This window comes from Pseudomonas sp. WS 5503 (assembly GCF_012985385.1).
Classification (GTDB): domain Bacteria; phylum Pseudomonadota; class Gammaproteobacteria; order Pseudomonadales; family Pseudomonadaceae; genus Aquipseudomonas; species Aquipseudomonas paracarnis.
The window spans coordinates 169,957-285,299 of sequence record NZ_JAAQWI010000005.1; the positions used below are offsets into that span (position 1 = coordinate 169,957).

The following is a 115,343-nucleotide window of genomic DNA, read 5'->3' on the forward strand; positions in this document are numbered from 1 at the left end:
TTAAACAGGGAGCGGCTTTTTTATTGCAGTTTTATTTCAACCAACAAAACAACTAGCAAGCTAAGTAACTAGTTTTTCAAAGCTGACCTTTCGGCCAACTTCGATAGCATCACGCCAAGTTACTTCGGCGCACTTTCCTGCATCACCCGAATAACCCGTTGCGGAAACGGAATATCAATCCCGGCCGCTTTCAAACGGTCACGCGCCAGTTCATTGAGCATAAACATCACGTCCCAATAATCCGGTGTGTTGGTCCAGCAACGCAGGGAGACGGTGATGGAACTGTCGCCCAAGGTCGACACCACCGCCACGGCGGCAGGGTCCTTCAGTACACGCGGGTCTTCAGCCAAAGCCAGCAGCACTTCACGGGCCTTCTGCAGGTCCGCCTCATAGTCCACACCCACGTCAAACACAACCTTGCGGGTCGGCTGGCGGTTGGTGTTGGTGATAAGGCCGTTGGACAGGCTGCCGTTGGGAATGATCACCGTCTTGTTGTCGCCGGTGCGCAGCACCGTGTGGAAGATCTGGATGCTGTCGACGGTACCCGAGGTACCCTGGGCTTCGATCCAGTCACCGATACGGAACGGGCGGAACAACAGAATCAACACGCCGCCGGCAAAGTTCGCCAGGCTGCCTTGCAAGGCCAGGCCGATTGCCAGGGTAGCGGCACCGATCGCCGCAACGAACGAGGTGGTGGCCACACCAATCATCGAGGCCACGTTGACCACCAGCATGACTTTGAGCGCGATGTTAGCAAGGCTGGTGATGAAGTGTTGCAGTGCCAAGTCAGCGTTACGCATGGCCAGCAGACGGCCCACGCGGTGAGTCAAGACGTTGATCAGCCACCAGCCGATGGCCAGGGTGACCAACGCCAGCAATACGCGGCTGCCGTATTCCATGATCATGGGGAGCCAAGACTGGGAGGTCTTGATCAGGTGATCCATTTCAGCGTTCAAATCCATCTACTTTCTCCTGTTGTGCGGCGATAAGGCTGTATTGACTGCCTGAAAACGCAATTGAGCCCCGAAGGGCTCAATTGTAGGCACTGATGCTGGGGCGTGGGACGCCAAAAGTGCCCACAGGTTCCCCAAAGTGCCATCAGTCGCGGAAGTTATTGAACTGCAGCGGCATGTCAAATGTCTTGGCGCGCAGGGCCGCAATGGCCTCTTGCAGGTCGTCACGCTTCTTGCCGGTGACACGAACCTGCTCGCCCTGGATGGCGGCCTGGACCTTGAGCTTGGCGTCCTTGATGTGCGCCACGATCTTCTTGGCCAGCTCTTTGTCGATGCCTTCCTTGAGCACGGCTTCCTGCTTCATCAGTTTGCCTGAGGCGTAGGCGTCCTTGACTTCCAGGCACTGCACGTCGATCTTGCGCTTGACCAGGGCCAGCTTGAGGATCTCGATCATCGCTTCCAGCTGGAAATCGGCTTCAGCGGTCAGGTTGACGGTCAGTTCCTTTTCCTTGAATTCGAAGCTGCCCTTGCCTTTCAAGTCATAGCGACGGTCCAGTTCCTTGACGGCGTTCTCGACGGCGTTGGTGACTTCGTGTTTGTCCAGTTCAGATACCACGTCGAACGAAGGCATGTGATTTCTCCAATATAAGGGGCGGGCTCAGTAGAGATGGAGCGCGCCCGAGCTAAAATGCCGGGGCATTATAGCGGTTCTTTCGCGCCGTTCACCGCTGGCGACCTTATGGAGTACACACTGATGTCGACCCCGTGGCATATTCTTGGCGCCGGCAGCCTGGGCACCCTCTGGGCCACGCGGCTGGCACGTGCGGGGGTGCCCGTCAGGCTGATCCTGCGCAATGAGGCGCGCCTGGCCGACTATCGAGCCGGCCAAGGGCTGACCCTGGTCGAGCAGGGTGTGGAACAGACTTACCCGGTAGTCGGTGAAACGCCTGGCAGCCCGGAGCCGATTCATCGCCTGCTGGTCGCGTGCAAAGCCTACGACGCTCAAAGCGCCATCGCACAGTTGCAGCATCGACTGGCGCCGGACGCCGAATTGATCCTGCTGCAAAACGGCCTCGGCAGCCAGGACGCCGTGGCTGCGCAATGGCCGTCGGCGCGCTGCATCTTTGCCTCCAGCACCGAGGGCGCATTTCGCGATGGCGATTGGCGGGTGGTATTTGCCGGCCATGGCTACACCTGGCTGGGGGACGCGAGCCATCCCACCCCGCCGCTGTGGCTGGATGATTTGCAAGCGGCAGGCATCCCCCATGAATGGGCCACCGATATCCTGACGCGCCTGTGGCGCAAGCTCGCGCTCAATTGCGCCATCAACCCACTGACCGTGTTGTACCACTGCCGCAACGGCGGTTTGAGCGCCCACCACTGCGAGGTCGCCACGCTCTGCGCCGAACTGGCCGAACTGCTGGAGCGCTGTGGCCAGCCTGCGGCTGCACAGGACTTGCACAGCGAAGTCGAGCGGGTGATCCAGGCCACCGCCGCCAACTATTCCTCCATGTACCAGGACGTCGCCAACGCCCGACGCACCGAGATCAGTTACCTGCTGGGCTACGCTTGCCAGGCCGCGGCCCGCCATCAGTTGGCAGCGCCGCACCTGCAACAGCTACACACGCGGTTGGTGGCGCATCTGCTTGCACGCGGATTGGCCAGCGACTGAGGCACGCGCTACCCTGCCTACCTGTCTATCACCTGGGAAACCCCTGATGCCATTGCGCCAGCGTCTTGAAAATCTACCGGTAGGGCAGAAACTGCTGGCGGCCCTGCTGGTGTTGTTGACCACCGTATTGCTGGTGGCCAACCTGACGTTTATCAGCGCCGCCTACTGGATCTCCCAGGAAAGCATGGCCCCCCAGGCCTTGCAGTCCATTGGTCGACTGGTGTCCAACCCCGCGCTTGCCGCCGAGGCTCTTGAGTCTCCGACCAAGGCCGAGGCGCTGCTCAATGAGCTGACCAGCTATTCACCGTTGCGCGCCGCCGCTTTGTACGATGGCGAAGGCAACCGCCTGGCGCAGATGCAGCACGGCGACCGCCTGCACCTGCCGGACGACTACCGGCATATCGAAGCGTGGCGCCTCACTGAATTTCGAAGTAACCAGGTCATCACCCTGCCCCGTGGTACTCAGCCTTCGGGGCATTTGTTGCTGGTGGCCAGCAGTGAGCTGCCGGTGGCGTTCTATACCGGCACGCTGACCGCCAGCCTGGGCATCCTGATTTTCAGTGTGTTGTTGTGGCTGGTCATCGCCCGGCAGATCAAACGCCTGATCACACGGCCAATTCATGAACTTGAAGAACTGTCCCGCCAGGTGACCCGCGAGGAGAACTACGCTTTACGCGCCGGGCGTGGCAACCGTGATGAAATCGGCAGCCTGGCCGAAGCGTTCAACACCATGTTGTCGCGCATCGAAGCCCGCGAGCAGCAACTCAAACGCGCGCGCGACGACTCCCAGGCCGCGTATGACCAGGCCCAGGGTTTGGCCGAAGAAACCCGGCATACCAACCGCAAGCTGGAACTGGAGGTCCAGGTACGCAGCAAGATCGAGAAAAAGCTCACGGGCTTCCAGAACTACCTGAACAGCATCATTGACTCGATGCCCTCGGCGCTGATCGCCCTGGACGAACAACTCTATGTCACCCAGTGGAACCAGGAAGCTACCGCCCTCTCCGGTACGCGTCTGGACGAAGCCCTGAACCAGCCGGTGTTCCTGGCCTTCCAGCCGCTCAAGCCGTACCTGCCACAGATCAAGGCCACCGTGGAGCAGCACACAGTGGAGCGGATAGAACGGGTCACCTGGATCAAGGACGACGAGCCCAAGCATTATGCGCTGACGTTCTACCCGTTGATGGGCGGCGCCGGGCGCGGTGTGGTGATCCGAATCGACGACATCACCCAGCGCCTGTCCCTGGAAGAAATGATGGTGCAATCGGAAAAAATGCTCTCCGTGGGCGGCCTGGCCGCAGGTATGGCCCATGAGATCAACAACCCGTTGGGCGCGATCCTGCATAACGTGCAGAACATTCGGCGGCGCCTGTCCCCCGAGCTGCCCAAGAACCTTGAACTTGCCGAACAGGTGGGCATCGAGCTGGAGACGGTCAACCGATACCTGCAAGGCCGCGAAGTCCCGCAACTGCTCGACGGCATTCAGCAGGCCGGGGCGCGTGCCGCGAAAATCGTTACCCACATGCTCAGCTTCAGCCGCCGCAGCAATCGCCAGATGGCGCCCTGTGATTTGCCAGCGCTGATCGACCAGGCCGTGGACATCGCCGGTAACGACTTTGACCTGACCATCGGTTTCGATTTCAAGGGCCAGGCGATCATCCGCCAGTTCGATCCGCAACTGGGCCCGGTGCCCGGCACCGCCAACGAGCTGGAGCAAGTGCTGCTCAACTTGCTGAAAAACGCTGCCCAGGCGATTCACCTGCGCGAGGACGACAGCGAGCCGGGGCGCATCATCCTGCGCACCCGCCTCAACCCGAAGTGGGCGGAAATCCAGGTGGAAGACAACGGCATCGGCATGAGCGAAAACGTGCGCAAACGCACGTTCGAACCGTTCTTTACCACCAAGGAAATCGGCCAAGGTACCGGGCTTGGGCTGTCAGTGTCGTATTTCATCATCACCAACAACCACAAGGGCCAGATGGAGGTGCATTCCACCCTGGGCCAGGGCACCTGCTTTACCTTGCGCCTGCCTTTGGCCGGCAGCCAATTGCCCCCCACTGAACTTACCCAACTGGAGCACTGACCATGGGCTTTCGCCTGTCGAAGATCTACACCCGTACCGGCGACAAAGGCGAAACCGGCCTCGGCGACGGCCGCCGCGTGCCCAAGGACCATCCACGCGTGGAAGCGATTGGCGAGGTGGATACCCTGAACAGCCAACTGGGCCTGCTGCTGGCCAACCTTGAAGAACAAAGCGGCAAGCACCCGGCGTTGAAGGACGTGATTGAAGTGCTCACGCCTTGCCAGCACCGTCTGTTTGACTTGGGCGGTGAACTGGCAATGCCGGTATACAAGGCGCTGAATGCGGCGGAAGTGGATCGGCTGGAAGCAGCGATTGATCGCTGGAACGAGGAAGTCGGGCCGCTTGAGAATTTCATCCTGCCCGGCGGCTCAGCCTTGATTGCCCAGGCCCATGTGTGCCGCAGCCTGGCGCGCAGCGCCGAGCGCCGCTGTCAGCACTTGAATGCGGTGGAGCCACTGGAGGGTGTGGGGTTGGCGTACATCAATCGGTTGTCGGATTTGCTGTTTGTGGCGGCCAGGGTGATTGCCAAGCGCCAAGGCGTTGCGGAAGTGTTGTGGCAGGCGGCAGCCAAGCCACACTGACCTGATCGTTCCCACGCTCTGCGTGGGAATGTATCAAGGGACGCTCCGCGTCCAAAACGTGACGCAGAGCGTCACAGGAGGCATTCCCACGCAGAGCGTGGGAATGATCATCACACCTGCGGCCAGAACGCTCGAATACCTGCCACACCTTGCGCACCAGCCTCCCAGGCCTGCTCCCGCTGCGCCGGCCCAACCCCGCCCAACAGAAACACCGGCTTGCTGAACCCGGCGATCAACTGCTGCGCCTGCTCCCACCCCAACGGCAGGGCATCCGGATGGGTCTGGGTCGGCTGGACGGGCGACAGGGTGACGAAATCCACGTCCATCATTTCTGCCAGTGCCAGCTCTTCCGCGTTGTGGCACGAAGCCGCCAGCCAACGGTCTTTGGGCAGTGGGCGGCCCTTACTGGCGTATTTGCGCAACTGCGCCGAGGTCATGTGCCAGCCGGCAGCTGGGAAATCCCCCAGCCACTCGAACGGCCCCTTGAGCATCAATTGCGCCTTGCCGGCACACAGGCCCACCGCATCTACCGCCAGGTCACGGTATTTGGGGTCATAGCCGTTGGGCGCACGCAGTTGAACCAGCTTGATGCCACCAGCAATAGCCTTTTGGATACCGCGCAACAGCGTCGGGGTCTCCAGCTCGCCAGGGGTGATCAGGTACTCGGCGGGCAAGCGTGCCGCGGCGACAATCGGCGCATTCGCCGCCGGGAATTCATAGTTGACCAGGTCCCGCGGTGCCACCCACGCCCACGGCTGCCCTTCAGCGCCATGGGGCTCGCCGGTAAAGGCCGAGACTTCCCAGACATCCAGCAATACCTGCTTGTCCGGATAGTCATGTTGCACCTTGATCAGCGGCCGCGCCGTGGTGACCTGGATGCCCAGCTCTTCCTGCAATTCACGGGACAAAGCCGTGGCAACCGACTCATCAGCCTCCACCTTGCCGCCGGGAAACTCCCAGAGCCCGCCTTGATGCTGAGTATCGGCACGGCGCGCCAGCAGGATCCTGCCATCGACACCGCGGATCACCGCTGCTGCTACATGCACTCGTTTCACGCCACTGCTTCCTCTCGTCCTAGCCCTTTGTAGGAGCGAGCTTGCTCGCGAAGAACGTCAACGATAACGCGTGCATCCAGGATAACCGCGATGGCATTGAGTTTTTCGCGAGCAAGCTCGCTCCTACAGGGGGAGGGTCATTTTCAGGTACGGTATTCCGCGTTGATCTTCACGTACTCGTGGGACAGGTCGGTGGTCCAGATGGTTTCGCTGCAGTCACCACGACCCAGTTCGATACGGATGGTGATTTCTTCCTGCTGCATCACCGCCGAGCCCTGGGCTTCGGTGTAGGTTTCGGCGCGGGCGCCACGGCTGGCGATGCACACGTCACCCAGGAACACGTCGATCTTGCTCACGTCCAGGTCCGGCACGCCAGCACGGCCGACAGCCGCGAGGATACGGCCCCAGTTCGGGTCCGAAGCAAACAGCGCGGTCTTGATCAGCGGCGAGTGCGCCACGGTGTAGCCCACATCCAGGCATTCCTGATGGTTGCCGCCACCGTTGACTTCAACAGTGACGAACTTGGTCGCGCCCTCGCCGTCACGCACGATGGCCTGGGCCACGTCCATGCACACTTCAAACACTGCCTGTTTCAACGCCGCGAACAATGGACCTTCGGTGGAAGTGATTTCCGGCAGGTTGGCCTGGCCGGTGGCGATCAGCATGCAGCAGTCGTTGGTGGAGGTATCACCGTCGATGGTGATGCGGTTGAACGACTTGTTGGCGCCGTCCAGCATCAGGCGTTGCAGCACATCACGGGAGACTTTGGCGTCGGTGGCGATATAACCGAGCATGGTGGCCATGTTCGGACGGATCATGCCTGCGCCCTTGCTGATACCGGTGACGGTGATAGTCACGCCCTCATGCACGAACTGACGGCTCGCTCCTTTTGGCAAGGTATCGGTGGTCATGATGCCGGTAGCGGCAGCCGCCCAGTTATCCGCAGACAGGTCATCGAGCGCGGCTTGCAGGGCACCTTCGATTTTTTCCACCGGCAGCGGCTCACCGATCACACCGGTGGAGTACGGCAGCACCTGGCTGGCATCGACGCCGGTCAACTGGGCCAGCTTGGCGCAGGTGCGCGCCGCCGCGACAAGGCCCGGCTCTCCGGTGCCGGCGTTGGCATTGCCGGTATTGGTCAGCAGGTAGCGAATCGACCCGGCCACTCGTTGCTTGGCCAGAATCACCGGCGCAGCGCAGAAGGCATTGAGGGTGAACACGCCCGCCACGGTCGAGCCTTCCGCACAACGCATCACCACCACATCCTTGCGCCCCGGGCGCTTGATGCCCGCCGAAGCGATACCGAGTTCAAAACCGGCAACCGGGTGCAACGTGGGCAAAGGACCAAGACCAACAGCCATGAATGCGCTCCTCAAAAATAGGTGATGTCTGTGCCGTCGCTATCGACGGTGGGAATTAATGGCAAAACGCCGCGACGGCAAAGGCCGGTCGCGGCGCGGGGTGTTGCAGCGTCAGGCGAAAATCTTATTCGATCTGGCCGTGGCAGTGTTTGAATTTCTTGCCCGAACCGCAGTAGCACAGCTCGTTGCGGCCCAGCTTCTGGTCATTGCGAACCGGGGTCTGGGCCAGGGCCACATCGACCTCTTCACCCAATGCTTCAGGCTCATCCAGGCCCGGCGCTTCGTCATGCTGGAACTGCATGCGCGCCGCCAGTGCTTCGGCTTCCTGACGCAGGCGTGCTTCTTCCTCGATCGGGTCTTCGCGACGCACCTGAACGTGGGACAGCACGCGGATCGAATCGCGCTTGATCGAATCCAGCAATTCGGAGAACAGCGTGAACGACTCGCGCTTGTACTCCTGCTTCGGGTTCTTCTGGGCGTAGCCACGCAGGTGGATACCGTGACGCAGGTGGTCCATGGTCGACAGGTGGTCTTTCCACAGGTCATCCAGCACGCGCAATACGATCTGTTTCTCGAAGGTGCGCAGAGCTTCGGCACTCGCCTGCTCTTCTTTCTCGTTGTACGCCGCCAGCAACTCGGCCATCAGTTTTTCGCGCAGGGTTTCTTCATACAGGTGGTCGTCTTCGTCCAGCCATTGCTGAACCGGCAAGTCCACACCGAAGTCGCTCTTCAATGCCGCTTCCAGGCCGGCAACATCCCACTGCTCAGGCAGCGACTGTGGCGGAATATGGGCGCTGACAGTGGCGTTGAGCACGTCCTGACGGAAATCAGCGATGGTCTCGCCAATGTTGTCGGCGGCCAGCAACGTGTTACGCATGTGATAGATCACTTTACGCTGTTCGTTGTTGACGTCGTCGAACTCGAGCAGTTGCTTGCGAATATCGAAGTTGCGGCCTTCTACTTTGCGCTGGGCCTTCTCGATGGCGTTGGTCACCATGCGGTGCTCGATCGCTTCACCGGACTGCATGCCCAGGGCTTTCATGAAGTTCTTCACCCGGTCCGATGCGAAGATACGCATCAGGCTGTCTTCCAACGACAGGTAGAAACGGCTGGAACCGGCATCACCCTGGCGGCCGGCACGGCCACGCAGCTGGTTGTCGATACGACGCGATTCGTGACGCTCGGACGCGATCACCTGCAAGCCACCGGATTCCAGCACAGCCTGGTGACGCTTCTGCCAGTCGGCCTTGATCTGGGCGATCTGCTCAGGCGTTGGGTTGTCGAGCGAGGCCACTTCCACTTCCCAGTTGCCGCCCAACAGGATGTCGGTACCACGACCGGCCATGTTGGTGGCGATGGTCAATGCGCCTGGGCGACCGGCCTGGGCAATGATCTCGGCTTCTTTTTCGTGGAACTTGGCGTTCAGTACCTTGTGCTCGATGCCTTCCTTGTTGAGCAGGTTGGACACGTGCTCGGAGGTCTCGATGGTGGCGGTACCCACCAGGATCGGACGGCCCTTGGCCATGCCGTCCTTGATGTCGTTGATGATCGCCGCGTATTTCTCTTCGGCGGTCAGGAACACCAGGTCGTTGTAGTCTTTACGCGCCAACGGTTTGTTCGGCGGAATGACCATCACGGCCAGGTTGTAGATCTGGTGGAATTCGAACGCTTCGGTGTCGGCCGTACCGGTCATGCCGGACAGCTTGTTGTACAGACGGAAGTAGTTCTGGAAGGTGGTGGACGCCAACGTCTGGCTTTCGGCCTGGATGTTGAGGTGTTCCTTGGCTTCGATGGCCTGGTGCAGGCCTTCGGACAGACGACGACCGGGCATGGTACGACCGGTGTGCTCGTCAACCAGTACCACCTGGCCGTCCTGCACGATGTATTCGACGTTGCGATGGAACAGCTTGTGGGCGCGCAGGCCAGCGTACACGTGGGTCAACAGGCCCAGGTTGTGCGCCGAGTACAGGCTTTCGCCTTCGGCCAGTTCGCCGATCTGGGTCAGCATTTCTTCGACAAACTGGTGACCGGCTTCGTTGAGTTCGACCTGGCGGGTCTTCTCGTCGATGGTGAAGTGACCTTCTTTGGTCACCACGCCTTCCACTTCCTCGATGTGCTGCTCAAGACGCGGGATCAACTTGTTGATCTCGGTGTACAGGCGCGAGCTGTCTTCGGCCTGGCCGGAGATGATCAGCGGGGTACGGGCTTCGTCGATGAGGATGGAGTCGACTTCGTCGATCACGGCAAAGTTGAGTTCACGCTGGAATTTTTCATCCATGCTGAACGCCATGTTGTCGCGCAGGTAATCGAAACCGAATTCGTTGTTGGTACCGTAGGTGATGTCGCAGGCGTACGCGGCGCGCTTCTCTTCCGGCGGCTGGAACGGCGTTACCACGCCGACGGTCAGGCCGAGGAATTCATACAACGGGCGCATCCAGTTGGCGTCCCGGCGAGCCAGGTAGTCGTTCACCGTCACAACGTGCACGCCCTTGCCGGACAGTGCGTTGAGGTAAACGCCCAGGGTTGCCACCAGGGTCTTGCCTTCACCGGTGCGCATTTCGGCAATCATGCCTTCATGCAAGGTCATGCCGCCGATCAACTGGACGTCGAAGTGGCGCATGCCCATGACGCGCTTACCGGCTTCACGGGCAACCGCGAAGGCTTCGGGCAGCAGCTTGTCGAGGGTTTCACCTTTGGCTATGCGGGCCTTGAACTCTTGGGTCTTGGCGCGCAATTGCTCGTCCGACAGAGCAACCATCTGCTCTTCGAAGGCATTGACCAGCTGCACCGTCTTGAGCATGCGTTTGACTTCGCGCTCATTCTTGCTTCCAAAAAGTTTCTTTAACAAAGGCGCAAACATATCGGCAGGTTCTTCCACACATAGGGATGGAGGGCGCACCGTGAGTGGCCCGAGCAGCCCTCACGGCCGCATTGCGAACGCGCATTCTACCCGGAATCGTGGGTGAGGAAAGTGGCGTTGTTCCCTGAGACAGGCACGGCATAGTGAGAGGGCATGTTTAAAATAAGGGCTTTTGCTGGAACTTCAACCCACTAGGCGCAGAAGTTACTTATTGATTTGACGGAGAAAGCCCTGCCGACGCAGAGCCTCGGGGCATACAGGCGCTTTCTGCTAAGATAGCCGCTCTGTTACCTAAGGTGTCTAGACATGGCATTTCGCCCTCTCACAGCCCGCGCCCCCGGCGCGTTGCTCCGCGAAGCCAAACCGCTGAAAGCTATCTTCGGCCAGGCGCAACGCTTGGGCCATCTGCAACGCCTGCTGGAAAGCCAACTGCAGCCGGCCGCCCGGGAACATTGTCACGTCGCCTCCTGGCGTGAAGGCAACCTGCTATTAATTGTCACCGATGGGCATTGGGCCACCCGCTTGCGCTACCAACAGAAGCGCTTGCAGCGCCAGTTGATGGCGTTCGACGAATTTGCCAATTTGACGCGCATTCAGTTCAAGGTACAGCCACCCACCGTGCCGCAAGGCGCAGTGGGGCATACCATGGACCTGTCGGAAACGGCCGCCGAAACCCTTCAGGCCACTGCTGAAGGGATCAACGACCCGGGCTTGCGCGCTGCCCTGGAACGGCTGGCCGCCCATGCCCGGCCCAAAGCCTGAAGCGCTATTTGCGTTTGCTGCCGCCCAGCAACGAACCCAGCAACCCCCGCACCAACTGGCGCCCCATCTGATTGGCGGCCTGCTGCATGGCTGATTTCAACGCCTTGCCCGCCGTGGTCCCCAGGAATGCACCCGCCTTGTCGGTGAAGCTCGGCTCTTCGGTGGCCGGCGCGGCCTCCTCGGCAGCTCCCAGTTCCTTGCGAGCCATCAGCACTTCATAGGCAGACTCACGATCTACCGGCTTGTCGTAGCGCCCCAAGAGTGGCGAACTGGCGACCAACGCCGCACGTTCTGCTTCGCTGAGCGGCCCGATCCGCGATTGCGGGGGAGCAACCAGTACGCGCTGGACGACTTCAGGTGTGCCCTTTTCCTGCAAGGTTCCCACCAATGCCTCACCGGTGCCCAATTCTGTAAGCACCGACAAAGTATCGAACGTCGGGTTGGGCCGAAAACCGTCCGCCACCGCTCGCAGGGATTTCTGCTCTTTGGCGGTGAATGCGCGCAAACCGTGCTGGATGCGCAGGCCCAGTTGCGCCAGCACCGTATCCGGCAGGTCGCTCGGCGACTGGGTGACGAAGTACACGCCAACCCCTTTGGAACGGATCAGGCGCACCACTTGCTCCAGACGCTCCTGCAAGGCTTTTGGCGTATCGGCGAACAACAAGTGCGCTTCATCGAAAAACAACGCCAGCAACGGTTTGTCGGCATCGCCGCGTTCCGGCAATTGTTCAAACAACTCTGCCAGCAGCCACAATAGGAAGGTCGCGTAGACCTTCGGCGCTTCATGCACCAAGCGGCTGGCGTCCAGCAGGTGGATGCGCCCACGCCCATCACTGGCGGGCTGCAAAATATCCTCCAGTTGCAGGGCCGGCTCGCCAAACAGGGCTTCGGCGCCCTGCTGCTCCAGCACTGCCAAACGCCGCAACAAGGCCTGGCTGGAACCGGTGGTCATCAAGGCGGCGTCTTCGCCCAGCAGTTCCGGGTGATAGCGCAGGTGATTGAGCAGTGCCTTGAGGTCCTTGAGGTCCAGCAGCAACAGGCCTTCGCGGTCGGCCACTTTGAACGCCGCATAGAGCGCCGACTGCTGGCTGTCGGTGAGTTCCAATAGGCTGCCGAGCAAGAGCGGGCCCATTTCACTGATGGTGGTGCGCAACGGATGACCGGATTGGCCGTGGATATCCCACAGGGTGACCGGGTACGCCTGGGCCGTGTAATCAAGGAAGGGCATACCGGCGATGCGCTCGGCCACTTTGCCCTGGGGGTTGGCGGCGGCGCCCAGGCCGCAGAGGTCGCCTTTGATGTCGGCGGCGAACACCGCCACGCCCGCATCACTGAAGGCTTCCGCCAGGCGCTGCAAGGTGACGGTCTTGCCGGTGCCGGTGGCGCCGGCGATCAACCCATGACGGTTGGCCAGGCGCATGGACTGGGCGATGGGCTGGCCGTCAAGGCCTGCACCGATAAGCAGTTGTGTGGAGTCAGGCATTTCGTCACCTATGGTTAATCTTTAGTGCCGCGAGGTCGATATAGACGGATGTAAGCCCGACAAAGACTAAAAAACGGTCAGATAATTCCGATACGGACCAACGGAGCTATCACCAGAAATACCACACCTTTTTTAACGCTGCCATTTCGCGCCTCCCGCATTGGATGCGCCTCGGATATTAAGACCTTAGCGGACCCTTCAAGCCATGAACAAAAATCTGCGCTTCAGCCACAAGATCCTGCTTGCAGCCTCCCTTATCGTCATCGCCGCCTTTGCGTTGTTTACCCTCTACAACGACTATCTGCAGCGCAACGCGATTCGCGACGACCTCAACAACTATCTGCACGAGATGGGCGACGTTACCGCCAGCAACATCCAGACCTGGCTCACCGGACGTATCGCCCTGGTGGAAAACGCCGCACAGAACATCGCCATCAACCCTGAAAAAGCCGTCGTCGCCAGCCTGCTGGAGCAGAAAGCGCTGACCTCGTCATTCATGGCGACCTACGTCGGTGACAGCCAGGGCACGTTCACCATCCGCCCTGACACCAAGATGCCCGACGGCTTCGACCCGCGTGTTCGCCCCTGGTACAAGGGCGCCCAGGCCAGTAACGGCTCGACCCTGACCGAACCCTATATCGACGCGGCGACCGGGCAACTGATCATCTCCGTTGCCACGCCAAGCGCCAAGGGCGGCCAGAGCATCGGCGTGGTCGGTGGCGACCTGAGCCTGCAGACCCTGGTGGATAACATCGGCGCGCTGGATTTTGGCGGCATGGGCTATGCGTTCCTGGTCAGCGCCGACGGCAAAGTGCTGGTGCACCCCGATAAAGCCCTGGTGATGAAGACCCTGTCGGACGTTTATCCAAAAGACACGCCGAAGATCAGCGGCGACTTCAGCGAAGTGCAAGCCAATGGCAAGACCAATATCGTGACGTTCACACCGATCAAGGGCCTGCCATCGGTGAACTGGTACCTGGGCGTTTCGGTGGACAAGGACAAGTCTTTCGCCATGCTCAGTGAGTTCCGCACCTCGGCGGTGATCGCCACGATCATCGCGGTGGTGATCATCATCGCCCTGCTCGGCATGCTGATCCGCGTCTTGCTGCAACCTTTGCACCTGATGACCCGCGCCATGCAAGACATTGCCGACGGTGAAGGCGACCTGACCCGCCGCCTGACCATCCAGAACAATGATGAATTCGGCACCTTGGGCAATGCTTTCAACCGCTTCGTCGAGCGCATTCATACCTCGATTCGCGAAGTGTCTTCAGCCACCGAGCACGTCAATGAAGTAGCCCTGCGGGTGGTCAGCGCCTCCAACTCGTCGATGGTCAACTCTGACGAACAGGCCAACCGCACCAACAGTGTCGCTGCCGCCATCAATCAACTGGGGGCCGCAGCCCAGGAGATCGCACGCAACGCCGCCCAAGCCTCCAGTCAGGCCAGCGATGCCAGGCACTTGGCCGAAGACGGCCAGCAGGTGGTTGAACGCAATATCAAGGCGATGACGCAGTTATCCAGCATGATCAGCACCTCAAGCACCAATATCGAAGCACTTAACAGCAAAACGGTGAATATCGGCCAGATTCTTGAGGTGATCACCAGCATTTCCCAGCAAACCAATCTGCTGGCGCTCAATGCGGCGATCGAAGCGGCGCGCGCGGGGGAAGCCGGGCGTGGCTTTGCGGTCGTGGCCGATGAAGTGCGCAACCTCGCTCATCGCACTCAGGAGTCGGCGCAACAGGTGCAGACGATGATCGAAGAGCTACAGGTGGGTGCCCGGGACTCGGTGACTACCATGAGCGAAAGCCAACGCCACAGCCTGGACAGCGTGGAAATCGCCAACCTGGCCGGCGAGCGCCTGAACAGCGTGACCCAGCGCATTGGCGAGATCGACGGCATGAACCAGTCGGTCGCCACCGCAACGGAAGAACAAACCTCGGTGGTGGAGTCGATCAATATGGACATCACCGAGATCAACACCCTCAACCAGGAAGGGGTGGAAAACCTGCAATCGACCCTGCGCGCCTGCTCGGACCTGGAACAACAGGCCTCGCGCTTGAAGCAATTGGTGGGCAGCTTCCGGATCTGAGGTGCCCCCCACCTTAATCCACCTGTAGGAGCGAGCTTGCTCGCGAAAAACGTCAACGATAACGCGGGCTGCCTGAAGAAACGCGGGGTCTGTGAGTTTTTCGCGAGCAAGCTCGCTCCTACAGCGTGCTGTTTGTCCGCTCCCGCCACCGTCATGCTGCGAATCTAAACCGAACATCTATCCTTACCTCAGGTCCATCTAGGGAGAGCAATGGATCGGAGGGATGTTCATCGTGCATATCGCTGACATAACCATGTTCTACGCCCCGGCCAGCGGTGGCGTACGCACTTACCTTGACGCCAAGCACCGGCGTCTGGCGCTCAAGCAGGGCATTCGCCACAGCCTGTTGATTCCTGGCGCACACTTGAGCGAGCAGGACGGCATCTTCAAAGTACCGGCGCCCGCCCTGCCCTTCGGCAAAGGCTATCGCTTCCCCCTTCGTTTGGCGCCTTGGCGAAATGTCCTGCACGATTTACAGCCCGACCTGATCGAAGTTGGCGACCCTTACCTGACCGCGTGGGCCGCGCTGGATGCCCGACGCCAATTGGATGTGCCGGTCATCGGCTTTTACCACTCCGACCTGCCACTGCTGGTGAGCAACCGCATGGGGCCTTGGTTTACCCCCAATGTTGAAGCCTATGTGCGCAAACTCTATGGGAATTTTGACCGAGTGCTCGCCCCCAGCCAGGTAATGGCCGACAAGCTCATCGGGCTTGGCGTCAGAAATGTCTTCGTTCAACCCCTGGGCGTAGACCTGCAAACCTTCACCCCTGAGGTACGTGACCCCGGCCTGCGCGCCGAACTGGGGATTGGCGAAGACACTCGGCTACTGATCTTCGCCGGGCGCGGCTCCAAGGAGAAAAACCTGCCGGTGCTGCTCAACTGCATGAAACGCCTGGGGGAAGGCTACCACTTGCTGCTGGTGGGCTCCGGCATGCCGGCCAGCGTGCCAGACAATGTCACCGTGATTGACGGATTCCGGCCCGCCCAACATGTCGCTCGGTTGATGGCCAGCGCCGACGCCTTACTGCATGGTGGCGACCAGGAGACCTTCGGCCTGGTGATCCTGGAAGCCATGGCCTGCGGTATTCCAGTGGTCGCCGTGGCGGCCGGGGCCTTTACCGAGATTGTCGACGAGCGTTGTGGCCTGCTGTGCGCGCCAAACAACCCCAAGGCCATGGCCGAGGCGGTGCGCGAGCTGTTCAGTACCGACAGCCGACGCCTGGGTGCTCAGGCTCGGCGCCATGTCGAGCAGCATTATGCGTGGGACACGGTAGTCGACAGCCTGCTGGGGCATTACTGCGCCGTGCTGGGCAGCCATGAACCGATGCTCGCCCATGGCTGAGCGCGCGCTGATGCTGGTACTGCACGACGTGGCTCCGCACACCTGGGCCGACTACCGGCCGTTCGTCGAGGCCGTCGATGCACTGGGCCACGTGCCCATCACTTGGCTGGTGGTGCCAGACTTCCATCACCATGACGACTTGGCCGCCCACCGCGATTTTCGGCGCCTGCTCGACAGCCGTGTCGCCAAGGGCGATGAGCTCACCTTGCACGGGTACTACCATTGCGACGACCAACCTCGGCCGCGTACGCCAAAAGAATGGTTTATGCGACGCATCTATACCCACGAAGGCGAGTTTTACCAGCTGTCCGAAGCCGAGGCGTTGCGGCGGTTGACCGCCGGCATTGAGGTATTTGAGCGCAATGGCTGGCCGCTGCATGGCTTTGTTGCGCCCGCCTGGTTGATGAGCGACGGCACCCGGCAGGCATTGCGCCAGTTGCCGCTGAGCTACACCAGCGACCCACAACATCTTTATCGCCTGCCGGACTTCACGCCTATCAACGCCCCCGGCCTGGTGTGGAGCGCCCGCAGCGGCTGGCGCCGGGGATTGTCCAAAATCCTCAGTGATCGCCGTGAACAGCGGTGGCAGGAGGCCCCGCTGATCCGACTGGGTTTGCACCCGGTGGACATGCGCCACAGGTTTTCCCGCGATTATTGGCTAGACACCCTGCAACGCCTGCTCAACGCGGGGCGCGTCCCCCAAACCAAGGCCGCCTGGCTGGCGACGCAGCCATGGGCCGACTGATCTGGTTAGTGTTGGCGCTCTTGGTGGCGCTGGTGATCCCATTGTGGCTGGGCGGCGGCGAAAGCATTGCGCGCCTGCGCCAGTTTCCCTTGCCCCAGTTACTGGGGATGTTCGCCATGATCATTGGCTGCTGGCTGATCAACAGTCTGCGTATCCGCCTGCTGCTTGGCGAGCATCGCGGCGAGTTAGGCCCGCTTAAAAGCCTTGGCGTGGTGATATCCACCGAGTTCGCCATGTGTGCAACACCCGGCGGCAGCGGCGGGCCGTTGACCCTGATGGCCCTGCTGGCACGCAATGGCATCCGCCCCGCCCAAGGCAGCGCGGTGTTTGCCATGGACCAGTTGAGCGACCTAGTGTTTTTTCTCTGCGCACTGGTGGGGATCTTGCTATATGCGCTATTCCATAGCCTCAGCCCGCGTCTGGAGTGGTTGCTGGGGCTCAGCGCCGTGTCGATGGTGGGTGGGGTAATCAGTGGCTGGGCCGTGGTGCATTTTCACCGACGGCTGATTCGCCTGGCGGGTTTGGCACTCAAGGCCATGAAGGTCAGTGCTACCACCCGCCGACGCTGGGCACGCCGGTTGCTGCGTTTTCTTGCGGCGTTCAGCGCCACCCTGAAACTACCCCGGAGCACCTTGCTTGGGGTCTTTGCGCTGACCAGCCTGCATTGGCTGCTGCGTTACAGCGTGCTGTACCTGGCGCTGCGCGGGTTGGGGGGCGAGGTGCAGTGGGCCTGGAGCTTTCTGATCCAGATGTTATCCCTGACTGCCGGGCAGTTCAGCCTGGCGCCAGGCGGGGCCGGCGCTGCGGAGTTGACGTCAGCGGCACTGCTGGCGCCCATGGTGGGCACATCCACAGCGGCTGCGGCGATTCTGATCTGGCGCGCGGTGACCTACTACTTCTATTTGCTGGCCGGTGCGCCAGTGTTTCTATTGATGGTCGGCAAACCGCTGCTCAAGCGTCTTTTTCAGGGGCGGCAGGCTGCTCATCCTGCGCCTGTGTCTGTTCCCATAAACGCGCCGCGCCTGGAAAATCAGTACCATCCTCGGCATCCAGCGCGTCCGGGTCGTAACAACTCAAACAGCCCTCGCCCAAGGTAGCAGGCGCCCGTGAGGTGGCTTTATCGAGCGGGTCGCTCATGGGAATCTCCTGAAACAGAAATAAAAAAGGGCCTGGAGAGTTTTACCTCCAGGCCCCCGTGTCTTTCAATCAAAACCGCTGGGTCAGAAGACCACGGTCTTGTTGCCGTGCACCAACACGCGATCTTCCAGGTGGTAGCGCAAGCCACGGGCCAACACCATCTTTTCGACATCACGGCCGAACCGCACCATGTCTTCAATACTGTCGCTGTGGCTGACGCGCACCACGTCCTGCTCGATGATCGGGCCGGCGTCCAGCTCTTCGGTCACGTAGTGGCAGGTTGCACCAATCAGCTTCACGCCACGCAAGGAAGCCTGGTGATAAGGCTTGGCACCAACAAAGGACGGCAAGAAGCTGTGGTGGATGTTGATCACCTTGCCAGCGTATTCGCGGCACAACTCCGGTGGCAGGATTTGCATGTAGCGCGCCAGCACCACTACATCCGCGTCATGCTGCTTGACCAAGCGCGACACTTCGGCGAATGCCGGCTCCTTGTCCTGTGGGTTGACCGGCACATGGTAATAAGGGATGCCATGCCATTCGACCATGCTGCGCAGGTCGTCATGGTTGGAGATCACGCAGGCAATCTCGCAATCGAGTTCGTCGCTGTGCCAGCGGTGCAGCAGGTCTGCCAGGCAGTGGGATTCGCGGCTGGCCATCAGCACCACGCGTTTCTTCTGCTCTGTATCGGTGATGTGCCAGGTCATTGAAAACTCTTCGGCAATCGGCGCAAACGCCTCGCGGAAGGCTTCCAGGCCAAAGGGCAACGTATCGGCACGGATTTCGTGACGCATGAAAAACCAACCACTGAGATCGTCCGAGTGATGGCTCGCCTCGGTGATCCAGCCATTATGGGAAGCCAGAAAGTTACTGACCTTGGCAACGATGCCAACCCGGTCCGGGCAAGCAATCACCAGCCGAAAAGTGCGCATTAGGGGGAAACTCCAGAACTTCACAAAGGCCGCTATTCTAGCGATTACGCAGAAAAACTGCAGTATTCCCTTGCACCTTATCTTGAGGCATGGCCGTGGTAACACCCCTTAATCGTGTAAGGTTTTACCAGCGCTATATGACGATACAACGGCATGCTCAGGCCGGTAGCAAAAAATTAAGGTGATTATCTTTTGCGCATAACGCTTACTAATTAACTCATCGGCCAGGTTTTCTCCCACACATTCAATGTCATTCGCCTAAATACCGTCTTAAATGTTTACTTGATGAAATTGCCTGACTATTATTAGGCCACTCACCCTGTCAATCAGCGTTCTACATAAGGTAGTCCACATGTCACTGATCAACGAATACCGCGCCACCGAAGAAGCTATCAAAGAGCTGCAAGCCCGTTTGAAGAACCTGTCCGAAGACGACAAGCTGAAAACCGAGCTGGAATTCGAAGGCAAATTGCGCACCCTGATGGGTGAATACTCCAAATCCCTGCGTGACATCATCGCGCTGCTGGATCCAGAGTCGAAAGTTAAAGCACCGCGTGGCGCTGTGAAAACTACCGGCACCAAGCGTGCTCGCAAGGTCAAGCAGTACAAAAACCCGCACAACGGCGAAGTAATTGAAACCAAAGGTGGCAACCACAAAACTCTGAAAGAGTGGAAAGCCAAGTGGGGCGGTGACGTAGTTGAAGGTTGGGCAACCCTGCTGGGCTAAGCCCGGTCGGACGTTCACCCGATACGTCACACATGAAAAACGCCAGCTTGCTGGCGTTTTTTATTGTCTGAATATTCTGTAGTTATGCGCCTACAGATTCAGGCGCGCCGCTAAGGAATCCACATAGTCCTGCCATTGCGCCAGTACCTGGCACTGAAACGATGTAGCACTAACCGCCAACTCCTCACGCGCCTGCTTAAATGCCAAGAGGGTATTCGGCGCCCCCCACTGTGCATCCGACAAACGTTGCTGACAGAAAAGTTTCCAGCGTTGTTGCTCCTCATTGTTCAAGGTTTCAGGAAAGTTACGCGCCCGGTAGCGAAATAATAATTCCGGCAAACGATGATCATCGAACGGCCACTGCTGACGGGCTAATTGCGCGGGCTCTGCCATGCGAACTTGCTCACATAAACGGCGGTCACGGTCACCCATAAAACCATCGTAGAGCTGCTGCTCCGGGTCCGAGTTTGACGCAAAGTCTTCCTCGGCATAAATGGCCGCTAACTTGTCCCGCCAAACTTCCTGTGCGTCAGTTAGCCGCAGCGCCCGCGCGAGGCAAGCTTCCTTATCCAATTGAAGGCGCTCGAGGTCTTGAGGGCGCAGCACCTTCAACGGCGCAACCACCGGGCAGCGGTTGATATGCAGCAACTTGAGCGGAACCGGCAGTTCACCTTCGGCTAGCTCATCGCGGCGCGTGTAAAGACGCTGACGCAGCGTCGTCGCATCCAGGTCCAACAGCCCTTGTGGATCGAGCCCCAGGTCACAGACGATCAAGGCATTGCGATTGCGCGGGTGCCAGGCCAGGGGCAAGACCACGCCCAGATAATGGCGCTCGGCGGAAAAACGCCCGGAGATATGCACCATCGGTTGCAGCAACCGCACCTGATCCATGACCCGTTGCTTGCTGCGCAGTTGAAACAACCATTCATACAACTTCGGTTGTTTCTCTCGGACCAACCGCGCCAGGGCGATGGTTGCACGCACATCCGACAACGCGTCATGGGCCTGGCCATGGTCGATGCCGTTGGCCTCGGTCAAGCGTTCGAGCTTGAGGGTCACACGCCCGTCCTGCTCGGGCCAGTTGATCCCCTCCGGCCGCAGGGCGTAGGCAGTGCGCATCACATCGATCAAGTCCCACCGGCTGTTGCCGCCCTGCCACTCGCGCGCATACGGGTCGAAAAAATTGCGGTACAGACTGTAGCGCGTCATTTCATCGTCGAATCGCAGGGTGTTGTAGCCGGCGCCGCAGGTACCTGGCGCGGCCAGTTCGGCGTGCACCCGAGTCATGAAATCGGCTTCGGCAAGGCCCTTCTCGGCGAGGACACCCGGCGTGATGCCCGTGATCGCGCACGCTGCCGGGTGAGGCAGGATATCGTCGCTGGGCTGGCAATAAAGATTGATCGGCGCACCGATCTCATTGAGCTCAAGGTCGGTGCGGATCCCGGCTACCTGGAGCGGGCGATCGTTGCGCGGGTTGATGCCAGTGGTTTCATAGTCGTACCAGAAAATCGAGGTCACGGGCTATTCCTGTGCTGAAGATCGACAAAGTCTAGGCGCTGCAAGGCGTTGGGAGCCAGCGATACCTGACTGTATAAATATCCAGAAAACCCTCGAATGGTTGCTTCCACCGTCGACACTGCTAGCATCCGTGTCTCTCAAGTCGCCTCGCACTGCCAAGGATCGCAATGCCATCAACGCCTTTGGATACCCACTATCAGATAGAAACGCCGGAGGGCATCGACCTGCCCCTGCGTCCTGCTGGCCTGCCCTCTCGGGCATTGGCCTTTGCATTCGACCTGGGCGCGCGAGGGATCATCATGGGGATCCTGCTAGTGCCGCTGGCGCTGCTCGGCAATGTGGGGATCGGGCTGGGTTCGCTGCTGCTGTTCGTGGTGAGCTGGTGGTACATGGTGTTGTTCGAAGTGCTCAACCACGGCTGCTCGCCGGGCAAGCAGGTCATGGGCCTGCGCGTGGTACAGGATGACGGCACGCCCATTGGCTGGTCGGCATCATTGATCCGCAACCTGCTGCGTTTTGTCGACATGCTGCCCTTCGGTTATTTCCTCGGCGCGATCAGTTGCCTGCAGCATCCGCACTTCAAGCGGCTCGGCGACCTGGCGGCAGGCACGCTGGTGGTCTACCGCGAGCTGCCGCTGGTACGCCCGAGCATCCCTCAAGCACCCGCCCTGCGCCTACCCTTCGCACTGGAGCTGAGCGAACAGCGGGCCATCCTCGGTTTCGCCGAACGCCAGGCGGAACTCTCGGCCGAACGGGTGCATGAACTGGCCACCATCCTCGCAGGGCCCCTGCAGGTGCCTGCACCGCGTGCCGTGGAGCAACTCAACGGTGTAGCCCGTGGCTTGTTGGGGCCGACATGAAGCAAAGCCTTTTTGAAAGCCGCCACCAGCATCAATGGCAAACCTTCGCCGAGCAGTTGAAGCAACTGGAGCAAGGTAAAGCCAAGGCCGCCGATGTCGCCGACTTCCCGCATCAATATCGACGCCTGTGCCAACATCTGGCCCTGGCTCAGCAGCGCGGCTACAGCAGTTACCTGGTCGATCCGTTGCAACAGCTGGCATTGCGCGGCCATCAACAACTGTATCGTCATCGCAGCCAACTGACGGCAAACATACTGGCGTTTCTTCTCGCCGACTTCCCACGCCTGGTACGCGAACAATGGCGCTTCGTGCTGATCGCCGGCCTGCTGTTCTTTGGCAGCCTGGTGGGGATCGCCCTGCTGGTGTACCTGTTCCCCGACCTGGTCTACAGCATCATCAGCCCCCAGCAGGTGGCCGAGATGCAGGGCATGTACAACCCCGATGCCAACCGCCTGGGCCGCGCTGCCGAGCGTGCCGCCAGCGAAGACTGGATGATGTTTGGCTATTACGTGATGCACAACATCGGCATCGCCTTCCAGACCTTTGCTGCCGGCCTGTTGTTTGGCCTGGGCAGTGTGTTCTTCCTGATTTTCAACGGTTTGGTCATAGGTGCGGTCTCCGGGCACCTTACCGACATTGGCTATGGCCAGACCTTCTGGTCGTTTGTCATTGGTCACGGCGCATTCGAGTTGAGCGCCATCACACTGGCCGGTGCCGCAGGCTTGCAACTGGGCTGGTCACTGGTCGCCCCCGGGCGCTTGGCGCGCAGCGAAGCCCTGCGCCTGGCCGCGCGCAAAAGCGTAAGGATGCTCTGTGGTGTCATGGTGTTCCTGTTGATCGCCGCCTTTATCGAAGCCTACTGGTCCTCAACCACTCGCATTGAGCCCTGGATCAAGTACGCGGTAGGCGCCGCCCTCTGGCTGCTGGTGGCCGCTTACCTGACCCTGGCCGGGCGGAGTCGCCATGCGCCTGACTGACGCCAGCGTAGTCATTCGCCCGCGCACTTCCTGGGAAGCCATGGACTTGGGTGTGCTGATGGCCCGGGAACACCGTTTCTTGCTGATGAGCAGTTGGGCGCTGGTGAGCCTTCCGATATTCAGCCTGTTGACGGTGCTGCTCTGGAGTTACCCGTCTCTGGTCATGTTCCTGTTCTGGTGGCTCAAGCCGGCCTTCGACCGCTTGCCGCTGTACATTCTTTCCCAGGCCCTGTTTGCTGAGCCCCCCAGCCTCAAACAGGCCGTTCGCCATTGGCCGCAGTTGCTCAAAGGGCAACTGTTCGCCAGCCTGACCTGGCGGCGGCTGAGCATGAGTCGCAGCTTCACCCTGCCCGTCAGCCAACTGGAAGGCCTGGACGGTGACGCACGTCAACGACGCCTTGGGGTGTTGCTGCAACGTAACGCTGGCGCCGCACGCTGGCTGACGACGATCGGCGTACACCTGGAAATCGGTCTGTGGTTTGGCGGCATGGCCCTGTTCTATCTCTTCATCCCGCAACAGGTTGAACTGGACTGGGACTGGCAACGACTGGTATTGGCATCAGGCTCGGACGTGCTTTGGCTTGAGCACCTGAGCAATGCTTTCTATGCCCTGGTCCTCGTGTTCTGGGAACCCATCTACGTCGCCTGTGGCTTCAGCCTGTACCTCAACCGCCGCACGGTGCTGGAGGCCTGGGACCTGGAACTGGTATTCCGTCGCCTGCGCCAGCGCCTGAACAACGTTGCACCGCTGTTGTTGCTGGTCGTTGGCCTGGCACTGCTACAAATCAGCCCACCGACCATGGCAGATGAAACCACAGCCCATAAGCCACTTAGTACCCAGGCCGCCAGCCAATCCATCCAGGCATTGCTGGAAAAGCCACCTTTCAAGAACCCGGAAACCGTCACACGCTATCGGTTTGGCGAAGAAAAAGCGCCGGTTGAAAACAAGGCCAAGGGCGACAGCAAATTACCCGGCTGGCTCCAGGCACTGCTCGACAACCTTAACAGCGACACCTTCAAATACGTCGCCAAAACCTTGGAAATACTGCTCTGGAGCCTTGTGATTGGCGGCCTGGCCCTGGTGTTCTGGCGTTACCGTGAATGGTTGCTCACGTTCGTCAGCCGCCTCGGACCCACTCGCACTACCGCCCCCTCGCCCGTTCCCGCTCAGTTGTTCGGCTTGGAGCTGGGCGCCGAGACATTGCCCGAAGACATCGCCAGTACCGCCGAACAGCTATGGCCTACTCAGCCACGGGAGGCCCTTGGCCTGCTGTATCGCGGGTTGCTCAGCCGGCTGCTGCATGAGTTCGACCTGCCACTGACAAGCGCCGATACCGAGGGGCAGGTGCTGGAGCGCGTTCATCGTTTGCAACAACCGCAATTACTGGCGTTCAGCGACGAACTGACGCGCCACTGGCAAAACCTGGCCTATGGTCACCGTCTGCCGCCCTCTTCAGCCCAACAAAAACTGTGCAGCGACTGGCGTGCTCTTTTCAGTGAAGGAGCGAGCCAATGAATCGCGCGCTATTGTGGACAGCGCTGTTGTTGGCGTGCCTGCTGGGTGCGGGCGGCTTATATGCCTGGCACAAAGCAATTCCCTACGACGAAGTGGTTGACCGCGGCCCGTCGCCAGAGGCACGCGCCAACCCTTACCTGGCCGCCGAGCACTTTCTACGCCAGCAAGGCGTGGTTGTGGCGCACGCCAATGGCCTTGAACGACTCGCCGACCTGCCTGCCAAAGGCCATAGCCTGTTGCTGCTGGGGGAGCGCAGCAACATGACCCCGCGCCAGGTCGAACAACTACTGGGCTGGGCAAAAGCCGGTGGCCACCTGCTACTGGTCGCCGAGGCATTATGGGATGAGGAATCCGGCACAAGCGGTGACCTGCTGCTTGATCGCCTCACAATCCGCCAAGCCCTGAGCGACACCTTCGACGAACCCGCGCCACCGCGTAAAAAAACCAAGCCGGACCTGACCAAGCTCTATGTCGACAACGAAACCGCCCCGGCGTACTTCAGTTTTGACACCGACTTCAACCTCACCGACCCCAAGCACCTGGCGCAGTTTTCCGCCAACAGCGCCAAGTCCAGCCACCTGATGCAACTTGACCTTGGGCAAGGCCACGTAACGGTGATCACCGACAGCGACCTGTGGAAAACCGCCAATATCGGCAAACATGATAACGCCTGGTTGCTGTGGTACCTGAACCAGGGCACTGACGTCACCCTGCTGTTCAACAGCGACACAGACGATCTGTTTACTCTATTGCTCCGTTATTTCCCCCAGGCCCTCGTCGCCCTGGTTGCGCTGCTTGCTCTGGGGCTGTGGCAGGCAGGCATGCGCCAAGGCCCGATCCAGGCACCGGATCCCAAGGCGCGTCGCCAGTTGCAGGAACACTTGAAGGCCAGCGCGGACTTCCTATTGCGCCGCAGCGGCCAGGGCACGTTGTTGCAAGCCTTGCGACACGACATTCTGCGCGCAGCCCGGCGACGTCATCCCGGGTTCGAACACCTCGATGCGCCAAGGCAACGGCAGGTGCTGGAACACCTTACGCGACAACCCCCTCACATCATCAGCCAGGCGCTTGAGCCCGTTGCGCTGAAGCGGCTCTCCAACGCCGACTTCAGCCGACAGGTGGCGCACCTGCAAACCCTCAGGAATGCCTTATGAGCGACTCTCCACTGGCCACCACCCTGACCGCCGAAAAGCTTCAGCACGCCAGCCAGCAGGCCCAGGCGCTGCGCGTGGAATTGCGCAAGGTCGTGATTGGCCAGGACCTTGTGATTGACGACGTGCTCACCGCCCTGATCGCAGGCGGCCACGTATTGCTGGAAGGCGTGCCTGGCCTGGGCAAGACCCTGCTGGTACGCGCCCTGGCCCGCTGTTTTGGCGGTGATTTCGCCCGTATCCAGTTCACCCCGGACCTGATGCCCAGCGATGTCACCGGCCACGCCGTGTATGACCTGCAGACCGAACAGTTCAAACTGCGCAAGGGGCCGATATTCACCCACCTGTTGCTGGCCGATGAGATCAACCGTGCCCCCGCCAAGACCCAGGCAGCGCTGCTGGAAGCCATGCAGGAACGTCAAGTGACCCTGGAGGGCGAGGCGTTGCCCATCGGCCAGCCCTTCATGGTGCTGGCGACCCAGAACCCCATCGAACAGGAAGGCACCTACCCACTGCCCGAGGCCGAGCTGGACCGGTTCATGCTCAAGGTGCGAATGGACTACCCAGATGCTCTACAAGAGCTGGATATGGTCCGCGAAGTGACGCGCTCGTCCAAGGCCGACATGCTGGAGGTACAGCCGTTGCGTACGGTGCTGCAAGCCGCGGACGTAGTAACGATGCAGCAAATTGCCAGTGACCTGCCACTGGATGAGCAGGTGCTCGACTACGCCGTGCGCCTGGCCCGTGCCACGCGCAGTTGGCCGGGGCTGGCCATCGGTGCCGGCCCCAGGGCCTCCATCGCCCTGGTACGCGGGGCACGCGCCCGTGCGCTGTTGCGCGGTGGCGAATTCGTCACCCCCGATGACATCAAGGGCTGCGCCCTGGCGGTACTGCGTCACCGGGTACGCATCGCACCAGAACTGGACATCGACGGCTTGGAAGTCGACCAGGTGCTCCAGCAGTTACTCGACCAGATTGCAGCACCAAGGCAATGACGCGGCCATGAAACCGACTCGTCTGCTGCTGACCTGGCTGGGCGTTCTGCTCGGTTTGAACATCTTGTTGGGCGCCTCGGCAGCGTTGCAGTTCAAAGTGCCCGCCACCTTTCATTCGGTAGCCTGGGGCCTGCTGCTGGCCCTGTTGCTGCTGGCGATGCTGGATGCTGCACGCTTGCGTCGCCGCCCTTCGGCCCGCGTGTACAGAACATTGCCTGGTAGCCTGGCGCTGGGGCGCTGGGAAGAAATACGCCTGTGCCTGGAGCACGACTACCCGCAACCTCTGACCGTGCAGGTGTTCGATCACGTGCCCGATGGCCTGGCTGTGGAGAACCTGCCTCAATCCATTCAACTACGCCCCGGTGAGCGTGCCGAGCTGGGCTATCGCGTGCGCCCCTTGCGGCGCGGGCACTTCCATTTCAGTCGCTGCGAACTGCTGCTGCCCAGCCCATTGGGGCTGTGGTCGGGACGACGCTGGGTCGAGACTCACGATGCCACTCGTGTTTACCCGGATTTCGCACGTTTATACGGTGCGCAGTTGCGGGGTGTGGATAACTGGCTCAGCCAACTGGGCGTGCGCCAACATCAGCGGCGAGGATTAGGCCTGGAGTTTCATCAACTGCGGGAGTTTCGTGAAGGTGACAGCCTGCGCCAGATCGACTGGAAAGCCACCGCCCGCCAACGAACGCCCATTGCCCGGGAATACCAGGACGAACGCGACCAGCAAATCGTGTTCATGCTCGATTGCGGCCAGCACATGCGCAGCCAGGATGATGAACTGTCCCATTTTGACCACGCGCTCAATGCCTGCCTGCTGCTGAGCTACGTTGCCTTGAGACAGGGCGATGCCGTAGGGCTGTGCACGTTTGCCAGCGACCAGCCGCGCTACCTGAAGCCGGTCAGGGGCAGTGGCCAATTGAACCTGTTGCTCAATGCGGTCTATGACCTGCAGACCACGCGAAAAACCGCCGACTACCAGGCGGCCGCCAGCCAGTTGTTGGCACGTCAAAAACGCCGGGCGCTGGTGATCATCGTCACCAACCTGCGGGATGAGGAGGATGAAGCGCTGATGGCTGCCGTCCAGCGTATCGGCAGGCATCACCGGGTACTGGTGGCCAGCCTGAGGGAAGAGGTCCTCGACCAACTACGCCAGGCGCCTGTGCAGACACTGCCCGAAGCGCTGGCTTACAGCGGCACGATCGATTACCTCAACACCCGCAACCAACGCCATGATCGCTTGAGTGCTCATGGCCTGTCGGTGCTGGATACCTTGCCATCGGCGCTGGGTGCCGGGCTGGTCACGCGCTATCTGGAGTGGAAAAAGGCCGGGGTATTTTGAGGATGACTGCGCAGGGGCATGGCCAGGAAACGGCCACGACCCCACGCATAATTCAGACAGAGGCCTGCAAAGGATAAAAGCTGAAGTACTGCAACAGCGCGTTGATCAGGTGCCGGTACTCTTCGGGCGCCTCAAGCACGCTGAACCCCGAGTCGTAATGCTGCGGGGTGACATCTTCATGGCTCCACAAGCAGGTTGTCGTGAGGTCAATTGCCTTGAACTCGCCCTGCGCCACCGGCACTTTCAAGCGCAGCTCGAAATCCACGTCGGTCATCATGGGTAACGAGCTGATCAGCATCAGACCGTTTTCAGACACATTTCCAAGATAGCCGATTGGCTTGTCAGTAATACGATTGAACACCTGCAGAAAATACGGCAGTTGATGCCGCTCGATCCGTCGTTCGGTAAACATGGTGAAGTCGCCATTCAATAGCCAAAAATCTGGCCGTGCCAGTGATTCGGAACAAGCAATCGCTCGCTCTCCCTGGATCTCGGTGTGACAACAGCTACCGCTTGTCACCAAACAGCTGCCGAATCCGGGCATTGCATCCGTTCGAATGGGTACTGCACAAACAGACATTCAAAGAATAGCGCAAGACTGGCGACAGGCCAGCCATGAAGCGACAAATACCCTTACAACGACGCAGGCCTTGGTTTTGCCAGGCCTGCAGCCGGCAGATGCCCCAGTTGCTGCAAGGTATCGAGCCGCGCACGGGCTCGATAGGCGTACTCGCTCGACGGGTAGTGGCCGATGATGAACTGATAGGTCTGTGCGGCATCGACAAAGAGTTTCTGGCGTTCCAGGCACTGCCCACGCAACATCGAAACCTCCGGTTGCACGTAGCGGCGAGTTCGGCTCTCGCGATCGACCTGGGACAACTCCAGGGTGACACGCTGGCAATCACCGACCCCATAGGCACGGTAAGCGTTGTTCAAATGGTGGTCCATCGACCAGCGGGTACAGCCGACAACACTGACGGCCAGGGCAGCAACGAGCAAAATTCGCATGGGGTTCTCCTGTCTTGTGCAATGTATCGACCCCTGGTCGAAAATCTTCAAGGCGTTTGCCCATTCAACCGCCGCCAAAACAAGCCAATCGTCGATAAGTAGTGCAAACGAACAATGACTACAACGAAAGAGCATAGTAGCCTTCCCCAGCGCTTGAACTCAGGAGTCCGTGCATGTCCGTCCGTCGTACCAAAATCGTCGCCACCCTTGGCCCGGCCAGTAACTCGCCGGAAGTCCTCGAACAGCTGATTCTGGCTGGTTTGGACGTCGCCCGTCTGAACTTCTCCCACGGCACCCCGGACGAGCACAAGGCTCGCGCCAAGCTGGTGCGTGACCTCGCCGCCAAGCATGGCCGCTTCGTTGCACTCTTGGGCGACCTGCAAGGCCCGAAAATCCGTATCGCCAAATTCACCAACAAGCGGATCGAGCTGAAGATCGGTGACAAGTTCACCTTCTCCACCAGCCACCCGCTGACCGAAGGCACCCAGGACGTGGTGGGCATCGACTACCCGGACCTGGTCAAGGACTGCGGCGTCGGTGACGAACTGCTGCTGGACGACGGCCGTGTGGTGATGCGCGTTGACACTGCCACGCCGACCGAACTGAACTGCACCGTGATCATCGGCGGCCCGCTGTCCGACCACAAAGGCATCAACCGTCGCGGTGGTGGCCTGACGGCGCCGGCCCTGACTGAAAAAGACAAGGCCGACATCAAGCTCGCCGCCGAAATGGAAGTGGACTACCTCGCCGTGTCCTTCCCGCGCGACGCCGCCGACATGGAATACGCCCGTAAGCTGCGCGACGAAGCCGGCGGTACCGCCTGGCTGGTAGCGAAGATCGAACGTGCTGAAGCCGTGGCCGATGATGAAACCCTCGACGGCCTGATCAAGGCCTCCGATGCAGTGATGGTTGCCCGTGGCGACCTGGGCGTTGAAATCGGTGACGCCGAGCTGATCGGTATCCAGAAGAAGATCATCCTGCACGCACGCCGTCACAACAAAGCGGTGATCGTTGCGACCCAGATGATGGAGTCGATGATCCAGAACCCGATGCCGACCCGTGCCGAAGTGTCCGACGTGGCCAACGCCGTACTCGACTACACCGACGCCGTGATGCTCTCGGCTGAAAGTGCCGCCGGCCCTTACCCGCTGGAGGCCGTACAGGCCATGGCGCGTATCTGCGTCGGTGCCGAAAAGCACCCGACCAGCAAGACCTCCAGCCATCGCATCGGCAAAGTCTTCGAAAGCTGCGACCAGAGCATCGCCCTGGCTGCCATGTACACCGCCAACCACTTCCCGGGTGTCAAGGCCATCATCGCCTTGACCGAAAGTGGCTACACGCCGTTGATCATGTCGCGCATCCGCTCCTCGGTGCCTATCTACGCGTTCACCCCACACCGCGAAGCCCAGGCCCGCGCGGCCATGTTCCGTGGCGTGTACACCATCCCGTTCGACCCGGCGTCGCTGGCACCGAACGAAGTCAGCCAGAAGGCGATCGACGAGCTGGTTAAACGCGGCGTCGTGGAGAAAGGCGACTGGGTCATCCTGACCAAGGGCGACAGCTACCACACCACCGGTGGCACCAATGGCATGAAGATCCTGCATGTGGGCGACCCGCAGGTCTGAGTGACAGGCTGAAAAACAAAAGCCCCGCCCTGTGAATGGCGGGGCTTTTTGCATTTCAGTGCAGGCCACTGTGTTGAGTTTCAGCGCCTCATCGCAGGCAAGCCAGCTCCCACAATAGTCAGACAACTCGGTCTACTGTGGGAGCTGGCTTGCCTCGATGGCGTCATCAGCACCCGGCGATAAACTCCGATACCGACTTGAGCAGGCTTTTCATAAAGTGAAAGGGCGGGATAGAAACACATCCGCTAGCAATTGATTACGCGGCAGTCCCGTCAGGAACAAGCGCTTGGAAAAGGCCTCGACGCTGGCAGGGTGCCCGCAAAGCAAGGCCAGGGTATGCCGGGAAACCAGCCGCAGTTGCGCCAATGCCGGCTGCAACTGCGCCGCGGTCCATAGCTCCACGGTCAGGTTCCCATGCCGGGCGGCAAGGGCTGCCAGGGGTTCAGCCAGATAATGACCTTCGGCCTCATGGGCCAGGTGAATCACGCGAATGTCGCCCTGGTGATCCTGGCGCAGCGCCTCGCGCAACACCCCCCACAAGGGCCCCAGGCCAGTACCGGAAGCCAGCAGCCACAACGGCCGCGATTGCCAGTCAGGGTCATAGTGCAGTGCTCCACCCCGCAGTTCACCCAGGCGCAAAGGATCACCGACCTTCAACTGTCGCGCCGCATCGCTGAATGCACCGGGTTGACGGCAGTCGATATGAAACTCCAGGTACGGCTCTTCCTGGGGCAAGCCCGCCAGAGAATAGGGGCGCGCCACCTGCCCCGCCCACAGCACCAGATGCTGCCCGGCGTTGTACCGCAGGGCACGTTCCGGTTGCAGGCGCAGGCGCAGTACCGTCGAACTCAGCCAATCGGCGCCCACCACCTGGGCGGGCAGGCCATCGCGCTGAGGGTCAAACGCTTCGACCTTCAGGTCCGCACTGACCCGGCACTGGCACGCCAGGCGCCAACCTTGCTGGCGCTGCGTCGGGCTCAAGGCTTCGGGCTGCTGGTCGTCAACCTCACCCTCGCAACGCACCAGGCACGCATGGCAACTGCCGGCCCTGCAACTGAAGGGCACGGCCACGCCGGCCTGATTCAAGGCATCCAGCAGGTTGCTGCCGAGGGATACAGACCAGTGGCGTTCGCCGACGTACAGTTCAGGCATATAAAGACTCAATCATAAGGAGCGCGCACAGGGAATCATGCCTGCGACAGTTTGACCATAGTCGGGTGTATCGGCCACCGTGCCGGGTTATACTGCCGCGCCTTTTTAGCGTCGCGCCTGCACCATTCTGGCGTGCCTTGGAAAGATGGCTTCAGCCGACCGATGCAACACTGGCGCCATCTTTATTGAATGTTCCCTTATAGAGGAGCGCGACTCATGACCGTGATCAAGCAAGACGACCTGATTCAGAGCGTTGCCGACGCCCTGCAATTCATTTCCTACTACCACCCCGTTGATTTCATCCAGGCCATGCACGAAGCCTACCTGCGCGAAGAATCGCCGGCGGCCCGTGACTCCATCGCCCAGATCCTGATCAACTCGCGCATGTGCGCCACCGGCCATCGCCCAATCTGCCAGGACACCGGTATCGTCACCGTGTTCGTGCGCGTGGGTATGGACGTGCGTTGGGACGGCGCCACCATGGGCCTGGACGACATGATCAACGAAGGCGTGCGTCGCGCCTACAACCTGCCAGAAAACGTCCTGCGCGCCTCGATCCTCGCCGACCCGGCAGGCGCCCGCAAGAACACCAAGGACAACACCCCCGCGGTCATCCACTACTCCATCGTCCCGGGCAACACCGTGGAAGTGGACGTGGCGGCCAAGGGTGGCGGCTCCGAGAACAAGTCGAAAATGGCCATGCTCAACCCGTCCGACTCGATCGTCGACTGGGTGCTCAAGACTGTTCCGACCATGGGCGCCGGCTGGTGCCCACCGGGCATGCTCGGCATCGGCATCGGCGGTACCGCCGAGAAAGCCGCGGTAATGGCCAAGGAAGTGTTGATGGAGTCCATCGACATCCACGAGCTGAAAAAGCGCGGCCCGCAGAACCGTATCGAAGAAATGCGCCTGGAGTTGTTCGAGAAGGTCAACCAACTGGGCATCGGCGCCCAGGGCCTGGGTGGCCTGACCACCGTGCTCGACGTGAAGATCATGGACTACCCGACCCACGCCGCGTCCCTGCCGGTGTGCATGATCCCCAACTGCGCCGCCACCCGTCACGCGCACTTCGTGCTCGACGGCTCGGGCCCGGCGTCGCTGGAAGCGCCATCGTTGGACGCCTACCCGGAAATCGTCTGGGAAGCCGGCCCATCGGCCCGTCGCGTCAACCTCGACACCCTGACTCCGGAAGAAGTGCAGAGCTGGAAGCCGGGCGAAACCGTACTGCTCAACGGCAAGATGCTTACCGGTCGCGACGCGGCGCACAAGCGCATGGTCGAGATGCTGAACAAGGGCGAAACCTTGCCGGTGGACCTCAAGGGCCGCTTTATCTACTACGTCGGCCCGGTTGATCCGGTGCGCGAAGAAGTGGTTGGCCCGGCGGGCCCGACCACCGCGACGCGGATGGACAAGTTCACCCGTCAGATCCTCGAGCAAACCGGCCTGTTGGGCATGATCGGCAAGTCCGAGCGCGGCCCGACCGCCATCGAAGCGATCAAGGACCACAAGGCCGTGTACCTGATGGCCGTGGGCGGCGCCGCTTACCTGGTGGCCCAGGCCATCAAGAAGTCGCGCGTGGTTGCCTTCGCCGAACTGGGTATGGAAGCCATCTACGAGTTCGACGTGAAAGACATGCCGGTCACCGTTGCAGTGGACAGCAAAGGTGAATCCGTCCACATCACCGGTCCTGCCATCTGGCAGAAAAAGATCAGTGACAGCCTGGCGGTAGAAGTGCAGTAAGCGCCTTCTCCACAAGCATAAAGGCGACTGCGGCCCCATGGCCCAGTCGCCTTTTTTTCTGCCGGGAGCAAGGGGGCTAGCTCCCACACAAACTCCTTGGTCACAAGATATGAGCTGCCCATGCTATGGTGCTCGCCCCTTACCGTGCCTGTTCATCATCGTATGATCGTGATCCCTCGCCCCCTGCGCCTGACCTTCTATTCTCTGTTGATCATCGCCGGTGCGGTGCTGGCTGCCGCCTTGGCCACGCGCCATGCCGAACGCCAGGCCCTGGTGGACGACGCCGCCCGTGCCAATCAGCAGCTGGCGCTGTACGCCAACTCGCTGCACACCCTGATCGAACGCTACCGTGCCCTGCCCGCCGTACTGGCGCTGGATTCGGAGATGATCAGCGCCTTGAAGGGCCCGCTGGACGCCGCCACGCAAGACCGGCTCAACCGCAAGCTGGAGCGCATCAACGGCGCTGCGCAGTCTTCGACCCTGGAACTGATGGACCGCACCGGCCTGGCCGTGGCCGCCAGCAACTGGAACCTGCCCAGCAGTTATGTCGGCCACAATTACGCGTTCAGGCCGTATTTCAGCCAGACCTTGAGCCAGGGCACCGGGCGCTTTTATGCAGTGGGCGTGACCACGGGTATTCCGGGTTATTTTCTTTCCAGCGCGGTCGTGGATGAGCACGAGCAGTTCCTTGGGGCCATGGTGGTCAAGCTGGAGTTCCCCGAGCTGGAGCGCGAATGGGCCCAGGGCAATGACCTGCTGTTGGTCAGCGATGCGCGGGGCATCGTGTTTATCGCCAACCAGCCGGGCTGGCGTTATCGCAACCTGCGGCCGTTGTCCGAAAATGACCTGGCTGAACTCAAGGCCACCCGCCAATACGACAAGAAGCAACTGCAGCCGCTGGACACCCAGCCCCTGCAACGCTTTGACGAAAACAGCCACTTGATCCGCGTCAACGGCCCCGACGGCAACGCCAATTACATCTGGGAGTCGCTGCCGCTCAAGCGCGAAGGCTGGACCCTGCACCTGTTGCGCAAACCCCAGTTTGCCTTTGAAGACCAACGTAACGCGGGCCTTGCCGCTGCGGGTTCGTGGCTGGCATTGGTGTTCCTGGGGCTGTTCCTCAGCCAGCGCTGGCGCCTGGCCCGCTTGCGCCAGCGCAGCCGTGAAGAACTGGAGCAATTGGTCGAAGAACGCACCCAGGCGCTGCGCACCGCCCAGGATGGCCTGGTGCAGTCGGCCAAGCTGGCGGCATTGGGACAGATGTCGGCCGCCCTCGCCCATGAAATCAACCAGCCGCTGACCGCCCAGCGCATGCAACTGGCGACGCTGCGGCTGTTGCTCGACCATGGTCGAGTGGACGATGCCTACAAGGCTCTCACGCCATTGGATGACATGCTCACGCGTATGGCTGCGCTCACCGGCCACCTCAAGACGTTCGCGCGCAAGAGCCCCAGCGGCCTGCGCGAAAAGCTGGACCTGGCGACGGTGGTCGACCAATCCTTGCACCTGCTCGACGCGCGCCTGCGTGACGAAGCCATCGGCGTGGTGCTGGACCTCACTCGCCCGGCCTGGGTACGTGGCGACGCGATCCGCCTGGAACAGGTGCTGATCAACCTGCTGCGCAACGCCCTCGACGCCATGGCCGATAAACCGCGCAAGCGCCTGGAAATCCGCCTGCACGCCGATCAGCAACTATGGCAGTTGAGCGTCTGCGACAGTGGCGGCGGGATTGCCGAGGAACATTTGAGCAGCGTATTCGACCCGTTTTTCACCACTAAACCGGTGGGCGACGGGCTCGGCTTGGGGCTCGCGGTGTCCTACGCTATCGTGCATGAACTGGGCGGACGCCTGAGTGCCGCCAACCGTGGCGATGGCGCGATTTTCACCTTGACCCTGCCTATCGCCCTGGAGACACCAGACCTATGTTGAACGCGGTGATTGTGGTCGATGACGAAGCCAGTATTCGCACGGCCGTCGAGCAATGGCTGAGCCTGTCGGGGTTTGACGTGCAGTTGTTCAGCCGCGCCGAAGAGTGCCTGGCGCAACTGCCCAAGGACTTTGCCGGGGTGATTCTGAGCGACGTGCGCATGCCGGGGCTCAGCGGCCTTGAACTGTTGGCCGAGGTGCAGCGCCGCGATGCCGATTTGCCGGTGATTTTGCTCACCGGCCATGGTGACGTGCCAATGGCCGTCGAAGCCATGCGCGACGGCGCCTACGACTTCCTGGAAAAACCCTTCAGCCCCGATGCGCTGCTCAACAGCCTGCGCCGGGCGCTGGACAAGCGCGGCCTGATCCTGGAAAACCGCCGCCTGCATCAACAGGCCGATCATCGCGTGCAGTTGGAGTCCAGCCTGCTGGGTGTGTCCAAGGGCCTTCAAAGCTTGCGCCGCCAAGTGCTGGACCTGGCGAGTTTGCCGGTCAATGTGCTGATCCGGGGTGAGACCGGCAGCGGAAAGGAGTTGGTCGCCCGCTGCCTGCACGACTTCGGCCCACGCGCCAAGAAGCCGTTCGTGGCCCTCAATTGCGCGGCAATCCCCGAGCAGTTGTTCGAAGCCGAACTGTTCGGACATGAAAGCGGCGCCTTTACCGGCGCCCAGGGCAAACGTATCGGCAAACTGGAATATGCCCACGGCGGCACCTTGTTCCTGGATGAAATCGAAAGCATGCCCCTGGCCCAACAGGTGAAATTGCTGCGCGTGTTGCAAGAGCAGAAGCTGGAGCGGCTGGGCTCCAACCAGAGTATCCAAGTGGACCTGCGCATCATCGCTGCCACCAAGCCCGACCTACTGGAAGAAGCCCGTGCCGGGCGCTTTCGCGAAGACCTGGCCTATCGGCTCAACGTCGCGCAACTGCGCCTGGCGCCATTGCGTGAACGTCGCGAAGATATTCCGCTGTTGTACGAGCATTTTGCGCAAAGCGCCGCCGAGCGTCTGGGCCGCCAGGTCGAGCCTTTGAGTGGGCCACAGTTGGGGCGCCTGCTCAGCCATGACTGGCCGGGCAATGTGCGCGAACTGGCCAACGTCGCCGAGCGCCAGGTGTTGGGGCTGGACGAGCCGGAACCGCAAGGGATCGAAGCCGGGCAGTCGTTGGCGGCGCAGCAGGAGGCGTTCGAGGCACACTGCCTGAAGGCCGCGTTGACGCGTCACAAGGGCGATATCAAGGCGGTGCTGGCCGAGTTGCAACTGCCGCGTCGCACCTTCAATGAGAAGATGCAGCGGCATAGGTTGGTAAGGGAGATGTTTGTGTAGCGATCTTTGGATCGCCATCGCGGGCAAGCCCGCTCCCACACTGATCGTTCCCACGCTCCGCGTGGGAACGCAGCCTAGGCCGCTCTGCGTCGCTTTTTAAAGGCGCGACGCGGAGCGTCACAACAGGCGTTACCACGCAGAGCGCGGGAACGATTACTGCAGCCATAAGCGGATTTCCGCTCACCACCCCAAAACCATCAGCGAATTTCCGCTCAATAAAATCCCGCAACCCTTCTATTCCGGGCCTTCCTCTACCTGGCACAGCTCCTGCTATAGCCCCAACAGGCTGCGCACGCGCCGCTCCATAAAAACAACTAGATGAAGGATCCTTCAATGGATAACTCCAACACCGTGCCTCTGGGATCGACGGCCGTCAAAGCGCAGGAGCGCACCACCTCCAGCCGCATCAAGTCGATCTTCAGCGGATCGGTCGGCAACATGGTCGAATGGTACGACTGGTACGTCTACGCCGCCTTCTCGCTGTACTTCGCCAAAGCCTTCTTCCCCAAAGGCGACACCACTGCCCAACTGCTCAACACCGCCGCGATCTTCGCCGTGGGCTTCCTGATGCGCCCGATTGGTGGCTGGCTGATGGGCCTGTACGCCGACAAAGTGGGGCGTAAAAAAGCCTTGATGGCCTCGGTGTACCTGATGTGCTTCGGCTCGCTGCTGATTGCCCTGAGCCCCGGCTATGAAATCATTGGTATCGGTGCGCCGATCCTGCTGGTGTTTGCCCGCCTGCTGCAGGGCCTGTCGGTCGGCGGCGAATACGGTACCTCTGCCACTTACCTGAGTGAGATGGCCACCAAGGAACGCCGCGGTTTCTACTCCAGCTTCCAATACGTGACCCTGATCTCCGGCCAGCTCATCGCGCTGGCGGTGCTGATCGTTCTGCAACAGGTGCTCACCACCGAGCAGTTGTATGCCTGGGGCTGGCGTATCCCGTTCGCCATCGGTGCATTGTGTGCAGTGGTCGCGCTGTACCTGCGTCGCGGTATGGAAGAAACCGAGTCGTTCACCAAGAAAGAAAAAGCCAAGGAAAGCGCAATGCGCACCTTGATGCGCCATCCCAAGGAGCTGATGACCGTGGTCGGCCTGACCATGGGCGGCACCCTGGCGTTCTACACCTACACCACCTACATGCAGAAATACCTGGTGAACACGGTCGGCATGAGCATCTCCGACTCTACCACCATCTCGGCGGCGACGCTGTTCCTGTTCATGTGCCTGCAACCGATCATCGGCGGGCTGTCGGATAAAATCGGCCGCCGCCCGATCCTGATCGCCTTCGGCGTGCTTGGCACCCTGTTCACCGTGCCGATCCTCACTACCCTGCACACCATCCAGAGCTGGTGGGGCGCGTTCTTCCTGATCATGGCGGCGCTGATCATCGTCAGCGGCTACACCTCTATCAACGCCGTGGTGAAGGCCGAGCTGTTCCCGACCGAAATCCGCGCACTGGGCGTGGGCCTGCCGTATGCCCTGACCGTGTCGATCTTCGGCGGTACCGCTGAATACATCGCGCTGTGGTTCAAGAGCATCGGTATGGAAACTGGCTACTACTGGTACGTGACCGCGTGTATCGCCGTGTCGTTGATGGTGTACGTGACCATGAAAGACACGCGTAAACACTCACGCATCACCACCGACTAAAAAATGTGGGAGCGGGCTTGCTGTGGCGAGCAAGCTTGCTTGCGCTGGGGTGCGAAGCGCCCCCAAAAAGCTGGCTCCAGCTACGCTGTCGAACGGGAGCAAGCTACCTCGCCACAGCAAGCCCGCTCCCTCATTTATTTAGCCTTAGGACAACTCTGCGGCCTCATTGCGCCCATAGCGCCGCTGCGCATACGACGCGCCAGCAATCATCACCACCAGCACCGCAGCCAATACCGCGGATGAACCGATGGTGCCGAAATCCAAGCCGCCTTTTTCATGGGGTTTGGTCAGGAAATCCCCCAAGGTCGCGCCAAACGGCCGTGTCAGTACAAACGCCACCCAGAACAACAATACCGACGAGATGCGGGTGAAGTACTTGAGTACCACCACCGCGGCGATGGTTGAGCCGATCAACAATGCGCCACCGGCGAAGCCCAGCCCCGAATCGTCCGCGAGGAAATCGCCCAATGCGGTGCCCAAGGTGTTGGAGAACAGGATCGCCATCCAGTAAAACAACTCCCCTCGGAAGGTCTGCACCTTGTTCACATTCAGCGAGTCACCACTGAGGTGCCACAATGCAAAGATGATCATCAGGATCACGATCAGGATCATCGACCCGGTGGCGTAGCCCAGCCCCAGCGTGCGGTCCATGAAGTCGGACATCGTGGTACCCGCCGTGCTGGTAGACAAAATCACGATCCAGTACAGCACCGGGTTGTAGGTTTTCGACCAGAGTTGCGTCACCAGGGTCACCAGGAACACGCTGATGAGGATCATGGAGCTGATGGCGTAGCCAACGTTCAAGGTCATCGACAGCAAGTCCCCGGCAGTTTCGCCCAAGGTAGTTGCGCAGATTTTCATGACCCAGAACGCCAGGGTGATCTGAGGAAGTTTGTTCATGCAGTGGATAGCTCCAAGGCTCAGTCTTATAGGGGTATTGACCTTGGGCGCAGACTGAAGGGGAAACTGTGAAAAATAGGTGGCAGATGTATGAAAAATCCATGGGCACGATGGAAATTCACCGCCATGAATTGCACTATGACCGCCTCCCAAACCGCGTAGCAGGAACCCCGGCCATGCCTGACGACATCCACTTTTACGAACCCGCCAACGGCCACGGCCTGCCCCATGACCCGTTCAATGCGATCGTCGGCCCACGCCCGATTGGCTGGATCTCCTCGCACGATCGCGAAGGCCGCCTGAACCTGGCGCCCTACAGCTTCTTCAATGCGTTCAACTACATTCCGCCGATCATTGGGTTTTCCAGTGTCGGGCGTAAAGACAGCCTGAACAATATCGAACAGACTGGAGAATTCGTCTGGAACCTGGCCACCCGCCCGCTGGCCGAGCAGATGAACCAAAGCTGCGCGGCCGTATCGCCCGAGGTAAATGAATTCGAACTCTCCGGGCTGACGCCGGTGGCTTCGAAAATCGTTGGCGTACCACGGGTGGGCGAGAGCCCAGTGTCGTTCGAGTGCAAGGTGACGCAGATCATCCAACTGCAACGTGCCGACCAGCAGTTGGTGCCGAGCTGGCTGGTGCTGGGCGAGGTGGTGGCGGTGCACATCGCCAAATGGTTGCTCAAGGATGGGATCTACGACACCGCTGCCGCCGAGCCGATTTTGCGCGGGGGTGGCCCGGCGGATTATTTCCAGCTGGGGCCTGAGGCCCTGTTCAAAATGCACAGACCAGGCGCCACCAAACCCTGACTAAAATGCAATCAAAACTGTGGGAGCTGGCTTGCCTGCGATGACGGTGGGTCAGTTAACTCAGGAGTGACTGATACACCGCTATCGCAGGCAAGCCAGCTACCACATTGGTTAGGTGTGCTGCCTCAGCGTTCAGCAGTCGCCCAGGTCAGTTGGCCTTCTGCATCCACATCGACCAGATGCTCGAGTTGCAACGTCGCCGCATCATCGGCATCGGACGCAGTCTTGAACGTCTGCCCGTCAAGGATCTTGTGAAACCTGGGTGCGCCCATGCCATCCAGTGCCTTGACGGCGACGGCGGCGCTGTAGCCACCTTCGCCCGGTACTACGGCGGAAACGGCTTCGTGGTGGGCAAATTGTTTACGTGCCATGTTGCAGGTCCTGGCCAATGGAAAGTCGGCCATTCTAACCGTTAACCGGCCAGTTGCAGGTACTCGCCGTAGGCCTGTGCCGCCGATGCGTCGGTGAAGGTCTGGAAGTCCATGCTGCGCACGACCATGTCGTTCAGAAGCTCGGTGAAGATCATCAGGGCCGGAGAGTTGAAGTAGGCGCTCATGGCCTGCTCGCTGCTCCAGAACCCGGACACCAGCCAGACATCGGGATCGACCTGGGAGTGCTGCAACGAGAATTGCAGGCAACCCTGGGCCTGGCGACCTGGTTCGATCAAACTGCTCAAGCGTGCACCGAGTTCGGTGCTGCACCCGCTACGGGCGCGGATAAAGGCCATATGGCTCGCGGGAATGGGGGTGGACATGTTCGACTCTCCCGTTGAGAAGTGATGCTCGGCAAGCACAATGAGGGCGTGTTGCCACAGGATCAAAGATAACGGCGCGGGGGTGGGCGCGGTTAGTCAATTCCTGCAGGCTTATTGCACAATCCTGCGAGAAGCGTAGGGAGGACGTTCGGCCCCAGGATTTATTCCAGGCCCAGGCCTCATGTTTCAGGGTGATGACAGGCTGCGCACTTGCCTGATTCACGCTATCTCGCAGGATCAGGCAAGGATGCTGCAGAATCGACGTAACACTTTTTGAAAAGCCGCCGCTAAGCTGAGCCCATCAAAGCAGCGTGTAGAGGACGCCCCATGCCGTCGCCCGAATCCAAGTCCATTCCCCTCGATGCCGAGATGGAGAAACAACGCGCCGAGCTGGCCAGTATCGTGCACCGCCACACCTGGGAAGACGGCTCCTACGGCACGGCGATCACCTCGCTGTACCTGAACCGCCACAACGCGCCGCGGGATTTCATGCCGGTGCTGGTGGAACCCGCGCTGTGCATCCTCGCCAGTGGCAGTAAGGAAGTGCGCCTGGCCGACGAGATCTTTGCCTACGACCCGCTCAACTACTTGGTGTTCTCGGTGGCGATGCCGGTAGCCGGCCGCATTATCGACGCCACCGCCGAGGACCCGAACCTCTCGGTGCGTATCAATATCGACCCGGCGCAGCTCACAGCGCTGATCGCAGAGGCCGGGCCGATGGGCGTGCCCTCGCGCCCGACCTCGCGAGGCATGTACGTCGACCGCATCGATCACGCACTGCTCGACGCGGTGCTGCGCCTGACCCGCTTGCTGGACACGCCTAAAGACATCGCGATGCTCGCGCCCTTGATCAACCGTGAAATTCTCTACCGCTTGCTGCGTGGCCCGCAGGGTTATCGCCTGTATGAAATCGCTGTGGCTAACAGCCAGAGCCATCGGGTGAGCCAGGCGATCACCTGGTTAAACGGTAACTACGAACAGCCGCTGCGTATTGACGACCTGGCCAAAGAAGTGAACCTGAGCGTCTCGACCCTGCACCATCGCTTCAAAGCGATCACGGCCATGAGCCCGCTGCAATACCAGAAGCAACTGCGCTTGCAGGAAGCCCGGCGGCTGATGATTGCCGAAGGGCTGGAGGCCTCGGCGGCGGGCTATCGGGTGGGGTATGAAAGCCCGTCCCAGTTCAGCCGGGAGTACAGCCGGTTGTTTGGTGCGCCGCCGCTGCGCGACCTGGCCCGGTTGCGCCAGAGCATCTGATGTACGCAGAGCAACATGTGGGAGCTGGCTTGCCTGCGATGGCGGTGTGTCAGTCACTAATGAGTCCACTGAACCACCGCTATCGCAGGCAAGCCAGCTCCCACATTTGATCTCAGGTGTTTGTTAGTCCAAGGTTCTTGGTAGTTGCAGGGTAACGCGCAGGCCGCCTTCACGCAGGTTCTGCAAACTCACTTCGCCCCCATGGCTGTGGGCAATATTGCGCGCAATCCCCAATCCCAATCCGTAACCCTGCTGCTGGCCGGCCAGGCGGAAGTGCGGTTCAAACACCTGCTCCAGTCGCTGCTGCGGCACGCCGGGCCCCTCGTCATCCACATGCAGGATGAACTGCACGCCATCGTCCTCGATATGCAAATGCGCGTTCTGCCCGTACTTGAGCGCGTTGTCGATCAGGTTGCCGATGCAACGCTTGAGCGCCAGCGGCTTGCCTGGGTAGGCTGACAGGGCCGCGCCATCAAGGGTCACTCGGCCATTGCCATGGGGTGCCAGGTACGGCTCCACCAGGCATTCGAGGACGTGGTTGAGATCCACCGGCTGGATGTTTTCGTGGATGTCGGTGTCTTTCACGCATTGCAGCGCGCCCTTGACCAGCAATTCCAGCTCATCCAGGTCACGGCCGAATTTGTTTTGCAGGTTCTCGTCTTCCAGCAATTCCACACGCAGGCGCAGGCGGGTGATGGGCGTGCGCAGGTCATGGGAAATCGCGCTGAACAACTGGCTACGCTCGGTCAGGTAACGGCTGATGCGTTCACGCATGGCATTGAATGCACGGCCCACTTCCACCACTTCACTGCCGCCGCCTTCAGCCACCGGTTCCACATCGGCGCCCAGAGACATGTCCCGCGCCGCTCGCGCCAGGCGCTTGAGCGGTCGGCTTTGCCAGTGCACCAGCAGGCCGATGAACAGCAGCAGAAAACCGCTGGTGAGCACGATGAACCACACCTGCTGGGACGGCAGGCCTTGCTCTTCCAGGCTGGTGTAGGGCTCGGGCAATAGCGAGGCGATGTACAGCCATTCACCGGGTGCCAGTTGGATCTGGGTGACCAGCACCGGCGGGTTCACCGGTTCCAGGGTCAGCGCGTAATGGGCCCAGGAGCGCGGCAGTTCGTCGAGCTTCAGGCCGGCATTGAAGATGCGCAGGTCTTCGGCGCTGACGAACTCTACCGAGATATGCACGTCGGCACCCAGGGTCTGGCGCAGCACTTCGTCCACCGCCACCAGCACCGCTTGCTTGCGCGGGGTTTCGGGCAGTATTTGCATGTCCAGCGGGCGATCATTGAGGGTCACCACAAAACGCGTGCCGCCCATGCTGCGCAATTGGTCCAGCACTAACGGGCGATAGGCCACCGGCAGCGACCGGAAGTAACTCACGCTGGCGGTCATTGAATGCGCCAGGCTACGGGCGCTGGTCACCAAGCCCTCAAGCTGGGTGGCGCGCAGTTGCGACACCCAGATCACGCTGGACAGCGCTTGGGCAAACAGCACCGCCAGCAAGGTCAGCAGTAACATGCGCCCCAGCAGCGAGCGGGGTACCGGGAAGCGGCGGCGACGTTCGTTCAGCGGTTCAGTGGGCATTGCCGGCAACCACGCTGGCTGCCAGTTGATAGCCGCTGCCACGCACGGTGCGGATCAGCCGCGGAGGTTTCTCGGTGTCGCGCAGGCGCTGGCGCAAGCGGCTGACGGCCATGTCGACGATACGGTCCAGGGGCATCAGGTCGCGGCCACGGGTGGCGTTGCCGATGGTGTCGCGGTCGAGGATCTGTTGCGGGTGGTCGAGAAACAACTTGAGCAAGGCGAAGTCGGCACCGGAGAGGATCACCTCTTCACCATCCACATGAAACAAGCGGTGGCTGATCATATCCAGGCGCCATTCATCGAACACCCACACATCACCGCCGCTGCTGCGCTCCTGGCCGAATTGGCAGCGGCGCAGCAGTGCCTTGATGCGCGCCTGCAACTCGCGGGGGCTGAATGGCTTGCCGATATAGTCATCGGCGCCCAGCTCCAGGCCGATCACGCGGTCGGCTTCGTCGGAACTGGCGGTGAGCATGATGATCGGCACCTGCGCCTGGCGCGGGTGCTGGCGGATCCAGCGGCACAGGCTGAAGCCGTCTTCGTCTGGCAACATGACATCGAGGATGACCAGGTCGCACGGCGCCTCGTTCATTGCCTGGCGGAACCCCGCACCGTCGGACACGCCACGGACCTGGAAGCCGGCGCGACTGAGGTAGGTTTGCAGCAATTCGCGGATTTCCTGGTCGTCGTCGACGAGGAGAATGGATTTACTGATTACGCTCACGGGGCCTCCTTGTTGTTATGGCCTGGCTCAAATCATCGGGTGCCCTTTAGGCCGTCATCGCAGGCAAGCCAGCTCCCACACTTGGAATGCATTCCAGACTGTGGGAGCTGGCTTGCCTGCGATGGCGCCATTATGACCTATGCAAAAGCTTGCTCAAGCGCCACACCAGCCCCAGTCAACCCGGAATACGGCGCTGTCACCAGCCACACCGGAATACCTTTGAAGTAGTCGCTCATGCAGCCTTTGTCGCGAAAACTCTGGGCAAAGCCACTGTTGATAAAGAAGTCGGCAAACCTCGGTATCACCCCACCCACGATGTACACGCCACCGCGTCCACCGGTGGTCAAGACGTTATTGCCCGCCACTCGGCCCAGCCAGATGCTGAACTGGTCCAATACTTCCATGGCCACCGGATCGCCGGCCAGGCCCGCCGCCGTGATGGCTTCGGGGGTGTCGAGCACCGGCTCGTGCCCATCCACCGCACAAATCGCCCGGTACAGCCGTGGCAGGCCGCCACCGCTCAACGCGGTTTCGGCGCTGACATGCCCGATCTCGCTGTAGATGTGTTGCCACAGCTGGGTTTCCCGTGGGCTGCTCAGGGGCAGGTCGACATGCCCACCCTCCCCCGGCAATGCTGCCCAACGGCCTGCGCCGAGGTCCAGCAAGGTGCCGACGCCGAGACCCGTACCCGGGCCGATCACCACGGCCGGGCGCAAGGGCTCCGGCGTGCCTTCGCAGACCACGCGGAATTCGTCGGGCTTGAGTCGGGTCATGCCCAGGGCCATGGCCGAGAAGTCGTTGACCAGCAACAGTTCATCCACCTGCAGGGCCTGGCAAAACGCGGTTTTGCTCAGGCGCCAGTGGTTGTTGGTGAACTTGAATTCATCGCCGCTCACCGGCCCGGCCACCGACAGGCACACCGCACCGATGTCCCCGATTTGCAGGCCTTCTTCTTTGAGATAGACCTTGATCGCCTCTTCAGGGCTGCCGTGATCCGCCGTGGCATGCACGCGGATCGAATGCAGTTCCTGATCCCGCCATAACGCAAAACGGGCGTTAGTCCCCCCGATGTCACCGACCAGCGCAAGCTTCACTTAAGCGTCTCCAAGGCAGAGGTAAAGGCGCTGGCGCCCTGCTCTGCGGAGCTTGCGGCCAAGCGCATGAATGCAAACAACTCGCGACCGGCCCCCACGTTATTGCCCAACAGGCCGGTGGCAGGCGTGCGCGCTGCAAATACTTCGGCGTCCACCTTAAGCTCCAGGGTGCCGGTAACGCCATCCACACGGATGATATCGCCATCCTGGACCCGCGCCAGCGGCCCGCCGCTCTGGGCTTCGGGGTTGACGTGGATCGCGGCAGGGATCTTACCCGACGCGCCGGACATTCGCCCATCTGTCACCAGCGCCACTTTGAAACCACGGTCCTGCAACACGCCCAGGAACGGGGTCATCTTGTGCAGTTCCGGCATGCCGTTGGAGCGCGGCCCCTGGAAGCGCATCACCGCGACAAAGTCTTTTTCCAACAGGCCGGCCTTGAAGGCATCGGCCAGGTCCTGCTGGTCCTGGAACACCACCGCGGGCGCTTCGACAACCTGATGCTCCGGCGCTACCGCCGAAACCTTCATCACGCCACGGCCAAGGTTGCCTTCCATCACGCGCAAGCCGCCTTCCGGCGAGAACGCACGGGCCACCGGGCGCAGGATGGTTTCGTCGAGGCTTTCGATCGGGCCGTCGCGCCAGACCAGTTCGCCATCCACCAGGAAAGGTTCCTGGATATAGCGGCTCAGGCCCTTGCCGGCCACGGTGTTGACGTCTTCGTGGAGCAGGCCGGCTTCCAGCAGTTCGCGGATCAGGAACGACATACCGCCCGCCGCCTGGAAGTGGTTGATGTCAGCCTTGCCATTTGGATACACGTGGGACAGGGTCGGCACCACCTCGGAGAGGTCGGCCATGTCCTGCCAGGTCAGGATGATGCCTGCCGACATGGCAATGGCCGGCATGTGCAGGGTGTGGTTGGTGGAGCCGCCAGTGGCGTTGAGCGCAACGATGGAGTTGACGATGGACTTCTCGTCGACAATCTCGCCAATCGGCGTGAAGTTGCCATTGGCCTTGGTCAAACGCGTGACCTGGTGCGCAGCTTCGCGGGTCAACGCATCACGCAGCGGCGTGTACGGGTTGACGAACGAAGCGCCGGGCAAGTGCAGGCCCATGACTTCCATCAGCAACTGGTTGGTGTTGGCGGTGCCGTAGAAGGTGCAGGTACCAGGGCTGTGGTAGGACTTCATCTCCGATTCCAGCAGTTCTTCGCGGCTGGCCTTGCCTTCGGCATAGCGCTGGCGCACATCGGCCTTCTGCTTGTTGGAGATACCCGACGGCATCGGCCCGCCCGGCACGAAGATCATCGGCAGGTGGCCGTAGCGCAGTGCGCCCATCATCAGGCCAGGGACGATCTTGTCGCAGATGCCCAGCATCAGCGCGGCGTCGAACATGTTGTGGGACAGCGCTACCGCCGTGGACATGGCAATGACTTCACGGCTGAGCAGGCTCAGCTCCATGCCTGGTTCGCCCTGGGTCACGCCGTCGCACATGGCGGGGGTACCGCCGGCGAACTGGCCGACCGAGCCGACTTCGCGCAGCGCCTTTTTGATTTGTTCGGGGAAATGCTCGTAGGGCTGATGCGCCGAGAGCATGTCGTTATAAGAAGAAACAATTGCCACGTTGGCGGCATTCATCATGCGCAGGCTGTTTTTGTCTTCGGTGCCGCAACCGGCCACGCCGTGGGCGAAGTTGGCGCATTGCAGCTTGCCGCGCATCGGACCGTCGCTGGCTGCGCCGCGAATGAGCGCAAGGTAAGCCTCGCGGGTGGCGCGGCTGCGGGCGATAAGCCGTTCGGTGACCTCAAGAACGCGGGGATGCATGTATAGAACTCCAGGCTAACGGATGTGGCGACCTGAGTGTCTATGCTGATCAAACGCCCACGGCTCATGGGATGGCAGGGGGTCGTTTGGATCATCGGACCAGTTGATTCAGGTCACTCGTTGTAGATTGAACAAAATATTGCCACTAAAAAGGCTTGTTTTCTATTTTTATGCGAATAATCTTGTAATTCTTACAACAAATCGACGACAGGCACCTTCCAATGACTCTTCGTATCGCAATCAATGGTTTTGGCCGTATCGGCCGTAATGTCCTGCGCGCACTGTATACCCAAGGCTATCGCCAGGATCTGCAGATCGTCGCCATCAACGATTTGGGCGACAGCTCGATCAATGCCCACCTGCTCAAGTACGACACCGTACACGGCACTTTCGACGCAGAGGTTGCCCACGATCAGGAAAGCCTGACCGTCAATGGTGACCGGATTGCCGTGAGTGCCATTCGCAACCCCGCCGACCTGCCGTGGGCTGCGCACAAGATTGACGTGGTGTTCGAATGCACCGGTCTGTTCACCGACCGTGACAAGGCTGCCGCCCATATTAGCGCCGGCGCGCGCAAGGTGATCATTTCGGCCCCGGCCAAAGGCGCGGATGCCACTGTGGTTTATGGCGTAAACCATGACATCTTGCGTCAATCCCACCAGATCATTTCCAACGCATCGTGCACCACCAACTGCCTGGCGCCGGTGGCCCAGGTGCTGCACCGCGAGCTGGGTATCGAAAGCGGCCTGATGACCACCATTCACGCCTACACCAACGACCAGAACCTTACCGACGTGTACCACACCGACCCGTACCGCGCGCGTTCGGCCACCCAGAACATGATCCCGAGCAAGACCGGCGCCGCTGAAGCGGTGGGCCTGGTGCTGCCGGAACTGGCAGGCAAGCTGACTGGCATGGCGGTGCGTGTGCCGGTGATCAACGTGTCGCTGGTAGACCTCACCGTGCAGTTGAAGAAAGAAGCCACGGCCGATGAAGTCAACGCCCTGCTCAAACACGCCAGCCAGCATTCGAAGATCCTCGGCTACAACACCCTGCCGCTGGTTTCCAGCGACTTCAACCATAACCCGCTGTCGTCGATCTTCGATGCCAATCACACCAAGGTCAGTGGCAAATTGCTCAAAGTATTGGCGTGGTATGACAACGAGTGGGGCTTCTCCAACCGTATGCTGGATAACTGCCTGGCGTTGTGCAACGCCGAATAAGCCCTAGGCTGGATTGCGTGCACTGACTCAGATCGTTCCCACGCTCTGCGTGGGAATGCCACCCTGGACGCTCCGCGTCCTGCTCTTAAAGTTGTGACGCGGAGCGTCACAGGATGTGTTCCCACGCAGAGCATGGGAACGAGCGGCACAATCTCCAAGGCATCTCAAAGTGCCACTTGCCATTTCAGTTGATGATAAGCATTATCATTAACTGCAAATCGGTCTGGTATCACTGTGAGCCAATCTCGCTTCAACCACGTCTTCCTCACCCAACGGGTGATCCTGCTACGAACTCTGCAACGCATGGTGCATAACCACAGCACCGCCGAGGACCTGTTGCAGGAAACCTACCTGCGCGTGACTCGGGCCCTCAGCGAGCGGCCAATCGACCACCTTGAACCCTTTGTCTACCAGACAGCCCGCAACCTGGCGCTGGATCACTTGCGTTCGCGCAGGATTCAGGCGCGTACCCTGCAGGAGGATGTCCCGCTGGATGTCCTGCAAAGCGTCGCCGCGCCGGCCAGCACGCCGGAGGAAGCTACCCAGGCCGAGCAGCTACTGGAGCACCTGAGTGTCAGCCTCGGCCAGTTGAGCGCCCGCCAGCAGCGGATTTTCATCCTCAGCCGTCTGCACGGTTGCAGCTATCAGGAAATTGCCGATCAGTTGGGTGTGTCCTTGAGCACGGTGCAAAAGGAACTCAAATTGATCATGGCTATCTGTGTGGGTGTGGCCGAACGGCTGGATCAGCCTTAAGCTTCACCCGACAGAGGTGTCGATCCAAGCTGTAGGAAAAATGAATAGAACGTGGCGAAGACCCGAGGAACACCGTGACGGACCCGAATAAACTGCGCCCCCATGCGTTGGCTCATGAGGTGTTGCAAGACGCGGCCATGGACCAAGCCCTCGATTGGCTGATCGCCTTGCAGTGCCCGCAACCTGGGCAGCAGGCCGCGTTCGACGCTTGGCTGGCCCAGGACCCGGCGCATGTCCATGCCTTCAGCAAGGCCCAGGCCGCCTGGGGTGACGCGCCGGTACACAGCGCCGCCGTGGCCCTCGCCGCACCGCGCAAGCCCAGCGGCTGGCGCCGGATCAGACCGCACTGGAAACCCCTGGCCACCGCCGCCGTGTTACTGCTCGGCCTGTTCAGTTTCAGTAACCTGCCGGTGCGTTTGCAGGCCGACCATCTGACGGTGGTCGGCGAGCGCCAGCGCCTGCAACTGGACGATGGCTCCAAGGTACTGTTGAACACCAACTCGGCATTTTCCAGCACCATCAACCACCACCAGCGCATTGCCCGCCTGTACCAGGGCGAAGCGTTCTTTGAAATAGCGCCCACCCGTGGCCTGCCCCTGGAAATAGACGCCGGCCCGGTGCGCGCCAGCGTGCGTGACACCGCCTTTGCCGTGCGCTACCTCAATGGCGAAGCCCAGGTTCAAGTGCAGCGCGGCGATGTCGACCTGAGCAACACTTTCGACGATGCCCGCGTGCGCCTGAGCGCCGGTGAAAGCATCCGCATCGGCCCCAAGGGTTTCGGCCAACCGGCCAAGCTCGATCCCAGCAAGGACCTGGCCTGGGTGCAGGGCCGGCTAGTGTTCGAAAACTGCCCGATGAGCGAAGTGCTGGCTGAGCTGCGCCGCTATTACCCAGGCTGGATCGTCAACAACAACGAGCAGTTGGCCAGCGTCGCCGTCACCGGCAACTACCGCCTCGACCAGCCCCTGGACGTGGTGCGCTCCTTGGCCCACATCACCTCGGCCAAGCTGTCGGAGTACCCGGCGCTGGTGATCCTGAACTAAATGAGAATTATTTTTACTCGATGTTAACCGGCAATACGTCTCGTTATAGCCAATGCAACTGATTCCTATTTGTTTCGGTTCGCAACTATAAGATTCGTATCCCGGAGCGCTCTCGATGTCCTCTCGTTTCAACCGCCGGTCTGCTTCGCCCGTTTTGTCCTTGCTGACCGCCGCGATCCTGCTGGCTGGTGCGCCCGTCATGAGCGCCACCGCCGCGGAACCTGCCGCTCGCAGCCACGCCAATTACACGTTCAGCATCGAACAGCAGCCATTGGTGTCGGCACTCAACGCTTTCACCGCAGTGACCGGCTGGCAAGTGGGCCTGCCGGCCGAACTGGGCCAGGGCGTATCGTCCCCTGGCGTGCGCGGCCCGCTGCCAGCGGAAAAAGCCCTGGACCGGCTGTTGGTGGGGACCAACCTGAGCTATCGCAAACTGGGCACCAACAACATCGTGCTGGAAAAACGTAGCGCCGGCAGCGCCCTCGCCCTGCAACAGGTGACCATCAGCGCCACTCGCAATGAACAGGATGTGAACAGCGTACCGAGCACCGTCAGCGTGCACGACCGCGCAGAACTGGACCGCCAGAACGTCAACAACATCCGTGAACTGGTGCGCTACGAACCCGGCGTCTCCGTCGGCGGCGCCGGTACGCGCTCGGGTAACGCGGGCTACAACATTCGTGGCATCGACGGCGACCGCGTCCTCACCCAGGTGGATGGCGTCGAAGTGCCGGACAATTTCTTCAACGGCCCTTACGCCAAGACCCGCCGCAATTACGTCGACCCGGAAATCGTCAAGCGCGTGGAGATCTTGCGCGGCCCGGCCTCGGCCCTGTACGGCAGCAGCGCCATCGGCGGCGCGGTGAGTTATTTCACCCTCGACCCGGATGACATCATCAAGCCAGGCCAGGACGTCGGTGCCCGCCTGAAGACCGGCTACAGCTCCGCCGACGAGAGCTGGCTGACCTCCGGCACCTTCGCCGGGCGTGTGCAGGACTTCGACGGTTTGCTGCACCTGAGCCAGCGCAATGGCCACGAAACCGAATCCTACGATGGCAACAACGCCACTGGCCTGGCCCGTACCGGCGCCAACCCGGAAGATGCGCGCACCACCAACGTGCTGGCCAAGCTGGGCTGGAACTATGGCGATGACAACCGCCTGGGCCTGACCTACGAGAAGTTCAAGGATGACCGCGACGTCAATCTGAAAAACGCAGTGGGCGGTCCGTTCATCGGTGGCCGGGGCATGAACCTGTACCGCGACCGTCGCGGTAACGACACCATTACCCGCGAGCGCTTCGGCCTGGAAAACACCTTCGCCCTGGAGTCGCCGATTGCCGACCGCATCAAGACCAGCCTCAACTACCAGATCGCCAAGACCGACCAGACCACCGCCGAAATCTACCAGGCCGGCCGTCGCGTCCTGCGTACCCGCGACACCCTTTACGAAGAGAAGCAGTGGGTCTTCGACGCGCAACTGGACAAGGCCTTCAGCCTCGGCGAAACCGACCACCAAGTGACCTACGGCACCACCCTCAAGCAGCAGAAAGTCACCGGTTCACGCGAAGGCTCAGCCTCGTGCCTGGCCATTGGTGCCGGCTGCACCGCCATCGGCGCGCCGAGCCCGCAAGCGAGCGACAGCGTGAAGAAGGCCAGCGACTTCCCCGACCCAACCATCAACACCTACTCGCTGTTCGCCCAAGACCAGATCACCTGGGACAAATGGACTTTCCTGCCTGCCGTGCGTTATGACTACACCCGGCTCAAGCCCAAGCTGACCCAGGAATTCCTCAACACCGTCAACCCGACCGGCGCCTATACCGTCGATGGCAAAGACAAGACCTGGAACCGCGTAACACCCAAGTTCGGCCTCACCTATGCCCTGACCGACAACTACACCTGGTTCGGTCAATACGCCGAGGGCTTCCGTACGCCGTCTGCCAAAGCGCTGTACGGTCGCTTCGAAAACCTCAACCTGGGCTACACCGTCGAACCCAACCCCGACCTCAAGCCAGAAACCAGCAAAGGCATCGAAACCGGGATTCGCGGCAAATTCGACGAAGGCTCCTTCGATATTGCGGTGTACTACAACAAGTACCGTGACTTTATCGACGAAGACAACGCCGTGGTCGGCGGCACCGTGGAGCAATTCAAGGCGGTCAACATCAAGCGCGCCACCGTCAAGGGCGTGGAAGCCAAGGGCCGCCTGAACCTGGATACCTTCGGCGCGCCGAAGGGCCTGTATACCCAAGGCTCGGTTGCCTACACCTACGGTCGCAACGACGACAATGGCGAGCCGTTGAACAGCGTCAACCCGCTCAAGGGCGTGTTTGGCCTGGGCTACGACCAGGACAACTACGGTGGCCTGGTGAGCTGGACCTTGGTGAAAAAACAGGACCGCGTCGACAGCACGACCTTCCACGCGCCCGACGGCGGCACCGACGGCCCGTTCAAGACCCCGGGCTTCGGCATCCTCGACCTGACCGCTTATTACAAGGTGAGCAAAGACGTGACCGTCAACGGTGGCCTCTACAACCTCACCGACAAGAAGTACTGGAACTGGGATGACGTGCGCAGCTACGACAGCGTCGGCGAAGCCGGTGTGACCGGCCCGGCCAACCTCGACCGCCTGACCCAGCCCGGTCGCAACTTTGCGATCAACGTGATCTGGGACATCTGACCCTTCCGCCTCACCTCGCCGCCATTGCATCCGCGGCGAGGTGAGGATTTTTTACTGTGCCGCGTCTTCTTGTTCGTCTAGTTGATAACAGCTCTCTTCAGGGCGCCCAGGCGCTTCTCTTCTCAAGGATTTTTTTCATGACCACTTCTTCCACAGCAGAACGTCCAAGCCTGCGCTCCCAACGCCTGAACCAGATCACCAACGAGCCGCACACCAAGCTCGACGCATTGGTGAAGGCTCACGCGCCGTTCGAAACCCAAGCCAACTTCGCCCGCTTCGTAGTGGCCCAGTACCTGTTCCAATCGGAACTGGTGGCCTTGTACAACGATGCCGAACTGAACCAGATCATCCCTGACCTGGCCGCCCGCTGCCGCGCCGAAGCCGCCAAGCTCGACCTGGCAGACCTGGACACCGAAACCCCGGCCCCGGTTGCCGGCGCGGTGAACAACCCCAGCAAAGCCGAAGCTTTGGGCTGGCTGTTCGTCTCCGAAGGCTCCAAGCTGGGCGCTGCGTTCCTGATCAAGCGCGCCGTGGGCCTGGGCCTGAGCGAAACCTTCGGTGCCCGCCACCTGGGCGAGCCGGCCGGTGGTCGCGCCGAGGGCTGGAAAAGCTTCACCCGCACCCTCGACGGCCTGGCATTCAGTGCCGAAGAAGAAGCTGCCGTGGAAAAAGGCGCGATTGATGCGTTTGTGCGCTTCACCGTGTTGCTGGAACAGGCGTACGCTAGCGCCCCAGAACTGGCGTAAGTGTTCTGGTAGACAGCGGTTCAATGTGGGAGCTGGCTTGCCTGCGATGGCGGTGGGTCAGCGCCAGATGTTTAACCTGATACACCGCAATCACAGGCAAGCCAGCTCCCACACTTGGGTGCATTTCATGGCTGATAATGTGTAAACCTTCCCACCAGAAAACTGCAGCATGACCGGCAAACCCCAATCCTCCTCCAAAATCGCCCAAGTCCTCTTTGGCCTGCTGGCCTACGTCAGCCTGGGGATCGGCTTGGTGGCGATTGTGATACCGGGGTTGCCCACCACCGAATTCATCTTGCTCGCCGCCTGGGCCGCCACCAAAAGCTCGCCGCGCCTCAGCGCCTGGCTGGAAAACCACCGCCTGTTCGGGCCGATCCTGTCCAACTGGCGCAATGGCAAGATCATCGCCCGCCGCGCCAAGGTCAGCGCCACCGTGAGCATGTTGCTGTGCGCCGTGCTGATGCTGGTGATGCTCGATCACGGCTGGCCGGTGTACCTGGCAATTGCCGGAATGAGCCTGGGCAACCTGTGGATCTGGTCCCGCCCCGAGCAGCTCGCACGCCCCGTATAACGGCCGGTGTAGGCATTTTCCTACCGCTCATCGCCTATTGCTCATGAATTGATTTGTGACGCCGATGTTTCAGGTACGGCGCCGAATGGACTTGGCTCTTCTGCGTGCATTCCAACAAGTCCATTCGTGAGTGAACCTATGTTCGACACCCTCTCCATCCGCTTGAAAATCGTGTTGCTGTCCGGCCTGTGTCTGCTGGGTGTGATTGCACTGGTGGTCGGCATCAATATCTACAACACCAACCAGAACGATCGGCTGGTCAGTGATTCAAGCTCACGAATGCTCACCGCCAGCGTGGAGCAGTTGCTGCAATCCAAAGCGGCCGAACAGGCCGGCCACTTGCAGCAGACCTTCGGCGAAAACCTGCTGGTGGTCACAGCCCTGGCCGACCAGATCAAAGACCTGCGTCAGTTGGGTATCCAGCGTTCCCTTGAAGCCGGGGCCCTGCGTGAAGAGCTCAACCGCAGCGTCAAAACCGCGTTCGAGCGCAACACCAAAGTGCTGGGCATCTGGTTGTCGTTCGAACCCAACGGGCTGGATGGCAAGGACAGCGAATTCATCGACGACAAGGCACGCGTCTCCAATGAAAAAGGCCGGTTTTCCAGCTACTGGAGTCGTGCTGGCGGCGAAGGCCAGAACACCATCATGGTCGAAGATGACCTGACCAAGACCACCCTCAACCTCAGCGGCACGCCCTACAACATCTGGTACACCTGCCCACGAGACACGCGCAGTACGTGCCTGCTGGACCCGTACGAAGACACGGTGGCCGGCAAACCGGTACTGATGACCACCATTTCCCTGCCGCTGATCGTCGACGGCAAAGTCATCGGTGTGGTCGGCGTGGACATCGCCCTCACCGCCCTGCAAGCGACCACCGATGCTGCGCAGAAAGACCTGTTCAACGGTGCCGCCCACCTGGAGATTCTGTCCAGCACCGGCCTGATCGCCGCCTACAGCGGTGAACCAGCCAAAGTCGGCAAGAACCTGATCGACAGCATCGGCGCCGAAGGCAAAGAGATCGTGCAACTACTGGCCAATGACCGGCCTGTTATCCGTGAACAGGACGACACCATTCGTGCCGTGTACCCGCTCAAGCCGATTGCCGGTGCCAAATCCTGGGGCGTGGTGATCAAGCTGCCCAAAGCGGTGATGCTGGCCGACAACGAAAAACTGCAAGCCGTACTCGACGAGGCCCAGGCAACGGGCACGCTCAAAGCCCTGCTGGTGGCCGCCGCCGCTGGCCTGCTGGGCTTGCTGTTGATCTGGCTGACCGCTACTGGCGTGACCCGCCCTATCAATAGCGTGGCCGCCATGCTCAAGGACATCGCCAGCGGTGACGGCGACCTCACCCAACGCCTGGCCTATGCCAAGAAAGACGAACTGGGCGAGCTGGTGAACTGGTTCAACCGCTTCCTCGACAAACTGCAGCCGACCATTGCGCAGATCAAGCAAAGCATCACCGAAGCTCGTGGGACGGCCGATCAGTCGTCCGCCATTGCGCGCCAGACCAGCGAAGGCATGCAGGTGCAGTTCCGTGAAATCGACCAGGTCGCCACCGCGTCGAACGAAATGAGCGCCACCGCCCACGACGTGGCCAACAGCGCCTCCAATGCCGCCAGCGCGGCACGCGGTGCCGACCAGTCGGCCCGCGAAGGCATGTCGATCATCGAGCAGAGCACCCGCGATATCACCACCCTGGCCGACGAAGTCAGCAAAGCCGTGGGCGAAGTCGAAGCCCTGGCGGTCAACAGCGAGCAAATCGGTTCAGTGCTGGAGGTGATCCGCAGCATTGCCGAACAGACCAACCTGCTGGCGTTGAATGCGGCGATTGAAGCGGCACGCGCCGGGGAAAGCGGACGTGGTTTTGCGGTGGTGGCCGACGAGGTGCGCAACCTGGCCAAACGCACCCAGGACTCGGTGGAAGAAATCCGCCTGGTGATCGAGCGTATCCAGAGCGGCACCCGTGGCGTAGTGGCGACCATGCACTCCAGCCAGCACCAGGCGCAGAGCAATGCCGGGCAGATCCATCAAGCCGTGCAAGCCCTGGGCAAGATCAGCGACGCGGTCACCGTGATCAGCGACATGAACCTGCAAATCGCCAGCGCGGCCGAACAGCAGAGCGCGGTGGCCGAAGAGGTCAACCGCAACGTCTCGGCGATTCGCACCGTGACTGAAACCCTGACCGGCCAGGCTACCGAGTCGGCGGCGATCAGTAGCCAGCTCAATGCGCTGGCCAGCCAGCAGATGAAGTTGATGGATCAGTTCAGGGTCTGACTCGGTTCTGAAACATTGCCCCCTGTAGGAGCGAGCTTGCTCGCGAAAAACGTCAACGATAACGCGTGCTTCCTGAATAAACGCGGCGCCTTTGAGTTCTTCGCGAGCAAGCTCGCTCCTACATATAGAGCAGGACGGTGGTGAATTACCGGCCGGGCCAGGCCTGGACGAACGGCGTCAGGTCTTCCTTCGGCGCCGTACGCGGTGGGTTCTGCGGCGTGCCTAGGTAGAGAAAGCCAATCACTTCTTCATTCGCCGCCAACCCCAGGCCTTTAGCTACATGGGCTGAGTAGGACAATTCGCCGGTACGCCACACCGCACCAATACCCTGGGCGTACGCCGCCAGCAGAATGCCGTGGGCCGCACAGGCGGCGGCCAGCAATTGCTCGGACTTGGGCACTTTGAAATGCTCTTGCACACGTGCAATCACCACCACCACCAGCGGCGCACGCAGCGGGCCGTTCTGGGCCTTGTCGATGGCGGCTTGCGGTGCGTCGGCGTCTTGCAGACGAGCGGCTTCGGCCAACAGCGTGCCCATCTGTTCACGGGCGCAGCCTTCGACGGTGAGGAAACGCCACGGGCGCAGTTGACCGTGATCGGGCGCGCGCATGGCGGCGGCGAACAGCAGGTCGCGCTGCTCCTGGGTCGGTGCCGGGTCGAGCAAACGGGGCACGGAAACACGGTTGAGCAAAGCGTCGAGAGCCTGCATTGGCCACCTCCATAAAAAAATGTGCAGCCATTCTAGCGGGAAAGAATCGGGATGCCACCAAACGATAATTGCTCTTATTCAATCTGCCCTGCCCTGTTAGACTTTGCGCCTTAATTTTCTGCCCTCGTCCAGGAATCTCGATGTTCCGTGCGCTTTTGTACCTGCCTGCAGCGTTGATGGCTTTAAGCCTGACTGCTTGCGATGACGCCCCTCGCTTCACGAAAGCAGAGCCGGGTGAATCGCGGGCCGGTGGCGCGGCGACGGTAAACAAGCGCGACCAGAACGCCTTTTCCTTGCCCTCGGCCAACCTGGCGCCGACGCGGCGCCTGGACTTCAGCGTCGGCAACAGTTTCTTTCGCAACCCGTGGGTGATTGCGCCGTCCACCACCACGGCGCGCGATGGCCTGGGCCCGCTGTTCAATACCAACGCCTGCCAGAACTGCCATATCAAGGATGGCCGTGGCCACCCGCCGCTGCCCGACGCGCCCAATGCCGTATCGATGCTGGTGCGCCTGTCCATCCATCCCTCTATTACAGAGCAGCCAGCCTACGCCAAGCTCATCGAACAGATCGGCGTGGTACCCGAGCCGGTCTACGGCGGGCAACTCCAGGACATGGCGGTGCCTGGCGTTGCGCCGGAAGGCAAGGTGCGGGTCGACTACACACCGGTCAACGTCAGGTTCAAGGACGGCACGCTCGTTGAATTACGCAAGCCCGACCTGCAGATCACCCAACTCGGCTACGGCCCGATGCACCCCGACACACGCTTCTCGGCGCGTATCGCCCCGCCGATGATCGGCCTGGGCCTGCTCGAAGCGATCAGCGATGCCGATATCCTGCGCAACACCGACCCCAAGACCGCCGACAAAGAGGCCATCCTGGGCCGCGCCAATTGGGTCTGGGATGACGCTCAGGCCAAAACTGTCCTCGGGCGTTTTGGCTGGAAAGCCGGGCAGCCCAACCTCAATCAACAAAACGTTCACGCGTTTTCTGGTGATATGGGCCTCACCACGTCCCTGAGACCCTTCGATGACTGCACCGACGCCCAAGTGGCCTGCAAACAGGCGCCCAACGGCAATGGCCCGCAGGGTGAACCGGAAGTCAGCGATAACATCCTGCGCCTGGTGCTGTTCTACACCCGCAACCTCGCGGTGCCCGCACGTCGGGACGTTGATACGCCGCAAGTGCTGGCCGGCAAGAACCTGTTCTACCAGGCCGGTTGCCAGGGCTGTCACAAGCCCAGCTTCACCACCGCCGCCAATGCCGCCGAACCAGAACTGGCCAACCAGGTGATTCGCCCCTACAGCGACCTGCTGTTGCACGATATGGGCGAAGGCCTGGCCGACAACCGTAGCGAATTCAAAGCCACCGGCCGCGACTGGCGCACCCCGCCGCTGTGGGGTATCGGCCTGACGCAAACCGTGAGTGGTCACACCCAGTTCCTGCATGACGGCCGCGCCCGCAACCTGCTTGAAGCCGTGCTGTGGCATGGCGGTGAAGCTCAAGCGGCGCAGCAACATGTGTTGTCGTTCAATGCCGAGCAGCGTGCCGCGTTGCTGGCGTTCCTGAATTCTTTATAAGCTTTGCCCCACTTACAGAAGGGAGCTCGACATGTTTCGTCCCAAGTTGTTGTTCACCAGCCTCGCCGCCCTGGCCTTGGGCGCTTGCTCGCCCCAAGACCCGCAAGCAGTGACCTCGGCAGCCATCGCCAAACAAGTCATCCTGCCAACCTATAGCCGCTGGGTTGAGGCCGACCGTCAACTGGCCGTCAGCGCCCTGGCCTACTGCCAAGGCAAGGAAAGCCTGGACACCGCCCGCGCCGACTTCCTACACGCGCAAAAAGCCTGGGCCGAGTTGCAACCGCTGCTGATCGGCCCGCTGGCCGAAGGCAACCGGGCGTGGCAGGTGCAGTTCTGGCCAGACAAGAAGAACCTGGTCGGCCGCCAGGTCGAGCAACTGGTCAGTGCACAGCCGCAGATCGACGCCGCGGCCCTGGCGAAATCCAGCGTGGTGGTGCAGGGCCTGTCGGCCTACGAATACATCCTCTACGACGCCAAGCCCGACGTCGCCGACGAAGCCCAGAAAGCCCGCTATTGCCCGTTGCTGATGGCTATCGGCGAGCGCCAGAAAGTCCTGGCCGAAGAGATCCTGGCCAGTTGGAACAGCACCGACGGTATGCTCGCGCAAATGACCAAGTTTCCGAACCAGCGCTACGCTGATTCCCACGAAGCCATCGCCGATCTGCTGCGCGTGCAAGTGACCGCCCTGGACACCCTGAAGAAAAAACTCGGCACCCCAATGGGCCGCCAGACCAAGGGCATCCCGCAACCGTTCCAGGCCGATGCCTGGCGCAGCCAGTCGTCCCTGCAGAGCCTGGAAGCCAGCCTCGCCGCGGCTCAGACCGTGTGGGTAGGCGTCGATAACAAAGGCCTGCGTGGCCTGCTGCCGGCGGACCAGAAGCCACTGGCCGAGAAAATCGACGCCGCCTACGCAGCGTCGCTGAAACTGTTCGCCAGCAACCAGCGCACCCTCAACGAGCTGTTGAACGACGACGCCGGGCGCCAGCAACTCAACGACATCTACGACAGCCTCAACGTAGTCCACCGCCTGCATGAAGGTGAACTGGCCAAGGCGCTGGGCGTCCAACTAGGCTTTAACGCCAACGACGGTGACTGATGATGCTCAGGCGACAGGCTTTGGCGGTGGGCAGCGTGCTGCTCAGCGCTATCACCTTGGGTGGCTGGACGCTGTTCAAGCACAAAGACAAAGGCCCGCTGCTGCTGTCGGCCCGCGATGATGCCGACGGCAAGCACTACGCTGTCGGCTATCGCCTGGACGGCAAGCCGGTATTTGCCACTCAGGTCAGCCAGCGCTGCCATGACATCATCAACCACCCGACGTTGCCGATTGCGTTGTTCGTCGCCCGTCGCCCAGGCACCGAGAGCTACCTGATCGACCTGCGCGATGGCAGGCTGCTGCAAACCATCACCTCGAACGCCAACCGCCATTTCTATGGCCATGCGGTGATCCACAAGAGCGGTGACTGGCTGTACGCCACCGAGAACGACACCTCCGACCCTGGCCGCGGCCTGTTGGGTGTGTATAAGTTCGAAGGTGAGCGGCTGGTGCACAGCGGCGAGATATCCACTCACGGCATCGGCCCGCATCAAGTCTCGTGGATGCCCGACGGCGAGACGCTGATCGTGGCCAACGGTGGCATTCGCACCGAAGCCGAAAGCCGGGTAGAAATGAACCTCAACGCCATGGAGCCGAGCCTGGTGCTGATGCGCCGTGACGGCAGCCTGATCAGCAAGGAAACCCTGGCCCAGCAGATGAACAGCGTGCGGCACATGGGCATCGCCAGCGATGGCACCATCCTCACCGGGCAACAGTTCATGGGCCCGTCCCAGGAGCGTTCCGAGTTGCTGGCGATCAAGCGACCGGGGCAGCCGTTCGTGGCGTTCCCGGTGGCTGACGAACAGTTGCAGGCGATGGGGCATTACACCGCCAGCGTGGCGGTGCACAGCGAACTGCGCCTGGTGGCGTTGACGGCACCTCGTGGCAATCGCTTTTTTATCTGGGACATGGACACCGCCGAACTGCGCCTGGATGGGCCCTTGCCTGACTGTGCGGGGGTGGGTGCGGTGGCGGATGGATTTGTGGTGACATCCGGTCAGGGCCGTTGCCGCTTCTATGATTGCCGCCAGGAAAAGTTACTGGCAACACCACTGGAGTTACCGGCGGGGTTCTGGGATAACCACCTGCACCTGGTCTAAAGACCGACGACATCAAAATGGCTGATCGTTCCCACGCTCTGCGTGGGAATGCAACCCGTGACGCTCTGCGTCACTGGCGCTAACGGACGAGACGCAGAGCGTCTCAAGAGGCATTCCCACGCAGAGCGTGGGAACGATCATGAACGCGCCCATCCTGGATGAACGTGTCGTCTGCGGTTTTTTCGCGAGCAAGCTCGCTCCTACAGTTAAAGCATCAGGCGTAAAAAAAGGGCCTCGCATCGCAAGGCCCTTCTCGGGGGTTTGAATCGTTTCAACTTTGCGGCCTCATCGCTTGAGACATGCCGAACATGAATAACAACAGTTCATGGTCGGGCTTGGCCGCCACACTCGTCTTGGCAATGCGTGGCAGCAGGCATTGCCCGCCACCGTCTACCGCACTCAACACTTGTGTACGAGGTTGTTCCCATACCGCCAGGGCCAGGGCTGCAACACCCAATGCCCCGACCAGAAACAAACCTCGTGCTATTTCTAGCTTCATCTGGTTAAACCCTTGATAGCGCTGCCAAACGCCGTCTCGTAAAAGTAGCTGAGTTTTTTCCAGTCGGTATCATTCCACGACGAATGGCGACGCAATTGCAGCATGTCGTGGGACGCGGCCCGATAAGCGGTCAGGCGCTGGCGGCATTTCTCAAAGTCCAGCAAGGCCACTTCCACCGTTGCCGCGTCAGGCTCACCGGTAACCCGCACGAAAATGTGCTTGATATACAGGCAACCGTGTTGCCAGCGGCCTTTGTGCATACGGGCCAAGGTGCCGGCCAACTCTTGCAGCAGGCGCTCGTGGACCGCCTCGCCATACTGTTCGCGGCCACCGGCGGCGTACCAGTTTTCAATCTCGTCGAAACCGTCCAGGGACGCGGTGACCAACAGGGCTTTCCATTGGTGCTCCGGGTCGCGACGTGCTTCGCAAAACACCAGTTCCGGCACACGCACATCCAGCAAACGCAGGCCTTTGAGGGCATCGCGTTCACGCAGCACGGTCGGACGCCCAAAGGGGTGCAGCCAGCTACGGTAAATGTGGCCGGTCTGGCGCTTGCAATAGAGCAAACGGCCATTAGGGCTTATGACCCGTTGCACGCCACTTTCACCACCACGTCGGCGGTTGGGTTCTTCAACCCACTCACCCTGTTGACGCCAGAAAAAATCAAATCGTTCTTCGGGAGCTACATGACTGCCTACTACGCACTCAACTGCCATCCTGTTACCTCTTGCGCAATACATACACTCGCCACATGGCGTAGAGCGGTATGAAGTCCAGGGATTCCTGAACACGGAAACCGGCCTGCTCGAATTCTGCCTCGACAGTAGCAGCCGGTAACACAAACCGGTTTTGGTAACCTTCTTGCTCACCTTTTCTGCGACGACGCACTTCGCTGCGCTTGCGCTTCCAGGCCTTGAAATTGCCGTCTACCCACAGCGAAATAATCACGCTGTCGCGGGTAACACGTTGAAACTCGCGCAGTATTGTCAGCCTGTGCTCTGGCTCACCGATGTGGTGCATCAAGCGCATGCAAAAAATACTGTCGACGGAGTTATCTGGCAAATCGATATCAAAGGCAGAGGTCTGCAAAGGGCGTACCCGTTTCACCACCTCTGCCGGTTGGGCTGCGGTGGCGATCTTCAACATCGACGCCGAATTGTCAGCTCCGATAATCACACGGTTGGGTTTTTCGGCCAGTAACGGCCAGAAACGTCCAGCACCACACGGCAGGTCCAACACCAGCCCCGGCTCGCCGGCCATGGCCAGCGCACCGCGCGCCAACTGCTCGTCGCGCTTGTGGGACAACCGGCGCGCCAGATTGTCCTGATGCTTGAGCAAATATTTCTGGGCGTGTTGATCGTCGTACTTGTCAGAAAATTCCAGCTTGATCGGGGAAGGCATCTTACGTCTCCAGTAACTGATGCCTACGACCTTAAGCAGCGAACTGTGATCAACAGGTCAACTCGTTGTGAAAATCTTGTCCTGTCCAATTGCATACATTTCAAGACTTTACAGAAACATTCAGTAGCACCGGGCCATCTTCGCCGAAAAGCACGCAGTCTGCATCAGCAAAACGACAGACTGAAGGGTCAGGTTTTGACTGGGTTGAGTTCCACATGAAAACGGCAGCCATTAGGCTCCATGGTGCTCAGGCTCACGCTCCAACCCTGGCTTTCGCAGATCCGCTGCACCAGTGACAGGCCGAGGCCAAGGCCCTCGCCACGCTTCTCGCTACCGCGCACGAACGGCTCGAACATCGCTTCGCGCTTCTCTTCGGGGATGCCGACACCGGAGTCCTCCACCGTGAAACCACTGGGCTCCAGGGTCAGGCGGATAAACCCTTGCTCGGTGTAATGCAGTGCGTTGCGCAGCAGGTTGCCCATCACCGCATGCAAGAAGGTGGTGTTGTAGCAGGTGTCCAGGGGGTTGCCTGGCAGGTAGATCAACGTCAGGCCTTTTTTCTCGATGGGCTCGCGCCAGATACCGAGCAGGTCTTCGGCCACCTGGGTGAGGTTGCCTTGGGGCGAACTGGCAGCGTCGTCGTGTTTGGCGCGGGCCAGCATCAGGAAGGTTTGCACCAGCTCGCGCATTTCTTCACAGGCACGGGCAATTCGTTCTACCTGATTGCGACCGCGCTGATCGATGGCCGGGTTTTCGCGCAACAGTTCGCAGGAGCTGGCCAGGACCATCAAGGGCGTGCGCAACTCATGGCTCACATCGCTGGTAAACAATTGCTCACGTGACAGCGCCTGGCGTAAACGCCCCAGGGTGGCGTCGAACGCTACCGCCAGTTCGCCCACTTCATCGGCGGCGTAATCCGGCGCCAGGGGCGGTGCCAGGCCCAACAGTTGGTCACGATGACGGACCTGGCGGGCCAGGCGCACCACCGGCGCCATCACCTTGCGGGCCAGCACCCAGCCGAGGAACGCCGCCAGCGCCAAGCTGAGTACGAACCCCACCAGCACCACCGCAAACAGCACGCGCTCACGCTCTTCGAAATCGCTCTGGTCTTGCAGCAATACATAACGCCGGCCGTCGACCACTTCGACCATGGCGTGGTACGACAGCGCCTCGCGAAACACCTCATGGAACCCCGGGTCCAGATGGCGCAGATCCTTGGGCAGTTCAAAATCGCCACGCCCGCCGCTGAAATAGAACAGCTGGTCCGGCTCTGGCCGGTGGCTCCAGTCTTCAACGCTGTCCATCAGCAACAGGCGCTGCAGGTCACCGCCCAGGCCAGCCGAGATCAACTTCTCCTCCACCAGGTGCACCGTCGCGATGATGCCGATGGCGAAGGCCCCCGCCACCAACGCACTCATCAAGGCGAAGGCGATGATGATGCGTTGGGCAAGGCTTTGCTTAAACTCCATCACGACCCTCGGCCAGGCGATAACCCACACCGTGCACCGTTTGCAGTAGCGGTTTGGCGAAGGGCTTGTCGATCACTTGGCGCAATTGATGAACGTGGCTGCGCAGGCTGTCGCTGTCCGGGCAGTCGTCGCCCCACAGGGCTTCTTCGAGAATTTCCCGGCGCAGAACGTGCGGGCTTTTTTGCATCAGCACGGCGAGCAGTTTCAGGCCCACGGGGTTGAGCTTGAGCAAGCGCCCTTCGCGGGTGACTTCCAGCGTATCGAGGTCGTAGTTCAGGTCACCCACTTGCAGGGCACGACGCCCGCCACCCTGGGCACGGCGCAACACCGCTTCGATACGCGCAGCCAGTTCCGACAAGGCGAAGGGTTTGAGCAGGTAGTCATCGGCGCCGGACTTGAAGCCCTGCAGCCGGTCGTCCAGTTGGTCGCGAGCGGTAAGCATGATCACCGGCGTGTCGCGGCGCGCGTCTTCGCGCAGGCGTTTGCACAGGGTGTAGCCATCGATGCCGGGCAACATGATGTCGAGCACGATCAGGTCGTAATGCTCGGTGGCTGCCAGGTGCAGGCCCGACAAACCGTCCTGCGCACAGTCCACTGTGTAGCCTTTGAGCCCCAGGTAATCGGCCAGGTTGGCGAGGATATCGCGGTTGTCTTCAACCAATAGAATTCGCATGGGCAGTGTCTCCGTACGCGGTAACGGCCGTGTTGGCTCGCGCAGCTTAAGGCCAAGCGGGGCTCAGGGATAGAGCGCAGAGCCCCGCCGATAAAGCTTTTCAACTGTTTTTAGAGCCAAACAAGTTTTTCACTATAGCTTCACAAACTGACTACAGCCTCAGGAAGAAGATCGCCCCCCATTGATCTAAGGAACATAGACATGGGTTTTTTCAAAACCGCGCCAATGCGTTATTTGCTGTTGATCACCGGGGCTTGGTTAGTGGTTTTCCTGCTCACCCGCAGTGTGCTGCTCATCACTCACCTGGATGAAGTCGGCGGCAACCTGCTGCCGGTGTTTGGCGTAGGTGTGCTCTACGACCTGGCCTTCCTCGCCTATGCAGCCTTGCCGCTTGGCCTGTATTTGCTGCTCTGCCCACCCGCCCTATGGCGCCGCCGTGGCCATCGCTGGTTCCTGCAAGCGGTGCTGACCGTCAGCCTGTTCGCCATGCTGTTCACCTCTGTAGCCGAATGGTTGTTCTGGGATGAGTTTGGCGTGCGCTTCAACTTTATCGCTGTCGATTACCTGGTGTACTCCGATGAGGTACTGAACAACCTGCTGGAGTCTTATCCGATCGGCAAGCTGCTGAGCCTGCTGGCAATGCTGGCGTTGATTCTGAGCGTGGCTCTGCGCAAACCCTTCAATGCCGCGATGGCAGCGCCATTGCCTCCATTGCGTGGCCGTGTGATCAACGCCCTGGGCCTGCTGGTGCTCGCCGGCCTCAGCCTGCAACTGGTCAGCCAGGACAGCCCGCGCACCCAAGGCGGCAACGCGTACAACAACGAATTGGCCAGCAATGGCCCCTATCAGTTCTTTGCCGCGTTCCGTAACAACGAACTGGACTACACCCAGTTTTACAAAAGCCTGCCGACCGACGTCGTCGCCAAGCAGTTGCGCGCCGAACTGAGTGAACCCAACGCCCGCTTTCTCGACCAGGACCCGCTGGACATTCGCCGTGCCATCACCAACCCCGGCACACTGCGCAAGCCCAACATCGTACTGGTGACCATCGAGAGCTTCAGCGCCAAGTACATGGGCAGTAATGGCGATGCGCGCAACCTCACGCCCAATCTGGATGCGTTGCGCCAACAGAGCCTGTACTTCAATAACTTCTACGCCACCGGTACGCGCACCGACCGCGGCCTGGAAGCCATTACCCTGGCAGTCCCGCCGACGCCGGGGCGTTCGATCGTCAAGCGCATCGGCCGCGAAAGCGGGTTCGCCAGCCTGGGGCAACAGCTCTCGGCCATCGGTTATGACAGCGTGTTTGTCTATGGCGGGCGCGGTTACTTCGACAATATGAACGCGTTCTTCAGCGGCAACGGCTATCGGGTGGTGGACCAGAGCAGCGTGCCAGAGTCGGAAATCTCGTTCAAAAACGCCTGGGGCATGGCCGACGAAGACCTGTTCAAACAGACCTTGAAACTGGCCGACGCCGACTACGCCAAGCAACAGCCGTTCCTGCTGCAACTGATGACCACCTCCAACCACCGTCCTTATACCTACCCGGACGGGCGCATCGACATCAAATCCGGCAAGGGTCGCGACGGCGCGGTGAAATACACCGACTACGCCATCGGCCAGTTCCTTGAGGCAGCGCGCCAGAAGCCGTGGTTCGATAACACGATCTTCGTGTTCGTTGCCGACCACACCGCCGGCAGCGCGGGCAAGGAAGACTTGCCTATCACCAACTACCAGATCCCGCTGTTTATCTACGCGCCCAAGCTGATCGACGCACGGGAATCCGCCCAACTGTCCAGCCAGATCGACCTGGCGCCAACCTTGTTGGGCCTGCTCAACCTGAGCTACGAATCGACATTCTTTGGCCGCAACCTGCTGCAAGACAACCCATTACCTCCACGGGTGGTGGTGGGCAATTACCAGCACCTGGGTCTGTTTGATGGCAAGGACCTGGCAATCCTCAGCCCGCGCCAAGGCTTGCGTCGCCACGACCAGGCCCTGGGCGAGAGCCAGGAGCTGCGCGTTGGTAGCGATGACCCCTTGATTCAACGGGCGATCACCTACTACCAGGCCGCCAGTTATGACTACAAACAGCAACTGCTGAGCTGGAAAGCGCCCAAGGAAGAGGCACCAGTCTTAAGCAAACGCTAATCAAAAAGCCCCGCGCAGGTGAGCGCGGGCTTTTTTACCAAGGTTCAAGATGAAATCCCCCTCCTCTTTACCGGTTTCCAAACCGCTTGATTTTTGGCTGTGCCTGGGCCTGCCTGCCAGCGCTGCAGTGGCCTTGCTGTTGCTGGAGCTGACGTCACTGGACATGGACCTGGCCAGGCTTTTCTACAGTGCAGAGGCTGGCGGCTTCATTGGCCGCTATAGCTTCTTCCTTGAAGACATCCTGCATGACCGTGCCAAGCAACTGGTGATCCTGTTTTCGGTGCTGGCGATTCTGGGCCTGGTCGGCAGCTTCATCCTGCAGCGACTCAAACCGTACCGCCGTGAACTGGTGTGCCTGGTGCTGTCGCTGGGAATGGCGACGGCGTTCGTGTCGCCATTGAAAACCATCACCGCCGTGCAATGCCCCTGGAGCCTCAAGGAGTTCGGCGGCCAGGAAACCTACAGTGAACTGCTCAGCCCGCGCCCACCTACCGATAAACCCGGCCGTTGCTGGCCCGGCGGACATGCCGCCACCGGGTTCGCCTTGTTCGCCTGGTTCTTTGCCTTGCGGGATCGACGGCCGCGGCTGGCCCGATATGCGTTCATCTTTGCCGTCAGCCTGGGCAGCGTGTTTTCAGTCAGCCGTATGCTGCAAGGGGCGCATTTCTTTTCCCACAATGTGTGGACAGCGATCTTTTGCTGGCTGATCTGCCTCGGGCTGTATTGCTTGTTGCTGTACCGGCCTAATCGCATTCTCCTGTAGGAGCGAGCTTGCTCGCGAAAAACGCACAGGCGCCGCGTTTACTCAGCAAGCACGCTTTACCGTTGACGTTTTTCGCGAGCAAGCTCGCTCCTACAGAGGAAGGCAAGCCGTGCATAAAAAAGCCCCGCCTGCATCACTGCAGGCGGGGCTTTTTATTGTGCAGGGTAAGGCTGGCTTACATCATGCCGCCCATGCCACCCATGCCGCCCATGTCTGGCATACCGCCGCCAGCCGAGCCTTCTTTCTTCGGTGCTTCAGCGATCGCAGCTTCGGTGGTCAGGATCAGACCGCCGATGGAGGATGCTGCTTGCAGCGCGGAACGAGTCACCTTGGTTGGATCCAGGATGCCCATTTCGATCATGTCGCCGTACACGCCAGTCGCAGCGTTGTAACCGTAGTTACCTTTGCCGTTCTTGACTTCGTTGACCACAACGCTTGGCTCGTCGCCGGAGTTGGCAGCGATCTGGCGCAGCGGTGCTTCAACGGCACGGCGCAGTACAGCGATACCAACGTTCTGGTCAGCGTTGTCGCCGGTCAGGTCAGTCAGGGCTTCCAGAGCACGGATCAGCGCAACGCCACCGCCAGGTACCACGCCTTCTTCAACGGCTGCACGGGTTGCGTGCAGGGCGTCTTCAACGCGGGCCTTCTTCTCTTTCATTTCAACTTCGGAGCCAGCGCCAACCTTGATCACTGCTACACCGCCAGACAGCTTGGCCAGGCGCTCTTGCAGTTTTTCACGGTCGTAGTCCGAGGAAGTCTCGGCAACCTGGGCACGGATCTGAGCGATACGGGACTCGATGTCGCCTTCAACGCCAGCACCGTCAACGATGATGGTGTTTTCCTTGGACAGGGTCACGCGCTTGGCACTACCCAGGTTTTCCAGGGTGGCGCTTTCCAGGCTCAGGCCGATCTCTTCGGAGATAACGGTACCGCCGGTCAGAACGGCGATGTCCTGCAGCATGGCCTTGCGACGGTCGCCGAAGCCTGGAGCCTTGACGGCTGCAACCTTGACGATGCCACGCATGTTGTTCACAACCAGAGTCGCCAGGGCTTCGCCTTCAACGTCTTCAGCCACGATCAGCAGTGGGCGGCCGGCTTTGGCAACGGCTTCCAGCACTGGCAGCATTTCGCGGATGTTGGAGATCTTTTTGTCGACCAGCAGGATCAGCGGGCTGTCCAGCTCGGCAACCATGGTGTCCGGCTTGTTGACGAAGTACGGGGACAGGTAGCCACGGTCGAACTGCATGCCTTCTACAACCGACAGTTCGTTTTCCAGGCCCGAGCCTTCTTCAACGGTGATCACGCCTTCTTTACCGACTTTTTCCATGGCTTCGGCAATGATGTCGCCGATGGAGCTGTCGGAGTTGGCAGAGATGGTGCCTACCTGAGCGATGGCCTTGGTGTCGGCGCATGGCTTGGACAGGTTCTTCAGCTCTTTGACGATGGCGATGGTCGCCTTGTCGATGCCGCGCTTGAGGTCCATCGGGTTCATGCCGGCAGCAACGGCCTTCAGGCCTTCGTTGACGATCGACTGAGCCAGTACGGTTGCGGTGGTAGTACCGTCACCTGCGTCATCGTTGGCACGGGAGGCAACGTCTTTGACCAGCTGCGCGCCCATGTTTTCGAAACGGTCTTCCAGTTCGATCTCTTTGGCTACGGAAACGCCGTCCTTGGTGATGGTCGGAGCGCCGAAGCTCTTCTCGATGATCACGTTACGGCCTTTCGGGCCCAGGGTCGCTTTTACTGCGTCAGCCAGTACGTTGACGCCAGTGAGCATTTTCTTGCGGGCGGAGTCGCCGAATTTAACTTCTTTAGCAGCCATGATCGATATTCCTTAAATACTTTGTAGTAACGGGAAAATGAGCGGGGAAATCAGCCTTCCAGTACAGCGAGAATTTCGTTCTCAGCCATTACCAGCAGGTCTTCGCCGTCGACTTTCACAGTGTTGCTGCCGGAGTAAGGGCCGAAAACAACCTTGTCACCCACTTTCACGGCCAGCGCACGTACTTCACCGTTTTCCAGGGTCTTGCCTGGGCCAGCAGCGACGATCACACCGTGGTTGGCTTTTTCAGCAGCCGAACCTGGCAGAACGATCCCGCCAGCGGTTTTCTTTTCTTCTTCGCTGCGACGGATGACGACGCGGTCGTGCAGAGGACGAAGCTTGCTCATTGTCGATCTCTCCTAATTGTGTTTTTCATCGGCCGGTTCAATCCGGCGGGTTAAATTCCGGCGGTGCCGGTCGCGGCTCGCTGGGCGAGACGCGGAAGTCTGTCTAGTGTCACCACCAGAAACCTTGCGGTGACCGTTACATAAGGGCGCCTAGGCTTATTACAAGGGGCCGGGGATGAAATTTTTTGTGTCGGCTCAAGGGTAAATGCAACACGGCACCCGAAGGTGCCGTGCCGGTGAAGCGGTTATTTGTTGTCGCGGTGTTCGAATTCGCCTTCGATCACATCACCTTCACGCCCCAGGGGTTGGCGCGGAGCCGGGCCACCACGGGGTTGCAGGTCGTCGGCGAACGCACGCTGGCGCATCGCCGCCTCTTCAGCACGCTGGCGCATTTTGCCGGCCAGCAGCTTGCGGGTGAACGGCAGCAACAGCACCAGGCCGAGCACGTCGCTGATAAAACCCGGCAGGATCAGCAGGCCACCGGCCAGGGCCATCATCAGGCCCTCAAGCATGGTCTGGGCCGGCAGTTCGCCGCGGTTCAGGCTTTCACGGGCACGCAGCGCGGTCGCCAGGCCGGCGACACGCAGCACCAGGACGCCGAGCATGGAGCCTACGATGATCAGCAACAGCGCCGGGAAAAACCCGATCGCACCGCTGACTTTAACGAATACGAACAGCTCCAGCACCGGGAACAGCAGAAAGAGCAATAAAAAAGGGCGCATCAAATGGTTCCTCAACGCAAGAATGCCTTGCCAGTCCACCTTAGATGACGTCGCCGTTGTGTAAATTCAAGCGTCAACCGTGGTTTTTTTCGGCCACACCTCGGCGTGAGCCAATGAAACCAGGGCTTCGCGTACTTGTGTCGGTGTGTTGCAAGGCGTCTCGAAAGGCAACCAGTGCAGGGATTGGCCGATACGCAAGTGCATGCCTTCGCTGTCGATGCCGGCCAGCTGTGCTGGCTCGCTGGTCGGCAAACCGCCGAGGTCGACGTAATGGGCGATGGCCTTGGTGTGATCACTGTTCATGTGCTCGATCATGCTGCGCTCGGCCTTGCCCGCAAACGGGTTGGTCAAGGTCAACTGGTCGACCCAATGGATCGCGCCAAACCCACCGATATAACGGTGGCGCACCGGCTTGAGCACCCAGAAATCGAAATCGTGGGCCTTGTGGTAGTTGGCCGAATCAGGGAAGTAGCGGTAGTAGCGCTCGGCCGCAGCTTCGATGGCGGCGGGGTCTTCCAGCTTCTCGGCTTCGGCCAGGTAGGTCAGGCGCCCCACGGCTTGCACATCATCGGCCTCACGCTCACCCACCAACAGCGAACACTTGGGATCTTTTTGCAGGTTATGGGTGTGCTGGGCAATGCGGCTGATCAGGATCAGCGGGCGGCCCTGCTCGTCCAGGCAGTAGGGCACCACCGAGCCAAAGGGAAAGCCGGGCATGGCTTTGGACTGTGTGGCGAGCGCCCCACGGTATTCCTTGAGCAACAGCTCTCGGGCGTTCTTGGCAACCTGCGTGCTCAATAGATGACTCCTCGGGTGTTCCGCGGCCCATGGCATATGGGAATGGATCTCAACACAAGGTAATCAATATCTGCGCAGGTTGCCAGAGTGGCCGACGCCGGTTTACCAGGCCACGCCGAAGCCTGCGGTGTAGCGGGTCTTGCTCAAGCTGCTGTCGGAGTCGCCGCTGATGACGTCACGCTCGGCCTTGAGGTTGAGGGACGCCCATTCGGTGACTTTGTAGCGCAGGCCCATCTCGGCATCCAGGGAGTAATCGGCCGGACCGTCCAGAGGCTTGCCCAATTCGCCGTTGGTGAAGAACTCCACGGTCTTGCCCACCAGGTAGCGGTTGTAGTTCCACTTCATGGCCAGAGAGTAAAAGTTGTCCTTGCCGCCGTCGGCATATTCGTAATCGGTGCGGTTGACCAGCGAACCGAGGGAGAACGCGCCCAACTCATCATCCCAGAACTGGTAGCCCGGGCCGGTACCCACGGTGCGCTGGCGCGCCAGGTCCTCGACCTTGTCGCGCTTGTAGGTCAGGCGCCCCTGCCAGAACCAGTGCTCGGTGATAAAGCGGTCCAGGTCGTATTCCAGGGCCCAGTTGTCGGTGGTGGTGACGTCGTCCTGGAACTCGCGGTTGTATTCGCCCTTGCCCGTATGACGCCACTGGCCGTGACGGGCCGAGGTCTTGAAGTCGATGTCGTAGTCGTTGGTGTCTTTGTCCGCGCGCTTGTAGTCCAGCGCCAGGTCGACGTTACCCTTCCACACCAGGTCTTCGATCACGGGCTTGGGCTTCATGATCTGTTGGATACTGGCCAGTTCCACCGTCTTGGGCGCCTCGCCATTGGCCAGCACCACCTTGCCATCATCCGATGCCTGCAAGGATTTGGCCTTTTCACCGCTGTAGGCGTCCTGCTTGACCAGCAGCTCCTGGTCACTTTCCAGGGTTTTGACCTGTTTCCAGTCCACCGGAATGGAGCCTGCGTAGTCGGTTTGGATCAGCAACTTGCCACCGTCGAAGACTTTGATCTTGCCGGTGAGCCGGTCACCGTTTTTCAACCAGACGGTATCGGCGAGCAAGGGCGTGGAAGCACTGAAAACAGCAAGGCACAACAGGGTTCTGGACAACATAAGCAAGTACGGGACTCGGGGTTGGCGAAAATAAGGGGCGTTATAGTGTTACATGGCTAGAACTGACTCAAGGATTTATATTGAGTTCAATACTCATCGTCATGTTTACAGACGTTTCTGACAAAACAACGACGATCTCAACGGATATACCCACAGTGATCCTACCCGCCGATACGCCACAAAGCCCCGCCGAGATGCGCCGCACCGCACTCTACCTGACGTTGTCGCAGGTGCCCGAAGGCTGCGTGGTGAGTTACGGCGAGCTGGCCCACCTGGCCGGTTTGGGGCGGGCTGCCCGCTGGGTCGGGCGCACCCTGAGCCAGTTGCCGAAAGACACGCGGTTGCCCTGGCATCGGGTGCTGGCTGCCGGTGGTCGGATAAGTTTGCCGGTGGGCAGCGCCTCGGGTGACGAACAACGTGCGCGTTTACGTAGCGAAGGCGTCACCATCCTGAACAATCGTGTTGATATTCAGCGTCATGGCTGGCGCCCGGTAGAGCACAGCGGTTAGAGTGCGCGCTTTGTTTCCGCAAATCTGAGGCAGACTCCAGCCCATGCCCCGTAAAACCTGGCGCGCCGCGCTCGCCGCCTATGCCAGCCCTTCGACGTTAGTGCTGTTGTTGCTCGGTTTCGCCGCCGGCATGCCTTACATGTTGGTGTTCTCGACGCTTTCAGTGTGGCTGCGTGAAGCCGGTGTGGCTCGCGAGACCATTGGCTATGCGAGCCTGATCGGCCTGGCCTACGCCTTCAAATGGGTCTGGTCGCCGCTGCTCGACCAATGGCGCCTGCCGTTGCTTGGCAAACTGGGGCGTCGTCGCTCCTGGCTGGTGCTGGCCCAATCGCTGGTGATCCTCGGATTGATCGGCATGGGCTTTTGTGACCCGCAAAAACACCTGTCCTGGTTGATCGCCATTGCGGTGGTCGTCGCCTTCGCGTCGGCCACGCAAGACATCGCCGTGGATGCCTACCGCCTGGAAATCGCCGACGACAGCCGTCAGGCCGCCCTGGCTGCAAGCTACATGTCCGGTTATCGCATCGCCGCCCTGCTGGCCACGGCCGGTGCGCTGTTCTTTGCCGAAGGCTTTGGCTCCACTGGCTTCAACTATAAACACTCGGCCTGGACCGGCACCTATGTGTTGTTCGGGGTGTTGATGGTGCCGGCGCTGCTCACCACCTTCCTCATGCGTGAACCTGATGTGCCACTGCGCACCCAGTTGCAGGCCGGACGCTACAGTTTCATGCACCAGTTGGTGTCGGTGTTTGTACTGATCGTGCTGTTGGTCTCGGTGCCGGCGATGTTCACCCAGTTGTACAACACCGACTTCGCCAGCGTGCTGTTCCAGGGCGTGAGCTTGTGGGAACTGCTGATGGAAGACCGCGCGTTCCTGCGCGCCATCCTCTATATCATCCTCACTACCCTGTGCCTTTCAGCCATGGGCCGCCGGGGCCTGGCGCCCGTGCTCACGCCGGTCAACGACTTTATCCTGCGCTACCGTTGGCAGGCGCTGCTGCTGCTCGGGCTGATTGCCACCTATCGCATGTCCGACACGGTGATGGGCGTCATGGCCAACGTGTTCTATATCGACCAGGGTTTCACCAAGGACCAGATCGCCGGGGTGAGCAAGATCTTCGGCCTGATCATGACCCTGCTCGGCGCCGGCATGGGCGGCCTGTTGATCGTGCGGTTCGGGATACTGCCGATCCTGTTCATCGGCGGCGTGGCCTCGGCCGGTACCAACCTGCTGTTCGTGATGCTCGCCGACATGGGCCCCGACCTGCAGATGTTGATCGTCACCATCTCCCTGGACAACTTCAGTTCGGGCATGGCCACTTCGGCGTTCGTGGCGTACCTGTCGAGCCTCACCAACCTCAAGTTCTCCGCCACCCAATATGCGCTGCTCAGTTCGATCATGCTGTTGCTGCCGCGTTTGATCGGCGGCTATTCAGGGGTGATGGTGGAGAAGTTCGGTTATCACAACTTCTTTATGATCACCTGCCTGCTGGGTGTGCCGACGCTGCTCCTGATTGCGCTGCACTGGTTCCAGGAGAACCGCCGCGCCCGACTGAATCCCCCGCCGGAAGACTGATACGACTCGGTCAATGTGGGAGCTGGCTTGCCTGCGATAGCGGCGTTGGGTTCACCATCGCTATCGCAGGCAAGCCAGCTCACACACAAGCGACGGTTACGACAGATACACCCAGCTACCTCACGCCTGTACTCCGGCGACAAGCGCCCGTACAATCCCAAGTCATTTCAAGTCCAAGCAACCGACAACGGCCTACCATGCGTACCAGTCAATATTTGCTCGCCACACAGAAAGAAACGCCTTCCGACGCGGTTGTGATCAGCCATCAGCTGATGCTGCGCGCCGGTATGATCCGCAAACTGGCCTCGGGCCTGTACACCTGGTTGCCCATGGGCTTGAAGGTGATGCGCAAGGTCGAAGCCATCGTTCGTGAAGAAATGAACGCGGCCGGCTCTCTGGAAGTGTTGATGCCGAGCACCCAACCGGCTGAGTTGTGGCAGGAATCCGGGCGCTGGGAAGAGTACGGCCCTGAGTTGCTGCGCTTTAAAGACCGTCATGGCCGCGATTTCTGCGCCGGCCCGACCCACGAAGAAGTCATCACCGACCTGATGCGCAACGAGCTGAGCAGCTATAAGCAGTTGCCGCTCAACCTGTATCAGATCCAGACCAAGTTTCGTGACGAGATCCGCCCACGCTTCGGCCTGATGCGTGGCCGCGAGTTCATCATGAAGGACGCCTATTCGTTCCACGCCGACCAGGCTTCCCTGCAAGCGACCTACGACCGCATGCACCAGGCCTACTGCAACGTGTTCACGCGCCTGGGCCTGAAGTTCCGCCCGGTTGAAGCGGACAACGGCTCCATCGGCGGTGCCGGCTCCCACGAATTCCACGTGCTGGCCGAGTCCGGCGAAGACGATATCGTGTTCAGCAACGGTTCCGACTACGCGGCGAACATCGAGAAGGCCGAAGCCATACCACGTGAAACCTCGCGCCCTGCTCCCACCGAGGAGCTGCGCCTGGTCGACACGCCAGACACCAAGACCATCGCGGCCCTGGTGGAGAAATTCAATCTGCCGATTGAAAAGACCATCAAGACCCTGATCGTGCGCGCCGAAGAAGAAGGCAAGCTGATCGCCCTGGTGATCCGTGGCGACCACGAGCTCAACGAAATCAAGGCCGCCCAGCAACCTGGCGTGGCAAGCCCGCTGGTCATGGCCACCGATGCCGAACTGCGCGACGCCATTGGCGCCGGTGCCGGCTCCCTGGGCCCGCTGAACCTGCCGCTGCCGATCATCATCGACCGTTCGGTCGAGCTGATGAGCGACTTCGGTATCGGCGCGAACATCGACGACAAGCACTACTTCGGCGTGAACTGGGAGCGTGACCTGCCGGTTCCGACCGTGGCCGACCTGCGCAACGTCGTGGCCGGCGACCCGAGCCCGGATGGCAAGGGCACCCTGGAGATCAAGCGCGGCATCGAAGTCGGGCACATCTTCCAGCTGGGCAACAAGTACAGCAAGGCGATGAAGTGCGAAGTACTGGGTGAGAACGGCAAGCCGATCACCCTGGACATGGGCTGCTACGGCATTGGCGTATCCCGCGTGGTTGCCGCTGCCATTGAGCAGAACAACGACGAGAAAGGCATCATCTGGAGTGACGCGCTGGCGCCGTTCCAGGTAGCCCTGGTGCCATTGCGCTATGAAACCGAGCAAGTACGCGAAGCCACCGACAAACTGTACGCGGAACTCACCGCTGCCGGTTTCGAAGTGCTGCTCGATGATCGGGACAAGAAAACCAGCCCGGGCATCAAGTTCGCCGACATGGAACTGATTGGCATCCCGCACCGGATCGTGGTCAGTGACCGCGGCCTGGCGGATGGCAATCTGGAATACAAGAGCCGGACCGAAGCCGAAGCCCAACCGTTGCCGGTGGCTGACGTGCTGTCTTTCCTCCAGGCGCGTATTCGTCGCTGAAAACCAGATCAAGAGAAGTCATGTTCAAGCGAAACACCAGAGCCCTGGGGGGCGCCGCCTTGTGCGGCGCCCTGCTGGTCAGCGGCTGCGCCAATCAGATGTCGCAACGCAGTGAGCACGAGGAGCGGGTCGAGCGTAAGTTGCTCGACCACAGCCTGCAGATCGATGTAGGCGAACCCACAGTGCTGGAGCTGCCGCAACGCCGGGTTCGCATTCATGAGCAGAAGACCTTCGAGGTCACCGAATTCGAAGTCACCCGTCGTTATGACCGATACACGCCCTACCAGCCCTGGCGCAAACTCTATGAGATGCCCTTGGGTGCCGTGGCGCTGGTGGCGGGCGTGGGTGCCAACGTGGCGAATATCTTCGCCCTCGGCAACCTGCCCACGAGTGTGACCCATGACTGGTTGAGCTACGGCGTGGACGGCATCAACCCGTTCATGAACGTGCAATCCCACGGCCGTGCGCAACAGAACCTGGCGGCTATCGATGAAGTCCAGCGTGACAAGCGCCTGGAGTATTCGAGCCTGCCCTGGAGCGAGCGCCCGGTGCAAGTCACTGCCGGCAAGCAGACCCATGAGCTGACCACCGACCGTAACGGCATCCTGCGCCTTAACCTGTTGGACAGCCCCTTTGCCGAGCAGGACCTGAACCGCGTCACCACGCTGAAAATCACTGTGGCGGATGGCCAGGACGACGTGCATACCGACTCGACCCTGGCGGTCAGCAACACGCTGCGCAGCAAGCTGCTCAAAGCCCATGCCCTGATCTATGACGACCTGGAAGATGACGAAGTGAACCAGTGGGTACACCGGGTCAAACGCCTGTCGGAGCTGGGCCTGGAAGAAGAAGCCAGCGAGCTGGAACAAAGCCTGATCGAACTGACGCGCAATGATCCGGAGTTGCAGCAGGAGTTTGTGCAGGCGTTGACCAAGGATGGGGGGCGTTTGGTGGCGGATCCCGGCGCACGCTGATCGCTCAATACCTGTGAAGATCAAACTGTGGGAGCTGGCTTGCCTGCGATAGCGGTGTATCAGTTAAAGCATTCGTGACTGACACACTGCTATCGCAGGCAAGCCAGCTCCCACATTTATTTCGGGTTTTTACCAGGAAAACTCGAGCTGTTCGTTGCCGCCGCTCAGGTCCAGCAACCGTACGCCTATCCCCAACAACCGCACCGGCTTGCCCCCGCGATTGAACGCCTGGGTCATCAACTGTTCATAACTCTCCAGATCCCGCCCTGCCCCCGCCTGCTCCAGCGTCGTCTGGGTAAAGTCATGAAACTTCACTTTCACGAACGGCTTGCCCGCCCGGTAGCTACTGTCGATACGCGCCATGCGCCCGGCCAGGGTCTCCATCAACTCCGGCAGTTTCGCCAGGCAACTTGAAAGATCGGGCAAGTCCACGTCGAAGGTATTTTCTACACTGATGGATTGCCGCCGGCTGTCGTTTTGCACTACACGATCATCAATCCCACGGGCCAGGCTCCAGAGGCGCTCGCCAAAACTGCCGAATTCGCGCACCAGCGCCAGTTTGTTCCAGTCGCGCAATTGCAGGCAGTCTTCGATGCCCAGGCGCGCCAGCTTGTCAGCGGTGACCTTGCCCACGCCATGCAGCTTGCTGACACGCAACTGCGAGACAAAGTCTTCAACCTGATCCGGCGTGATCACAAACAGGCCGTTGGGCTTTTTCCAGTCGCTGGCGATCTTGGCCAAAAACTTGTTGGGCGCCACGCCGGCAGACACAGTGATATGCAGCTGGTTGGAGACCCGGCGCCGAATGTCCTGAGCAATACGCGTGGCGCTGCCGCCAAAATGCGGGCTGTCAGACACGTCGAGGTAAGCCTCATCCAGCGACAACGGCTCGATCAAGTCGGTGTAGTCGCGGAAAATCAGCTGGATTTCTTTCGACGCTTCTTTATAGGCATCCATGCGCGGCTTGACGATGGTCAAGTCCGGGCACAGCTTCAGGGCGTGACGTGACGACATCGCCGAACGCACCCCATACGCCCGCGCCTCATAATTGCAGGTGGCGATCACGCCGCGCCGATCTGCCGAGCCACCGACAGCCAAGGGCTTTTGCGCCAGGCTCGGGTCGTCGCGCATCTCGATGGCGGCGTAGAAGCAATCACAGTCGACGTGGATGATTTTGCGCTGCGTCATATAAACGGGGTGTTAACCAACGGGTGGCCAGTATCGCACTCACCCCTGTATATAGCACCAGTAGTTTGAATCTTCTGTCTGAGCGGTAGGAAATTTCGTAGATGAATATATTTTCTCAATCGAATCCAGCATCCCAATAGAGCTGAAAGCCTTGCCCTGCCTAGCTTCAAGCCCTCAAGAAGCCCCTCATCAAGCGCTAACCAATTGAAGCAAAAGCGCTTTTCTTCGATTCACAGGTTGACACACTCGCGTTCCTCTGTAGAATGCCGACACACAGACGCGGGATGGAGCAGTCTGGTAGCTCGTCGGGCTCATAACCCGAAGGTCGTCGGTTCAAATCCGGCTCCCGCAACCAAACATCAAAAAAGGCTACTCGAAAGAGTGGCCTTTTTTGTGCGCGCTTGTTTTCCCTTGCAGAATGCGCCCAACACCTTGATTTCAGAATAATTAGCGCTTATTTCAGTGATCGGCTCATTAACGGTTGACACCCCGCCATTGGGCTGTAGAATGCCGCCCACAGACGCGGGATGGAGCAGTCTGGTAGCTCGTCGGGCTCATAACCCGAAGGTCGTCGGTTCAAATCCGGCTCCCGCAACCAAACATCAAAAAAGGCTACTCGAAAGAGTGGCCTTTTTTGTATCTGGCGAAAAAGTTCTTCTGAAACAATGGCATGGCATCTTTCATGAAACCGTAGACGGTTTGCAGAGTCCATCTCATTGCACGCTATGCTCAATGCTCAAGCGCTACCCCTCTACGACCAATGGCCGCAGTCGCCGCGCCCGGTGATCCGCGTTAATATTTGTAATTATTTTGTCCATAGGGATTGGTAACTTGGCTGGATACCTCCATCCTGTCGCGCACAATCCACGAGGTGATTGATGCGCGCCAACTCGTCTGAACCACAAGACACCGTCACAGCAGAACAACCGATCACTCCCACCCGTTTGCGGTGGCTGGACCTGTTGAGCAAGTATCGCCAGCCCATCGGCCTGGCCGTGACGCTCCTGCTGTTTGCAATCGCCCTGATCGCCTGCCGGCACCTGCTGCTGGAGCTGGACCTCTACGCCCTGCACGATTCGATCCTGGAAGTGCCCAAGCCTGCGCTACTGGGGGCCTTTGCGGCGGCAGTCGCCGGTTTTGTGATCCTGCTCGGCTATGAATTCTCCGGCGCGCGTTATGCCGGCGTGCAATTGCCCGCCAAGACCCTGGCCCTGGGTGGTTTCACCGCCTTTGCTATCGGCAACGCCATTGGTTTGTCGATGCTCTCGGGCGGTTCGGTGCGTTACCGTTTATATGCACGCCATGGCATCGGCGCCTCGGAAGTGGCGCACATGACCGTGTTCGCCAGCCTGGCCCTGGGCTGTGCGCTGCCGCCGCTGGCCGCGCTGGCCACGTTGAGCAACTTGCCAGCCGCCTCCACTTACCTGCATTTATCGCAAAGCCTGCTCGGCGGCATTGCCGGCGCCGTGCTGCTGTTGTCGGCCCTGCTGTGCATCGGCATCTATCGCCGCCGCCTGCCGGAACAGCCCTACCCCGACAACCTGCTGGTCAAGGCCGGGCGCCGCACCCTGCGCCTGCCTGGCCGACGCCTGACTTTCCTGCAACTGATCATCACCGCACTGGACGTCGCCGCAGCCGCTACCGTGCTGTATCTGCTGTTGCCCGAAGCGCCGCCCTTCGGCCCGTTCCTGTTGGTGTACCTGCTGGCCCTGGCCGCCGGTGTGCTCAGCCATGTGCCGGGCGGCGTGGGCGTATTCGAAGCGATCCTGCTGGCGGCCTTTGCCGACAAACTCGGTGCCGCGCCCCTGGCTGCTGCCTTGCTGCTGTACCGCATGATCTACGTGGTGCTGCCACTGTTGATCGCTTGTGTATTCCTGCTGGTCAACGAGGCCCAGCGCCTGTTCCAGACCCAGCAAAGCCTGCGGGTAGCGTCGGGGCTGGCAGCGCCAGTATTGGCCGTCCTGGTTTTTTTGTCCGGCGTGGTCCTGCTGTTTTCCGGCGCCACGCCAGAGATCGACTCACGCCTGGAAAACATCGGCTTCCTGATTCCCCATCGTCTGATTGACGCGTCGCACTTCGGTGCCAGCCTGATCGGTGTGTTGTGCCTGTTGCTCGCCCAGGGCCTGCGCCGGCGGTTGTCGGCCGCCTGGATGCTGACTATGGTGTTGCTGCTGGTTGGCGCCCTGCTCTCGCTGCTTAAAGGCTTCGACTGGGAAGAAGCCAGCCTGATGACCATGACCGCAGTGCTGCTGGCCATCTTCCGCCGCTCGTTCTACCGCGCCAGTCGCCTGACCGAGTTGCCGTTTTCGCCGCTGTACCTGGTGGCCAGTGTCTGTGTGCTCGGCGCCTCGATCTGGCTGCTGCTGTTTGCCTATCAGGACGTGCCCTACAGTCACCAACTCTGGTGGCAGTTCACCCTCGACGCCAACGCCCCGCGTGGTTTGCGTTCGCTGCTCGGCGCCGCCGTGTTGCTGGTGATCGTGTCGCTGACCTGGCTGCTGCGCACGGCACGCCCGGTCATCCACCTGCCGACCCCGGAAGAACTGGAGCGCGCCAGCAAGATCCTGATGGCCTCGTCCCAACCTGACGGCGGCCTGGCGCTCACCGGCGACAAGGCGCTGCTGTTTCACCCCAACGATGAAGCCTTCCTGATGTATGCCCGTCGCGGGCGTAGCCTGGTGGCTTTGTACGACCCGATCGGCCCGACCCAACCCCGCGCCGAGATGATCTGGCAGTTCCGCGACCTGTGCGACATCCACCACGCCCGTCCGGTGTTTTACCAGGTACGCGCCGAGAACCTGCCGTATTACATGGACATCGGCCTCACCGCGATCAAACTGGGTGAAGAAGCCCGCGTCGACCTGAAACGCTTTGACCTGGAAGCCAAGGGCAAAGAAATGAAGGATTTGCGCTACACCTGGAACCGTGGCACCCGGGACGGCCTGTCCCTGGAAATCTGCGAACCGGGCAAGGCGCCGATGGATGAATTAAAAGTCATCTCCGATGCCTGGCTTACAGGTAAGAATGTGCGGGAAAAGGGCTTCTCCCTGGGCCGTTTCAGCGATGACTACCTCAAGCACTTTCGTATCGCGATCATTCGCTTCGAAGGGCGCCCGGTGGCCTTCGCCAATTTGCTCGAAACCTACAATCATGATCTGGCCAGCCTCGACCTGATGCGTGCCCACCCGGACGCGCCCAAGTTGACCATGGAGTTCATGATGGTGGGCCTGATTCAACATTATAAGAGCCACGACTACGCGCGCTTCAGCCTCGGCATGGTGCCGTTGTCGGGCTTGCAACCGCGCCGTGGCGCACCGCTGACCCAGCGCCTGGGCTCGATGGTGTTCCGCCGTGGCGAGCAACTGTATAACTTCCAAGGTTTGCGCCGCTTCAAAGACAAGTTCCAGCCCGACTGGGAACCCCGTTACATGGCCGTGCCCGCAGGACTGGATCCGCTGGTGGCATTGGCCGATACCGCCGCCCTGATCGCGGGCGGCTTGACTGGATTGGTGAAACGCTGATGATTCGACGCTCCTGGCGGTATGTATTGGCTTTAGTGGTGCTGCTTGCGCTGATCGCGGCGGGTGGCTTCTGGTACTGGAACCGCCCTGCTCCGCAACCGACCCTGGAGCACTTGCCCCAGGCCGACGGTTCGGTAATGACCCGCGTAACCCCGGCCAGCAACGCAAAAGCCCGCGTGGCCGTGGCGGTGATGGCCGACGAAACCCTGACCGACAGCCAACTGATTGCCCTGAGCCAGGGCGGTTCAGCGCAACTGGTTCAGGTGGTGCTGCCAAAAGATGACTGCGCACTGCAGGAAAAAGCCCTGCAAGGCGCCCTGGCCCAGTTGAAAGGCCCGGCAACCCTGGTCAGCGGCATCGGCCCTGGCGCCGCACTCGCCTGGCGCTGGCTGGCCACCCAGAACGACGACAAGGCCAACGCCATCTCCGTGGGCTTCGCCCTGAAACAGGAAGGCTGCAACGACCCGCTGCCGAAAACCGCCGCCCATGGCAGCTGGCTGGTGGCGTGGAACGATAACCCCGACGATGAAAGCGCCAGTTTCGTACGCGACACACCGCGCGCCACCACCAGCATCAGCGACTACGACATTCATTACCCACAGGTGCTGAATAACGAACTGCGCAAGCAACTGGTCGGTTCGGACAACGGCGGCCTGGCGATTCCGGTAGTGGAAGTACCCGCCGGCCAAGCCAAGGACACCGTGACCCTGTTCCTCTCCGGTGACGGCGGCTGGCGCGACCTGGACCGCGACGTGGCGGGCGAGATGGCCAAGATCGGCTACCCGGTGGTGGGCATCGACACCCTGCGCTACTACTGGCAGCACAAGACGCCGGAGCAAAGCGCCAAGGACCTCACCGAGCTGATGCAACACTACCGGCAAAAGTGGGGCACCAAGCGCTTCGTGCTGACCGGTTACTCGTTCGGCGCCGACGTATTGCCGGCGATCTACAACCGTATGCCAGAGAACGAACAGCAACGGGTGGACGCGATCATCCTGCTGGCCTTCGCCCGCACCGGCAGCTTTGAAATCGAAGTGGAAGGCTGGCTGGGCAACGCCGGCAAAGAAGCCGCCACCGGCCCGGAAATGGCCAAGCTGCCGCCTGAGAAAGTCGTGTGCATCTACGGCGCCGAAGAAGTCGACGAGAGTGGCTGCACCGACAAGACCGCCGTGGGCGAAGCCATGAAGCTGCCGGGCGGGCATCACTTCGATGAGAACTACCCGGCGCTGGCCAAGCGGTTGGTGGATATTATCGTCAAGCATCAGGCCAAAGCCGAATAATTCCAGCTTAATCCAAGACCCAATGTGGGAGCGGGCTTGCCCGCGATAGCGGTGGCTCAGTCACAGTAGCGTTGACTGACACTCCGTCATCGCGGGCAAGCCCGCTCCCACAGTGGTACGTGGTGTTGATGAAAACTAGCGCGGTTCGATGTGCGCAATCATCAGTTGCACCGTCTCATTGCCACGAAATTCATTCACATCCAGCTTGTAGGCCAATTCCACCCAACGCACCGTCGGGTTTGGCCACACTTCGCGGTCCACACCAAAGGCGATGCCATCGAGCTTCACCGACCCGCATTCGCTCTTGAGCACCACTTTCAAATGCCGCTCACCCACCACCCGCTGCTCCACCAACTGGAATACCCCGTGAAACAACGGCTCGGGAAAGTGCTGCCCCCACGGGCCGGCATGGCGCAGGGCGCGGGCCAGTTCCAGGTGAAACTCTTCCACCGCCAGGGTGCCGTCTGAAAGCAGGCGACCGGTGAGGTCTTCTTCGCGCAGTTGCCGGCGCACTTCGGCATCGAAGGCTTGCGCAAACAACGGGAAGTTGGCCTCGGGCAAGGTCAGCCCCGCCGCCATGGCGTGGCCGCCGTACTTGGTGATCAGGTTGGGGTGCTGGCTGGCGACGACCGCCAGCGCATCGCGGATATGAAAGCCTTGCACCGAGCGTCCAGAGCCCTTGAGCAGGCCATCACCGGCATCGGCGAAGGCGATGGTCGGGCGGAAATAACGCTCCTTCATACGTGACGCGAGGATCCCGATCACCCCTTGGTGCCACTCCGAATCAAACAGGCACAAGCCGTACGGCATCGACTCCACCGGCAGGTCCTTGAGCTGGGCCAGGGCCTCGCGCTGCATGCCTTGCTCGATGGACTTACGGTCCTGGTTCATGCCGTCCAGTTGCGCGGCCATTTCTCGTGCGGCGGCGAAGTCCGTGGTAAGCAGGCATTCAATGCCCAGGCTCATATCATCCAGGCGTCCGGCGGCATTCAGGCGCGGGCCGAGGATAAAACCCAGGTCGGTGGAGGTGATACGCGCATGATCACGCTTGGCCACTTCCAGGATCGCCTTGATCCCCGGCCGCGCCCGACCGGCCCGAATACGCTCCAGCCCCTGATGCACGAGGATGCGGTTGTTGGGGTCCAGCGGCACCACGTCAGCGACGCTGCCCAGAGCCACGAGGTCGAGCAGTTCACCGATGTTCGGCTGGGGCTTGCTGTCATACCAACCCAGGCTGCGCAAGCGCGCGCGCAGGGCCATCAGCACGTAAAAGATCACGCCGACCCCGGCCAGGGCCTTGCTGGGAAACCCGCAGCCCGGCTGGTTCGGATTGACGATGGCGTCGGCGGCCGGCAGTTCATCGCCGGGCAAGTGATGGTCGGTGACCAGCACTTGCAACCCTGCCGCTTTCGCCGCCGCCACGCCTTCGACGCTGGAGATACCGTTGTCCACGGTGATCAGCAACTGCGGCTCTCGCTGCAGCGCCACCGCGACGATTTCCGGGGTCAGGCCGTAGCCGTATTCGAAGCGGTTGGGCACCAGGTAGTCGACATGGGCCGCCCCGAGCAAACGCAGGCCCAGGGTGCCTACGGTGCTCGCTGTGGCGCCATCTGCGTCGAAGTCACCGACGATCAGGATGCGCTGACGCTGCTCCAAGGCCGTCACCAGCAAGTCCACCGCGGCGTCGATGCCCTTGAGCTGCTGATAGGGAATCAACCGCGCCAGGCTCTTGTCCAGCTCGGCCTCCGACTGCACCCCGCGTGCGGCGTAAAGGCGGGTCAACAGCGGCGGCAGTTCACCGAGAAAAGGCAGGACGGCGGGCAATGGGCGGGGATCGATACGCATGGGAGGCTGGGAGATTCTCTATAGAAAGTGTTGTATGCGACAAGCTATAAGCTTCAAGCCGCAAGTTTAAGCTGCGCGATGACTTGAAGCTTACAGCTTGCAGCTTATCGCTCTCCAACGAGCCATTGCAGTTGCACTTCATGCTGGCCCCGGTCATCGGTCACAAAGATCGTGCCTTCGCTGATCATCACGTCCCACTTGATCACCCGCGGCATGTCCTTGGCCAGGGTCTCCAACACTTCCTGGGGCACGGCAGCGATATGCACGTTTTTCAGGTTGTTGGCCACCGGCACCACCTTGCCTTCCCACACGCGCAGGCTGCCATAGGCCAGCAGGCTGGTGCGCTCGGTGCGGCGCGAGCACCAGGTGAGGCGGTCGGCATCCGGCTGGCCGACTTCGATCCAGTGCAAAACACGATCATCCAGGCTTTTTTCCCACAGGGCCGGTTCGTCTACATCCGACAGGCCACGCCCGAACGCCAATTGCTCGTTGTACCAAAGGGCGTAGGCCAGCAGGCGCACGGTCATGCGCTCTTCGGTTTCCGAAGGGTGGCGGGCGATGGTCTGTTTGACGCTCTCGTACACCGAGCGGTCGAGGTCGGTGAGGTTGAGTTCGAATTTGTAGGTCGTGGACGGCTGGGCCATGAACGGGCTTCTAAAGACAAGGAAAGGCGGCCAGTCTAACCGATGGCGAGGGCATTGAACGAATACTGCGCTGCATCCGCGCGGCTCGCCTATGTTAAAAAGCAGTACATCATCGTCCCGCGTTTGTAAGGATCCCCATGTCGCTCACTGCCAAACCACTTGCCGGCCTGAAAGTCATCGAACTGGGCACCTTGATCGCCGGCCCGTTTGCCTCGCGCATCTGCGCCGAATTCGGCGCCGAGGTGATCAAGGTCGAATCCCCGGACGGCGGCGACCCGCTGCGCAAATGGCGCAAGCTGTATGAAGGCACTTCGCTGTGGTGGTTCGTGCAGGCGCGCAACAAGCAGTCGCTGACCCTCAACCTCAAGCACCCTGAGGGGCTGGCGATCCTCAAGCAACTGTTGGCCGACGCCGACATCCTGATCGAAAACTTCCGCCCAGGCGTGCTGGAGAAACTCGGCCTGAGCTGGGAAACCCTGCACGCCCTCAACCCCAAGTTGGTGATGGTGCGCCTCTCGGGCTTCGGCCAGACGGGCCCGATGAAGGACCAGCCGGGGTTTGGCGCGGTGGGCGAGTCCATGGGCGGCTTGCGCTATATCACCGGCTTCGAGGACCGCCCGCCCGTGCGCACCGGTATCTCCATCGGCGACTCGATTGCCGCGTTGTGGGCAGTGATCGGCGCGCTGATGGCGCTGCGTCACCGCGAAGTCAACGGCGGCCTGGGCCAAGTGGTGGATGTGGCGCTGTATGAAGCCATCTTCGCCATGATGGAAAGCATGATCCCCGAGTTCGATGTGTTCGGGTTTATCCGTGAGCGCACCGGCAACATCATGCCTGGCATCACCCCGTCCTCGATCCACACCACCGCAGACGGCAAGCATGTGCAGATCGGCGCCAATGGCGATGCGATCTTCAAGCGCTTCATGCGGGTGATCGGCCGTGACGACCTGGCGAACGACCCTGCACTGGCGAGCAATGACGGGCGTGACGCTCGCCGCGACGAGCTGTACGGCGTGATTGATCGCTGGGTCAATTCGCTGTCGCTCGACCTGGTGATTGAACATCTGAATAAAGCCGAGGTACCCGCCAGTCGCATCTACAGCGCCGAAGACATGCTGGGCGACCCGCAATTCCTGGCCCGGGAAATGTTCCTCAAGGCGCAGTTGCCGGGCGGCAAGGATTTCAAGATGCCCGGCATCGTGCCCAAGCTCTCGGACACACCGGGCAGTTGCGAATGGGTCGGCCCGCAACTGGGTGAACACAACAGCCAGGTGCTCAATGCCCTGGGCTACGACGCGGCGGCTATCACTCGCCTGCGCGAGGATGGCGCGATCTGACAAATCCCAGGCAAAAAGAAACCCCGAGCAGTGGGGAGACAACTCGGGGTTAAACGTGGTCTACAAAAAGACCCGCACAGCAAGCGACAAACACCGGAGCACAATGCCTGCTCTTGCTGTTACAAACTCTGACTGACCACCTTGTAGGAAGGTTCCGAAGAAAAATAATGTTTCATGCCAGTGCGCCGCCACGGGTTTGGGAGGCGTTGCGCAAGGCAGCGATGACTGAAGGTTCCAGGCGCCCTTCGGCGATTTTCAGGTCGCGGAGCAGGCAATCCACCACATCCACCAGCGCGCGCTTGTCGCTCAATTGCGCACGATCGACTTCACGTTCAACCACGATGGCGCCACCGGGGTTCTTCACGGTTACCAGGCAGTCGTCGCGCATACCGGCAGAGGTCAGCGTAACCTGATAAGGGCTCAGTGCTTGGCTGAGCAATAGGTTGATACTTTCCATCTCGATCACCACTCAATCATTCGAAAAAGGTTCGAAAAACAAAAATGTCACGAAGAGGCTGACATTCAAGTGACCCGTGCTCAAAGCAGAAAGTTCTACCTTTTGTGTAATCCACTGCTTGAGGAAAACGAGCATGCACGGAAAAGATGACAGAGAAAAAACAACGGCGCACAGGCTAGAATCCCTGGATTGTCCCGGGAGCCTGCCTTGAGAGCTGCGTCTGAACCGCCCTTGCGTATCGTGATTGCCGACGATCACCCGATTTTCCTGATTGGCCTGCGCGCCGTGCTCGAACGTGACCCGCACATCAGCATCGTCGGCGAGGCCAATTCCCCCCAGGCCCTCAGTGCGTTGTTGCAACACTGTGCCTGCGATGTGGTGGTGACCGACTTCATGATGCCCGTCGAGCCCCAGGCCGACGGGCTGCGCTTGATCGAGCAACTGCGCCGGCACTATCCGCACCTGCCCATTGTGGTGGTGACCATGCTCAACAATGCCGGGTTGTTTCATTCCATCCTGGCATTGGGTGTGATGGGCCTGCTGAGCAAGGCCAGCCTGGCCGATGAGCTGCCCCAGGCGATCCGCCAGGTGCGCCAACAACGCACCTATGTGGCCCAGACCATCCGCCAGGCGCTGAGCCTGGCCGGGGAAGTCGGCGCTGATCGCCTGCACTCCCAGGAGCACCTGTCACCCCGGGAACTGGAGGTGATTCGCCTGTTGGCCAGTGGCATGACGGTGGGCGAGATCGCCGCGCACCTGCATCGCAGCAAGCAGACCGTCAGCGCGCAAAAAGTCAGCGCCATGCGCAAGCTGGGGCTGGCCAACGATGCCGCCCTGTTTATTTACGTGCAGGAACACGGGCTGGCCTAGCCTGGAACGCGATCCATTGCTTGAGCGCCTCGGCCTCCATCGGCCGGGCAATGAAACAGCCTTGCAGCCACGCCTCCCCCAGCTCACCCACGGCATGATAATCGGCGGCGCTTTCAACCCCGGTGACCACCACGGCGATATCCAGACGCGCGGCCATGCTCATGGCCCCCGCCACCACTGCTGCCTTGCGATCGTCACCGGCCATCCCGCAGGCAAACGCCGGGGGAATTTTCAGCTCGGTAAAAGGCAGTTCCAGCAAATGCTGCAGGCTGGTGCCGCTCATGCCGAAGTCGCCGATGGACAACTGGCAACCCAACATGCGCAAGCGCAGCAAGCCGGTGACATGGGCGCTGTCGGTTTTCAAGGTCGAGGTTTCCACCAGCTCCAGCGTCAGGCTATGGGCGGGTACACCGTGCAACTGCAGCAGACCTTGCAGCACCTGGGGAAAGTGCTCGCGCTCCAGCATGCGCCCGGGGATGTTCACGGCCACTGGCAGCACCTGGCCGCTTTCGCCCATCACCTGGTTCGCCAGGCCAAGCGCCTGCTCCAGCACGTGCCAGGTAAACGCCTCTTCCATGCCGGCAAACTCCAGTACCGGCAGGAACTCGTCAGGCAGCAACAGCTCACCGTCCGGCAACTGCCAACGCGCCAGCGCCTCCACCCCTTGCAACACACCGGCCTGACTGACGATGGGCTGGTACCAGACCCTGCCACAGGCTGCGATAGTCGCCTGGCTGACATCCGCCGAGGGCGGCAGTTGTTCCCGCTCGCTCAAGCCCAACAGTTGGCGCACGCGCTCCCAGGACAGCACCGGTGGCCCCGGGCGAAAATGAACCTGGCAATCGCTCAGTAGTTGCCCGATCAACTTGGCCGAAGCCGGCTTGGGCAAACACGCCAAGACTTTGAGTCCCAATTGGCAGGCCATGTTCGCCACACCTTCCAGCACGTCGGGCTCGGCGTTGCTGAGCAGGATCAATACTTGGGCCAGGCGGCGTTCCGCCAACTCGCGGATCAATTCCAGGCCATCGCCCTGCTCCAGGTACAAATCGCAGATGGCGATATCCACCGGGCCTTTGCTGTCCAGAGACTGGCGGGCGGTTTCGACCGTTTCCGCGGCCCGTACATTGAACACGCCGTTGGCATTGAGCATCTGGTGCAGAGCCATCAGTTGAAACGGGTTGTCTTCGAGGATCAGGACGTTCAGGGATCGCATGGGTAAAGATGTCGGTACAGGGAAAGTCCTGCACAGTAGCCACATGCTGTGGTGTACCCCATAGGACGTGTCCTAAAAGCTTGCTTAAATGTGGGAGGGGCAAGTCTTGTCGGTCAAGCGCAGATCTCCTGTGGGAGCTGGCTTGCCTGCGAAGGCGGTGTGTCAGTCGCTACATCTGTTACTGCACTACCGCTATCGCAGGCAAGCCAGCTCCCACATTTGATCGTCGTTGCCTTGAGCATTGCGTTCGCTTAGCTGATCGGCATTAAGGTGTCAGGCATCCAGATAGGGTTGCAGGTCGCGACGAAACGCCTTGAGCACCTCGGACAAGCGCAACCAGGGTTCTTCAAGCTCGGCGCCGCGCTGCTCTCGGGCGCATTGCTCAAGGGCGACACAGGCCTTGGCCAGTGGCAGTGCGTCCACCAGCGAGCAAATGCCCTTGAGCCGATGCAGCGATGCATTCAAGCGTGTCACGTCGCGCTCGGCCAGGGCTCCCGCCAATATCTCGTGTTCGTGGTCCAGGCTCTTGGCCAGTTCCTGCAACATGCTTTGCAGCACCGGGCCATCGGCCTGGGTCATGGTGCGCAGGGCCTCGATATCGAACGAACGCTGGGGTGCCACGCGTGCCAGCACTTGGGTCCAGTGTTCCAGGGTCACCGGCTTGACCAGCAGTTCATCCATACCGGCGTCCTCGCAGCGGCGTTGTTCATCTTTCATGGCGTTCGCGGTGCAACCCACCAGCGCGCTACGAGGCCGTTGCTCCTCGGCTTCGAGGCGCCGTATCGCCGCACTCAAGGCATAACCGGACATGCCGGGCATCTGGCAATCGGTGACCAACACGTCAAAACGCTGCTCACGCCAGCATTGCAACGCGGCCTCGGCCGACTCCAGAGCGACCACTTGATGACCGAGGAACTGCAACTGCTGCGCCAGCACCAGGCGGTTGGCCGCCAAATCATCCACCACCAGTACCGACAGGCTACGCCCCGTCGGTGACAACGTCGCGGTGGGCGTTGCCGGCACATCATCGGTGCTGACCCGGTCCAGGCGCAGGTCAATGCACACCACCGTCCCCTCGCCCACCACGCTGTCGAGGTGAATGCTCCCGCCCATCAATTCCACCAGTTGCTTGCAGATACTCAGGCCCAGACCGGTGCCGCCGTGTTGCGCAGCGGTCAGGGCGCTCACTTGGGTAAACGGTTTGAACACCCGCGGCTGTTGCTCGGCGCTGATGCCTGGGCCGCTGTCCTTGACGCACAGGTGCAGGTATTCGCTATCGGTCTCATCCCGTTGGCAGGTCACGCTGAGGTGAACCCCGCCCCGCTCGGTAAATTTGAGCGCATTGCCCAACAGGTTGTGCATCACCTGGCGTAACCGCAGCGGGTCGAACCAGTAATAACCCTGAGCAGCCGGATCAAACGCCAGGGTCAGATGCAGGCCCTTCTTTTGCGCCGTGGCTTCGAACAGGCTCTGGATACCCTCGAAAAAGCGCTTCAACTCAGTGGTCTGTGGCGCCAGTTGCAGGTGGCCGGCTTCGATCTTGGCCAAGTCCAGGCTGTCGCCCATCAGCGCAATCAGCTCGCGCGCCGAACGATGGGCCACCTGCAGCGCCTCGGAAACCGGCTGGCCGCTTGCCAGACAACGCTCTTGCTCCAGTTCGAGCAAGCCAATGATGGCAGTCATGGGGGTGCGAATCTCGTGGCTCAAGGCCGAGAGAAATGCACTTTTGGCGTAATTCGCTTCGTCGGCGGCCTGGCGAGCGTCCATCAACTGGCGCTCCAGGTCTTTGCGTTCGTTGATATCGATCCAACCGCCCAACAATCCCTGCAGACGGCCCTGGGCATCAAAAAAAGGCACGGTCCACTGGTAGACGTGATAACTGCCGCCGTTGAGTTCCAATTGCCGGTCGACAAACAACGGCTGCTGCGTGGCCAATTGCTCCATGTGGCCTTCGTGCAGCCGCGCCGCTGTAGCGTCGGGCACGACCTTGCTCTCCATCAGCGTCAGGCCCTGGATCAGCTCCAGCCGGGTCGCCAATTGCTGTTCATAACTTTTATTGCAGGTCACCAGGCGCCCGTCCAGGTCGCGGACGAACAGCGGGTTGGGCATGCCGTCGAGCAGTGCGCGCTTGAACGCCAACTGGTCGTTGAGCCGTTGCTCGGCCTCCAGCCGTTGGCGAATCTGGCGCTTGAGCCGGCTGTTCCACACCAGCGACACCAACACAAACAGCAGCGCCGTGGCCACCGTCCAATAGGCCCATGGCGGTACGCGTTGCCAGGCCGGCAGCGGAATCGCCACGGCACCGATCCAACGCAAGCGCAAGGCACTCAACTCAGCCACCGGCAGCGCCTCCAGGGCCTTGTTCAGAATGCTCAGCAGCTCAGGCTGGTCCTTGCGCACCGACAGGCAGTTGGACGACCACTTGCCATCGACACTGCGTCCGATACGCAGGCCATCTTCCGGGTAACTCTGCACTTCCACTTCAGTTTGAATGGTAGCGGCCGCCTCGCCCCGTCGTACCAGCTCACGGGCCTGGTTGTAATTGTCCACCAGGCGCAACGTGATGTTCGGATGCGCATGGCGAATATCATTTTCCAATACATGACGTGCCGGCAGCGCCAGCACCTTGCCGTCCAACTGCTTCAAGCCGGTGAGCGGCGCGGCATCGGCACGCTCGACAAACACCCAGCCGGACCCACCATACCCATGGCTGAAGTTGAGCACTGTGCTGCGCTCGCGGTTAACGGCCAGGGTCGTGTTCATCTGCGCCCTGCCTGTTTCCAGCCATTCCAGGGTTTGCGCGGTGGAGTGCACCTCTTCAAAGATAAATTGCAAACCGGTCATGCGCGTGATGCGATGCAACAAATCCACATTCAAGCCAACCCAGTGGCCATCCTTATCCTTGAATATGTACGGAGACATCTGCTGGGCCACCACCACGACATGGGGATGCTCGCGCACCCAGGCCTGTTCCGACGCCGACAACGCAATGCGCTCACCACTGATACCGACGCCGAGCCCGGTGGTCCAGCGCGCGAGAATTTCTCGCTGCACCGACTCGTCTAGGCTTGCCAGCGCGCGATTCATCATGGCCCCCAGCAACGGATCTGCCTGGCGGGTGGCGAAGGCAAAACCGATGGGCGCCAGCCGGCTCTGCTCCTTGATCTGCAACCCCACGTAAGGCCGCAGCGATTTATAGGCGCGCACAATCACTTCATTGCCGATAAACGCATCGACATCGCCTTGCTTCAGGGCTTCGAGGCCGCTGTAGAGGTTGGGCGCGAGCATGATGTGGCTGTCGGGGTAGGCGGCGTGAACCTTCTGCACGTTGGCGTAGCCGTCGAGTAATACCAGCTTCTTGCCGGCCAGATCGTCGCCTTGGGTATCGTCGCGACGCAGCACCACCACCGAGCGGTCGGGCATGTAGTCCGGGGTGAATTGCAGGCCGGGTACGTCACGCTCGTAACCATTGGCACTGGTGAGTATGTCGATGGTGCCGTTGCGCAGCGCTTCGACCGCCTGGGCGCGCTCGGAAAAGCCCAGCACTTGCATGGGCACACCCAGCCGCGCGCCCACCAGGCTCAAATAATCGGCGCTGATGCCCTGGTAGCGATTGCGGTCGCGGGTGATATCGATCGGCTGGTAGTCATCTATCGAGATGCCCACTTTGAGTGTCCGATGCGCCGCCAACCACTGCTGCTCCGTCGGCGCCAGCGGCATAGGTTCAAGCGGGATAAACGCCGGCACCAGTTTGAACGGCAGGCTGACGGCGGCCAGGCTCATGGGCACCTGGATGAGCCACAACAGGCACACCAGCTTCAACGTCCATTGGATCAAAACCTGCACCGGTTGGGTTTCCTTGATTGGGCGAATGGACAAGTATGGCTCGCCAGAATGAAAAAGCCCGTCACGAGGACGGGCTTGGCCGACTGCAAAAAAAGCTGAATGCATACCTGTAGCAGCCTGATATCCGCCTCATGGTCAGCGGGTGAGTTAGCTGAATGTGGGAGCCGGGCTTGCCCGCGATGCAGACGCCTCGGTATTCAGTCGTACCGAGGCGCCTGCATCGCAGGCAAGCCAGCTCCCACACAAACCCGCTACCCCATTCTTGATTAGAGCGGCTTGCCCCGATTGCCATGCTGGCTGACGAACGCCTGCACCGCCTTCAGGTCGTTGGCCAACACCGTGCAGCGCTCTTCGCGCTCGAACAGGTCGGTCAAATGCTCCGGCAGTTCCAGCGCCTTGCCAATGCCGGCTTTCTCGACCGCTTCCGGGAACTTGACCGGGTGCGCGGTACCGAGGATCACCATTGGAATATCCAGGCTGCGGCGGCATTCGCGGGCGGCTTTCACGCCGATAGCCGTGTGCGGGTCGAGCACTTCGCCGGTCTCGGCATAGACCTGCGCGATGGTTTCGCAGGTCTGCGCATCGTCCACGGCCAGGGAATCGAACAGCTTGCGGGTTTCGGTCCAGCGCTCTTGCTCGACGCTGAAACCGCCACCTTGCTTGAAGCTGTTCATCAACTCGGCCAGGGCTGCACCGTTACGACCGTGCATGTCGAACAGCAGGCGCTCGAAGTTCGACGACACCATGATGTCCATGGACGGCGACAGCGTGGCGTGCAGGGTTTCCTTCACATACTGGTTGCCGCTCATGAAGCGATGCAGGATGTCGTTGCGGTTGGTGGCGACGATCAACTGGTTGATCGGCAGGCCCATGTTGCGCGCCAGGTAACCGGCAAAAATGTCGCCGAAGTTGCCGGTAGGCACCGAGAACGACACCGAGCGCGCCGGGCCGCCCAACTGCAGCGAAGCGTGGAAGTAGTAGACGATCTGGGCCATGATCCGCGCCCAGTTGATCGAGTTCACCGCCACCAGACGCGTACCCTTGAGGAAGCTCTGGTCAGCGAAGCTGTTCTTGACCATTTCCTGGCAGTCATCGAAGTTGCCTTCGATGGCGATGTTATGAATGTTCTCACCAAAGATGGTGGTCATCTGCCGACGTTGCACTTCCGACACGCGCTTGTGCGGGTGCAGGATGAAGATGTCGACGTTTTCGCAGTGCTTGCACCCTTCGATGGCCGCCGAGCCGGTATCGCCGGAGGTAGCGCCGATGATCACCACGCGCTCGCCGCGTTTTTCCAGCACGTAGTCGAGCAGGCGACCGAGCAGTTGCAGGGCGAAGTCCTTGAACGCCAGGGTCGGGCCGTGGAACAGCTCCAGTACCCACTCATTGCCGTTCAGTTGGCGCAGGGGCGCGATGGCGTTGTGGGAAAACACGCCATAGGTTTCTTCCAGAATCTTCTTGAAGTCCGCATCCGGAATGCTGCCGGTGACGAACGGGCGCATCACTCGGAAAGCCAGCTCGTGATACGGCAGGCCGGCCCAGGAGGCGATTTCTTCCTGGGTGAAGCGTGGCAGGTTTTCCGGCACATACAGGCCGCCGTCGGTGGCAAGGCCTGCCAGCAGAACGTCTTCGAAATTCAGGGCCGGTGCCTGGCCGCGGGTGCTGATGTAACGCATAGGGGCAAACCTTCGGTTTGGGCTTCAAGCTTCAAGCTGCAAGCTACAAGTTGAAGCAGTTCGGCTTTTACTTGCAGCTTGCAGCTTGGCACTTGCAGCTGAATTAATTTAGATGTTCGACACGAATCCGGACTACCGGCCCAACTACGCCCTGAAGAGCTTCGAGAGCCTCGATGGCATCGTTGATGTGCTGTTCGAGCACGCGGTGGGTCAGCAGGATCATCGGCACCTGGCCGTTTTGCTCCTCGACTTCCTTCTGCATGATCGACTCGATGTTGATACCGCGCTCCGACAGGATGCTGGCTACCTGGGCCAACACGCCTGGATGGTCCTGGGCCTGGATGCGCAGGTAGTAGGCACTTTCGCAGGCTTCGATTGGCAGGATCGGGTGGGCCGACAGCGAGTCCGGCTGGAAGGCCAGGTGCGGCACGCGGTTTTCCGGGTCGCTGGTCATGGCGCGAACCACGTCCACCAGGTCGGCGATCACCGACGACGCGGTCGGCTCCATGCCGGCACCGGCGCCGTAGAACAAGGTAGAACCGGCGGCGTCGCCGTTGACCATCACCGCGTTCATCACGCCATTGACGTTGGCGATCAGGCGGTCGGCCGGGATCAGCGTCGGGTGAACCCGCAACTCGATGCCCGCCGGGGTGCTGCGCGCCACGCCCAGGTGCTTGATACGGTAGCCCAGGGCTTCGGCATAGTTGACGTCGGCGGTGGTCAGCTTGGTGATGCCTTCGGTGTAGGCCTTGTCGAACTGCAGCGGGATACCAAAGGCGATGGAGGCCAGGATGGTCAGCTTGTGGGCGGCGTCGATGCCTTCCACGTCGAACGTCGGGTCGGCTTCGGCGTAACCCAGGGCCTGGGCTTCGGCCAGCACGTCTTCGAAGGTACGGCCCTTCTCGCGCATTTCGGTGAGGATGAAGTTACCGGTGCCGTTGATGATGCCGGCTACCCAGTTGATGCGGTTGGCGGACAGGCCTTCACGGATCGCCTTGATCACCGGGATACCACCGGCCACCGCGGCTTCGAACGCCACGATCACGCCCTCCTCGCGGGCCTTGGCGAAGATCTCGTTGCCGTGCACGGCGATCAGCGCCTTGTTGGCGGTGACCACGTGCTTGCCGTTCTCGATGGCCTTGAGCACCAGCTCGCGGGCCACGGTGTAGCCGCCTACCAGCTCGATAACGATATCGATCTCAGGGTTGGTGGCCACGGCGAACACATCGTTGGTAATCGCAATACCGGTCGTTTCGAACTGAGGCTTTGGCGAACGCGTGGCAATCTGCGCCACTTCAATCCCGCGACCTGCGCGGCGGGAAATTTCTTCAGCGTTACGCTGAAGTACGTTGAAGGTACCGCCACCGACGGTCCCTAACCCACAGATGCCTACTTTGACCGGTTTCACTGAAGAACTCCCCATGAAACGGCCGACGCTAGGTCGGCCGTGAAAACAGCCGCACAACTGCGGCTCTCAATTAATGACTCGCCGACGGTTCGGCGGGCCATGATCGTCAAAGGCTCAACGATAAATGCTTACTTGGCACCCAGTGCCAGTTTGGCAACTTGCGGCGCCGGCTGGTAGCCCGGAATCACCTGGCCGTCGGCCAAAACGATGGCCGGTGTACCGTTCACACCAATGGACTGGCCCAGGGCGAACTGCTTGGAAACCGGGTTGGCGCATTTGGCCGATTTGATTTCCTTGCCGTCGACCATCTTGTCCATGGCCGCTTTCTTGTCGGCCGAGCACCACACCGCCTGCAACTGCTCGTCACCCGGCGAACCCAGGCCCTGGCGCGGGAAGGCGACGTAGCGCACTTCCACGCCCAGCTTGTTCAGTGCCGGGATTTCAGCGTGCAGCTTGTGGCAGTACGGGCAGGTGGTGTCGGTGAACACGGTGATATGGGTCTTGGTTTCGCCAATGGCGGGGTAAACCACGGTTTCAGCCACCGGGATGCCGTTGATCAGCTTCGACACGCCCAGGCGCTCGGCCTTCTCGGTCAGGTTGACCGGCTTGCCATCCTTGAGCTGGAACAGGTAGCCCTGGACGATGTACTGGCCATCGGCGCTGGCGTACAGCACACGGCTGCCCTTGAGCTTGACTTCATACAGGCCGGCCATGGGGCTGGCGCTGATGCTTTCAATAGGCGTGTCGAGCGCCAGGTTGGCCAGGCTCTTGCGAATGGTTTGCTCGGCCGCATCATCGGCGACCGCAAAGGTGGAAACCAACGCAATGGCTGCGGCGGCAATAATCTGGGTCAAGCGCATGGGAACTCCTGAAGGCAGAGGCAGGGACGGGAGCAGAATACTGATCTGGAACACAACGGGCGCCGTCCCCTTTGCGAACCGGCAAAGCCTACCACAGTTGGGCGGGAGGGCAGACCGCGACAGCTAAAATGGGCCATTTCTGACGGTTTTATCCGCGCGGGTGGTGCTTGGCGTGCATGTCCTGCAAACGTGCGCGTGCCACATGGGTGTAGATCTGGGTTGTGGATAAGTCGCTGTGCCCAAGCAGCATTTGCACCACGCGCAAATCCGCACCGTGGTTGAGCAAATGGGTGGCGAACGCATGGCGCAAGGTGTGGGGTGACAGCGCTTTGCCGATCCCGGCCACTTTGGCCTGGTGCTTGATGCGGTGCCAGAAGGTCTGGCGGGTCATCTGCTCGCCGCGCTGGCTGGGGAACAGCACGTCGCTGGGGCGCCCACCCAGCAGTTCGTGGCGCGCATCGCGCATGTAGCGCTCGACCCACACAATCGCCTCCTCGCCCATCGGCACCAGCCTCTCCTTGCTGCCCTTGCCCATCACGCGCAACACGCCCTGGCGCAGGTTGACCTGTTCCAGGGTCAGGCTGATCAATTCGGTCACGCGCAGGCCGCAGGCATACAACACCTCCAGCATGGCACGGTCGCGCTGGCCGATGGCCTCGCTCAGGTCCGGGGCCGCGAGCAGGGCATCGACGTCGGCTTCCGACAAGGACTTGGGTAACGGCCTGCCGAGCTGCGGCATGTCGATTTGCAGGGTCGGGTCGACGGCAATGAGTTTTTCCCGCAGCAGGTAGCGATAAAAGCCACGCACGCCGGAGAGGAATCGCGCAGTGGAGCGCGGTTTGTAGTTCTGCTGCAGGCGCCAGGCCAGGTGATCGAGGATCAACTCGCGCCCGGCATTGATCAGTTCGAGGTTTTTCTCCTGCAGCCAGCCGTTGAACAGCGCCAGGTCGCTGCGGTACGCCTGGCGTGTGTTGTCCGACAGGCCTTTTTCCAACCAGAGGGCGTCGAGGAAGCGGTCGATCAGGGGATGGTCAATGGCAGGCATGGGCACTCAAGCGACTTAGCACAAGGCAATACGCGTATTATTTAAGGAACTGTGACAAGAGCCATTAGTCTTTCATAGCCCGCTATTTCAAGGAACAGGAAGCTTTAATGAACGAACAACAGATTTTGTTGGCTTTTGGCGGCATTGGCGTGGCCGCACTCGGCTGCCAGTGGCTGGCCTGGCGCCTGAAACTGCCAGCGATTCTGTTTCTTCTGCTGAGCGGGATTCTGGCAGGGCCGATACTCGGATGGCTCGACCCGCAGGAAATGTTCGGCCCTCTGTTGATGCCATTGGTGTCGCTGGCAGTGGCGCTGATCCTGTTTGAGGGCAGCCTGACCCTGCACCTGTCGGAATGGAAGGAAATCGGCAGCGTCGTCCACCGGCTGGTCACCGTCGGCGCCCTCTCGACCTGGGCGGTGATCACCCTGGCCACCCACTGGCTGCTGGGCTTCGACTGGATGCTGGCGCTGCTGTTCGGCACCCTGACACTGGTCACCGGCCCGACGGTGATCGTGCCCATGTTGCGTGTGGTGCGCCCCAAAGCCTCCATCGCCAATATCCTGCGCTGGGAAGGCATCGTCATCGACCCGATTGGCGCACTGCTGGCGGTAGTGGTGTATAGCTTCATCATCGCCAGTGCGTCGGGCGATGGTTTGAGCCACAGCCTGCTGACCTTCGGCGGCGTCATCCTCTGCGGCAGCCTGTTCGGCATCGCCGGTGGCTGGGTACTGGGGCAGATCATGCGCCGCCAGTGGTTGCCGGAATACCTGCACAACCTGGCGACACTGGCGGGCGTGCTGGGTATCTTCATTGCCTCCAACCAAGTGATGCATGAGTCCGGCCTGCTGGCGGTCACGCTGATGGGCATGTGGATGGCGAATATGAAGGGCGTGGATGTACGGCACATCCTGCACTTCAAGGAAAACCTCAGTGTGTTGCTGATTTCCGGGCTGTTTATCCTGCTGGCGGCACGCCTGGACCTGAACGCCATGATCGCCCTGGGCCCGTTCGTGTTGATCCTGCTGTTGATCATCCAATTCATTGCACGCCCGTTGAACGTGGCGCTTTCGACCTTTGGCTCGGGGCTGAACTGGCGCGAGCGCGCACTGCTGGCCTGGATCGCCCCACGGGGCATTGTGGCGGCGGCGGTGTCAGCGATCTTTGCGATCCGTCTGGATGAGGCTGGCCACGAAGGCGCGTTGTTGCTCGTTCCGCTAACCTTCGCGGTGATCATCGGCACCGTGGTGCTGCAAAGCGCCACGGCACGCCCCTTGGCCCGCCTGCTGAAAGTCGCCGAGCCGGCGCCCAGCGGCTTCCTGATCGTAGGTGCGAACGGCCCGGCGCGGGCACTCGGTAAAGCGTTGCAACAATTGGGCAGCCGCGTGTTACTGACGGATTCCAGCTGGGAAAACATCCGCGCCAGTCGTATGGAAGGCTTGCCTACGTACTTCGGCAACCCGGCTTCCCAGCATGCCGAGTCCCATCTGGACCTGGTCGGCCTGGGACATCTGCTCGCGCTCTCGCCTTCTGGCGAACTGAATGCCTTGGCCACCATGCGTTTTCGCCATGACTTCGGCCATCGCCTGTTCGCCCTGGCCAGCAGCCAGGAAAACCGTCGCACCGACAAGCACAAGGCCAGCCATGAACACCGTGGCCATTTGCTGGGCAGCCAACCTTTGAGCTACACCAAACTGGCCAGCCTGTTGGGCCAGGGCGCCGAACTGTATAGCACCAACCTCACCGACGGCTTTGGCTGGGAGCAGTACCAGGCGTTGCACGGCGAGCGGGCTACCTTGCTGTTTGCCCGGGACACCAGCGGCTGGGTGCATGTGGTCTCGCCCGAGAGCAATTTGAAGCCTGTAGCGGGCTGGACCTTGCTGGCGGTCATTCAACCGCAGGCCAGCACCACCGAGTAATCAGTCAACAAAGCCAGGCAGTACCGGGACAGGGCGTTTATCTGCGTCAATCGCGACGAAGCTGAACACGCCCTGGATCGCCTTTTCACGGCCATCAGCGCTCATGCTCTCGACGAACACTTCAACCTCGACCTTGAGGCTGGTGTTGCCGACCTTGATCACCCGACCGATCAGCTCAACGATAGAGCCGGCCGGGATCGCGTGGTTGAAGTCGATACGGTCGGTGGAGACCGTCACCAAAGGCAAGCGACAGAAACGCGTGGCGGTGATGAACGACACTTCGTCCATCCATGCCAGGGCGGTGCCGCCGAACAGGGTGTTGTGGTGGTTGGTGGTGGGCGGGAACACGGCCTTGGTCACGTGGGTGACGGACAGGTCGGTACGGCGTTGGATTTCTTCGAGGCGGGTGGTCATGGGTCAATACCGGCAGATAGGCAAATTTCAGGCACAAAAAAGCAGCCCGTAGGCTGCTTTTTTCTGCATCGGGAAGCTGGACTTAAGCCAGTTTTTCCTTGATGCGAGCTGCTTTACCGGACAGGTCACGCAGGTAGTACAGCTTGGCTTTACGTACGTCACCGCGACGCTTGACGGCCATGCTGTCGATTTGCGGGCTGTAGGTCTGGAAAGTACGCTCTACGCCAACACCGTTGGAGATTTTACGAACAGTGAAAGCACTGTTCACACCACGGTTACGCTTGGCGATTACCACGCCTTCGAACGCTTGCAGACGCGAACGGTCGCCTTCCTTCACTTTCACCTGAACGACAATGGTGTCGCCCGGGGCAAAGGTAGGGATCTCTTTGGTCATCTGCTCTGCTTCGAGTGCAAGGATGATTTTGTTAGTCATGCTGTGCTCCTAAGGTAAGTCAATGGACCTACCATCGATACGTTGTTAACTATCGTCCCGCGCGAGGATGTATTCCTCGAGCAGCTTCTTCTCTTCTCCAGAAAGCGAGCGGCTTTCCAGAAGATCGGCGCGTCGTTCATAGGTCCGACCAAGGGACTGCTGTAAACGCCAACGCCGGATGTGTGCGTGATTGCCACTTAGCAATACGTCGGGAACACGCTGATCCGCATACACCTCCGGACGGGTGTAGTGCGGGCAATCCAGCAAACCATCCGTGAAGGAATCTTCCTCCGCGGAGTCCGCATGCCCTAAAGCTCCGGGCAGCAGTCGTGTAACCGCATCTATCAGGACCATCGCCGGCAGCTCGCCGCCAGACAGGACATAGTCCCCAATCGACCACTCTTCATCGACATGAGCTTCAATAAAACGCTCGTCAATGCCTTCATAGCGACCGGCAATCAGGATCAAACTTTCCTCATTCGCCAGTTCGCGTACCGCCGCCTGTTTCAGCTGACGGCCTTGAGGGGACAGGTAAATTACCTTCGCCTTCTCCCCGGCAGCTGCCTTGGCCTGAACCAACGCGTCTTCCAGGGGCTTGATCTTCATCACCATGCCCGGGCCACCGCCAAATGGGCGATCGTCCACAGTGTGATGTCGATCCGTCGCGTAGTCTCGCGGGTTCCAACAGGTGAGCTGCAACAGCCCCTGTTTCACCGCCCGACTGGTGATGCCGTACTCGCTGATGGCGGAAAACATCTCGGGAAACAAACTGATCACTTCAATGCGCAAATTAGCCACGCTTAGAAGTCCGCGTCCCATTCCACCTTCATCTCGCCCGCGGCCAGGTCGACGGTCAACACGCATTGCTCGGTATAGGGCAACAGGCGTTCACGGTCATCCAGGCTGCCAGCGCAAGGCTTGACCACCATTACATCATTGGCGCCGGTTTCCAGAAGATGATCGATTTTCCCCAGCAATTGCCCGAGTTGATCAATAACCTTCAGACCTTCCAGCTGGTACCAGTAGTACTCGCCGTCGGTCAATTCAGGGAACAGGTTGCGCGGCACGCAGATCTCATAACCGGCCAGAAGACGAGCTTCTTCACGATCATCAAGACCCTTGAGCTTTGCGACCAGGAACTTGTCGCTCCCGCGTCCACTGACCAGCTCGACCTGTTTCACACTCCCTTCGCGCTTGAGCGTCCAGGTTTTGTACTGCAACAGGTTTTCAGTCGGATCAGTAAAGGAATACACCTTCACTTCGCCGCGAACGCCATGAACAGAGTAAATCTTGCCGATAACGATCAAATCATCAGCAACAGCTGGCGTCGCGTTCATATTGCTCAGGCTGCGGCCTTAGCCGAGTCCTTCAACAGTTTTGCAACGCGCTCGGATGGCTGTGCGCCAACGCTCAGCCAGTAGGCTACGCGCTCTTGGTTCACGGACAGACGAACTTCTTGACCACGAGCAACAGGGTTGAAGAAACCAACCTGTTCCTTGTGCGAACCGTCACGCGGGTTGCGGCTGTCGGTTACGGTCAAGTGGTAAAACGGGCGCTTTTTGGAGCCGCCAAGGGCAAGACGGATTGTTAGCATGTGAACATCGTTCCTGTAGTCGGTGCTGCAAATCTAAATGCACAGCGGGCATAGGTGCCCGAAAGGCCGCATATTCTAAGGAATATCCGGACTTTTGCAAATGTCTTTTTCTGGCGCCTATCAGCGTGCCATTCAGATCTGCTATAGAGCCGTCGGTTAAAACGGCGAGTCAGCGCCCGCCAACGGCGGGTTTGCTGGAGATCCCACATCCTTGTGGGGCGGAGCGCAAGCAAGGCTTGCGCTCGAATACTTTACATTTTAGGCATGCCGCCGCCGGGCAACATACCGCCCATGCCGCGCATCATCTTGGCCATACCGCCCTTGGCGGAGAATTTCTTCATCATCTTCTGCATCTGCTTGTGCTGCTTGATCAAGCGACCGATGTCCTGCACCTGCGTGCCGGAACCCATGGCGATCCGGCGCTTGCGCGAACCGCTGATCAGCTCAGGGTCGCGGCGCTCGGCCGGGGTCATGGAGTTGATGATGGCTTCCATCTGCTTGAACTGTTTCTCTGCCGCGCCCTGGGCGTTGCCCATTTGCGCCAAGTTCACACCGCCGATGTTGGGCAGCTTGTCCATCAGGCCGCCGAGGCCGCCCATGTTCTTCATCTGTTGCAGCTGGTCGCGGAAGTCTTCGAGATCGAAGCCCTTACCCTTCTTCAGCTTCTTGGCCAGTTTGTCGGCCTTGTCCTTGTCGAGCGTGGCTTCGGCCTGCTCGATCAGGCTGAGCACGTCACCCATGCCAAGGATGCGCGAGGCGATACGCTCAGGGTGGAACGGTTCGAGCGCTTCGCTCTTCTCGCCCATACCGATGAACTTGATCGGCTTGCCAGTAATGGCACGTACCGACAGCGCGGCACCGCCACGGGCGTCGCCGTCGACCTTGGTGAGGATCACGCCGGTCAGCGGCAGTGCGTCACCAAAAGCCTTGGCGGTGTTGGCCGCATCCTGGCCAGTCATGGCGTCGACCACGAACAGGGTCTCGACCGGGTTGATCGCGGCATGCAGCGCCTTGATCTCGCCCATCATCTCTTCGTCGATGTGCAGGCGACCGGCGGTATCGACGATGACCACGTCGATGAACTTGAGCTTGGCTTCTTTAATAGCCGCGTTGGCGATGTCGACCGGCTTCTGGCTCAGGTCGGACGGGAAGAAGGTCACGCCCACTTCGCCCGCGAGCATTTCCAACTGCTTGATGGCCGCCGGACGGTACACGTCGGCCGATACCACCATCACGGATTTCTTCTTGCGCTCTTTGAGGAAGCGCGCCAGTTTGCCGGCGGTGGTGGTTTTACCCGCACCTTGCAGGCCGGCCATCAACACGACGGCTGGCGGCACGGCGCTGAGGTTCAGGTCTTCGTTGGCCGCGCCCATCAGGCTTTCGAGTTCGGCCTGGACGATCTTCACAAAGGCCTGGCCCGGCGTCAGGCTGCGGGACACTTCGGTGCCGACCGCACGTTCCTTGACCGAGTTGACGAAGTCCTTCACCACCGGCAAAGCCACGTCGGCTTCCAGCAACGCCATGCGCACTTCACGCAGGGTGTCTTTAATATTGTCCTCGGTCAGCTTGGCCTTGCCGGTAACGTGGCGCAGCGTCTGCGAGAGACGGTCAGTCAAGTTTTCAAACATGCGCGATCCTTTCAGGCCCTATTCATCGAAATGCAGGTAGACCGAGGTAATGGCGGCCCAGGCTGGGGGAAATCGCTATTAAAAACAGCGTTCGCCGAGCCTGCGGCGTGGGCAGGTCGCGGATTATAGCGAAGACTGCGCCCATGCACACCCGCTGTCTGGCCCGGGAGTCTTTCGTGCAACGCAGGTGTGTGCCAAACTCAACGCCTTTCGGGCTTGCCTACCAGGATTTATGCTCCCCTTGTCACCCAGTTTGCTACCCAGCCTCGCCGCCGCCATTTTGTATGCCGCTGCGACTCTCTATCAGGGCACTCGTCTGGCCCAAGGCACCAAAGCGGACAAACGTCTGCTCGTCGGCCTTGGCGTGCTGGCCCTGCTGGCCCATGCCGCCAGCCTGTTCACCCACCTGATGACCCCGGTCGGCCTGGGCCTGGACTTTTTCAGCGCCGCCAGCCTGATCGCCGCGGCCGTCATCGCGCTGACGCTGCTGGCCTGTTACCGGATTCCGGTGGAGAACCTGCTGGTGCTGCTATTCCCCCTGGGAATGCTCACGGTGCTGCTGGCGCAGTTCACCCCTACTGGCACCGTACAGGTGATCGACGAGGAGCCGGGCATCCTTGCCCACATCCTGTTGTCGATCCTCGCCTACGGCATGTTCACCATCGCGGTGTTCCAGGCCCTGCTCCTGCTGCTGCAGGATCACCAGCTCAAGCACAAGCACCCGTCCGGGTTGATCAAGAACTTCCCGCCGCTGCAAACCATGGAAAGCCTGCTGTTCGGGTTCCTGTGGGCCGGCTGGACCCTGCTGTCGCTGTCGCTGATCTCAGGCTGGCTGTTCGTCGAAAACCTGTTTGCCCAACACCTGGTCCATAAAACCTTGCTGGCGTGCCTGGCCTGGGTCGTGTTCAGCGTGCTGCTGTGGGGGCGCAACCGCCTCGGCTGGCGAGGGCACAAGGCCATCCGCTGGACCCTGGCCGGTTTCTGCCTGTTGATGCTGGCCTATTTCGGCAGCAAGCTGGTTCGCGAATACATCCTGCATATCTGACGGGCAGTGATCATGGACAACTTGCCCTTAGGGCCGATGCTCGCCGTAATTGCCCTGCTGATTCTATGGGCAGCACTGTTTACCGCCATTGAAGCCGCACAACAACACCTGCTGGCCCTACGCCCTGGCACACGCCAGGGCGACAAGGCAGCGGCACGCCTGAGCTTCCCGCGCCATAGCCTGATCCTGTGCAACAGCCTGTGTCGCGCCGCCGTGGTGATTCTCTGCACCCTGTTGGCGATCTATGCCTGGGCAGAGAACGGGCCCTGGCTAGGCTGGCTGATTTCCTGCGCAGGGCTGCTGGTACTGGCCGACTACCTGCCCCGCACCCTGGCTACCCGTCACCCCCAAGCAGTGCTGGGTTTTGGCAATACATTGCTGGGCGTGCCGCTGAAAATCCTTTACCCGCTGGCCTGGCTGCTCAATGGCATCAGCCAGCTGTTATTGCGCCCGTTTGCACGCAAATCCGGCGTGGTGAAAAACAGCGACGAGCCCCTGCCCGACCATGATGACGACCCAGAGCCCGACACCGACGCCGACCGCACTCCCGGCCTGCCAGGTATCCATGCCCTGGACAACATCACGGTCAACGACATCCTGGTGCCGCGCAGCGAAGTGGACGGCATCAATCTTGATGAGTCGATAGAAGACATCATCGAACAGTTGCGCACCTCACCGCGCACCCGCCTGCCCGTGTTCCACAGCGACATCAACCAGGTGCAGGCCGTGCTCAATACCCGGCAGGTCCAACACCTGCTGCCCGACGCCAGCCTGACCAAAGAGGCCCTGCTCGCCGCCTGCCACGAGCCTTACTTCGTGCCGGAAAGCACGCCGTTGCAGCTGCAACTGCTGAATTTCCACAAACAGCAGCGGCGCCTGGGCATGGTGGTGGACGAGTACGGTGAAGTGCTGGGCATCGTCACCCTGGAAGATATCCTGGAAGAAATCGTCGGCGAATTCGAAAGCGATCAGGCTGTGGATAACCCGCACATCGAAGCCCAGCCCGATGGCCGCTACATCATCGATGGTGCAGCCTCGATCCGCGAACTGAACAAGAGCCTGGGCTGGCATCTGCCCAGCGACGGCCCCAAGACCCTCAACGGCCTAGTGACCGAGGCGCTGGAAACCATTCCCGATTGTGCGGTATGCCTGAAAGTCGGCCGCTATCGCCTGGAAATCCTCGAGACCGAGGACAACCGGGTGAGCAAGGTGTTGATCTGGCATACCAGCCGTGTGCCGGTGGCCGCCTGACCTCAACAGGCTCAACCCGCTCAATGTGGGAGCTGACTTGTGTGGGAGCCGGGCTTGCCAGCGATGCAGGCGCTTAGGGGTGTCAATCACACCGCAGTGATGCTATCGCAGGCAAGCCAGCTCCCACATTGATCCAGTTCCAGGCCATAGATCCTCACCAGCCCCTTGTTGGATCCTTAGCCCCCTTCCTATAATCCCAGCGGCTTACCCAAGCCCCGCCCGACCGCGTGCTATCCGCACCCAGCGTGTCCTGGCACCGCCTTACCATGTCCGACCGGTGTTTGCTCCCATCCCGAGCCGCCCCGCGCACAGCCCTGATCCATGGGTGTTCGACCAATAATAATCCGCGTCCAAACGCGCAATAACCGTCAGGGATAACGTCATGAGCACCACCTACCAAGAGGCTGCGAGCGCCGCACCTGCCAACTCGACCGCCCGCGTCGCCACCGCGAGCATCGTCGGCACCGCCATTGAGTTCTACGATTTCTACATCTACGCCACGGCTGCCGCCCTGGTGATCGGCCCGGTGTTCTTCCCACAGACCTCCGGCACCGCGCAGATGCTGGCATCGTTCCTGACCTTCGGTATCGCTTTTATCGCCCGCCCTCTGGGGTCGGCGTTGTTCGGTCACTTCGGTGACCGTATCGGCCGTAAATCAACCCTCGTGGCTTCACTGCTACTGATGGGTGTATGTACTACCCTGATCGGCTTGCTGCCGGGCTACGACAGCATCGGTGCCTGGGCGCCGATTCTCTTGTGTGTCTTGCGTTTCGGCCAAGGCCTCGGCCTGGGTGGGGAATGGGGCGGCGCGGCCTTGCTGGCGACCGAGAATGCCCCCAAGGGCAAGCGCGCCTGGTTCGGCATGTTCCCGCAACTGGGCCCGTCGATAGGCTTCCTGGCGGCCAACGGTTTGTTCCTGATTTTGGCCATGAGCCTGAATGACGAGCAATTTCGTAGCTGGGGCTGGCGCATTCCGTTCATCCTCAGCGCCGCACTGGTGATGGTGGGCCTGTATGCACGCCTCAAGTTGCATGAGACGCCGGTGTTCGCCAATGCAGTGGCCAAGGAAAAACCAGTTAAAGTGCCGCTGGTAGAACTGTTCAGCCAGCATTGGCTGCCGGTACTGCTGGGCGCCGCGTCGATGGTGGTGTGCTACGCGCTGTTCTATATCACCACGGCGTTTTCGTTGAGCTACGGCGTTTCCACCTTGGGCTACAGCCGTGAAACCTTCCTCGGCCTGCTGTGTTTCGCGGTGCTGTTCATGGGGCTGGCGACACCACTGGCCGCCCTGGCCAGTGATCGCTACGGGCGCAAGCCGGTGCTGATTGTAGGCGCGGTCCTGGCGATTCTGTCGGGCTTTACCATGGAACCGCTGCTGACCCATGGCTCGACCTGGGCCGTGGCGCTGTTTCTGGCGTTGGAGCTGTTTTTGATGGGCGTGACCTTCGCACCGATGGGCGCGCTGCTGCCGGAATTGTTCCCGACCCGCGTGCGTTATACCGGTGCATCGGCAGCGTATAACCTGGGTGGGATCGTGGGGGCCTCGGCGGCGCCGTTCTTCGCGACCAAGCTGGTGGCGATGGGTGGTTTGAGTTATGTCGGGGGATATGTATCGGCGGCAGCGTTGCTGAGCTTGATTGCGGTGCTGTGCCTGAAAGAGACGCGGGATAACGACTTGAACAAGGTCGCCTGACCCCATGCTCGTTCCCACGCTCTGCGTGGGAATGCAGTTAGGGACGCTCTGCGTCCCCAAGCGCGACGCAGAGCGTCACAAGAGGCATTCCCACGCAAAGCGTGGGAACGAGCGTCGCGGCTTAGAGCTCTACAACAACTGCTTGGGAAGCACGGGTCGCCTTGGCCCGAGCCGCTTCAATCGACTCATCCCGCGCCAGTGCCACGCCCATGCGGCGCTGGCCGTTCACTTCAGGTTTGCCAAACAGACGCAACGCTGTATCCGGCTCGCTCAGCGCGGCGCCGAGGTTGGCGAATGCAGTCTGGGTGGATTGCCCTTTCACCAGGATCACCGCCGACGCCGAAGGCCCGAATTGACGGATCAACGGGATCGGCAGGCCGAGGATGGCGCGTGCGTGCAAGGCAAACTGCGACAGGTCTTGGGAAATCAGGGTCACCAGGCCGGTGTCATGGGGGCGCGGCGACACTTCGCTGAACCACACCTGATCGCCCTTGATGAACAATTCCACGCCAAACAAGCCACGGCCACCCAAGGCTTCGGTCACCGCTTTTGCAACACGCTCGGATTCCGCCAAGGCAATCGGGCTCATGGCCTGTGGCTGCCAGGATTCCTGATAGTCGCCCTTCTCCTGGCGATGGCCCACCGGCGCGCAGAACGTGGTGCCGCCGATGTGGCGCACGGTCAGCAGGGTGATTTCGTAGTCGAAGTCGATAAAGCCTTCGATGATCACCCGACCCTTGCCGGCACGCCCGCCCTCTTGGGCGTAGTCCCAGGCTTTCTGCACGTCATCAGTGCTGCGCAACAGGCTCTGGCCCTTGCCCGACGAACTCATCACCGGCTTGACCACGCACGGAAAGCCCAGGTCCTGGACGGCCTTGCTGTAATCTTCGAAGGTATCGGCGAAGTGGTACGGCGAGGTCGGCAGGTCCAGCTCTTCGGCGGCCAGGCGACGGATGCCTTCACGGTTCATGGTCAGCGACGTGGCGCGGGCGGTGGGGATCACGGTGAAACCTTCGGCCTCCAGCTCAACCAGGGTCGCGGTGGCGATGGCTTCGATTTCCGGCACGATGAAATGCGGCTTCTCCGCCTCGATCACCGCACGCAATGCGGCGCCGTCGAGCATGTTGATCACATGGCTACGGTGCGCCACCTGCATGGCCGGCGCGTTGGCGTAGCGATCCACGGCAATCACTTCAACGCCCAGGCGTTGCAGTTCGATTACCACTTCCTTGCCCAGCTCACCGCAGCCACACAGCAAAACGCGGGTCGCGGTTGGCGACAATGGAGTTCCGATTCGGGTCATCTCAGGTCCTCAGGGGAGCGGATCATGGGGGAGAAAGGCGGGCATTTTACATGAACTGTAAAAATTGGCCTCAGTTGGCGACTGCCCGCCGGCGGATGCGCCAGGCCATGATCAGCCAGACCACGGTGACACCGGCGAACTTGGACACCAACGCCGTGCCCGCCACCGCTGGGGTCAGTGCGCCGATCAGGCCGAAAAAGATAAAGGTATCGAGGGGAATGCTCAGCGCCGAACTTATCCACAGGCGGTCATGCAGCGGGCGCTTGGTGATGCTGAAAACCAGCCAGTCGATGCACTCGGACACCGCAAACGCCGTGGCACTGGCCAGGGCAATGGACGGGTCGGAGGTGATATAGGAGAGCACCAGCGCCGCGAGCATGGCGATGATTGCGCCATGGCCGAAGCGGGTTTGCACCATGTCGCGCAGGATAAATACCAGGCCACCCCAGGCGGACCAGATGACGTCCAGGTGTGGGGCGGTGGAGAAGGCGAAGTTGATCAGTACGACGCTGCTGATATAGGCGATCAGGAAAAACATGGAGGATGGACCTGTGGGCAATGCCGCACAGGGTACACAATTACAAGGAGGTCGTCTGGCAGGGCCTCATCGCAGGCAAGCCAGCTCCCACATTTGAGGGTATTCACACATCAAGGGTGGGAGCTGGCTTGCCTGCGATGGCGGCCTGTCAGGCGCCAGATTTCCCAGGGGTCATCCACACCATCCCACTCGCCACCGCCCGCTCATGGCAGAACCCCAGCACCAGCCGGCGCTCGGCGTTGTCCATGCGGCTCCAGCGCGTAATCTCATCCACATTGCGCTGACAGCCGGTGCAGATATCGTCGTCGTCCAGTGCGCAAATACTCACGCACGGCGAGGCAACAGGCCGTTCAACCGTACTCATTCTTCCTGCTCAACCAGATCCCGCGCGTAACGCTGCGAGTTATGCACATAGTGCGCAGCGCTGGCTTCGAGCATGCGCTTTTGCGCCTCGGTCAGCTCACGCACCACTTTGCCTGGCGAGCCCATGACCAGCGAGCCGTCAGGAATTTCCTTGCCCTCACCGATCAGCGAGTTGGCGCCGATGATGCAGTGCTTGCCGATCTTGGCGCCATTGAGGATCACTGCGTTGATACCGATCAGGCTGTAGTCGTCAACGGTACAGCCGTGCAGCATCGCGTTATGGCCAATGGTCACGCCGGTGCCGAGGGTCAGCGGGTAACCCATGTCGGTGTGCATCACGCTGCCGTCCTGCACGTTGCTGTTCTTGCCGATCAGGATCAGCTCGTTATCGCCACGCAACACCGCGTTGAACCAGACGTTGGCGCCCTCCTCCAGTTTGACCTTGCCCACCAGCGTGGCATTCGGTGCAACCCAACTGTCGGGATGGGTCTCGACGCGGGCGTCGCCCAGGCGGTATTTCATGGTTTTTCCTCACGGCATGCCATTTGAACGATGGCTTATAGATTGATGAAGCTCTTGGGCGGCTGGTGCAGGCTGATTTTGGCATCGTCATAGAGCAGGTTGATCAGCTCGACGATCATGATCGCTGTCAGCCCCCAGATTTTGTATTCGCCGAACCTGTAGCTTGGCACGTACCAACTACGGCCCTGGTAATCAATGCGGTGGGTATGTTCGCGTGGGTCCTGTCGGAAAAAATCCAAAGGCACGCTGAAAACGGCGGCAATCTCGGCGTCGTTGGCCAGGTATTCGACGTAATCGGGGATCACACCTACATAGGGCGTTACGCGGATGCCGTGCAGGGAAATCAGCGGGCTCAACGGGCCGATGACTTCAACCAGCCCCGGCGGCAGGCCTATTTCTTCTTCGGCTTCGCGCAAGGCGGTAAAGATCAGGTCCGGGTCTTCGGGGTCGCGGCGCCCGCCGGGAAAGGCCACTTCGCCACCGTGGGTCGACAGGCCGCTGGCGCGCAGGGTCAGGATCAGCTCGGGTTCGTCACTGCGGGTAATCGGCACCAGCACCGCAGCCTCGGGGAAACGCCCGTCGGTTTCCAGGGTGTGGGGGGTGTGGTTGCTTACCCGGCGAAGTAGCTCGTCCAGCATGAGTCATCTCGGTCTGTTGGCTACCTTGCATCATGCACCAAAGCTTGCGAGCGCCCAACCCCAAAACCGCAGCGCTGTCGCGAAACGACAACTTGCAGGAACGCCCGGCACCGAGCCAAGATGTGCCCATTGTCCAGGAACCCCAGCATGAATTTCTGCAGCCAGTGCGGCAAACCGGTGACCCAACGCATTCCCGAAGGCGACGCACGCCTGCGCTATGTATGCGACCACTGCTCGACCATTCATTACCAGAACCCCAATATTGTCGCCGGTACCCTGCCGGTATGGGGCGACCAAGTGCTGTTGTGCCGCCGCGCCATCGAGCCACGCCTGGGTTACTGGACCCTGCCCGCAGGCTTTATGGAAAACGGCGAAACCGTCGAGCAGGCGGCCATGCGTGAAACCCTGGAAGAAGCCTGCGCCCGGGTGCGCAACCTGAGCCTCTATACCCTGATCAATGTGCCGCACATCAGCCAGGTGCATATCTTCTACCGCGCCGAACTGATCGACCTGGACTTTGCCGCTGGCCAGGAAAGCCTGGAAGTGAGGTTGTTCGACGAAGCCGATATCCCTTGGTCCGAGCTGGCTTTCCGCACGGTCGGGCGTACCTTAGAATGCTTCTTCGCTGACCGTCGCCAACAGGCATACCCGGTACGTAGCGAATCTGTGCCACCGCTGTCCAAGCCCGCCCAATAACAAGCTGGCCAATGTCGCCAAAGGGATACCGTTTCAATGCGTTGGTTGCTTGCTCTGATCTGCCTGTCGTTCGCCACGCTGTCCCCGGCCTCCACGGTGCAAACCCTTGGCGGTAAAACGGTCGAGAAAGTCCTGGTGCTCAAGTCCGCCCACCAGCTGCAGCTGATCAACGACGGCAAGCCGTTCAAGACCTATCGCATCTCCCTGGGCAAGAACCCCAAGGGCCACAAGCTGATCGAAGGTGACCGCCGCACGCCCGAAGGCCTCTACTGGATCGACTGGCGCAAGACCAGCGACCGCTTCAACCTGGCCATGCACATTTCCTACCCGAACATCAGCGACGCCGCCCGCGCCCGCCGCGAAGGCGTAAAGCCGGGCAGCATGATCATGATCCACGGCACCCCCGACACCGAAGACTACCCGGAACAGTGGTTCCACACCCTGGACTGGACCGACGGCTGCATCGGCATGCGCAATGTGGATATGCGCGAAGTGTGGAACCTGGTCAAAGACGGCACCCTCATCGAGATTCGGCCGTAATCGCGTGCCGTTCGTAAAATAATTCGAAAATAATTCCTGTCCCAGGCAGCACCCGCCGGTGAATACCAGTTCACCGCGCGGGACCCTGCACTTGTGCGCGCAATAAAGACCTCTCTAATACCACTTGATACCAAGCCCCATTAAAGCGCCCTGAAACCGGGATTTTCACCGTTTTGGTAGCATTGACATGGTATTTAAGTGGTATTAGTTTTCGGCCATTACCGGGCGACAACATTCCAATAACGCATCGGAAACCTGACAGATGAATCCCATCCTGGCCCTGCGCCCCGACGACAAGCAATCCACGCCGCTGTACCTGCAACTGGCCCGCAGCCTTGAAGCAGCGATCCATGCCGGCCAGTGGAAATCCGAACAGGCCCTGCCTTCGGAACGCGCCCTCAGCGAGCAATTGAGCATCTCGCGGGTCACCGCCCGTAAAGCGCTGGAAGTGTTGATGGCTCAAGGGCTGATCCGTCGCAGCCAAGGCTCCGGCACTTTCATCACGCCGCGCCTGGAACAACCCTTGTCGCGCCTGTCGGGGTTCAGCGAGATGCTGCGGCTCAAGGGGTTTGTGCCCACGTCTCAGTGGCTGGAGCGCGACATCACCCCGCCGACCCATGAAGAACTGATCCGCCTGGGCCTGTCGCCCACCGACAAAGTGGCGCGCCTCAAGCGCCTGCGCAAAGCCGACGACACGGTGATGGCGATTGAAATGACCGCCATGCCGGCCTCGGTGCTGCCCCATCCCCAGGCCATCGGCAATTCGTTGTACGAATACTTGGAAAGCATCGGCAAGCCCATCGTGCGCGCCTTGCAGCATATCCAGGCGATCAATGCCTCGGACGAGTTCGCCGCGCTGGTCGGCATCGCCCCCGGCACCGCCATGCTGCTGATGACCCGCGTGGGCTACACCGCCGACAACACGCCGATTGAGATCACCGACACCTACTGCCGCAACGACTACTACGACTTTGTCGCAGAGCTGCGCCGCCATGACTACTCCGCCTGAATGCGAACTTAGAGAACTGCCCATGACTGAAGACAATATCCTCACGCCCAGCGGCTGGATGCGTGGTCGCCTGGTGCATGAGCACGGCAAGGTTGTCGCCATTGACGGCACGCCGTGCGACCCGGCCGACAACGACCTGCCCTACCTGCTGCCGGGCTTTATCGACCTGCATGTGCATGGCGGGGGCGGCGCCGACATCATGGAAGGTGCGGGCGCCTTCGAGACCATTACCCGTACCCACGTGCGTTTTGGCACCACCTCGCTGCTGGCCACCACCATGACGGCGCCGGTGGAAGAAATTTCCCGCGTGCTCGGTGACCTCGGCACGTTCTGCGAACAGCGGCCAGCCGGCAGCGCCCGCGTACTCGGCGTGCACCTGGAAGGCCCCTACATCAATCCGGGAAAACTCGGCGCCCAACCCAACTTCGCCCACACCGCGTTGATGCAGGAAGTGGAAGCCTACCTGCGCCTGGCGCCAATCCGGGTGATCACCATCGCCCCGGAAATCGCCGGCCACGACGGCCTGATTCGCGCCCTC

100 protein-coding genes, 2 tRNA genes and 1 pseudogene (1 of these 103 running past the window's edge) are annotated in these 115,343 nt (G+C 60.7%); 53 read left to right on the plus strand and 50 right to left on the minus strand.

Features of this window, described 5'->3' with window-relative positions; all coding sequences use genetic code 11:
- Positions 1-119: 119 nt before the first annotated feature.
- Entirely contained in the window at positions 120-962 is an 843-nt protein-coding gene (locus HBO10_RS15010; protein WP_014719720.1) for a mechanosensitive ion channel family protein, read from the minus strand.
- A 136-nt stretch (positions 963-1,098) separates the two neighbouring features.
- Positions 1,099-1,584, minus strand: coding sequence for a YajQ family cyclic di-GMP-binding protein (locus HBO10_RS15015; protein ID WP_003193880.1), 486 nt, complete (start codon positions 1,582-1,584; stop codon positions 1,099-1,101).
- 123 nt (positions 1,585-1,707) lie between these two features.
- Here HBO10_RS15015 and HBO10_RS15020 point away from each other — a divergent pair, with 123 nt between their 5' ends.
- From HBO10_RS15020 to HBO10_RS15030, 3 genes are read left to right on the plus strand one after another with little or no spacing between them, the layout of a single operon-like run.
- Positions 1,708-2,625, plus strand: a complete 918-nt coding sequence (locus HBO10_RS15020; protein WP_034128587.1) for a putative 2-dehydropantoate 2-reductase — start codon at positions 1,708-1,710, stop codon at positions 2,623-2,625.
- Positions 2,626-2,671: 46 nt separating this feature from the next.
- Complete coding sequence (locus HBO10_RS15025) at positions 2,672-4,708, plus strand: HAMP domain-containing sensor histidine kinase (RefSeq protein ID WP_169922019.1); 2,037 nt, start codon at positions 2,672-2,674, stop codon at positions 4,706-4,708.
- Positions 4,709-4,710: 2 nt separating this feature from the next.
- Positions 4,711-5,289: a cob(I)yrinic acid a,c-diamide adenosyltransferase gene (locus HBO10_RS15030; protein WP_032895497.1), complete on the plus strand. Its 579-nt coding sequence runs from the start codon at positions 4,711-4,713 to the stop codon at positions 5,287-5,289.
- 110 nt (positions 5,290-5,399) lie between these two features.
- Here HBO10_RS15030 and HBO10_RS15035 read toward each other — a convergent pair whose 3' ends face one another.
- From HBO10_RS15035 to secA, 3 genes are all read right to left on the minus strand, one after another.
- Positions 5,400-6,344 (minus strand): Nudix family hydrolase, encoded by a 945-nt coding sequence (locus HBO10_RS15035; protein ID WP_034128589.1) that lies wholly within the window; start codon positions 6,342-6,344, stop codon positions 5,400-5,402.
- A gap of 143 nt (positions 6,345-6,487) precedes the next feature.
- Positions 6,488-7,705, minus strand: coding sequence for a bifunctional glutamate N-acetyltransferase/amino-acid acetyltransferase ArgJ (argJ, locus tag HBO10_RS15040; RefSeq protein WP_034128590.1), 1,218 nt, complete (start codon positions 7,703-7,705; stop codon positions 6,488-6,490).
- Positions 7,706-7,829: 124 nt separating this feature from the next.
- A complete protein-coding gene (gene secA / locus HBO10_RS15045; RefSeq protein WP_014719726.1) occupies positions 7,830-10,565 on the minus strand; it encodes a preprotein translocase subunit SecA in 2,736 nt (911 codons plus the stop codon).
- Positions 10,566-10,871: 306 nt separating this feature from the next.
- Between secA and HBO10_RS15055 the strand changes: the two genes are divergently transcribed.
- Positions 10,872-11,327, plus strand: a complete 456-nt coding sequence (locus HBO10_RS15055; RefSeq protein ID WP_034128591.1) for a DciA family protein — start codon at positions 10,872-10,874, stop codon at positions 11,325-11,327.
- 4 nt (positions 11,328-11,331) lie between these two features.
- Here HBO10_RS15055 and HBO10_RS15060 read toward each other — a convergent pair whose 3' ends face one another.
- Entirely contained in the window at positions 11,332-12,810 is a 1,479-nt protein-coding gene (locus HBO10_RS15060; protein ID WP_034128592.1) for a helicase HerA-like domain-containing protein, read from the minus strand.
- Between the two features lie 205 nt (positions 12,811-13,015).
- On the opposite strand from HBO10_RS15060, the gene HBO10_RS15065 reads away from it, so the two are divergent.
- The 5 genes and pseudogenes from HBO10_RS15065 to HBO10_RS15080 all read left to right on the plus strand — a co-directional run bounded on the left by HBO10_RS15065 (position 13,016) and on the right by HBO10_RS15080 (position 18,092).
- Positions 13,016-14,905 carry a methyl-accepting chemotaxis protein gene (locus tag HBO10_RS15065; RefSeq protein ID WP_034128593.1) on the plus strand — a complete coding sequence of 630 codons (1,890 nt, stop codon included), beginning with the start codon at positions 13,016-13,018 and terminating at the stop codon, positions 14,903-14,905.
- 36 nt (positions 14,906-14,941) lie between these two features.
- A pseudogene (locus HBO10_RS31345) lies at positions 14,942-15,028 on the plus strand (outer membrane lipoprotein carrier protein LolA); the annotation flags it as partial.
- A 100-nt stretch (positions 15,029-15,128) separates the two neighbouring features.
- Positions 15,129-16,250 (plus strand): glycosyltransferase family 1 protein, encoded by a 1,122-nt coding sequence (locus HBO10_RS15070; protein WP_034128594.1) that lies wholly within the window; start codon positions 15,129-15,131, stop codon positions 16,248-16,250.
- The gene (locus HBO10_RS15075; protein WP_034128595.1) at positions 16,243-16,995 is read left to right on the plus strand and encodes a polysaccharide deacetylase family protein; all 753 of its coding nucleotides are present in this window, start codon (positions 16,243-16,245) and stop codon (positions 16,993-16,995) included. Before HBO10_RS15070 ends, HBO10_RS15075 begins: the two co-directional genes overlap by 8 nt.
- Positions 16,983-18,092 (plus strand): lysylphosphatidylglycerol synthase transmembrane domain-containing protein, encoded by a 1,110-nt coding sequence (locus HBO10_RS15080; RefSeq protein ID WP_034128596.1) that lies wholly within the window; start codon positions 16,983-16,985, stop codon positions 18,090-18,092. The genes HBO10_RS15075 and HBO10_RS15080 overlap by 13 nt, the downstream gene beginning before the upstream one ends.
- Positions 18,093-18,215: 123 nt before the next feature.
- Here HBO10_RS15080 and purU read toward each other — a convergent pair whose 3' ends face one another.
- On the minus strand, positions 18,216-19,064 hold the full coding sequence (gene purU / locus HBO10_RS15085) for a formyltetrahydrofolate deformylase (RefSeq protein ID WP_019821236.1): 849 nt from the start codon (positions 19,062-19,064) through the stop codon (positions 18,216-18,218).
- 352 nt (positions 19,065-19,416) lie between these two features.
- Between purU and mvaT the strand changes: the two genes are divergently transcribed.
- On the plus strand, positions 19,417-19,791 hold the full coding sequence (gene mvaT, locus HBO10_RS15090) for a histone-like nucleoid-structuring protein MvaT (RefSeq protein WP_019821235.1): 375 nt from the start codon (positions 19,417-19,419) through the stop codon (positions 19,789-19,791).
- 90 nt (positions 19,792-19,881) lie between these two features.
- Here mvaT and sbcB read toward each other — a convergent pair whose 3' ends face one another.
- The gene (sbcB, locus tag HBO10_RS15095; RefSeq protein WP_034128597.1) at positions 19,882-21,309 is read right to left on the minus strand and encodes an exodeoxyribonuclease I; all 1,428 of its coding nucleotides are present in this window, start codon (positions 21,307-21,309) and stop codon (positions 19,882-19,884) included.
- A gap of 167 nt (positions 21,310-21,476) precedes the next feature.
- On the opposite strand from sbcB, the gene HBO10_RS15100 reads away from it, so the two are divergent.
- Genes HBO10_RS15100 through HBO10_RS15125 form a run of 6 tightly spaced genes read left to right on the plus strand, consistent with a single transcriptional unit; the run spans position 21,477 to position 28,147 of the window.
- Positions 21,477-22,169, plus strand: a complete 693-nt coding sequence (locus tag HBO10_RS15100) for an RDD family protein (RefSeq protein WP_034128598.1) — start codon at positions 21,477-21,479, stop codon at positions 22,167-22,169.
- Positions 22,166-23,146, plus strand: a complete 981-nt coding sequence (locus tag HBO10_RS15105; RefSeq protein ID WP_034128599.1) for a stage II sporulation protein M — start codon at positions 22,166-22,168, stop codon at positions 23,144-23,146. The genes HBO10_RS15100 and HBO10_RS15105 overlap by 4 nt, the downstream gene beginning before the upstream one ends.
- The gene (locus HBO10_RS15110; RefSeq protein ID WP_034128600.1) at positions 23,133-24,662 is read left to right on the plus strand and encodes a DUF4129 domain-containing protein; all 1,530 of its coding nucleotides are present in this window, start codon (positions 23,133-23,135) and stop codon (positions 24,660-24,662) included. The genes HBO10_RS15105 and HBO10_RS15110 overlap by 14 nt, the downstream gene beginning before the upstream one ends.
- Positions 24,659-25,816, plus strand: a complete 1,158-nt coding sequence (locus tag HBO10_RS15115) for a DUF4350 domain-containing protein (RefSeq protein ID WP_034128601.1) — start codon at positions 24,659-24,661, stop codon at positions 25,814-25,816. The genes HBO10_RS15110 and HBO10_RS15115 overlap by 4 nt, the downstream gene beginning before the upstream one ends.
- Positions 25,813-26,808 (plus strand): MoxR family ATPase, encoded by a 996-nt coding sequence (locus tag HBO10_RS15120; RefSeq protein ID WP_034128602.1) that lies wholly within the window; start codon positions 25,813-25,815, stop codon positions 26,806-26,808. Before HBO10_RS15115 ends, HBO10_RS15120 begins: the two co-directional genes overlap by 4 nt.
- 7 nt (positions 26,809-26,815) lie before the next feature.
- Positions 26,816-28,147 carry a DUF58 domain-containing protein gene (locus tag HBO10_RS15125; protein WP_034128603.1) on the plus strand — a complete coding sequence of 444 codons (1,332 nt, stop codon included), beginning with the start codon at positions 26,816-26,818 and terminating at the stop codon, positions 28,145-28,147.
- A 52-nt stretch (positions 28,148-28,199) separates the two neighbouring features.
- Here the strand turns inward: HBO10_RS15125 and HBO10_RS15130 are convergent, their stop codons facing one another.
- Positions 28,200-28,559, minus strand: a complete 360-nt coding sequence (locus HBO10_RS15130) for a PilZ domain-containing protein (protein WP_034128604.1) — start codon at positions 28,557-28,559, stop codon at positions 28,200-28,202.
- Between the two features lie 221 nt (positions 28,560-28,780).
- Positions 28,781-29,155, minus strand: coding sequence for a hypothetical protein (locus HBO10_RS15135; protein ID WP_003193903.1), 375 nt, complete (start codon positions 29,153-29,155; stop codon positions 28,781-28,783).
- A gap of 173 nt (positions 29,156-29,328) precedes the next feature.
- Here HBO10_RS15135 and pyk point away from each other — a divergent pair, with 173 nt between their 5' ends.
- On the plus strand, positions 29,329-30,780 hold the full coding sequence (pyk, locus tag HBO10_RS15140; RefSeq protein WP_003193904.1) for a pyruvate kinase: 1,452 nt from the start codon (positions 29,329-29,331) through the stop codon (positions 30,778-30,780).
- A gap of 210 nt (positions 30,781-30,990) precedes the next feature.
- On the opposite strand, the gene HBO10_RS15145 is transcribed toward pyk, so the two are convergent.
- Entirely contained in the window at positions 30,991-31,932 is a 942-nt protein-coding gene (locus HBO10_RS15145; protein WP_034128605.1) for an iron-sulfur-binding ferredoxin reductase, read from the minus strand.
- 216 nt (positions 31,933-32,148) lie between these two features.
- Here HBO10_RS15145 and HBO10_RS15150 point away from each other — a divergent pair, with 216 nt between their 5' ends.
- From HBO10_RS15150 to HBO10_RS15165, 4 genes are all read left to right on the plus strand, one after another.
- Positions 32,149-33,672 carry a fumarate hydratase gene (locus HBO10_RS15150; protein ID WP_034128606.1) on the plus strand — a complete coding sequence of 508 codons (1,524 nt, stop codon included), beginning with the start codon at positions 32,149-32,151 and terminating at the stop codon, positions 33,670-33,672.
- 162 nt (positions 33,673-33,834) lie between these two features.
- The gene (locus HBO10_RS15155) at positions 33,835-35,601 is read left to right on the plus strand and encodes an ATP-binding protein (RefSeq protein ID WP_034128607.1); all 1,767 of its coding nucleotides are present in this window, start codon (positions 33,835-33,837) and stop codon (positions 35,599-35,601) included.
- Positions 35,595-36,920, plus strand: a complete 1,326-nt coding sequence (locus tag HBO10_RS15160) for a sigma-54 dependent transcriptional regulator (RefSeq protein WP_034128608.1) — start codon at positions 35,595-35,597, stop codon at positions 36,918-36,920. Before HBO10_RS15155 ends, HBO10_RS15160 begins: the two co-directional genes overlap by 7 nt.
- Positions 36,921-37,253: 333 nt before the next feature.
- Positions 37,254-38,573 carry an MFS transporter gene (locus HBO10_RS15165; protein WP_034128609.1) on the plus strand — a complete coding sequence of 440 codons (1,320 nt, stop codon included), beginning with the start codon at positions 37,254-37,256 and terminating at the stop codon, positions 38,571-38,573.
- 144 nt (positions 38,574-38,717) lie between these two features.
- On the opposite strand, the gene HBO10_RS15170 is transcribed toward HBO10_RS15165, so the two are convergent.
- The gene (locus tag HBO10_RS15170) at positions 38,718-39,473 is read right to left on the minus strand and encodes a hypothetical protein (RefSeq protein WP_019817341.1); all 756 of its coding nucleotides are present in this window, start codon (positions 39,471-39,473) and stop codon (positions 38,718-38,720) included.
- 176 nt (positions 39,474-39,649) lie between these two features.
- Here HBO10_RS15170 and HBO10_RS15175 point away from each other — a divergent pair, with 176 nt between their 5' ends.
- The gene (locus HBO10_RS15175; protein ID WP_034128610.1) at positions 39,650-40,282 is read left to right on the plus strand and encodes a flavin reductase family protein; all 633 of its coding nucleotides are present in this window, start codon (positions 39,650-39,652) and stop codon (positions 40,280-40,282) included.
- Between the two features lie 125 nt (positions 40,283-40,407).
- Here the strand turns inward: HBO10_RS15175 and HBO10_RS15180 are convergent, their stop codons facing one another.
- Both HBO10_RS15180 and HBO10_RS15185 read right to left on the minus strand, forming a co-directional pair.
- Positions 40,408-40,653 carry a hypothetical protein gene (locus HBO10_RS15180; RefSeq protein ID WP_019817340.1) on the minus strand — a complete coding sequence of 82 codons (246 nt, stop codon included), beginning with the start codon at positions 40,651-40,653 and terminating at the stop codon, positions 40,408-40,410.
- A gap of 41 nt (positions 40,654-40,694) precedes the next feature.
- Positions 40,695-41,036 carry an antibiotic biosynthesis monooxygenase family protein gene (locus HBO10_RS15185; RefSeq protein WP_003193915.1) on the minus strand — a complete coding sequence of 114 codons (342 nt, stop codon included), beginning with the start codon at positions 41,034-41,036 and terminating at the stop codon, positions 40,695-40,697.
- A gap of 327 nt (positions 41,037-41,363) precedes the next feature.
- Between HBO10_RS15185 and HBO10_RS15190 the strand changes: the two genes are divergently transcribed.
- Positions 41,364-42,293 carry an AraC family transcriptional regulator gene (locus tag HBO10_RS15190; RefSeq protein WP_034128611.1) on the plus strand — a complete coding sequence of 310 codons (930 nt, stop codon included), beginning with the start codon at positions 41,364-41,366 and terminating at the stop codon, positions 42,291-42,293.
- Between the two features lie 123 nt (positions 42,294-42,416).
- Here the strand turns inward: HBO10_RS15190 and HBO10_RS15195 are convergent, their stop codons facing one another.
- The 4 genes from HBO10_RS15195 to edd all read right to left on the minus strand — a co-directional run bounded on the left by HBO10_RS15195 (position 42,417) and on the right by edd (position 47,527).
- Entirely contained in the window at positions 42,417-43,886 is a 1,470-nt protein-coding gene (locus HBO10_RS15195; protein WP_034128612.1) for an ATP-binding protein, read from the minus strand.
- Positions 43,876-44,610, minus strand: a complete 735-nt coding sequence (locus tag HBO10_RS15200) for a response regulator transcription factor (protein WP_003193918.1) — start codon at positions 44,608-44,610, stop codon at positions 43,876-43,878. The genes HBO10_RS15195 and HBO10_RS15200 overlap by 11 nt, the downstream gene beginning before the upstream one ends.
- Before the next feature lie 137 nt (positions 44,611-44,747).
- The gene (locus HBO10_RS15205) at positions 44,748-45,704 is read right to left on the minus strand and encodes a glucokinase (protein WP_034128613.1); all 957 of its coding nucleotides are present in this window, start codon (positions 45,702-45,704) and stop codon (positions 44,748-44,750) included.
- Complete coding sequence (gene edd / locus HBO10_RS15210; protein WP_014719752.1) at positions 45,701-47,527, minus strand: phosphogluconate dehydratase; 1,827 nt, start codon at positions 47,525-47,527, stop codon at positions 45,701-45,703. The genes HBO10_RS15205 and edd overlap by 4 nt, the downstream gene beginning before the upstream one ends.
- A 221-nt stretch (positions 47,528-47,748) precedes the next feature.
- On the opposite strand from edd, the gene gap reads away from it, so the two are divergent.
- The 7 genes from gap (at position 47,749) to HBO10_RS15245 (ending at position 56,820) form a co-directional block, all read left to right on the plus strand.
- Positions 47,749-48,750 carry a type I glyceraldehyde-3-phosphate dehydrogenase gene (gene gap / locus HBO10_RS15215; RefSeq protein ID WP_003193921.1) on the plus strand — a complete coding sequence of 334 codons (1,002 nt, stop codon included), beginning with the start codon at positions 47,749-47,751 and terminating at the stop codon, positions 48,748-48,750.
- A 234-nt stretch (positions 48,751-48,984) separates the two neighbouring features.
- Complete coding sequence (locus HBO10_RS15220; protein ID WP_003193922.1) at positions 48,985-49,503, plus strand: sigma-70 family RNA polymerase sigma factor; 519 nt, start codon at positions 48,985-48,987, stop codon at positions 49,501-49,503.
- A gap of 74 nt (positions 49,504-49,577) precedes the next feature.
- Complete coding sequence (locus HBO10_RS15225) at positions 49,578-50,546, plus strand: FecR domain-containing protein (RefSeq protein WP_034128614.1); 969 nt, start codon at positions 49,578-49,580, stop codon at positions 50,544-50,546.
- Positions 50,547-50,661: 115 nt separating this feature from the next.
- On the plus strand, positions 50,662-53,226 hold the full coding sequence (locus HBO10_RS15230; RefSeq protein ID WP_034128615.1) for a TonB-dependent receptor: 2,565 nt from the start codon (positions 50,662-50,664) through the stop codon (positions 53,224-53,226).
- A gap of 137 nt (positions 53,227-53,363) precedes the next feature.
- Complete coding sequence (locus HBO10_RS15235) at positions 53,364-53,972, plus strand: biliverdin-producing heme oxygenase (protein ID WP_034128616.1); 609 nt, start codon at positions 53,364-53,366, stop codon at positions 53,970-53,972.
- 169 nt (positions 53,973-54,141) lie between these two features.
- Positions 54,142-54,543: a YbaN family protein gene (locus tag HBO10_RS15240; RefSeq protein ID WP_014719757.1), complete on the plus strand. Its 402-nt coding sequence runs from the start codon at positions 54,142-54,144 to the stop codon at positions 54,541-54,543.
- A gap of 138 nt (positions 54,544-54,681) precedes the next feature.
- Positions 54,682-56,820: a methyl-accepting chemotaxis protein gene (locus tag HBO10_RS15245; protein WP_034128617.1), complete on the plus strand. Its 2,139-nt coding sequence runs from the start codon at positions 54,682-54,684 to the stop codon at positions 56,818-56,820.
- A 145-nt stretch (positions 56,821-56,965) separates the two neighbouring features.
- Here HBO10_RS15245 and HBO10_RS15250 read toward each other — a convergent pair whose 3' ends face one another.
- Complete coding sequence (locus tag HBO10_RS15250) at positions 56,966-57,529, minus strand: NAD(P)H nitroreductase (protein ID WP_034128618.1); 564 nt, start codon at positions 57,527-57,529, stop codon at positions 56,966-56,968.
- Between the two features lie 140 nt (positions 57,530-57,669).
- Between HBO10_RS15250 and HBO10_RS15255 the strand changes: the two genes are divergently transcribed.
- The 3 genes from HBO10_RS15255 to HBO10_RS15265 are packed head-to-tail and all read left to right on the plus strand — an operon-like array spanning position 57,670 to position 61,305.
- Positions 57,670-59,109 (plus strand): di-heme oxidoredictase family protein, encoded by a 1,440-nt coding sequence (locus tag HBO10_RS15255; RefSeq protein WP_034128619.1) that lies wholly within the window; start codon positions 57,670-57,672, stop codon positions 59,107-59,109.
- Positions 59,110-59,140: 31 nt separating this feature from the next.
- Complete coding sequence (locus tag HBO10_RS15260) at positions 59,141-60,205, plus strand: imelysin family protein (protein ID WP_020301348.1); 1,065 nt, start codon at positions 59,141-59,143, stop codon at positions 60,203-60,205.
- A gap of 2 nt (positions 60,206-60,207) precedes the next feature.
- Positions 60,208-61,305 carry a DUF1513 domain-containing protein gene (locus HBO10_RS15265; protein WP_034128709.1) on the plus strand — a complete coding sequence of 366 codons (1,098 nt, stop codon included), beginning with the start codon at positions 60,208-60,210 and terminating at the stop codon, positions 61,303-61,305.
- Positions 61,306-61,576: 271 nt separating this feature from the next.
- On the opposite strand, the gene HBO10_RS15270 is transcribed toward HBO10_RS15265, so the two are convergent.
- The 5 genes from HBO10_RS15270 to colR form a co-directional block, all read right to left on the minus strand.
- Positions 61,577-61,804 carry a hypothetical protein gene (locus tag HBO10_RS15270; protein WP_003193932.1) on the minus strand — a complete coding sequence of 76 codons (228 nt, stop codon included), beginning with the start codon at positions 61,802-61,804 and terminating at the stop codon, positions 61,577-61,579.
- Positions 61,801-62,520, minus strand: coding sequence for a lipopolysaccharide kinase InaA family protein (locus HBO10_RS15275; protein WP_019817333.1), 720 nt, complete (start codon positions 62,518-62,520; stop codon positions 61,801-61,803). Before HBO10_RS15275 ends, HBO10_RS15270 begins: the two co-directional genes overlap by 4 nt.
- Before the next feature lie 4 nt (positions 62,521-62,524).
- Positions 62,525-63,205, minus strand: coding sequence for a class I SAM-dependent methyltransferase (locus HBO10_RS15280; protein ID WP_034128620.1), 681 nt, complete (start codon positions 63,203-63,205; stop codon positions 62,525-62,527).
- 188 nt (positions 63,206-63,393) lie between these two features.
- The gene (locus tag HBO10_RS15285; protein WP_034128621.1) at positions 63,394-64,674 is read right to left on the minus strand and encodes a HAMP domain-containing sensor histidine kinase; all 1,281 of its coding nucleotides are present in this window, start codon (positions 64,672-64,674) and stop codon (positions 63,394-63,396) included.
- Complete coding sequence (colR, locus tag HBO10_RS15290; protein ID WP_003208587.1) at positions 64,664-65,347, minus strand: two-component system response regulator ColR; 684 nt, start codon at positions 65,345-65,347, stop codon at positions 64,664-64,666. The genes HBO10_RS15285 and colR overlap by 11 nt, the downstream gene beginning before the upstream one ends.
- A gap of 201 nt (positions 65,348-65,548) precedes the next feature.
- Here colR and HBO10_RS15295 point away from each other — a divergent pair, with 201 nt between their 5' ends.
- Both HBO10_RS15295 and HBO10_RS15300 read left to right on the plus strand, forming a co-directional pair.
- The gene (locus HBO10_RS15295) at positions 65,549-67,498 is read left to right on the plus strand and encodes an LTA synthase family protein (RefSeq protein ID WP_034128622.1); all 1,950 of its coding nucleotides are present in this window, start codon (positions 65,549-65,551) and stop codon (positions 67,496-67,498) included.
- A 49-nt stretch (positions 67,499-67,547) separates the two neighbouring features.
- The gene (locus tag HBO10_RS15300) at positions 67,548-68,261 is read left to right on the plus strand and encodes a phosphatase PAP2 family protein (RefSeq protein ID WP_034128623.1); all 714 of its coding nucleotides are present in this window, start codon (positions 67,548-67,550) and stop codon (positions 68,259-68,261) included.
- A gap of 175 nt (positions 68,262-68,436) precedes the next feature.
- Here the strand turns inward: HBO10_RS15300 and groL are convergent, their stop codons facing one another.
- The 5 genes from groL to HBO10_RS15325 form a co-directional block, all read right to left on the minus strand.
- On the minus strand, positions 68,437-70,083 hold the full coding sequence (groL, locus tag HBO10_RS15305) for a chaperonin GroEL (RefSeq protein ID WP_034128624.1): 1,647 nt from the start codon (positions 70,081-70,083) through the stop codon (positions 68,437-68,439).
- A gap of 50 nt (positions 70,084-70,133) precedes the next feature.
- Entirely contained in the window at positions 70,134-70,430 is a 297-nt protein-coding gene (locus tag HBO10_RS15310; protein WP_017846112.1) for a co-chaperone GroES, read from the minus strand.
- A 245-nt stretch (positions 70,431-70,675) separates the two neighbouring features.
- Positions 70,676-71,152, minus strand: a complete 477-nt coding sequence (locus HBO10_RS15315) for an FxsA family protein (RefSeq protein ID WP_034128625.1) — start codon at positions 71,150-71,152, stop codon at positions 70,676-70,678.
- Positions 71,153-71,218: 66 nt separating this feature from the next.
- Positions 71,219-71,950, minus strand: coding sequence for a HugZ family protein (locus HBO10_RS15320; protein WP_034128626.1), 732 nt, complete (start codon positions 71,948-71,950; stop codon positions 71,219-71,221).
- 102 nt (positions 71,951-72,052) lie between these two features.
- Positions 72,053-73,060, minus strand: a complete 1,008-nt coding sequence (locus tag HBO10_RS15325) for a DUF481 domain-containing protein (protein ID WP_034128627.1) — start codon at positions 73,058-73,060, stop codon at positions 72,053-72,055.
- Positions 73,061-73,215: 155 nt separating this feature from the next.
- On the opposite strand from HBO10_RS15325, the gene HBO10_RS15330 reads away from it, so the two are divergent.
- The 4 genes from HBO10_RS15330 to HBO10_RS15345 all read left to right on the plus strand — a co-directional run bounded on the left by HBO10_RS15330 (position 73,216) and on the right by HBO10_RS15345 (position 78,032).
- Positions 73,216-73,569 carry an MGMT family protein gene (locus tag HBO10_RS15330; RefSeq protein ID WP_080757732.1) on the plus strand — a complete coding sequence of 118 codons (354 nt, stop codon included), beginning with the start codon at positions 73,216-73,218 and terminating at the stop codon, positions 73,567-73,569.
- Positions 73,570-73,612: 43 nt separating this feature from the next.
- Positions 73,613-75,145, plus strand: coding sequence for an AmpG family muropeptide MFS transporter (locus tag HBO10_RS15335; RefSeq protein WP_034128628.1), 1,533 nt, complete (start codon positions 73,613-73,615; stop codon positions 75,143-75,145).
- A 197-nt stretch (positions 75,146-75,342) separates the two neighbouring features.
- On the plus strand, positions 75,343-77,058 hold the full coding sequence (locus tag HBO10_RS15340; protein WP_034128629.1) for a proline--tRNA ligase: 1,716 nt from the start codon (positions 75,343-75,345) through the stop codon (positions 77,056-77,058).
- Positions 77,059-77,078: 20 nt separating this feature from the next.
- On the plus strand, positions 77,079-78,032 hold the full coding sequence (locus HBO10_RS15345) for a hypothetical protein (protein WP_034128630.1): 954 nt from the start codon (positions 77,079-77,081) through the stop codon (positions 78,030-78,032).
- 129 nt (positions 78,033-78,161) lie between these two features.
- Here HBO10_RS15345 and dinB read toward each other — a convergent pair whose 3' ends face one another.
- Entirely contained in the window at positions 78,162-79,220 is a 1,059-nt protein-coding gene (gene dinB, locus HBO10_RS15350) for a DNA polymerase IV (RefSeq protein ID WP_003193948.1), read from the minus strand.
- A 278-nt stretch (positions 79,221-79,498) separates the two neighbouring features.
- On the opposite strand from dinB, the gene HBO10_RS15355 reads away from it, so the two are divergent.
- The 4 genes from HBO10_RS15355 to HBO10_RS15370 all read left to right on the plus strand — a co-directional run bounded on the left by HBO10_RS15355 (position 79,499) and on the right by HBO10_RS15370 (position 84,021).
- Positions 79,499-79,575: transfer RNA gene (locus HBO10_RS15355), tRNA-Met, on the plus strand.
- Positions 79,576-79,741: 166 nt separating this feature from the next.
- Positions 79,742-79,818: transfer RNA gene (locus HBO10_RS15360), tRNA-Met, on the plus strand.
- 280 nt (positions 79,819-80,098) lie between these two features.
- Positions 80,099-82,741 (plus strand): bifunctional lysylphosphatidylglycerol flippase/synthetase MprF, encoded by a 2,643-nt coding sequence (gene mprF, locus HBO10_RS15365; RefSeq protein ID WP_014719775.1) that lies wholly within the window; start codon positions 80,099-80,101, stop codon positions 82,739-82,741.
- Positions 82,741-84,021 carry an AcvB/VirJ family lysyl-phosphatidylglycerol hydrolase gene (locus tag HBO10_RS15370; protein ID WP_034128631.1) on the plus strand — a complete coding sequence of 427 codons (1,281 nt, stop codon included), beginning with the start codon at positions 82,741-82,743 and terminating at the stop codon, positions 84,019-84,021. The genes mprF and HBO10_RS15370 overlap by 1 nt, the downstream gene beginning before the upstream one ends.
- Before the next feature lie 135 nt (positions 84,022-84,156).
- Here the strand turns inward: HBO10_RS15370 and recJ are convergent, their stop codons facing one another.
- Together recJ and HBO10_RS15380 are read right to left on the minus strand one after the other, a co-directional pair.
- On the minus strand, positions 84,157-85,866 hold the full coding sequence (gene recJ / locus HBO10_RS15375; protein ID WP_034128632.1) for a single-stranded-DNA-specific exonuclease RecJ: 1,710 nt from the start codon (positions 85,864-85,866) through the stop codon (positions 84,157-84,159).
- Positions 85,867-85,970: 104 nt separating this feature from the next.
- Positions 85,971-86,510 (minus strand): YaeQ family protein, encoded by a 540-nt coding sequence (locus HBO10_RS15380; RefSeq protein WP_034128633.1) that lies wholly within the window; start codon positions 86,508-86,510, stop codon positions 85,971-85,973.
- A gap of 137 nt (positions 86,511-86,647) precedes the next feature.
- On the opposite strand from HBO10_RS15380, the gene HBO10_RS15385 reads away from it, so the two are divergent.
- A complete protein-coding gene (locus tag HBO10_RS15385; RefSeq protein ID WP_034128634.1) occupies positions 86,648-87,847 on the plus strand; it encodes a CaiB/BaiF CoA-transferase family protein in 1,200 nt (399 codons plus the stop codon).
- A gap of 172 nt (positions 87,848-88,019) precedes the next feature.
- Here HBO10_RS15385 and HBO10_RS15390 read toward each other — a convergent pair whose 3' ends face one another.
- Positions 88,020-88,304, minus strand: a complete 285-nt coding sequence (locus tag HBO10_RS15390) for a DUF3509 domain-containing protein (protein WP_020301357.1) — start codon at positions 88,302-88,304, stop codon at positions 88,020-88,022.
- Positions 88,305-88,511: 207 nt separating this feature from the next.
- Here HBO10_RS15390 and HBO10_RS15395 point away from each other — a divergent pair, with 207 nt between their 5' ends.
- Positions 88,512-89,174, plus strand: a complete 663-nt coding sequence (locus HBO10_RS15395) for a response regulator transcription factor (RefSeq protein WP_034128635.1) — start codon at positions 88,512-88,514, stop codon at positions 89,172-89,174.
- On the opposite strand, the gene HBO10_RS15400 is transcribed toward HBO10_RS15395, so the two are convergent.
- From HBO10_RS15400 to xerD, 6 genes are all read right to left on the minus strand, one after another.
- Entirely contained in the window at positions 89,143-90,387 is a 1,245-nt protein-coding gene (locus tag HBO10_RS15400; protein ID WP_034128636.1) for an EAL domain-containing response regulator, read from the minus strand. The genes HBO10_RS15395 and HBO10_RS15400 overlap by 32 nt on opposite strands.
- Before the next feature lie 273 nt (positions 90,388-90,660).
- Complete coding sequence (locus HBO10_RS15405) at positions 90,661-94,233, minus strand: transporter substrate-binding domain-containing protein (RefSeq protein WP_034128711.1); 3,573 nt, start codon at positions 94,231-94,233, stop codon at positions 90,661-90,663.
- A 266-nt stretch (positions 94,234-94,499) separates the two neighbouring features.
- Positions 94,500-95,909: a threonine synthase gene (gene thrC / locus HBO10_RS15410; protein WP_003193958.1), complete on the minus strand. Its 1,410-nt coding sequence runs from the start codon at positions 95,907-95,909 to the stop codon at positions 94,500-94,502.
- Between the two features lie 103 nt (positions 95,910-96,012).
- Positions 96,013-97,317 carry a homoserine dehydrogenase gene (locus tag HBO10_RS15415; RefSeq protein ID WP_034128637.1) on the minus strand — a complete coding sequence of 435 codons (1,305 nt, stop codon included), beginning with the start codon at positions 97,315-97,317 and terminating at the stop codon, positions 96,013-96,015.
- A 128-nt stretch (positions 97,318-97,445) separates the two neighbouring features.
- On the minus strand, positions 97,446-98,177 hold the full coding sequence (locus HBO10_RS15420) for a thioredoxin fold domain-containing protein (RefSeq protein ID WP_005791088.1): 732 nt from the start codon (positions 98,175-98,177) through the stop codon (positions 97,446-97,448).
- A gap of 148 nt (positions 98,178-98,325) precedes the next feature.
- Entirely contained in the window at positions 98,326-99,222 is an 897-nt protein-coding gene (gene xerD / locus HBO10_RS15425; RefSeq protein WP_034128638.1) for a site-specific tyrosine recombinase XerD, read from the minus strand.
- A gap of 107 nt (positions 99,223-99,329) precedes the next feature.
- On the opposite strand from xerD, the gene HBO10_RS15430 reads away from it, so the two are divergent.
- Positions 99,330-101,138 (plus strand): sodium:proton antiporter, encoded by a 1,809-nt coding sequence (locus HBO10_RS15430; RefSeq protein WP_034128639.1) that lies wholly within the window; start codon positions 99,330-99,332, stop codon positions 101,136-101,138.
- On the opposite strand, the gene HBO10_RS15435 is transcribed toward HBO10_RS15430, so the two are convergent.
- The 6 genes from HBO10_RS15435 to ffh all read right to left on the minus strand — a co-directional run bounded on the left by HBO10_RS15435 (position 101,139) and on the right by ffh (position 105,207).
- Positions 101,139-101,552, minus strand: a complete 414-nt coding sequence (locus HBO10_RS15435; protein ID WP_003193963.1) for an acyl-CoA thioesterase — start codon at positions 101,550-101,552, stop codon at positions 101,139-101,141. It abuts the gene before it with no gap.
- An 82-nt stretch (positions 101,553-101,634) separates the two neighbouring features.
- Positions 101,635-101,985: a 50S ribosomal protein L19 gene (gene rplS / locus HBO10_RS15440; RefSeq protein WP_003175895.1), complete on the minus strand. Its 351-nt coding sequence runs from the start codon at positions 101,983-101,985 to the stop codon at positions 101,635-101,637.
- 45 nt (positions 101,986-102,030) lie between these two features.
- Positions 102,031-102,804 (minus strand): tRNA (guanosine(37)-N1)-methyltransferase TrmD, encoded by a 774-nt coding sequence (gene trmD, locus HBO10_RS15445; RefSeq protein ID WP_169922020.1) that lies wholly within the window; start codon positions 102,802-102,804, stop codon positions 102,031-102,033.
- A complete protein-coding gene (gene rimM / locus HBO10_RS15450; RefSeq protein WP_034128640.1) occupies positions 102,786-103,322 on the minus strand; it encodes a ribosome maturation factor RimM in 537 nt (178 codons plus the stop codon). Before rimM ends, trmD begins: the two co-directional genes overlap by 19 nt.
- Before the next feature lie 5 nt (positions 103,323-103,327).
- Positions 103,328-103,579 carry a 30S ribosomal protein S16 gene (gene rpsP, locus HBO10_RS15455; RefSeq protein ID WP_003175899.1) on the minus strand — a complete coding sequence of 84 codons (252 nt, stop codon included), beginning with the start codon at positions 103,577-103,579 and terminating at the stop codon, positions 103,328-103,330.
- A gap of 251 nt (positions 103,580-103,830) precedes the next feature.
- Positions 103,831-105,207, minus strand: coding sequence for a signal recognition particle protein (ffh, locus tag HBO10_RS15460; RefSeq protein WP_003193965.1), 1,377 nt, complete (start codon positions 105,205-105,207; stop codon positions 103,831-103,833).
- Between the two features lie 241 nt (positions 105,208-105,448).
- On the opposite strand from ffh, the gene ccsA reads away from it, so the two are divergent.
- The 3 genes from ccsA (at position 105,449) to HBO10_RS15475 (ending at position 109,196) form a co-directional block, all read left to right on the plus strand.
- A complete protein-coding gene (gene ccsA, locus HBO10_RS15465) occupies positions 105,449-106,252 on the plus strand; it encodes a cytochrome c biogenesis protein CcsA (RefSeq protein ID WP_169918754.1) in 804 nt (267 codons plus the stop codon).
- 12 nt (positions 106,253-106,264) lie between these two features.
- Entirely contained in the window at positions 106,265-107,503 is a 1,239-nt protein-coding gene (locus tag HBO10_RS15470) for a transporter associated domain-containing protein (protein WP_034128641.1), read from the plus strand.
- A gap of 382 nt (positions 107,504-107,885) precedes the next feature.
- Positions 107,886-109,196: an MFS transporter gene (locus HBO10_RS15475; protein ID WP_003193968.1), complete on the plus strand. Its 1,311-nt coding sequence runs from the start codon at positions 107,886-107,888 to the stop codon at positions 109,194-109,196.
- A 121-nt stretch (positions 109,197-109,317) separates the two neighbouring features.
- On the opposite strand, the gene purT is transcribed toward HBO10_RS15475, so the two are convergent.
- The 5 genes from purT to HBO10_RS15500 form a co-directional block, all read right to left on the minus strand.
- On the minus strand, positions 109,318-110,499 hold the full coding sequence (gene purT, locus HBO10_RS15480) for a formate-dependent phosphoribosylglycinamide formyltransferase (protein WP_169922021.1): 1,182 nt from the start codon (positions 110,497-110,499) through the stop codon (positions 109,318-109,320).
- Between the two features lie 70 nt (positions 110,500-110,569).
- A complete protein-coding gene (locus tag HBO10_RS15485; RefSeq protein ID WP_003193971.1) occupies positions 110,570-111,037 on the minus strand; it encodes a preQ0 transporter in 468 nt (155 codons plus the stop codon).
- 148 nt (positions 111,038-111,185) lie between these two features.
- On the minus strand, positions 111,186-111,401 hold the full coding sequence (locus tag HBO10_RS15490) for a DUF1289 domain-containing protein (RefSeq protein ID WP_034128642.1): 216 nt from the start codon (positions 111,399-111,401) through the stop codon (positions 111,186-111,188).
- Complete coding sequence (locus tag HBO10_RS15495) at positions 111,398-111,922, minus strand: gamma carbonic anhydrase family protein (RefSeq protein WP_034115859.1); 525 nt, start codon at positions 111,920-111,922, stop codon at positions 111,398-111,400. The genes HBO10_RS15490 and HBO10_RS15495 overlap by 4 nt, the downstream gene beginning before the upstream one ends.
- 35 nt (positions 111,923-111,957) lie before the next feature.
- Complete coding sequence (locus HBO10_RS15500) at positions 111,958-112,560, minus strand: CoA pyrophosphatase (protein WP_032895425.1); 603 nt, start codon at positions 112,558-112,560, stop codon at positions 111,958-111,960.
- Between the two features lie 147 nt (positions 112,561-112,707).
- Here HBO10_RS15500 and HBO10_RS15505 point away from each other — a divergent pair, with 147 nt between their 5' ends.
- The 4 genes from HBO10_RS15505 to nagA all read left to right on the plus strand — a co-directional run.
- Positions 112,708-113,256, plus strand: a complete 549-nt coding sequence (locus HBO10_RS15505) for an NUDIX hydrolase (RefSeq protein ID WP_034128643.1) — start codon at positions 112,708-112,710, stop codon at positions 113,254-113,256.
- A 36-nt stretch (positions 113,257-113,292) separates the two neighbouring features.
- On the plus strand, positions 113,293-113,796 hold the full coding sequence (locus HBO10_RS15510) for a L,D-transpeptidase family protein (protein ID WP_014719790.1): 504 nt from the start codon (positions 113,293-113,295) through the stop codon (positions 113,794-113,796).
- Between the two features lie 262 nt (positions 113,797-114,058).
- The gene (locus HBO10_RS15515) at positions 114,059-114,805 is read left to right on the plus strand and encodes a GntR family transcriptional regulator (protein WP_034128644.1); all 747 of its coding nucleotides are present in this window, start codon (positions 114,059-114,061) and stop codon (positions 114,803-114,805) included.
- Positions 114,806-114,827: 22 nt separating this feature from the next.
- Positions 114,828-115,343: the 5' end (the start) of an N-acetylglucosamine-6-phosphate deacetylase gene (gene nagA / locus HBO10_RS15520; protein WP_034128645.1), read on the plus strand. It continues 591 nt past the right edge of the window; 516 of the gene's 1,107 nt are visible here — the first part of the coding sequence; its start codon is at positions 114,828-114,830; its stop codon lies beyond the right edge, outside the window.

Bases quoted from the DNA above. Each gene is read 5' to 3' on its own strand.
- HBO10_RS15010 (WP_014719720.1), bottom strand. From the start codon at position 962: ATGGATTTGAACGCTGAAATGGATCACCTGATCAAGACCTCCCAGTCT.
- HBO10_RS15015 (WP_003193880.1), bottom strand. From the start codon at position 1,584: ATGCCTTCGTTCGACGTGGTATCTGAACTGGACAAACACGAAGTCACC.
- HBO10_RS15020 (WP_034128587.1), top strand. From the start codon at position 1,708: ATGTCGACCCCGTGGCATATTCTTGGCGCCGGCAGCCTGGGCACCCTC.
- HBO10_RS15025 (WP_169922019.1), top strand. From the start codon at position 2,672: ATGCCATTGCGCCAGCGTCTTGAAAATCTACCGGTAGGGCAGAAACTG.
- HBO10_RS15030 (WP_032895497.1), top strand. From the start codon at position 4,711: ATGGGCTTTCGCCTGTCGAAGATCTACACCCGTACCGGCGACAAAGGC.
- argJ (WP_034128590.1), bottom strand. From the start codon at position 7,705: ATGGCTGTTGGTCTTGGTCCTTTGCCCACGTTGCACCCGGTTGCCGGT.
- secA (WP_014719726.1), bottom strand. From the start codon at position 10,565: ATGTTTGCGCCTTTGTTAAAGAAACTTTTTGGAAGCAAGAATGAGCGC.
- HBO10_RS15055 (WP_034128591.1), top strand. From the start codon at position 10,872: ATGGCATTTCGCCCTCTCACAGCCCGCGCCCCCGGCGCGTTGCTCCGC.
- HBO10_RS15060 (WP_034128592.1), bottom strand. From the start codon at position 12,810: ATGCCTGACTCCACACAACTGCTTATCGGTGCAGGCCTTGACGGCCAG.
- HBO10_RS15065 (WP_034128593.1), top strand. From the start codon at position 13,016: ATGAACAAAAATCTGCGCTTCAGCCACAAGATCCTGCTTGCAGCCTCC.
- HBO10_RS15070 (WP_034128594.1), top strand. From the start codon at position 15,129: ATGTTCATCGTGCATATCGCTGACATAACCATGTTCTACGCCCCGGCC.
- HBO10_RS15075 (WP_034128595.1), top strand. From the start codon at position 16,243: ATGGCTGAGCGCGCGCTGATGCTGGTACTGCACGACGTGGCTCCGCAC.
- HBO10_RS15080 (WP_034128596.1), top strand. From the start codon at position 16,983: ATGGGCCGACTGATCTGGTTAGTGTTGGCGCTCTTGGTGGCGCTGGTG.
- purU (WP_019821236.1), bottom strand. From the start codon at position 19,064: ATGCGCACTTTTCGGCTGGTGATTGCTTGCCCGGACCGGGTTGGCATC.
- mvaT (WP_019821235.1), top strand. From the start codon at position 19,417: ATGTCACTGATCAACGAATACCGCGCCACCGAAGAAGCTATCAAAGAG.
- HBO10_RS15100 (WP_034128598.1), top strand. From the start codon at position 21,477: ATGCCATCAACGCCTTTGGATACCCACTATCAGATAGAAACGCCGGAG.
- HBO10_RS15105 (WP_034128599.1), top strand. From the start codon at position 22,166: ATGAAGCAAAGCCTTTTTGAAAGCCGCCACCAGCATCAATGGCAAACC.
- HBO10_RS15110 (WP_034128600.1), top strand. From the start codon at position 23,133: ATGCGCCTGACTGACGCCAGCGTAGTCATTCGCCCGCGCACTTCCTGG.
- HBO10_RS15115 (WP_034128601.1), top strand. From the start codon at position 24,659: ATGAATCGCGCGCTATTGTGGACAGCGCTGTTGTTGGCGTGCCTGCTG.
- HBO10_RS15120 (WP_034128602.1), top strand. From the start codon at position 25,813: ATGAGCGACTCTCCACTGGCCACCACCCTGACCGCCGAAAAGCTTCAG.
- HBO10_RS15125 (WP_034128603.1), top strand. From the start codon at position 26,816: ATGAAACCGACTCGTCTGCTGCTGACCTGGCTGGGCGTTCTGCTCGGT.
- HBO10_RS15130 (WP_034128604.1), bottom strand. From the start codon at position 28,559: ATGTTTACCGAACGACGGATCGAGCGGCATCAACTGCCGTATTTTCTG.
- HBO10_RS15135 (WP_003193903.1), bottom strand. From the start codon at position 29,155: ATGCGAATTTTGCTCGTTGCTGCCCTGGCCGTCAGTGTTGTCGGCTGT.
- pyk (WP_003193904.1), top strand. From the start codon at position 29,329: ATGTCCGTCCGTCGTACCAAAATCGTCGCCACCCTTGGCCCGGCCAGT.
- HBO10_RS15145 (WP_034128605.1), bottom strand. From the start codon at position 31,932: ATGCCTGAACTGTACGTCGGCGAACGCCACTGGTCTGTATCCCTCGGC.
- HBO10_RS15150 (WP_034128606.1), top strand. From the start codon at position 32,149: ATGACCGTGATCAAGCAAGACGACCTGATTCAGAGCGTTGCCGACGCC.
- HBO10_RS15155 (WP_034128607.1), top strand. From the start codon at position 33,835: ATGATCGTGATCCCTCGCCCCCTGCGCCTGACCTTCTATTCTCTGTTG.
- HBO10_RS15160 (WP_034128608.1), top strand. From the start codon at position 35,595: ATGTTGAACGCGGTGATTGTGGTCGATGACGAAGCCAGTATTCGCACG.
- HBO10_RS15165 (WP_034128609.1), top strand. From the start codon at position 37,254: ATGGATAACTCCAACACCGTGCCTCTGGGATCGACGGCCGTCAAAGCG.
- HBO10_RS15170 (WP_019817341.1), bottom strand. From the start codon at position 39,473: ATGAACAAACTTCCTCAGATCACCCTGGCGTTCTGGGTCATGAAAATC.
- HBO10_RS15175 (WP_034128610.1), top strand. From the start codon at position 39,650: ATGCCTGACGACATCCACTTTTACGAACCCGCCAACGGCCACGGCCTG.
- HBO10_RS15180 (WP_019817340.1), bottom strand. From the start codon at position 40,653: ATGGCACGTAAACAATTTGCCCACCACGAAGCCGTTTCCGCCGTAGTA.
- HBO10_RS15185 (WP_003193915.1), bottom strand. From the start codon at position 41,036: ATGTCCACCCCCATTCCCGCGAGCCATATGGCCTTTATCCGCGCCCGT.
- HBO10_RS15190 (WP_034128611.1), top strand. From the start codon at position 41,364: ATGCCGTCGCCCGAATCCAAGTCCATTCCCCTCGATGCCGAGATGGAG.
- HBO10_RS15195 (WP_034128612.1), bottom strand. From the start codon at position 43,886: ATGCCCACTGAACCGCTGAACGAACGTCGCCGCCGCTTCCCGGTACCC.
- edd (WP_014719752.1), bottom strand. From the start codon at position 47,527: ATGCATCCCCGCGTTCTTGAGGTCACCGAACGGCTTATCGCCCGCAGC.
- gap (WP_003193921.1), top strand. From the start codon at position 47,749: ATGACTCTTCGTATCGCAATCAATGGTTTTGGCCGTATCGGCCGTAAT.
- HBO10_RS15230 (WP_034128615.1), top strand. From the start codon at position 50,662: ATGTCCTCTCGTTTCAACCGCCGGTCTGCTTCGCCCGTTTTGTCCTTG.
- HBO10_RS15235 (WP_034128616.1), top strand. From the start codon at position 53,364: ATGACCACTTCTTCCACAGCAGAACGTCCAAGCCTGCGCTCCCAACGC.
- HBO10_RS15240 (WP_014719757.1), top strand. From the start codon at position 54,142: ATGACCGGCAAACCCCAATCCTCCTCCAAAATCGCCCAAGTCCTCTTT.
- HBO10_RS15245 (WP_034128617.1), top strand. From the start codon at position 54,682: ATGTTCGACACCCTCTCCATCCGCTTGAAAATCGTGTTGCTGTCCGGC.
- HBO10_RS15250 (WP_034128618.1), bottom strand. From the start codon at position 57,529: ATGCAGGCTCTCGACGCTTTGCTCAACCGTGTTTCCGTGCCCCGTTTG.
- HBO10_RS15255 (WP_034128619.1), top strand. From the start codon at position 57,670: ATGTTCCGTGCGCTTTTGTACCTGCCTGCAGCGTTGATGGCTTTAAGC.
- HBO10_RS15260 (WP_020301348.1), top strand. From the start codon at position 59,141: ATGTTTCGTCCCAAGTTGTTGTTCACCAGCCTCGCCGCCCTGGCCTTG.
- HBO10_RS15265 (WP_034128709.1), top strand. From the start codon at position 60,208: ATGCTCAGGCGACAGGCTTTGGCGGTGGGCAGCGTGCTGCTCAGCGCT.
- HBO10_RS15270 (WP_003193932.1), bottom strand. From the start codon at position 61,804: ATGAAGCTAGAAATAGCACGAGGTTTGTTTCTGGTCGGGGCATTGGGT.
- HBO10_RS15275 (WP_019817333.1), bottom strand. From the start codon at position 62,520: ATGGCAGTTGAGTGCGTAGTAGGCAGTCATGTAGCTCCCGAAGAACGA.
- HBO10_RS15280 (WP_034128620.1), bottom strand. From the start codon at position 63,205: ATGCCTTCCCCGATCAAGCTGGAATTTTCTGACAAGTACGACGATCAA.
- HBO10_RS15285 (WP_034128621.1), bottom strand. From the start codon at position 64,674: ATGGAGTTTAAGCAAAGCCTTGCCCAACGCATCATCATCGCCTTCGCC.
- colR (WP_003208587.1), bottom strand. From the start codon at position 65,347: ATGCGAATTCTATTGGTTGAAGACAACCGCGATATCCTCGCCAACCTG.
- HBO10_RS15295 (WP_034128622.1), top strand. From the start codon at position 65,549: ATGGGTTTTTTCAAAACCGCGCCAATGCGTTATTTGCTGTTGATCACC.
- HBO10_RS15300 (WP_034128623.1), top strand. From the start codon at position 67,548: ATGAAATCCCCCTCCTCTTTACCGGTTTCCAAACCGCTTGATTTTTGG.
- groL (WP_034128624.1), bottom strand. From the start codon at position 70,083: ATGGCTGCTAAAGAAGTTAAATTCGGCGACTCCGCCCGCAAGAAAATG.
- HBO10_RS15310 (WP_017846112.1), bottom strand. From the start codon at position 70,430: ATGAGCAAGCTTCGTCCTCTGCACGACCGCGTCGTCATCCGTCGCAGC.
- HBO10_RS15315 (WP_034128625.1), bottom strand. From the start codon at position 71,152: ATGCGCCCTTTTTTATTGCTCTTTCTGCTGTTCCCGGTGCTGGAGCTG.
- HBO10_RS15325 (WP_034128627.1), bottom strand. From the start codon at position 73,060: ATGTTGTCCAGAACCCTGTTGTGCCTTGCTGTTTTCAGTGCTTCCACG.
- HBO10_RS15335 (WP_034128628.1), top strand. From the start codon at position 73,613: ATGCCCCGTAAAACCTGGCGCGCCGCGCTCGCCGCCTATGCCAGCCCT.
- HBO10_RS15340 (WP_034128629.1), top strand. From the start codon at position 75,343: ATGCGTACCAGTCAATATTTGCTCGCCACACAGAAAGAAACGCCTTCC.
- HBO10_RS15345 (WP_034128630.1), top strand. From the start codon at position 77,079: ATGTTCAAGCGAAACACCAGAGCCCTGGGGGGCGCCGCCTTGTGCGGC.
- dinB (WP_003193948.1), bottom strand. From the start codon at position 79,220: ATGACGCAGCGCAAAATCATCCACGTCGACTGTGATTGCTTCTACGCC.
- mprF (WP_014719775.1), top strand. From the start codon at position 80,099: ATGCGCGCCAACTCGTCTGAACCACAAGACACCGTCACAGCAGAACAA.
- HBO10_RS15370 (WP_034128631.1), top strand. From the start codon at position 82,741: ATGATTCGACGCTCCTGGCGGTATGTATTGGCTTTAGTGGTGCTGCTT.
- recJ (WP_034128632.1), bottom strand. From the start codon at position 85,866: ATGCGTATCGATCCCCGCCCATTGCCCGCCGTCCTGCCTTTTCTCGGT.
- HBO10_RS15380 (WP_034128633.1), bottom strand. From the start codon at position 86,510: ATGGCCCAGCCGTCCACGACCTACAAATTCGAACTCAACCTCACCGAC.
- HBO10_RS15385 (WP_034128634.1), top strand. From the start codon at position 86,648: ATGTCGCTCACTGCCAAACCACTTGCCGGCCTGAAAGTCATCGAACTG.
- HBO10_RS15390 (WP_020301357.1), bottom strand. From the start codon at position 88,304: ATGGAAAGTATCAACCTATTGCTCAGCCAAGCACTGAGCCCTTATCAG.
- HBO10_RS15400 (WP_034128636.1), bottom strand. From the start codon at position 90,387: ATGCGATCCCTGAACGTCCTGATCCTCGAAGACAACCCGTTTCAACTG.
- thrC (WP_003193958.1), bottom strand. From the start codon at position 95,909: ATGCGTTACATCAGCACCCGCGGCCAGGCACCGGCCCTGAATTTCGAA.
- HBO10_RS15420 (WP_005791088.1), bottom strand. From the start codon at position 98,177: ATGCGCTTGACCCAGATTATTGCCGCCGCAGCCATTGCGTTGGTTTCC.
- xerD (WP_034128638.1), bottom strand. From the start codon at position 99,222: ATGCCTGCCATTGACCATCCCCTGATCGACCGCTTCCTCGACGCCCTC.
- HBO10_RS15430 (WP_034128639.1), top strand. From the start codon at position 99,330: ATGAACGAACAACAGATTTTGTTGGCTTTTGGCGGCATTGGCGTGGCC.
- HBO10_RS15435 (WP_003193963.1), bottom strand. From the start codon at position 101,552: ATGACCACCCGCCTCGAAGAAATCCAACGCCGTACCGACCTGTCCGTC.
- rplS (WP_003175895.1), bottom strand. From the start codon at position 101,985: ATGACTAACAAAATCATCCTTGCACTCGAAGCAGAGCAGATGACCAAA.
- trmD (WP_169922020.1), bottom strand. From the start codon at position 102,804: ATGGGACGCGGACTTCTAAGCGTGGCTAATTTGCGCATTGAAGTGATC.
- rimM (WP_034128640.1), bottom strand. From the start codon at position 103,322: ATGAACGCGACGCCAGCTGTTGCTGATGATTTGATCGTTATCGGCAAG.
- rpsP (WP_003175899.1), bottom strand. From the start codon at position 103,579: ATGCTAACAATCCGTCTTGCCCTTGGCGGCTCCAAAAAGCGCCCGTTT.
- ffh (WP_003193965.1), bottom strand. From the start codon at position 105,207: ATGTTTGAAAACTTGACTGACCGTCTCTCGCAGACGCTGCGCCACGTT.
- HBO10_RS15470 (WP_034128641.1), top strand. From the start codon at position 106,265: ATGGACAACTTGCCCTTAGGGCCGATGCTCGCCGTAATTGCCCTGCTG.
- HBO10_RS15475 (WP_003193968.1), top strand. From the start codon at position 107,886: ATGAGCACCACCTACCAAGAGGCTGCGAGCGCCGCACCTGCCAACTCG.
- purT (WP_169922021.1), bottom strand. From the start codon at position 110,499: ATGACCCGAATCGGAACTCCATTGTCGCCAACCGCGACCCGCGTTTTG.
- HBO10_RS15485 (WP_003193971.1), bottom strand. From the start codon at position 111,037: ATGTTTTTCCTGATCGCCTATATCAGCAGCGTCGTACTGATCAACTTC.
- HBO10_RS15490 (WP_034128642.1), bottom strand. From the start codon at position 111,401: ATGAGTACGGTTGAACGGCCTGTTGCCTCGCCGTGCGTGAGTATTTGC.
- HBO10_RS15495 (WP_034115859.1), bottom strand. From the start codon at position 111,922: ATGAAATACCGCCTGGGCGACGCCCGCGTCGAGACCCATCCCGACAGT.
- HBO10_RS15500 (WP_032895425.1), bottom strand. From the start codon at position 112,560: ATGCTGGACGAGCTACTTCGCCGGGTAAGCAACCACACCCCCCACACC.
- HBO10_RS15505 (WP_034128643.1), top strand. From the start codon at position 112,708: ATGAATTTCTGCAGCCAGTGCGGCAAACCGGTGACCCAACGCATTCCC.
- HBO10_RS15510 (WP_014719790.1), top strand. From the start codon at position 113,293: ATGCGTTGGTTGCTTGCTCTGATCTGCCTGTCGTTCGCCACGCTGTCC.
- HBO10_RS15515 (WP_034128644.1), top strand. From the start codon at position 114,059: ATGAATCCCATCCTGGCCCTGCGCCCCGACGACAAGCAATCCACGCCG.